The 111,740-nt window shown below is 67.6% G+C and carries 103 protein-coding genes and 4 pseudogenes (2 of these 107 cut by a window edge); 47 read left to right on the forward strand and 60 right to left on the reverse strand.

Annotated elements, in window-relative coordinates; all coding sequences use genetic code 11:
- A protein-coding gene (locus tag ABQJ54_RS07485; RefSeq protein ID WP_367853675.1) for a hypothetical protein crosses the window boundary here: on the forward strand, positions 1-534 show its 3' portion. Its footprint begins 249 nt before the window's first position; the window shows 534 of its 783 coding nt (coding positions 250-783); the start codon falls outside the window, past its left edge; the stop codon is at positions 532-534.
- Entirely contained in the window at positions 531-1,442 is a 912-nt protein-coding gene (locus ABQJ54_RS07490; RefSeq protein ID WP_367853676.1) for a TolB-like translocation protein, read from the forward strand. The genes ABQJ54_RS07485 and ABQJ54_RS07490 overlap by 4 nt, the downstream gene beginning before the upstream one ends.
- 9 nt (positions 1,443-1,451) lie before the next feature.
- Here the strand turns inward: ABQJ54_RS07490 and ABQJ54_RS07495 are convergent, their stop codons facing one another.
- The 12 genes and pseudogenes from ABQJ54_RS07495 to ABQJ54_RS07550 form a co-directional block, all read right to left on the reverse strand.
- Positions 1,452-2,609 (reverse strand): AI-2E family transporter, encoded by a 1,158-nt coding sequence (locus ABQJ54_RS07495; RefSeq protein WP_437343328.1) that lies wholly within the window; start codon positions 2,607-2,609, stop codon positions 1,452-1,454.
- A complete protein-coding gene (locus ABQJ54_RS07500) occupies positions 2,606-2,902 on the reverse strand; it encodes a hypothetical protein (RefSeq protein ID WP_367853677.1) in 297 nt (98 codons plus the stop codon). The genes ABQJ54_RS07495 and ABQJ54_RS07500 overlap by 4 nt, the downstream gene beginning before the upstream one ends.
- A complete protein-coding gene (locus ABQJ54_RS07505; RefSeq protein WP_367853678.1) occupies positions 2,899-3,369 on the reverse strand; it encodes an ABC transporter ATP-binding protein in 471 nt (156 codons plus the stop codon). Before ABQJ54_RS07505 ends, ABQJ54_RS07500 begins: the two co-directional genes overlap by 4 nt.
- A 6-nt stretch (positions 3,370-3,375) precedes the next feature.
- The gene (locus ABQJ54_RS07510) at positions 3,376-3,738 is read right to left on the reverse strand and encodes an ElaB/YgaM/YqjD family protein (RefSeq protein ID WP_367853679.1); all 363 of its coding nucleotides are present in this window, start codon (positions 3,736-3,738) and stop codon (positions 3,376-3,378) included.
- 58 nt (positions 3,739-3,796) lie between these two features.
- Positions 3,797-3,952: a DUF1328 domain-containing protein gene (locus ABQJ54_RS07515; RefSeq protein ID WP_367845500.1), complete on the reverse strand. Its 156-nt coding sequence runs from the start codon at positions 3,950-3,952 to the stop codon at positions 3,797-3,799.
- A 127-nt stretch (positions 3,953-4,079) separates the two neighbouring features.
- Entirely contained in the window at positions 4,080-4,703 is a 624-nt protein-coding gene (locus tag ABQJ54_RS07520) for a YbhB/YbcL family Raf kinase inhibitor-like protein (protein ID WP_367853680.1), read from the reverse strand.
- A gap of 126 nt (positions 4,704-4,829) precedes the next feature.
- Positions 4,830-5,345 carry a hypothetical protein gene (locus ABQJ54_RS07525; protein ID WP_367853681.1) on the reverse strand — a complete coding sequence of 172 codons (516 nt, stop codon included), beginning with the start codon at positions 5,343-5,345 and terminating at the stop codon, positions 4,830-4,832.
- 96 nt (positions 5,346-5,441) lie between these two features.
- Positions 5,442-5,906: pseudogene (locus ABQJ54_RS07530) on the reverse strand (PQQ-dependent sugar dehydrogenase); the annotation flags it as partial.
- A 40-nt stretch (positions 5,907-5,946) separates the two neighbouring features.
- Positions 5,947-7,527: an MBL fold metallo-hydrolase gene (locus ABQJ54_RS07535; protein WP_367853682.1), complete on the reverse strand. Its 1,581-nt coding sequence runs from the start codon at positions 7,525-7,527 to the stop codon at positions 5,947-5,949.
- Positions 7,528-7,756: 229 nt separating this feature from the next.
- Complete coding sequence (locus ABQJ54_RS07540; RefSeq protein WP_367853683.1) at positions 7,757-8,755, reverse strand: YheT family hydrolase; 999 nt, start codon at positions 8,753-8,755, stop codon at positions 7,757-7,759.
- Positions 8,752-9,552, reverse strand: coding sequence for a lysophospholipid acyltransferase family protein (locus tag ABQJ54_RS07545; RefSeq protein ID WP_367853684.1), 801 nt, complete (start codon positions 9,550-9,552; stop codon positions 8,752-8,754). The genes ABQJ54_RS07540 and ABQJ54_RS07545 overlap by 4 nt, the downstream gene beginning before the upstream one ends.
- Positions 9,553-9,564: 12 nt before the next feature.
- The gene (locus ABQJ54_RS07550) at positions 9,565-10,077 is read right to left on the reverse strand and encodes an Lrp/AsnC family transcriptional regulator (protein WP_367853685.1); all 513 of its coding nucleotides are present in this window, start codon (positions 10,075-10,077) and stop codon (positions 9,565-9,567) included.
- A 161-nt stretch (positions 10,078-10,238) separates the two neighbouring features.
- Here ABQJ54_RS07550 and phhA point away from each other — a divergent pair, with 161 nt between their 5' ends.
- Positions 10,239-11,132 (forward strand): phenylalanine 4-monooxygenase, encoded by an 894-nt coding sequence (phhA, locus tag ABQJ54_RS07555; protein WP_367853686.1) that lies wholly within the window; start codon positions 10,239-10,241, stop codon positions 11,130-11,132.
- 40 nt (positions 11,133-11,172) lie between these two features.
- Here the strand turns inward: phhA and ABQJ54_RS07560 are convergent, their stop codons facing one another.
- From ABQJ54_RS07560 to ABQJ54_RS07610, 11 genes are all read right to left on the reverse strand, one after another.
- Complete coding sequence (locus ABQJ54_RS07560) at positions 11,173-11,838, reverse strand: SGNH/GDSL hydrolase family protein (protein WP_367853687.1); 666 nt, start codon at positions 11,836-11,838, stop codon at positions 11,173-11,175.
- A gap of 68 nt (positions 11,839-11,906) precedes the next feature.
- The gene (locus ABQJ54_RS07565; RefSeq protein ID WP_367853688.1) at positions 11,907-12,599 is read right to left on the reverse strand and encodes an RES family NAD+ phosphorylase; all 693 of its coding nucleotides are present in this window, start codon (positions 12,597-12,599) and stop codon (positions 11,907-11,909) included.
- A 98-nt stretch (positions 12,600-12,697) separates the two neighbouring features.
- Entirely contained in the window at positions 12,698-13,111 is a 414-nt protein-coding gene (locus ABQJ54_RS07570; RefSeq protein ID WP_367853689.1) for an MbcA/ParS/Xre antitoxin family protein, read from the reverse strand.
- 77 nt (positions 13,112-13,188) lie between these two features.
- A complete protein-coding gene (locus tag ABQJ54_RS07575) occupies positions 13,189-15,000 on the reverse strand; it encodes a DUF885 domain-containing protein (RefSeq protein WP_367854409.1) in 1,812 nt (603 codons plus the stop codon).
- Positions 15,001-15,120: 120 nt separating this feature from the next.
- Positions 15,121-15,732, reverse strand: coding sequence for a ParB-like protein (locus ABQJ54_RS07580; protein ID WP_367853690.1), 612 nt, complete (start codon positions 15,730-15,732; stop codon positions 15,121-15,123).
- A 101-nt stretch (positions 15,733-15,833) separates the two neighbouring features.
- Positions 15,834-16,880, reverse strand: coding sequence for a DMT family transporter (locus ABQJ54_RS07585; protein WP_367853691.1), 1,047 nt, complete (start codon positions 16,878-16,880; stop codon positions 15,834-15,836).
- 74 nt (positions 16,881-16,954) lie between these two features.
- Positions 16,955-17,659 carry a helix-turn-helix transcriptional regulator gene (locus ABQJ54_RS07590; protein WP_367853692.1) on the reverse strand — a complete coding sequence of 235 codons (705 nt, stop codon included), beginning with the start codon at positions 17,657-17,659 and terminating at the stop codon, positions 16,955-16,957.
- Between the two features lie 101 nt (positions 17,660-17,760).
- Positions 17,761-18,387, reverse strand: a complete 627-nt coding sequence (locus tag ABQJ54_RS07595; protein ID WP_367853693.1) for a glutathione S-transferase family protein — start codon at positions 18,385-18,387, stop codon at positions 17,761-17,763.
- A gap of 16 nt (positions 18,388-18,403) precedes the next feature.
- The gene (locus ABQJ54_RS07600; protein ID WP_367853694.1) at positions 18,404-18,808 is read right to left on the reverse strand and encodes a GFA family protein; all 405 of its coding nucleotides are present in this window, start codon (positions 18,806-18,808) and stop codon (positions 18,404-18,406) included.
- Entirely contained in the window at positions 18,805-18,999 is a 195-nt protein-coding gene (locus ABQJ54_RS07605; RefSeq protein WP_367853695.1) for a hypothetical protein, read from the reverse strand. The genes ABQJ54_RS07600 and ABQJ54_RS07605 overlap by 4 nt, the downstream gene beginning before the upstream one ends.
- Positions 19,000-19,128: 129 nt before the next feature.
- Positions 19,129-19,740, reverse strand: a complete 612-nt coding sequence (locus ABQJ54_RS07610) for a DJ-1/PfpI family protein (protein ID WP_367853696.1) — start codon at positions 19,738-19,740, stop codon at positions 19,129-19,131.
- A gap of 126 nt (positions 19,741-19,866) precedes the next feature.
- Between ABQJ54_RS07610 and ABQJ54_RS07615 the strand changes: the two genes are divergently transcribed.
- From ABQJ54_RS07615 to ABQJ54_RS07640, 6 genes are all read left to right on the forward strand, one after another.
- Positions 19,867-20,883, forward strand: coding sequence for a class 1 fructose-bisphosphatase (locus ABQJ54_RS07615; RefSeq protein WP_367853697.1), 1,017 nt, complete (start codon positions 19,867-19,869; stop codon positions 20,881-20,883).
- A 76-nt stretch (positions 20,884-20,959) separates the two neighbouring features.
- Complete coding sequence (locus ABQJ54_RS07620) at positions 20,960-21,859, forward strand: patatin-like phospholipase family protein (protein WP_367853698.1); 900 nt, start codon at positions 20,960-20,962, stop codon at positions 21,857-21,859.
- 70 nt (positions 21,860-21,929) lie between these two features.
- Positions 21,930-23,984 carry a S9 family peptidase gene (locus tag ABQJ54_RS07625; RefSeq protein ID WP_367853699.1) on the forward strand — a complete coding sequence of 685 codons (2,055 nt, stop codon included), beginning with the start codon at positions 21,930-21,932 and terminating at the stop codon, positions 23,982-23,984.
- A gap of 141 nt (positions 23,985-24,125) precedes the next feature.
- On the forward strand, positions 24,126-25,517 hold the full coding sequence (gene yjjJ / locus ABQJ54_RS07630) for a type II toxin-antitoxin system HipA family toxin YjjJ (RefSeq protein WP_367853700.1): 1,392 nt from the start codon (positions 24,126-24,128) through the stop codon (positions 25,515-25,517).
- Positions 25,514-26,107 carry an HAD family hydrolase gene (locus ABQJ54_RS07635; RefSeq protein WP_367853701.1) on the forward strand — a complete coding sequence of 198 codons (594 nt, stop codon included), beginning with the start codon at positions 25,514-25,516 and terminating at the stop codon, positions 26,105-26,107. The genes yjjJ and ABQJ54_RS07635 overlap by 4 nt, the downstream gene beginning before the upstream one ends.
- A 151-nt stretch (positions 26,108-26,258) precedes the next feature.
- Positions 26,259-28,166, forward strand: a complete 1,908-nt coding sequence (locus ABQJ54_RS07640) for a potassium transporter Kup (protein ID WP_367853702.1) — start codon at positions 26,259-26,261, stop codon at positions 28,164-28,166.
- Between the two features lie 174 nt (positions 28,167-28,340).
- Here the strand turns inward: ABQJ54_RS07640 and ABQJ54_RS07645 are convergent, their stop codons facing one another.
- The 3 genes from ABQJ54_RS07645 to ABQJ54_RS07655 form a co-directional block, all read right to left on the reverse strand.
- Positions 28,341-29,432 (reverse strand): PA0069 family radical SAM protein, encoded by a 1,092-nt coding sequence (locus ABQJ54_RS07645; RefSeq protein WP_367853703.1) that lies wholly within the window; start codon positions 29,430-29,432, stop codon positions 28,341-28,343.
- Between the two features lie 75 nt (positions 29,433-29,507).
- Positions 29,508-30,086, reverse strand: a complete 579-nt coding sequence (locus tag ABQJ54_RS07650) for an acetate uptake transporter (protein WP_367853704.1) — start codon at positions 30,084-30,086, stop codon at positions 29,508-29,510.
- Between the two features lie 166 nt (positions 30,087-30,252).
- On the reverse strand, positions 30,253-31,686 hold the full coding sequence (locus ABQJ54_RS07655; RefSeq protein WP_367853705.1) for a putative porin: 1,434 nt from the start codon (positions 31,684-31,686) through the stop codon (positions 30,253-30,255).
- A gap of 202 nt (positions 31,687-31,888) precedes the next feature.
- On the opposite strand from ABQJ54_RS07655, the gene acs reads away from it, so the two are divergent.
- The 4 genes from acs (at position 31,889) to ABQJ54_RS07675 (ending at position 35,800) form a co-directional block, all read left to right on the forward strand.
- Positions 31,889-33,829, forward strand: a complete 1,941-nt coding sequence (gene acs, locus ABQJ54_RS07660; RefSeq protein WP_367853706.1) for an acetate--CoA ligase — start codon at positions 31,889-31,891, stop codon at positions 33,827-33,829.
- 97 nt (positions 33,830-33,926) lie between these two features.
- Positions 33,927-34,604 carry a response regulator transcription factor gene (locus tag ABQJ54_RS07665; protein ID WP_367853707.1) on the forward strand — a complete coding sequence of 226 codons (678 nt, stop codon included), beginning with the start codon at positions 33,927-33,929 and terminating at the stop codon, positions 34,602-34,604.
- A gap of 190 nt (positions 34,605-34,794) precedes the next feature.
- Positions 34,795-35,259: a hypothetical protein gene (locus ABQJ54_RS07670; protein ID WP_367853708.1), complete on the forward strand. Its 465-nt coding sequence runs from the start codon at positions 34,795-34,797 to the stop codon at positions 35,257-35,259.
- 37 nt (positions 35,260-35,296) lie between these two features.
- The gene (locus ABQJ54_RS07675; RefSeq protein ID WP_367853709.1) at positions 35,297-35,800 is read left to right on the forward strand and encodes a hypothetical protein; all 504 of its coding nucleotides are present in this window, start codon (positions 35,297-35,299) and stop codon (positions 35,798-35,800) included.
- A 52-nt stretch (positions 35,801-35,852) separates the two neighbouring features.
- On the opposite strand, the gene ABQJ54_RS07680 is transcribed toward ABQJ54_RS07675, so the two are convergent.
- Together ABQJ54_RS07680 and ABQJ54_RS07685 are read right to left on the reverse strand one after the other, a co-directional pair.
- Entirely contained in the window at positions 35,853-36,524 is a 672-nt protein-coding gene (locus ABQJ54_RS07680) for a hypothetical protein (RefSeq protein ID WP_367853710.1), read from the reverse strand.
- A gap of 9 nt (positions 36,525-36,533) precedes the next feature.
- Entirely contained in the window at positions 36,534-40,010 is a 3,477-nt protein-coding gene (locus ABQJ54_RS07685) for a hybrid sensor histidine kinase/response regulator (RefSeq protein WP_367853711.1), read from the reverse strand.
- 76 nt (positions 40,011-40,086) lie between these two features.
- Here ABQJ54_RS07685 and ABQJ54_RS07690 point away from each other — a divergent pair, with 76 nt between their 5' ends.
- Positions 40,087-40,731, forward strand: a complete 645-nt coding sequence (locus ABQJ54_RS07690; RefSeq protein WP_367853712.1) for a 4'-phosphopantetheinyl transferase family protein — start codon at positions 40,087-40,089, stop codon at positions 40,729-40,731.
- A gap of 52 nt (positions 40,732-40,783) precedes the next feature.
- Positions 40,784-41,527: a pyridoxine 5'-phosphate synthase gene (locus tag ABQJ54_RS07695; protein WP_367853713.1), complete on the forward strand. Its 744-nt coding sequence runs from the start codon at positions 40,784-40,786 to the stop codon at positions 41,525-41,527.
- A gap of 191 nt (positions 41,528-41,718) precedes the next feature.
- Here the strand turns inward: ABQJ54_RS07695 and ABQJ54_RS07700 are convergent, their stop codons facing one another.
- The 9 genes from ABQJ54_RS07700 to dnaA form a co-directional block, all read right to left on the reverse strand.
- Positions 41,719-42,129 carry an ExbD/TolR family protein gene (locus ABQJ54_RS07700; protein ID WP_367853714.1) on the reverse strand — a complete coding sequence of 137 codons (411 nt, stop codon included), beginning with the start codon at positions 42,127-42,129 and terminating at the stop codon, positions 41,719-41,721.
- 6 nt (positions 42,130-42,135) lie between these two features.
- Entirely contained in the window at positions 42,136-42,558 is a 423-nt protein-coding gene (locus ABQJ54_RS07705; protein ID WP_367853715.1) for an ExbD/TolR family protein, read from the reverse strand.
- Between the two features lie 11 nt (positions 42,559-42,569).
- Positions 42,570-43,319: a MotA/TolQ/ExbB proton channel family protein gene (locus tag ABQJ54_RS07710; RefSeq protein ID WP_367853716.1), complete on the reverse strand. Its 750-nt coding sequence runs from the start codon at positions 43,317-43,319 to the stop codon at positions 42,570-42,572.
- Positions 43,320-43,369: 50 nt separating this feature from the next.
- On the reverse strand, positions 43,370-44,029 hold the full coding sequence (locus ABQJ54_RS07715; RefSeq protein ID WP_367853717.1) for an energy transducer TonB: 660 nt from the start codon (positions 44,027-44,029) through the stop codon (positions 43,370-43,372).
- Positions 44,030-44,222: 193 nt separating this feature from the next.
- Positions 44,223-45,512, reverse strand: a complete 1,290-nt coding sequence (locus tag ABQJ54_RS07720; protein ID WP_367853718.1) for a tetratricopeptide repeat protein — start codon at positions 45,510-45,512, stop codon at positions 44,223-44,225.
- Positions 45,513-45,820: 308 nt separating this feature from the next.
- A complete protein-coding gene (gene gyrB, locus ABQJ54_RS07725) occupies positions 45,821-48,250 on the reverse strand; it encodes a DNA topoisomerase (ATP-hydrolyzing) subunit B (RefSeq protein WP_367853719.1) in 2,430 nt (809 codons plus the stop codon).
- A 68-nt stretch (positions 48,251-48,318) separates the two neighbouring features.
- The gene (gene recF, locus ABQJ54_RS07730; protein WP_367853720.1) at positions 48,319-49,398 is read right to left on the reverse strand and encodes a DNA replication/repair protein RecF; all 1,080 of its coding nucleotides are present in this window, start codon (positions 49,396-49,398) and stop codon (positions 48,319-48,321) included.
- A 95-nt stretch (positions 49,399-49,493) separates the two neighbouring features.
- The gene (gene dnaN / locus ABQJ54_RS07735) at positions 49,494-50,594 is read right to left on the reverse strand and encodes a DNA polymerase III subunit beta (protein WP_367853721.1); all 1,101 of its coding nucleotides are present in this window, start codon (positions 50,592-50,594) and stop codon (positions 49,494-49,496) included.
- 251 nt (positions 50,595-50,845) lie between these two features.
- Positions 50,846-52,186: a chromosomal replication initiator protein DnaA gene (gene dnaA, locus ABQJ54_RS07740; RefSeq protein WP_367853722.1), complete on the reverse strand. Its 1,341-nt coding sequence runs from the start codon at positions 52,184-52,186 to the stop codon at positions 50,846-50,848.
- Positions 52,187-52,401: 215 nt separating this feature from the next.
- Here dnaA and rpmH point away from each other — a divergent pair, with 215 nt between their 5' ends.
- From rpmH to mnmE, 4 genes are all read left to right on the forward strand, one after another.
- Positions 52,402-52,536 (forward strand): 50S ribosomal protein L34, encoded by a 135-nt coding sequence (rpmH, locus tag ABQJ54_RS07745; RefSeq protein WP_007510029.1) that lies wholly within the window; start codon positions 52,402-52,404, stop codon positions 52,534-52,536.
- Positions 52,537-52,550: 14 nt separating this feature from the next.
- Positions 52,551-52,919: a ribonuclease P protein component gene (gene rnpA, locus ABQJ54_RS07750; RefSeq protein ID WP_367853723.1), complete on the forward strand. Its 369-nt coding sequence runs from the start codon at positions 52,551-52,553 to the stop codon at positions 52,917-52,919.
- Positions 52,920-53,011: 92 nt separating this feature from the next.
- Positions 53,012-54,724, forward strand: a complete 1,713-nt coding sequence (gene yidC / locus ABQJ54_RS07755) for a membrane protein insertase YidC (RefSeq protein ID WP_367853724.1) — start codon at positions 53,012-53,014, stop codon at positions 54,722-54,724.
- 289 nt (positions 54,725-55,013) lie between these two features.
- Positions 55,014-56,360, forward strand: a complete 1,347-nt coding sequence (gene mnmE / locus ABQJ54_RS07760) for a tRNA uridine-5-carboxymethylaminomethyl(34) synthesis GTPase MnmE (protein ID WP_367853725.1) — start codon at positions 55,014-55,016, stop codon at positions 56,358-56,360.
- 309 nt (positions 56,361-56,669) lie between these two features.
- On the opposite strand, the gene rbsK is transcribed toward mnmE, so the two are convergent.
- From rbsK to lptM, 9 genes are all read right to left on the reverse strand, one after another.
- Positions 56,670-57,575, reverse strand: coding sequence for a ribokinase (gene rbsK, locus ABQJ54_RS07765; protein ID WP_367853726.1), 906 nt, complete (start codon positions 57,573-57,575; stop codon positions 56,670-56,672).
- A gap of 174 nt (positions 57,576-57,749) precedes the next feature.
- The gene (locus ABQJ54_RS07770; RefSeq protein WP_367853727.1) at positions 57,750-59,468 is read right to left on the reverse strand and encodes a thiamine pyrophosphate-dependent enzyme; all 1,719 of its coding nucleotides are present in this window, start codon (positions 59,466-59,468) and stop codon (positions 57,750-57,752) included.
- A 125-nt stretch (positions 59,469-59,593) separates the two neighbouring features.
- On the reverse strand, positions 59,594-60,208 hold the full coding sequence (locus ABQJ54_RS07775) for a hypothetical protein (protein WP_367853728.1): 615 nt from the start codon (positions 60,206-60,208) through the stop codon (positions 59,594-59,596).
- A 160-nt stretch (positions 60,209-60,368) separates the two neighbouring features.
- Positions 60,369-61,709, reverse strand: coding sequence for an ATP-dependent protease ATPase subunit HslU (hslU, locus tag ABQJ54_RS07780; protein WP_367853729.1), 1,341 nt, complete (start codon positions 61,707-61,709; stop codon positions 60,369-60,371).
- Between the two features lie 196 nt (positions 61,710-61,905).
- Positions 61,906-62,463: an ATP-dependent protease subunit HslV gene (gene hslV / locus ABQJ54_RS07785; RefSeq protein WP_367853730.1), complete on the reverse strand. Its 558-nt coding sequence runs from the start codon at positions 62,461-62,463 to the stop codon at positions 61,906-61,908.
- A 281-nt stretch (positions 62,464-62,744) separates the two neighbouring features.
- Positions 62,745-63,632 (reverse strand): tyrosine recombinase XerC, encoded by an 888-nt coding sequence (gene xerC, locus ABQJ54_RS07790; protein ID WP_367853731.1) that lies wholly within the window; start codon positions 63,630-63,632, stop codon positions 62,745-62,747.
- Between the two features lie 7 nt (positions 63,633-63,639).
- Positions 63,640-64,326: a DUF484 family protein gene (locus ABQJ54_RS07795; protein WP_367853732.1), complete on the reverse strand. Its 687-nt coding sequence runs from the start codon at positions 64,324-64,326 to the stop codon at positions 63,640-63,642.
- Between the two features lie 77 nt (positions 64,327-64,403).
- Positions 64,404-65,237, reverse strand: a complete 834-nt coding sequence (dapF, locus tag ABQJ54_RS07800) for a diaminopimelate epimerase (RefSeq protein WP_367853733.1) — start codon at positions 65,235-65,237, stop codon at positions 64,404-64,406.
- Positions 65,238-65,245: 8 nt separating this feature from the next.
- The gene (gene lptM, locus ABQJ54_RS07805; protein ID WP_367853734.1) at positions 65,246-65,443 is read right to left on the reverse strand and encodes an LPS translocon maturation chaperone LptM; all 198 of its coding nucleotides are present in this window, start codon (positions 65,441-65,443) and stop codon (positions 65,246-65,248) included.
- A gap of 126 nt (positions 65,444-65,569) precedes the next feature.
- On the opposite strand from lptM, the gene ABQJ54_RS07810 reads away from it, so the two are divergent.
- Positions 65,570-66,259 carry a hypothetical protein gene (locus ABQJ54_RS07810; protein ID WP_367853735.1) on the forward strand — a complete coding sequence of 230 codons (690 nt, stop codon included), beginning with the start codon at positions 65,570-65,572 and terminating at the stop codon, positions 66,257-66,259.
- Between the two features lie 50 nt (positions 66,260-66,309).
- Here the strand turns inward: ABQJ54_RS07810 and ABQJ54_RS07815 are convergent, their stop codons facing one another.
- Positions 66,310-66,849, reverse strand: a complete 540-nt coding sequence (locus ABQJ54_RS07815; protein ID WP_367853736.1) for a molybdopterin-dependent oxidoreductase — start codon at positions 66,847-66,849, stop codon at positions 66,310-66,312.
- Between the two features lie 211 nt (positions 66,850-67,060).
- Here ABQJ54_RS07815 and ABQJ54_RS07820 point away from each other — a divergent pair, with 211 nt between their 5' ends.
- Positions 67,061-67,339: a hypothetical protein gene (locus ABQJ54_RS07820; RefSeq protein WP_367853737.1), complete on the forward strand. Its 279-nt coding sequence runs from the start codon at positions 67,061-67,063 to the stop codon at positions 67,337-67,339.
- A 66-nt stretch (positions 67,340-67,405) separates the two neighbouring features.
- Here the strand turns inward: ABQJ54_RS07820 and ABQJ54_RS07825 are convergent, their stop codons facing one another.
- Positions 67,406-67,879 (reverse strand): GNAT family N-acetyltransferase, encoded by a 474-nt coding sequence (locus tag ABQJ54_RS07825; protein WP_367853738.1) that lies wholly within the window; start codon positions 67,877-67,879, stop codon positions 67,406-67,408.
- A gap of 245 nt (positions 67,880-68,124) precedes the next feature.
- Between ABQJ54_RS07825 and ABQJ54_RS07830 the strand changes: the two genes are divergently transcribed.
- Positions 68,125-69,639 (forward strand): RimK family ATP-grasp domain-containing protein, encoded by a 1,515-nt coding sequence (locus ABQJ54_RS07830; protein WP_367853739.1) that lies wholly within the window; start codon positions 68,125-68,127, stop codon positions 69,637-69,639.
- 147 nt (positions 69,640-69,786) lie between these two features.
- On the opposite strand, the gene ABQJ54_RS07835 is transcribed toward ABQJ54_RS07830, so the two are convergent.
- Entirely contained in the window at positions 69,787-70,023 is a 237-nt protein-coding gene (locus ABQJ54_RS07835) for a hypothetical protein (RefSeq protein WP_367853740.1), read from the reverse strand.
- A 119-nt stretch (positions 70,024-70,142) separates the two neighbouring features.
- On the opposite strand from ABQJ54_RS07835, the gene aroE reads away from it, so the two are divergent.
- The 3 genes from aroE to ABQJ54_RS07850 all read left to right on the forward strand — a co-directional run bounded on the left by aroE (position 70,143) and on the right by ABQJ54_RS07850 (position 73,829).
- Entirely contained in the window at positions 70,143-70,973 is an 831-nt protein-coding gene (gene aroE, locus ABQJ54_RS07840) for a shikimate dehydrogenase (RefSeq protein WP_367853741.1), read from the forward strand.
- A gap of 303 nt (positions 70,974-71,276) precedes the next feature.
- A complete protein-coding gene (locus ABQJ54_RS07845; protein WP_367853742.1) occupies positions 71,277-73,142 on the forward strand; it encodes a peptide-N4-asparagine amidase in 1,866 nt (621 codons plus the stop codon).
- 141 nt (positions 73,143-73,283) lie between these two features.
- Positions 73,284-73,829: an energy transducer TonB gene (locus ABQJ54_RS07850; RefSeq protein WP_367853743.1), complete on the forward strand. Its 546-nt coding sequence runs from the start codon at positions 73,284-73,286 to the stop codon at positions 73,827-73,829.
- A 6-nt stretch (positions 73,830-73,835) separates the two neighbouring features.
- Here the strand turns inward: ABQJ54_RS07850 and ABQJ54_RS07855 are convergent, their stop codons facing one another.
- Complete coding sequence (locus tag ABQJ54_RS07855) at positions 73,836-74,366, reverse strand: gamma carbonic anhydrase family protein (protein WP_367853744.1); 531 nt, start codon at positions 74,364-74,366, stop codon at positions 73,836-73,838.
- 55 nt (positions 74,367-74,421) lie between these two features.
- A complete protein-coding gene (locus tag ABQJ54_RS07860) occupies positions 74,422-76,143 on the reverse strand; it encodes a patatin-like phospholipase family protein (RefSeq protein ID WP_367853745.1) in 1,722 nt (573 codons plus the stop codon).
- Positions 76,144-76,246: 103 nt separating this feature from the next.
- Between ABQJ54_RS07860 and ABQJ54_RS07865 the strand changes: the two genes are divergently transcribed.
- Together ABQJ54_RS07865 and ABQJ54_RS07870 are read left to right on the forward strand one after the other, a co-directional pair.
- The gene (locus ABQJ54_RS07865) at positions 76,247-78,307 is read left to right on the forward strand and encodes a M3 family metallopeptidase (RefSeq protein WP_367853746.1); all 2,061 of its coding nucleotides are present in this window, start codon (positions 76,247-76,249) and stop codon (positions 78,305-78,307) included.
- A 4-nt stretch (positions 78,308-78,311) separates the two neighbouring features.
- Positions 78,312-78,887, forward strand: a complete 576-nt coding sequence (locus ABQJ54_RS07870) for a GNAT family N-acetyltransferase (RefSeq protein ID WP_367853747.1) — start codon at positions 78,312-78,314, stop codon at positions 78,885-78,887.
- A 61-nt stretch (positions 78,888-78,948) separates the two neighbouring features.
- Here the strand turns inward: ABQJ54_RS07870 and ABQJ54_RS07875 are convergent, their stop codons facing one another.
- On the reverse strand, positions 78,949-79,158 hold the full coding sequence (locus tag ABQJ54_RS07875) for a cold-shock protein (protein ID WP_077480516.1): 210 nt from the start codon (positions 79,156-79,158) through the stop codon (positions 78,949-78,951).
- Between the two features lie 211 nt (positions 79,159-79,369).
- Here ABQJ54_RS07875 and xth point away from each other — a divergent pair, with 211 nt between their 5' ends.
- From xth to ABQJ54_RS07925, 10 genes are all read left to right on the forward strand, one after another.
- A complete protein-coding gene (xth, locus tag ABQJ54_RS07880) occupies positions 79,370-80,149 on the forward strand; it encodes an exodeoxyribonuclease III (RefSeq protein WP_367853748.1) in 780 nt (259 codons plus the stop codon).
- Positions 80,146-80,832, forward strand: a complete 687-nt coding sequence (locus tag ABQJ54_RS07885; protein ID WP_367853749.1) for a YecA/YgfB family protein — start codon at positions 80,146-80,148, stop codon at positions 80,830-80,832. The genes xth and ABQJ54_RS07885 overlap by 4 nt, the downstream gene beginning before the upstream one ends.
- 30 nt (positions 80,833-80,862) lie before the next feature.
- Positions 80,863-81,609 carry a DUF4336 domain-containing protein gene (locus ABQJ54_RS07890; protein WP_367853750.1) on the forward strand — a complete coding sequence of 249 codons (747 nt, stop codon included), beginning with the start codon at positions 80,863-80,865 and terminating at the stop codon, positions 81,607-81,609.
- 108 nt (positions 81,610-81,717) lie between these two features.
- Positions 81,718-82,551 (forward strand): pirin family protein, encoded by an 834-nt coding sequence (locus tag ABQJ54_RS07895; RefSeq protein ID WP_367853751.1) that lies wholly within the window; start codon positions 81,718-81,720, stop codon positions 82,549-82,551.
- 364 nt (positions 82,552-82,915) lie between these two features.
- On the forward strand, positions 82,916-83,374 hold the full coding sequence (locus tag ABQJ54_RS07900) for an SPFH domain-containing protein (protein ID WP_367853752.1): 459 nt from the start codon (positions 82,916-82,918) through the stop codon (positions 83,372-83,374).
- A gap of 177 nt (positions 83,375-83,551) precedes the next feature.
- On the forward strand, positions 83,552-84,187 hold the full coding sequence (gene rsmG, locus ABQJ54_RS07905) for a 16S rRNA (guanine(527)-N(7))-methyltransferase RsmG (protein ID WP_367853753.1): 636 nt from the start codon (positions 83,552-83,554) through the stop codon (positions 84,185-84,187).
- Between the two features lie 56 nt (positions 84,188-84,243).
- A complete protein-coding gene (locus ABQJ54_RS07910) occupies positions 84,244-85,125 on the forward strand; it encodes a ParA family protein (RefSeq protein ID WP_367853754.1) in 882 nt (293 codons plus the stop codon).
- Positions 85,126-85,128: 3 nt separating this feature from the next.
- Positions 85,129-85,992: a ParB/RepB/Spo0J family partition protein gene (locus ABQJ54_RS07915; RefSeq protein ID WP_367853755.1), complete on the forward strand. Its 864-nt coding sequence runs from the start codon at positions 85,129-85,131 to the stop codon at positions 85,990-85,992.
- A gap of 148 nt (positions 85,993-86,140) precedes the next feature.
- Positions 86,141-86,857 (forward strand): glycosyltransferase, encoded by a 717-nt coding sequence (locus ABQJ54_RS07920; protein ID WP_367853756.1) that lies wholly within the window; start codon positions 86,141-86,143, stop codon positions 86,855-86,857.
- A 67-nt stretch (positions 86,858-86,924) separates the two neighbouring features.
- Positions 86,925-87,293 (forward strand): DUF488 domain-containing protein, encoded by a 369-nt coding sequence (locus ABQJ54_RS07925; RefSeq protein WP_367853757.1) that lies wholly within the window; start codon positions 86,925-86,927, stop codon positions 87,291-87,293.
- Between the two features lie 78 nt (positions 87,294-87,371).
- Here the strand turns inward: ABQJ54_RS07925 and ABQJ54_RS07930 are convergent, their stop codons facing one another.
- A complete protein-coding gene (locus ABQJ54_RS07930) occupies positions 87,372-88,319 on the reverse strand; it encodes a patatin-like phospholipase family protein (RefSeq protein ID WP_367853758.1) in 948 nt (315 codons plus the stop codon).
- Between the two features lie 167 nt (positions 88,320-88,486).
- Here ABQJ54_RS07930 and ABQJ54_RS07935 point away from each other — a divergent pair, with 167 nt between their 5' ends.
- A complete protein-coding gene (locus ABQJ54_RS07935) occupies positions 88,487-90,256 on the forward strand; it encodes an SLC13 family permease (RefSeq protein WP_367853759.1) in 1,770 nt (589 codons plus the stop codon).
- Positions 90,257-90,292: 36 nt separating this feature from the next.
- Here the strand turns inward: ABQJ54_RS07935 and gnd are convergent, their stop codons facing one another.
- Entirely contained in the window at positions 90,293-91,231 is a 939-nt protein-coding gene (gnd, locus tag ABQJ54_RS07940; RefSeq protein WP_367854410.1) for a phosphogluconate dehydrogenase (NAD(+)-dependent, decarboxylating), read from the reverse strand.
- A gap of 30 nt (positions 91,232-91,261) precedes the next feature.
- Complete coding sequence (locus ABQJ54_RS07945; protein WP_367853760.1) at positions 91,262-92,587, reverse strand: glucoamylase family protein; 1,326 nt, start codon at positions 92,585-92,587, stop codon at positions 91,262-91,264.
- A 110-nt stretch (positions 92,588-92,697) separates the two neighbouring features.
- Here ABQJ54_RS07945 and ABQJ54_RS07950 point away from each other — a divergent pair, with 110 nt between their 5' ends.
- The gene (locus ABQJ54_RS07950; protein WP_367853761.1) at positions 92,698-96,543 is read left to right on the forward strand and encodes a GH36-type glycosyl hydrolase domain-containing protein; all 3,846 of its coding nucleotides are present in this window, start codon (positions 92,698-92,700) and stop codon (positions 96,541-96,543) included.
- Between the two features lie 124 nt (positions 96,544-96,667).
- Here ABQJ54_RS07950 and ABQJ54_RS07955 read toward each other — a convergent pair whose 3' ends face one another.
- Entirely contained in the window at positions 96,668-97,573 is a 906-nt protein-coding gene (locus ABQJ54_RS07955; protein ID WP_367853762.1) for an LpxL/LpxP family acyltransferase, read from the reverse strand.
- Positions 97,574-97,818: 245 nt separating this feature from the next.
- Here ABQJ54_RS07955 and dtd point away from each other — a divergent pair, with 245 nt between their 5' ends.
- Both dtd and rpoD read left to right on the forward strand, forming a co-directional pair.
- Positions 97,819-98,259 carry a D-aminoacyl-tRNA deacylase gene (gene dtd, locus ABQJ54_RS07960; protein WP_367853763.1) on the forward strand — a complete coding sequence of 147 codons (441 nt, stop codon included), beginning with the start codon at positions 97,819-97,821 and terminating at the stop codon, positions 98,257-98,259.
- Between the two features lie 146 nt (positions 98,260-98,405).
- Positions 98,406-100,286 (forward strand): RNA polymerase sigma factor RpoD, encoded by a 1,881-nt coding sequence (gene rpoD, locus ABQJ54_RS07965; protein ID WP_367853764.1) that lies wholly within the window; start codon positions 98,406-98,408, stop codon positions 100,284-100,286.
- 67 nt (positions 100,287-100,353) lie between these two features.
- Here the strand turns inward: rpoD and ABQJ54_RS07970 are convergent, their stop codons facing one another.
- Positions 100,354-100,725, reverse strand: coding sequence for a SnoaL-like domain-containing protein (locus tag ABQJ54_RS07970; RefSeq protein WP_367853765.1), 372 nt, complete (start codon positions 100,723-100,725; stop codon positions 100,354-100,356).
- Positions 100,726-100,984: 259 nt separating this feature from the next.
- Between ABQJ54_RS07970 and ABQJ54_RS19125 the strand changes: the two are divergent.
- Positions 100,985-101,096: pseudogene (locus tag ABQJ54_RS19125) on the forward strand (sigma factor-like helix-turn-helix DNA-binding protein); the annotation flags it as partial.
- Between the two features lie 27 nt (positions 101,097-101,123).
- Here ABQJ54_RS19125 and ABQJ54_RS07980 read toward each other — a convergent pair.
- Positions 101,124-101,543, reverse strand: a complete 420-nt coding sequence (locus ABQJ54_RS07980; RefSeq protein WP_367853766.1) for a hypothetical protein — start codon at positions 101,541-101,543, stop codon at positions 101,124-101,126.
- 645 nt (positions 101,544-102,188) lie between these two features.
- Here ABQJ54_RS07980 and ABQJ54_RS07985 point away from each other — a divergent pair.
- From ABQJ54_RS07985 to ABQJ54_RS07995, 3 genes are all read left to right on the forward strand, one after another.
- Entirely contained in the window at positions 102,189-102,779 is a 591-nt protein-coding gene (locus ABQJ54_RS07985; RefSeq protein WP_367853767.1) for a cysteine dioxygenase, read from the forward strand.
- Between the two features lie 89 nt (positions 102,780-102,868).
- A complete protein-coding gene (locus ABQJ54_RS07990; protein ID WP_367853768.1) occupies positions 102,869-104,269 on the forward strand; it encodes an FAD/NAD(P)-binding protein in 1,401 nt (466 codons plus the stop codon).
- Positions 104,270-104,582: 313 nt separating this feature from the next.
- A complete protein-coding gene (locus tag ABQJ54_RS07995; RefSeq protein WP_367853769.1) occupies positions 104,583-104,828 on the forward strand; it encodes a hypothetical protein in 246 nt (81 codons plus the stop codon).
- A gap of 99 nt (positions 104,829-104,927) precedes the next feature.
- On the opposite strand, the gene ABQJ54_RS08000 is transcribed toward ABQJ54_RS07995, so the two are convergent.
- Both ABQJ54_RS08000 and ABQJ54_RS08005 read right to left on the reverse strand, forming a co-directional pair.
- Positions 104,928-105,824, reverse strand: coding sequence for an alpha/beta hydrolase (locus tag ABQJ54_RS08000; protein ID WP_367853770.1), 897 nt, complete (start codon positions 105,822-105,824; stop codon positions 104,928-104,930).
- Positions 105,825-105,914: 90 nt separating this feature from the next.
- A complete protein-coding gene (locus ABQJ54_RS08005; protein WP_367853771.1) occupies positions 105,915-107,921 on the reverse strand; it encodes a S1 family peptidase in 2,007 nt (668 codons plus the stop codon).
- A 165-nt stretch (positions 107,922-108,086) separates the two neighbouring features.
- On the opposite strand from ABQJ54_RS08005, the pseudogene ABQJ54_RS19130 reads away from it, so the two are divergent.
- Together ABQJ54_RS19130 and ABQJ54_RS19135 are read left to right on the forward strand one after the other, a co-directional pair.
- Positions 108,087-110,057 (forward strand): annotated as a pseudogene (locus ABQJ54_RS19130) (DEAD/DEAH box helicase); the annotation flags it as partial.
- A gap of 114 nt (positions 110,058-110,171) precedes the next feature.
- Positions 110,172-111,740, forward strand: a pseudogene (locus ABQJ54_RS19135) (Lhr family helicase) (its annotated part continues 1,272 nt past the right edge of the window); the annotation flags it as partial.

Here is a 111,740-nt window from a genome sequence, read left to right on the forward strand (position 1 = left end):
TATCGCTACGACGGCCGGCCAGCAGGCAACGGCATGGTGGAGCTACCCGACGTCGGCGCCACCAACTGCTACGACGGCAAGTGCGCGCCCAACACCGATGCCAGCGGCCTGGCCTACAACCCGCGGCTATGGGGCCGGCCACCGGCCACGCTGCGGGTCGGCCAGCACTGGACGGTGGACATCGCCGCACCGTGGGAGCTCGGCCCGGCTGGCCGGCAGACAGTGACCGTGGTGGCCCTCGACTCCGCCAGCCACACCGTGACGCTGGAACGCGAAGGCACGGGCGACGGCGCCTGGCTTGGCGACGCACCCGGGCTCACGCTGACCCGCAATGGCCGCCCGTACGAAGTGACGCGGCAGGCGGGCCGCGCGCACTGGCGCGGCTACACCACCTTCCGCGACGGCATCGTACTCAGCGACGAGCTGGTCAGCACCCGGCCGGTGACGCTGACTTCCACCCAGCTTGGCCGTATCGAGGCCACCGAGCGCCAGTACATCCTGCTCAACGCGATGCCGATGGAGACCGCGCCATGATGCAGACGACCATGTCCCGCTGCCTGCTCGTCGCCGGCCTGCTGCTCGCCGCCGGCGGAGCGCACACCACCGACACGACGACCGCCACGCCGCAGGCGATCACGCTGGGCGGCATCATCCATTCCGACAGCGACGATACGCTGGCCTTCACACCCGATGGCAATACCGTGTTCTTCGACCGCAGCGAGGGCAAGCGCAAGACCATCATGGTCTCGCGCAAAGTCGACGGACGCTGGTCGCAACCCGAAGTCGCGAGCTTTTCCGGGCACTGGTTCGACCAGGACCCGGTGATGGCGCCCGATGGCAGCTACCTGCTGTTCGATTCGGACCGCCCGCCGCCGCCTGGCGGCAAGCCGCTGACGCAGGACTACTTCGTCGGCGGTCACGCACCGGGCTCCAATCTCTGGCGGGTGGAGCGCCAGGGCGACGGCTGGGGCCGGCCGGTCTGGCTGGGAGCTGTCGTCAACAACGATGCGTTCGTCGATTTCGCAAGCATCGCCGCCGATGGCAGCCTGTACTTCATCCGCTGGGACCGCCAAGCCAGGGTCATGCACACCTGGCGCGCAGCCTGGCGCAACGGGCATTACCTGCCGCCCGTGCGCGCGGGACTGGGCGACCCGACCATCTCGACCCACGATCCCGCCGTGGCGCCGGACCAGTCGTTCATCGTGTTCGACTACGGCAAGACCAAGGGTGGCCTGGGCCGGCTGTGCATCGCCTTCCGCGACGGGGACCACTGGGGAAAACCGATCGACCTCGGCGACACGGCGAACAAGGACATGCCGTGGGGTTCGCACATCGCGCCGGACGGGCACAGCGTCTATTTCACCGGGCAGTCCGGCATCTGGCGGCTCGATCTGCAGCCGTGGCTGCGCCGCCATGCGGCGGGAGCTGCTGCTTCGATGTGATGCCGTTCGCTACCGCTGCACCATGTGCCCAAACCATGCCCAGCCGCGCACGTGCTCGGTGATCAGCTTCACGCTGGTGAGCATCGGCACCGCGAGCAGCGCGCCGGGAATGCCCCACAGCCAGCCCCAGACCAGCAGCCAGACCAGGATCGCGATCGGCGACAGGCGCATGCGCCGGCCAAGGATCAGCGGCGTCACCAGGTTGCCCTCGAACACAGTGAGCCCGGCGAAACACAGCGCGGGCAGCAGCGCGTGGCCGATGTCGTCGAAATGCGCCAGGCCCACCAGCAGCAGCACGCTGGTGGTGAAGATCGCGCCCACGTAGGGAATGAAGTTCGCGAACATCGCCACCGCGCCCCACAGCAGCGGATCGGGCATGCGCAGCTGCCACAGGATGCCCGCGGTGAGGGCGCCCAGCATGAAGTTGATCAGCAGGGTGGTGAGGATGTAGCGCGACACCTCGTGCTGGATGCCACGCACCACCGACACCGCCTGGCGCTTGTAGCGGAAATCCGGTCCGATCTCCACCAGCCGGCGCAGCAGCAGGTCGCCGTAGACCAGGAAGAAGAACACCAGCAGCACCACGGTGAGTACCGCCGCCAGCACCTTCGGCGCCGCCGCCACCACGTCCCAGGCGCTCACCGCCACGTCGGCCGGCTGCGGCCGCACGCGCACGGGATGGCCGTTGACCAGGGTCTGGGTGGCGCGGTTGGCCGCTTCCAGCGGCTGGGTGATGTGCTCGAGCTTGGGCACGAAGCGGCGGATCGTGGACGGCGCCTCATGGATCCAGTCCAGTGCCGGCGGCGTGAGCAGGCCGATGCCGGTACCGATGCCGCCAATCAGCGCCAGCATCAGCACGCTGGCCCCCAGCCAGCGCGGCACGCCGTGGCGCGCGGTGCTGGCCACGATCGGGTTCAGCGCCAGGCCGATGAAGGCCGCGAGCACCAGCGGAATCAGCAGGGCCTTGCACAGCGTCACCGTGTACAAGAGCGCCAGCAGCAGCAGCGCGTTGAGCAGCACGCGGATCGCGCGCAGGTGGCGCCGCATGCCGCGCGCGCTGCGCCGCGCGAAACGGCCGCGCGACGGGATCGATGCACGCAGCGGCGGCACCGGCGGCACGGCCTCGACCGCCTCGCCGGCGCCAGGCAAGGGCAGCGGATCGTTCATGCGGAAGCGTCGTCGAAGGCGCCGGCACCCAGTTCGGCGACCAGCCGCACGCCCTGCGCCACCACCTCGGCGAGGCCGCCGCGCAACAGCGGCCCCACACCGGGCACGCGCAAGGGATGCACGTCGAGACTGCCGAGCACGAAACCCGCACCGCCAGCCGCGCCCAGCGCGAGCAGCGGATGCCGCTCCCCGCGTGCCAGCAGGGCCGCAGCCGGTTCGGCCAGTTCCGCACGATGCGCGGCCACCCGCGCCTGCGCCGCACGCACCTTGTCGAGTTGGCCGAACAGGCTCATGGCTTGTCCTCTCCCGCGGTTTCGCCGTCGGCCTCATGTTCGGCACGATGCAGCGTTTCGCGCATCATCGCACTCCATTCGTGGCGCGTGGCGGGCAGGCTCATCCAGTGCATGCAGCGGCGGAACAGCAAGATCGCGCCCGCGAGCAGCAGCGCCTGCAGCAGGGCCAGCACCAGCAGCGCCCAGATCCACGAATGGAACCAGGTGGCCAGCAGCACGCCGACCAGCCCGAGCAGGGTCAGGCCCAGCGCCACACCGGCCACGGTGGCGGCCAACGCGGCCACCAGCAGCCACGACACCGCGCTGCGCGCCAGCCCCAGTTCCGCGGCCAGCAGGTGCAGCTGCGCGCCGAACAGGTGCCGCACCGCATGCGCGAGCCGGTTCAGTTCGTCCAGCAGAGACGAGGACGGCGCCGGGGTTTCCGGCGCCGTCGCACGATCCCGGTCGCGCGCGGGTTCTTCCTGCATGCGCGATCAGCGCCTGAGCAGGCGGCCGAGCAGCCAGCCCGCACCCACCGCGATCGCCACCGACTGCACCGGTTTCTCGCGCACGTAGTCGCGCACCTGGTCCAGCCACTCGTCGGCACGATCCATCGTGGCGTCGTAGGCGGCGCGGCTGCGCTCGCTGGCGTCGGAAAGCTTGTCGCTGGCGCGGTTGGCGCCGGCGGCGACCTTGTCGGTGGCGCGGTGCAGGCTTTCCTCCACGTGATCGGCGGCGCGCTCCACCGCCTCCTTGGTGCTGGCGACTGCGCTGGAGGTGGCCTGCTTGATGCGTTCAGCGCCTTCGTCGATGCGGCTGGACGCGCCGTTTTCGGTCGTTGCTGCCTGCTTGTTCATGCTGTCTCCACGGAGCTCTTGCTGAAGAATGCCGGTTCGCCGGGCATCGCGCCACGATTCATTTCGCGCGGCGCAGGAACGAGATGATCGCCAGGATCAGGAACACGATGAACAGGATCTTCGCGATCCCCGCCGCCGTGCCCGCGATGCCGCCGAAGCCGAGCACCGCGGCGATGATGGCGACGATCAGGAATACCAGTGCGTAGTGAAGCATGGCCTTGCCCTCTTGAACGAATGCCGACCGCGGCTCGCGCAGCCGCGCACCGTCATTCATCCACAATGGCTGCCATCTGCGCGTGAAGGGGGAACCCTTATACGTCGCCTCCACATAACATTCGCCGTCACACGCCCCGCGCGGGCTGGATGGCATACGTGCCGACCAGACTCGCCTCGGCCAGCACGTGGCCGTGCATCGCCGCGCGCAATTCGGCCAGCGTGAAGCCGCCCGGCAGATCCAGCCTCGCCACGTCCAGCGCGTGGATGCGGAAGTGGTAGTGGTGCACGATGCTGTCGTTCCACGGCGGGCATGGGCCGTCGTAGCCGAGGTAGTCGCCGCCCATCTCGGCGTCGCCCGCGAACCAGCCGGTGTAGTCGTTCAGGCCCTGCACGCTGCCCGGCGGCCCCAGCGGATCGCGCTTGCCGCGCGGGGTGATGCCGTCGCTGCAGGCACCTTCGGCCAGCTCGCCGCACTCTTCGGGAATGTTGGCCATCAGCCAGTGCGCGAATTCCACGCGCGGCAGGTCGGCAGGCACGACGCGACCTTCCTTGTTCACGTCGTCGCCGCGGCTGGGCACGTCGGTGTCGATGCAGCTGAGCACGAAGGAGCGCGTGCCTTCCGGCGCGTCCTTCCACGCCAGATGCGGGCTGCGGTTGTCGGACAGCGCCACCGGGGCGCCAGGTTTGCCGAAGGCGTTGGTGGCAGGGATGGGCTGGCTGTTGGCGAAGTTGTCGCTGCGAAGTTGCATGGCTGGAATCCGTGATTCGGGATTGGGGATACGGGACTCGGAAAAGCAGGTGTCGGCAAGCCTACCTTCGCGAGTTGGCAACAGCATCCACGCTTACGAAAGCTCACTCTGGAGCGTGATTTCCTGCTAGCCGTGAGTGGCAGCCTTGTCCGCGGCAGGAACATTGATCGAATACACGACGGAAGCAATCTTCCACCCATCATTCGTGTAGATCGTCGTCCAGATGATCCGGCCATGTCCGACCTTGGCCTTGTAGTCCCACGAAACCGACCCGACTTCACCATCGGAATGAATGTCGAGGTTTTCAGTCTGATCCGGTGGCATCCGTACCTCGCCCGTCACGTCTTCCCTCGCGGTACTGGAAATCGTGCGAGGCACCGGTTGCTTGTTGGCGGCACTGATGACGGCATAGGACTTTTGGGCGATCCCGCCGATCACCGGAACATCCCCACTCGCATACATCGCGAGCAAGGCAGGTGCGTCCTTTCTTGCAACGGCTTGCTGATAGTTGTTCCACAGCGTGTGCAATGCGGCCATATCACGGTCTTCAGACTTTGGAGCCGTCGGCGCAGCCGCCATGACACAAGGCACGGCCAACGCTCCCACGACAAGGACAAACGCCCTGCATGCAAACTTCTTCATGATTCCACCCCGAAGCGCGTATCCACTCGACACGCTTGAGCCTTGACTGTGAGGCTCTGATGGAAGTTCCTATGAAGACGAGCAAGAACCAATCCATCAACCCTTGCCGTCATACGTCACCCGATACACCGCGCCCGCCAGGTCATCGCTCACCAGCACGCTGCCGTCGGGCAGCGGCTGCACGTCGACCGGGCGGCCCCAGGCCTTCTCGTCCTGCTCGAAGCCGGTGATCAGCGGCTGGTAGCTGGCCACCTTGTCGCCGTCCAGGCGTACCGTCATCACGCGGTAGCCGGATTTCTTCGTGCGGTTCCACGAGCCGTGCTCGGCGACCAGGATCGCACCCTTGTAGCCGGCCGGGAACATGCAACCCTCGTAGAAGCGCATGCCCAGCGAGGCCACGTGCGCGCCCAGCTTCAGCACCGGCGGCGTGTAGTCCTTGCAGCTGTGGCCCTTGCCGAATTCGGGGTCGGGGATGTCGCCCTCGTGGCAGTACGGAAAGCCGAAGTGCCCGCCGACGCGGCTGAGCCGGTTCAGCTTGTCGCTCGGGATGTCGTCGCCCATACGGCATCCGGCATGGGCGTTCACGCGCGGACCGGCACGGTCACCGGGTCGCCTTGTCGACCATGCGAACCACCTCGGACCAGGGCGTCGGCCCCGCATGCATCGCATAGACCGTGTCCACCTGCAGGTGTTCGCGCCGCACCGCCTGCACCACCTCATGCATCATCTGGGGGTCGAACAGCGCATGGTCGGCCATCATCTGCAGCGTGTCGCTGGCATACAACAGCTTGTACTGCGGGAAATACACCATGTACTGCCGCTCGGTATTCGCGCCGCGGAGCGGATAGACCACGATCCGGTTTGCCCCGCTGCCGATCGCCTGCCCGTCAGCCACCACCCGCCATTGCGCTGCCCGGGGCGCCATCTGCAGGCGATCGGGACTCAAGCGGTGCGGCGCCGACACCAGCCGCTGCAGCAGTGGCCGGTTCAGGTCGAGAATGTACACCGGCAGGCCCGCGGCCACGGCTTCACGCACGCCGGCAACATGCGGCCACGAATCGGAGCTGGACAGCACCGCCTTCACCGGAACGCCCGGAAACTCGCTGCGCGCCTCGGCCAGCACGCCGGCGACGTAGTGCGGCGAAATCGGCGCCTCCAGCACCAGCACACCGTCGTCCTGCCGGATCAGGGTGACATTCCACGCGCCACGGTAGAGCTCGATGCCCGGCGCCAGCTCGACGCGGTAACGGTCGCTGAAATCGCGATCCCAGCCTTTGGACTGGTTGCTCTTCGCTGCCGTCGTCGCGTCCATGGCGAAGTCCTTGTCGTCCAGCGCCACGTTGAAACGGGCGCCAAGGATCTGCGAAGAGCGCCACAACAGGCCGTTGCGCTCCTCGATGCGATTGGTCGGCAGCAACACGCCACCCAGCAGCTCCCAGTTGTCGTAATAGATGCGCTGGTCCACATCGCCCCAGGCGAACCAGAAATCCGGAGCGTGGAAGGTGGTGGTGCGTTCGTATGCATCCGGCAAGTGGTTGGACGCATTCAGCAGCACGCGCACCGGCTGTCCCAGCCACGTGAATTCCAGCACGCTGTGCGGCGTGGAGCGCAGCCACTCGCTGCCGGCATAGTGCAGATCCGGTGCCGCCGCCGCAGTGAGCAGCAAGCGCGCCGGCCCCAGCGCCAGCATTTCCTGCGCAGCCTCCAGGTCGGCCTGCGAACACGGCGCATCGCTGTCCTTGCCACGGTAGACGCCGCCCTGCCCCCCGACGACCAGGATCGAGTCGCTCTCGGCCTGCTGCGGGTCGGCTATCGGAAACGCGTCATGCCGGCGATCCAGCAGGCGGTCGCGGTCGAAATCCAGGGTCAACTCGTCGCGGCTGTACGTGGTGAGGAACGGCGCCTGCCGGGGCGATTGCTCGGCGAGCACGGTATGTCCGACCACGTCGAGCTGCTCGTCGTGGATGCCGGCAAGCTTGTCGCGCCCGCCCATCGCGGCCAGTGCGAGTTCGAGGCAACCGTGTGCGTCGAGTTGTGCGCAACCGGGATGACCGGCGATGCCTTCGCTGGCGCCATCCGTCCCGGTTGCAGCGGATGCATGCGCGACCATGCTGCCGACCATCGCCAGCAGCGCGGACATCACCATGACGGGAACACTGCGCCTGCCATCAGCATGTTTCATTGGCTTGTCGCTCGATGAGGCCCGACGGGCGGATGCCACCGCAGTCTAGGCGGCCCGTTGCGAACCACCCCCTGAGGGAAGTCACGCCATGCGGAAAGTCATGTCTGCATCGGCGGCGGGCTGGACGCAACCTTTGCGCACCATCGCAAGACCATGGCCGGAAGCGGCGGCCTTGCGCCGCGGCGGCGATGGTTTCGTGCGATGCACGACCGTGCAGGCATGCCGCGGATCAGGTCAGCGCGTTGAAGCGCGCCGCGATGTAGTCGTCGGTGAAGCTGGTCATGTTGCGGCCGCGGATGAAGCCGCAGTGGCCGCCGTATTCGGCGATGTCCAGTTCCACGTTCGGCGGCAGCCGCAGTTGCTCGAACGCACCTACCGGGATCACCGGATCGTCGCGCGCGGTGAGGATGGTGGCGGGGATCTGCATCGCCATCAGCGCGTCGCCAGCCACCGAATAGCCATCCAGGTACTGCTGCAGCGAGCTGAAGTCGGTGTGCCGGCGCACCAGCGATTCGGTGAGCCCGCGCAGGTCCTGCCGGAGTTCGGACATCTCGAAGTACTGGTGCTGCGGGAACGCCTTCTGCTTGGCCAGCAGCGAATGCCGCCACTTGCGCATGAAGTAGGCCTGGTAGAACCAGGGCGCCGACTCCTCCAGCGAGAACAGGCCCTCGGTGGGGTCGATGATCGGACACACCGCCAGCGCGTAGCTGAGCGGAATGCCCACGCGCGAGGTGTGCAGCGCGGCGCGCAGCGCGAAATTGCCGCCCAGCGAGAAGCCGGCCAGCGCCAGCGGCCGCGCCGGCCAGCGCGCGGCGATCTCGCCCAGCGCGTGCACCACCTCGTCGAGCCGGCAGGAGTGGAACAGCGCCTCGTTCAGGCCGTAGCTGTCGCCGTGGTCGCGGAAGTTGAGGCGGAAGATGTCCCAGCCGTCGGCGAGCAGGCGGCTGCCGGTCTGCAGCACGTAGGTGGAGTCGACGCTGCCCTCCCAGCCGTGGAACAGCACGGCGAGGCCGCGCGGCTGCGGGCGGAGCTTCTGTGCGGTAAACGCGCCGGTGAGGCGCACGCCGCCGCCGCCGTCCACCATCACCGGCTCGGCGCCTTCCTGCACCGCACGCGCGGTGCGCGGCAGCAGCAGGCGGCGCACGCCGCTAGAGGAGAGCATGGTCTGGATATGCCCGCTGGTAAGCGGCCAGGTCGGACGGAAATCCTTTCCGCACGGCAGACTCATGCGGCGTGGTCTTCCAGCGCCGCGGCGATGCGTTCGCGCGACAGCTCGGCCATCCGGCGGCGGGCGTCGGGGCTGGCCGGCACCGGCTGCAGGAAGTGCACCTCGGCATCCATGGCCGGGCTGCCGAGCAGGCGCAGGAGGTTGCCCATGAAGCTCTCGTGCTCGCGGAAGCCGGCGTCGACCAGGCGATGGCCGCCGCGGGCGAAGCGCAGCGCCACCGGCTGCACGGCGACCTCGGCATCCAGCGCGGCCTGGAAGATGCGCGCGTGGAACACCTTGAGCACGCCACCATGGCCGGTGCCGCCCTCGGGGAACACCGCCACCGAGCGGCCGTCGCGCAGGCGCTCGACCATCACCTGCATCACCGCCGCCAGCGAATGGTTGCTGCCGCGTCGATGGAAGATGGTGCCGCCGCTGGCCGCCAGCCAGCCCACCAGCGGCCAGTTGGCGATCTCCGCCTTGGCCACGAAGCAGGCCGCGCGCTGCGAGTGCAGCAGCACGATGTCGATCCACGAGGTGTGGTTGGCCACGAACAGCACCGGATCGGCCAGCGGCTCGCCCACGCGCACCGCGCGCAGGCCGAAGATGCGCATCAGCATGGTCGACCACCAGCGGATCAGCCGGTGCGCGAACGGTTCGCGGCCGTCGCGCATCACGCGATGGCGGTTCCAGCTCATCACGAACGCCGCCAGCAGCACGGCCAGCACGATGTGCAGCAACAGCAGCGGCACGCGCCACAGGTAGCGCAGCGGGCGCAGGCGGTCGCGGAGCGGCGGGGAGGTCGTGGCGGTATCCATCAGCTCTTTAGTCTAGCGTCTGTTGCCCGCAACGTTGTGCGGCGGCGGCGGATTTTCCGCATGCGCCAGGGGCAGCGAGGGCGAGCGTTTGACCGTGCGCAGCACGAAGCTGGAATTGGCGTCGGCCACGCCGGCGGCGTTGAGCAGGTGGTCGAGCAGGAAGCGCGAGAAATCCGCGAGATCGGCCACGTAGATATGCAGCAGGTAGTCCATGTCGCCGGTGAGCGCGTGGCAGGCCACCACCTCGTCCCAGCCGTTGACGCACTCCACGAAGCGCTCGATCACCGCCGCCTCGTGCTTCACCAGCTGCACGCGCACGAAGGCCTGCAGGCCCAGCCCTACCGCCAGCGGATCGACCTGGGCGGCATAGCCGGTGATCACCTGGTCCGCCTCCAGCCGCTGCAGCCGGCGCAGGCAGGCCGAGGGCGACAGGTTCACCCGTTCGGCCAGCTCGGCATTGGTGATGCGGCCCTCCGTCTGCAGCATGGCGAGCAGCTGCAGGTCGATGCGATCCAGTGAGACCATTGCAAGATACCTCCGAACAAGAACATTTCAACGCATGAATATTGCTCTTCGAGGCCATACATGCGCAATGTTGCAAGCTTCGTGCGGTGAGTTCGTCGTATGCTGTAAACATCGTTCCGGTACCGGCCGGAATGCGCGACCAGCAAGCCACGGAGTCCGCCATGGATCACAACACGCCCCGCAAGATCGAACACCAGCAGACCGACCGCGGCTACATCCCGGTCTATGCGACCGGTGTGGTCGAGCAGCCGTGGTCCGGCTATTCCCGCACCGATCACGAGGTGTGGGACACCTTGTACAAGCGCCAGCGCGAACTGTTGCCCGGACGCGCCTGCAAGGAGTTCCTGGCCGGCGTGGAACGCTTCGGCCTCGGCGACGGCGGCATCCCGAAGTTCGCCGACTTGAACAAGGTGCTGGGCAAGGCCACCGGCTGGGAACTGGTGGCGGTGGAAGGCCTGCTGCCGGACGAGGTGTTCTTCGACCATCTCGCCAACCGCCGCTTCCCGGTGAGCTGGTGGATCCGCAAGCCGGACCAGCTCGATTACCTCAGCGAGCCCGACCTGTTCCACGACCTGTTCGGCCATGTGCCGCTGCTGCTCAACCCGGTGTTCGCCGACTACATGCAGGCCTACGGCCGCGGCGGCATGAAGGCCTTTGGCATCGGCCCCGAGGCGCTGATGAACCTCACGCGCCTGTACTGGTACACGGTGGAGTTCGGCCTGATCGATACCGGTGAAGGCATGCGCATCTACGGCGCCGGCATCGTCAGCTCCAAGGGCGAGTCGATCTACTGCCTGGACTCGCCCGCGCCGAACCGTATCGGCTTCGGCCTGGAGCGCGTGATGAGCACACGCTACCGCATCGACACCTACCAGCAGACCTACTTCGTGATCGACAGCTTCGAACAGCTGTTCGAGGCGACGCATCCGGACTTCACGCCGATCTACGCGAAGCTCAGGGCAGAGCCTGCGCACGCCGCGGCGGATGTGCTGGATGGCGATCGCGTGTTCAACCGCGGCACGCGCGAGGGGTTTGCGACTGGGGCGGATACGTAAGCGTCCGGTCGACGGCATCGAATCCGGAACGTACGGCGCATCAACGCCCGTGCGCATCCACCCACGGCTTCAGCAGCCCGATCCACAACTCATAGCCACTGCGGTTCATGTGCAGACCGTCCGGCCCGAACCATTTCTGCTGCGGCCGGCCGTCCTTGCCCAGCATCGGCGTGAACACGTCGACATAGGTCACGCCCTTCTGCGTGGCGGCGTATTCGCGCACCAGCGCGTTGGCCTGCCTGATCTGCGGCAGCAGCGAGCGACGCGCCACGCTGGGCTTGATCGCCACGAACGCCACCGGTACGCCGGGATCGAACGAGCGCACCTCCCGCACGAAGGCCGCGAAATCGTCCCGCACCCGCTGCGGCGTATGGCCGTAGTAGATGTCGTTGTCGCCGGCATACATCACGATGGCACGTGGATGGTAGGGCGCCACGATGCGGCCGGCGAACCAGGTGGAGTCCGCGATCTCGGAGCCGCCGAAGCCACGGTTGATCACCTTCACTTCCGGAAAATCCGCGGCGACGGATTTCCAATGCTCGATCGACGAGCTGCCGATGAACAGCACCGCGCCCGGCGGCGGCGGATTGGCGCGGTCGGCGGCTTCGAAAGCCGCGATGGCCGAATTCCAGTACGCATGCGGGGCTTCGCCGGCGCACGCCATGCCCGAAACCAGGGCCAGCAACAGTGTCAGAAGGATTTTCATGGCGTTCCCGGATGTTTTCGTGGGTCGCGACAGACGGTGACAAGCAAGCCGATTCGACCTGGTCCACTCTACGATTTGGAGCGCCTCATTTCGCTCACTTCCAGCACTCCGGCGATGCGCTTGCCATCCCAGCGATAGACCAGGTGCTGCGCCTGCACGCACGGAGCCACGACATCGGGATGGAATGCGGCGAGGCACTCGCCGCCCCTATGCCGCACGCTGTCGTAGACGATGCCGTTGGAGCCGGCTTCGCGCAACACGCGCGCCAGTTTCACACTGGCCACGTAGTCATCCGGGTCGTGCACCTGTTTCCAGCCGCCGCGGATGTCGTGCAGGCGGCTGTCGATGCGGGTGCGGTAACAGCGCATCTGGATATCGCAGGCCGGTTCGGCCGTGGCAGCCAGGAAACGCTCGCGGTGATAGACCGTTTCCTCTACCGCAGTGGTCACGCTGTGCGCGGCATAGAACACGCCCCAGCTACCGTCGGAAAAACGGCTGCCTTCCGGATTCAGATGCGTGAAGGCGGCCATCACTGGCGTGCTGCCCGCACCGCTGATGCGGTGTTCCTTCGGCACCAGCTTCAATGCACCGGCCTCCTCGCGCAGGCGCGGGTTGGTCAGCGCCTCGATCGCGAACACCGCATCGAGGTCCGCCGGATCGGCGATGCGGTCGTACACGCCTACCGGAGGAAAGCGGCTGGGCACGATGCGAAAGGCCTGGTTCCAGCGGATGCGCCGGACGGGCGGAAGATCAGCGGGCATCGCAGGTATCCATGGCGCGTGATGTTCCTGTTGGTCGCGGTAGGGCAAGCGTGGCGGCATGCGATCTCGCGGAGCGCGACCGGCGCCGCGACACGGCCTCAGCCGCGCTGTGCGTCCAGGTACTGGCGCACCACGAACAGGTCGGCCACGTTGCCCGACAGCATGCGTTCCAGCGCCGAATGTCCCCCGAACAGCGATGTCGTGTTCGGCTTGCGCAACCACGCATCGGCCTGCGCGGGATCGGGAAACAGGATCTGCAGATCCTTCCAGATGCCGAGCAGGTAGCTGATGCGCTCCAGTGTGTCGCGCCCCAGGCTGCCGTCCAGCTCGCGCTTCCACTTGTAGAACGTGGACTCGGGCGGATCGCCGAGCAGCTTGCGCTGTTCGGCGACGCGCAGATCCCAGTGCTCGGCGAGGCGGAAGAAGCTGCGCAGCGCGGGCGCCGTCAGCGCTGCGTCAGTGGGCAGGTAGTGCGACGTGGCGTCGGCAATGCGGCTGGCATGTGCGTTCATGTCGGAGCTCTCCATGTGAAGCACATGGATAATCTACTGCAAAATGGCAGCTGCGTCCAAAATGGACTGCGCCAGCTTCAGGGAGCGCGCGACGTGTCCTTGCCTTTCGCGCAATCGCAACCGTAATCCGGCTCCGGCCCGCCATCCCGGATGAACTTGTCGATGCGCGCCTCCAGCACCGGCAGCGGTACCGAGCCGGTGGAAAGCACGGTGTCGTGGAAGGCGCGGATGTCGAATTTCCCGCCCAGCGCCTTCTCGGCCTTGGCGCGCAGTTCGAGGATCTTCAGGTAGCCCAGCTCGTAGCTGTCCGCCTGGCCGGGCCAGCTGATGTAGCGGTCCACCTCGTTGGCGATTTCCAGCGGGCTCAGCGCGGTGTTTTCGGTGAGGTAGTCGATCGCCTGCTGGCGGGTCCAGCCGAGATGGTGGATGCCGGTGTCGACCACGAGGCGGCAGGCGCGCCACATCTGGTAGGTGAGATAGCCGAACTTCTGCCAAGGCGTCTGGTAGATGCCCATCTCGTTGCCGAGGTATTCGGAATACAGGCCCCAGCCCTCGCCATAGGCGGAGATGTAGCCGTTGCGGCGGAACGCCGGCTGGCTGTGATCCTCCTCGGCCAGCTCCAACTGCAATGAATGGCCGGGATAGCTCTCGTGCAGGGTCAACGCCGGCATGTTGTACAGCGCACGCGATTTCAGGTCGTAGGTGTTGACCAGGTAGACGTCCGGGCCGCCGCGGCCCGAGGTGTAGTAAGGCGCGATGGCGTCCGGCACCGGCTCGATGGTGAAGCGCTCGCGCGGCAGATGGCCAAAGAACCTGGACATCTTGCCGTCCACTTCCTTGGCGATCCAGGCGGTCTTGTCCAGCAGCTCCTGTGGAGTCCTGGCGTAGAACTGCGGGTCGGTGCGCAGGTAGTGCAGGAAGTCGGCGAAGCTGCCCTTGAAGCCGGTCTGCTTCATCACGTCCAGCATTTCGGCGTGGATCTTCGTCACCTGCTCCAGGCCGATCTGGTGGATCTGGTCGGGCGAGAGATCCAGCGTGGTGTATTCGCGGATCTGCTGGCGGTAATACGCCTTGCCGTCGGGCAGCGCCTCGGCGGCGAGCGTGGTGCGTGCTTGCGGCACGTATTCGCCGTCGAAGAACTTCAACAGCTTCGCGTAGGCGGGAATCACGTCGTCGCGGATGCGCTGCACCGCCTCGCCGCGCAGCGCCTGCGCCTGGTCGGCGGGGATCGTGTCCGGCATCTGCTTGAATGGCGCGTAGAAGCTCGCTGCAGTGGGATCGGTGAGATCCGCCACTGCGGCGATCGACTGGTCGCGGCCCTTGAGCACCGCGCGCGGCACGCTGAAGCCGCGCTTCAGGCCCAGCCGCATGTTGTCGATCTGCTGCTCGAAGTAGTGCGGGATCTGGCCGAGGCGGTCGAGGTAGTTGCGATAGTCGGCCGCCGTGCGCAGGTGGTCGCCGCCCAGCTCGTAGCCCACGTCGCTCCAGAACGCGGAGTCGCTGTTGAACGGCATCTGCCACTGCTTGAATGCCTGGTCCGCGATGAAGTTGCGGATCTGCTCGCGATACACCGCGTAGTTCACCTGGTTTTCCGGCGACAACTGTCGCACGTCGATCGCGTCGAGCTGCTTCATCACCTTGCGCCAGTAGTCCAGGCGCTGCTGCTGGCTGACGGCATCGACGTCGTCGAGGCGGCCGTTGTTCGGCTGCGACTCGCCCGAGGCGCTGATGCCGGCCTGGCCGGTACGCCACGCCCATTCGGCGGTATAGATGGCGGTGAAGCGTGCGTCGGCGCTGTCGGTGGCGGCACTGGAGGAAGCGGCGGCAACATCGGCGGTCACGGCCTGTGCCGTCGGCAATCCGACAGTGAAGGCCAGAGTCGTCGCCATGGCCAGCAACAGGGTCTTGTTCACGGGGGCCTCGCAAGTTCCTGGGAAACGGCAGTGCGTGCGGAGCGCACAGGTCGCAGACCGTCCCACGTTGCAACCGTCCGCGCAATGCGGCGAAGGTCACGCCATCGCGCCACTCCAACCAGGCAGATAGCTCGCCTCGTGACCGTGGGCCAGCGTCACCGCACGTGTCACCAGTTCCGGCGAGGGCTGTTCGCCCTTGCGCAGCTTGAAGTGCTCGCGCAGAAAGCCCGCCCACATGAACTCGGCATAGGGCGTGGCGTCCTTGGCATAACCGCCGGCACGCCCCACCCGGGCGGCGAGGCTGCGGTAGGGATCGTCCTCCAGATCCGCAAGGCTGCGCGGAAAGGCGTCGTAGTCGCGACGGCGGTTCTTCGCATCGTACGGGTGCGCCCAGTGGTAGAACTCCATCGTGCGCCAGAACCGCTCCGGCGCCAGCCACGAGAAATCGCGCAGCACCATCACCGGCACGCTGTCCACACCCTCCTCCAGCAACGCGAGGCCAAGGTGGTGGTGATCGACGATGTAGCAATGCCGCTTCGGCCCCAGCACGCCGGGAAACCAGTGCCGCCCCAGCAGTTCCCTGCGTTTCTTCCTGCCGAACTGCTCCCACTCGGCACGCTTGGCAGCCACCTCGGCGTAGCCCACGGTGAGCTGGGTGGGCCGCAATTCGGCCGGCGCTACCGGCAGCAGCGGATGATGGGCATACATGGACCGTCTCCGGGACTTCGTGTCAGATCATGACGAGTAGCCGATGCAGCGTCGCCACGACGTGATGTCGCGGAGCAGGCAGGTAAACCCGCGCGTTCCACTCACCGATGTTTGTGCTGGTGATGGATGTCCGGATAGTGCGGGTGCGAATGCGTGATCGGCGCGTGGATGTGCGCGTGGGTGTGCGGCTCGCTGCCGTCCCAGTCGAAATCGTGCGTGTGCTGGTGATGCTCGTCGTGCACGTGGCGGTGGGTGTGCGTGAGCGCCTCGTGCGTGTGCAGGTGTTCGTGGCGCTCGGTGAGATGCAGCCACACGCCCGCACCCATCAGGACCGCCGCCAGCCAGAACACCGGTGTGGCGCGATCGCCGAGCGCGATGATCGCGATCACGGCACCAAGGAAAGGCGCCGTCGAGAAATACGCGCCGGCGCGCGCCGCACCCAGCCCGCGCAACGCCAGCACGAACAGCACCAGGCTGACGCCGTAGCCAAGCAGGCCGGTCGCCATCGCCGCGGCTACCGTGGCGGCCGCCGGCAGGCGGGCACCGAGCATGCAGGCCAGCGCGACATTGACGATGCCGGCCGCCAGTCCCTTCAGTCCGGCGATGAACAAGGCATCCGAATCCGACACCTTGCGCGTGATGTTGTTGTCCAGCGCCCAGCACAGGCAGGCGAGCGCGATCAGCGGCGCACCCTGGCCCAGCGCGGCGGACGGCAGGTGGCCCGGCCAGGCCAGCAGCACGACGCCGGCCACGATCAGCGCCATGCCGAGCATGACGCGCCGATCGGTGTTCTCGCGGAACACGATCCACGCCAGCAACGCGGTCAATACCGCCTCCAGGTTCAGCAGCAGCGAAGCGGTGGCCGCCGCGGTGCGCGCCAGGCCCAGCATCAGCAGCAACGGCCCCAGCACGCCACCGAAAACGATCGCCAGCAGCAGCCACCCCTGCTCGCGCCCGGCCATGGCCGGCAGGCGCCAGCCGCGGTCGCGAACCAGCCGGACCAGCACCAGGCCGACGCCGCTGCCGAGGTAGAGCAGGCCCGCCAGCAACATCGGCGACACGTCGCGCAGCAGTTGCTTGGCCAGCGGCATGCTGGCGCCGAACAGCAGCGCCGCCGCCAGGGCAGCGGTGATGGCCGGTGAAGACACGAGGCGTCGCATGCGCACAGCGTAGTCGCTTTGCGGGGGATGCATTCCGCCACGCGGTCACGCGGCATCGCCGCTCAGTTCATGCCCACCTGGCTGCCGCCCACCGCACGCAGGTAATCGTCTAGGCTGCGGCCCGGCGCTTCGGCAAAGATCTCGCCGGTGGCTTCGTTGGCGTGGATGCGGTCGGGACGGAAGTTGCGGAAATCCTGGCGCAGCCGGCACCACGCACCCAGCGTCCACTTGCCGCCCCAGAACGCGAGGCACAGCGGCTCCACCTCGCGCAGGCTGGGCTGGCCGCCCTCGTCGCGGTAATCCAGCCGCAATACCCGGTGCTCCGCGATGGCCGCGTGCAGGCGATCGATCAGCATCGCGAAATCGGCGCGCCCCTGGTCGCGCCATACCGGCGCGTAGATGCGCGTGCGCGCGGCGCGCTCGCGCAGTTCGGGCGGCAGCACCGCCTCGATCTTCAGCAGCGCGGCCTGCGCGCCCGCGGCCAGCTTCTCGCCGGCGAAGGCGCGCACGAAGCGCGTGCCGACCACCAGCGATTCGAGTTCGTCGGCCGTGAACATCAGCGGCGGGATGTCCGCGCCCTTGCGCAACACGTAGCCCACGCCCGCCTCGCCCTCGATCGGCACGCCGGAAAGCTGCAGGTCGGCCACGTCGCGGTAGACGGTGCGCAGCGACACGCCCAGCGTCTCGGCGAGGCTGCGCGCGGGCAGCGCAGTGCGCCGTCCGCGCAGGGCGTGGATGATAAGGAACAGGCGGTCGGCGCGACGCATTCGCACATGATGCCGCGAACCGTGTCGCAGCGCCTGCGCCACAAGTCACCGCGATGCGGCCGGCGCGCCGCTGCAAGCCGCACGTGCCGGCCGTCCATCGCTCAAGCCTGCTGCGCGGCAGCCAATGCCGCATCGGCCGCGGCCGCGCGCTGCATCGCCGGACGCGAGATCACGCGGTCGATATAGGCACGGATCACCGGCGTCTCCGGCACCAGCTTGAACAGCGTGGTCCAGTTGAGCGCACCGCCCCACAACACGTCGGCGGCGGTGAAGCGTTCGCCGAGCAGGTACGGACCCTGTGCCAGCTGGTCGGTGAGCGTCTTCAGCATGGTGTCGAAGTCGCCGTAGGGACAGGTCGAGGATGCCGCCGGCTCGCGCTGCATCGACTTGTCGACCAGCGCTGGCTCGAAGCAGGAGCCGTAGTACACCATCCAGCGCAGGTAGGGTCCGCGCAGGGGGTCGCCGATGGCCGGCGCCAGGCCCTTTTCCGGGAACAGGTCGGCGAGGTAGAGGAACACCGCGGGCTGCTCGGTGACCAGCGCGCCGCGATGCAGGATCGCCGGCACCTTGCCCATCGGATTGACCGCGAGGTATTCGGGCTGGCGCTGGGTGCCTGCCTTGAGGTTCAGCACGTGCAACTCGTAGTCCGCGCCGAGTTCTTCCAGCAGGGCGCGGGTGCCGCCGGAACGGCTGTTCGGGGCGTGGAAGAAGGTGAGGTCGACAGTCATGACGATGTCTCCGGGTTCACAGATGCCGCGTCTCGGCAGGTGGGTTCATCCAGTTGTTCGCGCGGCCGTCGCACCAGCGCACGGGCGCATCGATCAGCTCCTGCGGTTCGGCGTCGTCGAGGCAGGCCAGGTTGATCGACACGTAGTCGCCACCGATCTGCTCCACGTAGCCGCGCCCGAACGAGCGCACGCCGCAATGGCGGCAAAACAGATGGTGCGCACTCAGCGTGCCGAACTGGTAGTCGGACAGCGCGTCCTCACCGGTGAGCAGGCGGAAGTCCTGCGGCTTGATCGTAATGCCCCACGAGCGCGTTTTGGTACAGATGGAACAGTTGCAACGACCGGTGCCTGCGGCGAGGTCAAGATCGGCCTGGTAGCGCACCGCACCGCAGTGGCAGCTGCCGTGATAGGTCTTCTTCATGGCTTGTTCCTCGTGGGCGAGACGATATGGCGCAGGCCGGTCAGCGCCGTCAGCAGTATGTCCTGGCGTTTGGCGGCATGCTTGCGCGCGGTGGTCGCTGGCAAGCGGTATTGTCCGTTGATCAGCAGGCCTTGCAGGTAGAGCGGCCGATAAGCCATCAGCACGCGATCGATCATGGTCTTGTTCGTCATGGTGTGAGCTCTACTTGAAAAGTGTGGCCATGGAAGACCGCGGTTGGACTCGCGGAATTGGACTGCCTGCCCGTGCAGGCGCTTGATCGAAGCGGCGCTCATGGACGAGCGCACAAGTAACGCCCTTCCTCAGGCCGCAGCCGCGGTGGCGCCCGCCAGCCACGGCGGCGGCAGGGCGTGCTTGTACAGGCGGAACCAGTGCTCGCGGTCGCTGGCGTTGTAGAGATCCAGCGTGCGGATCACCTCGCGCGCGAACTCCACGCTGCCGAGCTGGCTGGCGGTGAGCGTGCCGCCGTCGCTGACCGCGAGCACCGAGCCGTCGTACTGCTCGGCGCCGCGGTAGTCGGGCACGAGGGTGTCGATGTGACCGGCGTGGTTGGCGGTGTGCCGGCAATGGTCGAGCAGGCCGGCACGAGCCAGCGCCAGCACGCCACCGTCGATGCCCGCCACCGGCGCGCCGGCCGCGTGCACGCGACGCGACGCGGCCACCGCGGCCAGACCGCCGCCATGCGTCCACAGGTGGCCGCCGGGCAGGATCAGCAAGGCCGCGCGGGCCAGGTCGAGCTGCGCCAGGCTCAGCTCGGGCTGCACCGTGAGCCCGCCCATCGACACCACCGGCGCCATCGAGAAGCCAACCGCCTGCACCCGCCAGTCGCCGGGACGGCGGATCTCGCACAGGGCCAGTGCGGCCTGCCAATCGGCGTAACCGTCGAAGACGAGGAAATAAACCGTGTCGCGCATGTCGTTCCCTCCGTGTTGGAGGTGCAGGATGCACGCCCCCTGCTGCCATCGTGATGTCAGCAGTCGGGCTGGCGCGGTTCAGGAGGAGCCGGGAGAATGGCGGCTCTTTCCCCCCACGGACCCGTCATGAAGCCCGTCTCGCTGATCCAGTTCCTGATCGAGGAACGCCGCGCCGGTCACATCAACGCCGAACTCTCCCTGCTGATCGAGGTGGTGGCGCGCGCCTGCAAGCGCATCGCGGTGGCCACCGGCAAGGGTGCGCTGGGCGGCGTGCTGGGTGCGGCCGGCACCGACAACATCCAGGGCGAGGCGCAGAAGAAGCTCGACGTGATCTCCAACGAGATCCTGCTGGAGGCCAACGCCTGGGGTGGCCACCTCGCTGCCTGCGCCTCGGAGGAGATGGAAGATCCGCAGCCGATCCCCGACGGCTACCCCAAGGGCCAGCACCTGCTGCTGTTCGATCCGCTGGACGGCAGCTCGAACATCGACGTGAACATCTCGGTGGGCACGATCTTCTCGGTGCTGCGCTGCCCGGACGGCGTCACCGAGCCGAAGGTCGAGCACTTCCTGCAGCCGGGCACCACCCAGCTCGCCGCCGGCTACGTGGTGTACGGCCCGTCCACCCTGCTGGTGCTCACCTTCGGCCACGGCGCGCACGAGTTCACGCTGGATCGCGAGATCGGCAGCTTCATCCTGAGCCGCCGCGACATCCGCATCCCGGAGGAAACCGGCGAGTTCGCGATCAACATGTCCAACCAGCGCCACTGGGAAGCGCCGATGCAGCGCTACATCGGCGAGCTGCTGGCCGGCCAGGAAGGCCCGCGCGGGCGCGATTTCAACATGCGCTGGGTGGCTTCGATGGTGGCCGACGTGCACCGCATCGTGACCCGCGGCGGCGTGTTCTTCTACCCGCTGGACGCCAAGATCAAGAGCAAGGGCGGCAAGCTGCGCCTGATGTATGAAGCCAACCCGATGGCCTTCATCATCGAGCAGGCCGGCGGCGCGGCCAGCACCGGACGCGAGCGCATCATGGAGCTGCAGCCCACCGGCCTGCACCAGCGCGTGCCGGTGTTCCTGGGCTCGAAGCAGGAAGTCGAACTGGCGACGCACTACCACCACGCGGCGGACGGCGCGCAGGGCTGACACGTCGCTCCGGCCCCTGCCCGCAGGGACCGGGAAACGGGCCACCCGCCCTCTTCTTCTTCCAGACCCCAGCCCCATGCGCCTCCGTCGCCTGTTCCTGCCCGTGCTCGCCGCGCTCGTGCTCGGCGCCTGCACGCACGCGGCCAGGCCGGTTCCACCGGCACCGCCCCCGCCGCCACCGGAACTGAAGATCGGCCTCGCGCTGGGCGGCGGTGCGGCGAAGGGCTTCGCGCACATCGGCGTGATCAAGATGCTGGAAGCCAGCGGCATCCATCCCGACGTGGTGGCCGGCACCAGCGCCGGCAGCGTGGTCGGCGCGCTGTATGCCAGCGGCATGGACGCGTTCCAGATGCAGCAGGTCGCGTTCGGCCTCGACGAGGCGAAGATCCGCGACGTGCGGCTGTTCTCCGGCGGACTGGTGCAGGGCAAGGCGCTCGAGGACTACGTGAATCTGCTGGTGAACCACCAGCCGATCGAACGCCTGAAGCTGCCGTTCGCCGCGGTGGCCACCGAACTGGAAACCGGGCAGCGCACGGTGTTCGTGCGCGGCAACACCGGGCAGGCCGTGCGCGCCTCCTCCAGTGTCCCCGGCGTGTTCGAGCCGGTGGCGATCCGCGGCAAGCATTACGTCGATGGCGGCGTGGTCAGCCCGATTCCGGTGGATGCCGCGCGCCAGCTCGGCGCGGATTTCGTGATCGCGGTGGACATCTCCACCAAGCCCGACGGCGCCAACCCGCAGGGCATGCTGAACATCGTGGGCCAGTCGATCACCATCATGGGCCGGCAACTGGCCAAGCAGGAAATCGCCCGCGCCGACGTGGTGATCCGGCCCGACCTCAGCGGCATCGGCCCCGCCGACTTCGAGCAGAAGGACCTGGCCATCCTCGCCGGCGAGAAGGCCGCACTGGCGGCGATCCCGGAAATCCGCGCCAGACTGGCAGCGCGCGAGGCCGCGCAAATCGCGGCGAACCCCTGACGATCCGCACATGGCGCAGCACAAGCTGCGGTTGTAGCGTGGCGGTTTCCCCCGCACACGGGTTCGCACCATGTCGAAATCCTCGCACCTGATCGTCTCGCTGGCCCTGCTCGCCACGCCCCTGCTCGCACAGGCGGCGCCGGACACGTCGGTCGCCCAGCCCGCCTCGCACGCTGCGACACCGCTGCCCAAGCTCGGGCGCGTCAAGCGCATCGGCGACGTGGCGCTGTCGCCCGACGGCACGCGCCTGGCCTGGATGCAGCAGGACGGCAAACAGTCCGTGATCGAGCTGGCCGATGCCGACGGCCGCCACGCGCAGGCGCTGGACGTGGGTGCGAAGCTGGCCGACTGCAGCAAGAGCGATCTGGCCTGGTCGCCGGATTCGCACCAGCTCGCCTTCATGGCCAACTGCGGCCACGACCTCACCAACACCCAGGCGGTGCATACGGACGTCTATCTCGCTGACGCCGCCGGCAACGCCGCGCCGCGCGAACTGGCCGAGCTCGCCGGTTACGCGCGCGCGCTGGCATGGACGGCCAACGGCAAGGCGCTGGGCTTCCTCTACGTGCCCGGCGCCACCCGCCGCGCCGCCGCCACCGCTGCGGGCAAGCCGCAGGTGGGCGTGATCGGCGAGGACGAGCACGAGGAAATCCAGCGCGTCGCCAGCCTCGACGTGGCCAGCGGCGCCGTGCACACGCTCACGCCGGCCTCGATCTACGCCTACGAATTCGGCTGGTCGCCGGACGGTTCGCACATCGCCTACACCGCCGCGCCGCCGCCGGGCGACAACAACTGGTGGGTGGCGAAGCTCTACGTGCAGGGCGCGAAGGAAGGCGCCGCGCCGCAGGTGGTCGTCGATCCGGCCACCGTCGGCGGTTCGCTGCACGGCCTGCAGATGGCGCTGCCGCGCTGGTCGCCGGACGGCTCGCGCATCGCCTTCATCGGCGGCCTGATGAGCGACCAGGGCTCCACCGGCGGCGACCTCTACAGTGTGTCGTCCAGCGGCGGCGCACCGACCAACCTCACTCCCGGCATCACCGTGACGCCGCAGTGGTTCGCGTGGGCCGGCAAGGACGCGCTGACGGTGAGCCAGAACGCCAAGGGCAAGGTCCAGCTGGTCCGCTACGACATCCAGGGCGGCAACGCCACGGCGCAGGCGCCGTACTTCACCGTGTCCGCGTCGATCGGCTCCGGCGGCGCGGTGGCGGCGGTGTCGCTGTCCGCCGACCACAAGCGCGTGGCCTTCCAGCAAAGCTCGTTCGAGCACGCGCCGGAAGTGCATGCCGGCGTGCTGGGCCGCACGCCGCCGCCCGCGGTCACCTCGCTCAACGCCGCGCTGAAGCCGGACTGGGGCAAGGCGGTGTCGGTGGAGTGGAAGAACGAGGGTCGCGACGTGCAGGGGTGGCTGCTGTACCCGGCCAACTACGACCCGCACAAGACCTACCCGATGATCGTCAGCGTGCACGGCGGCCCGGCGGCGGCCGTCACCTCGCGCTGGCCCGGCATGGGCGCGATGTATGCGGCCAGCGGCTACTTCCAGTTCATGCCCAACCCGCGCGGCAGCTTCGGCCAGGGCGAAGCCTTCGTGCAGGCCAACCGCAAGGACTTCGGCTACGGTGACCTGCGCGACATCCTCGCCGGCATCGACGCGGTGGAGAAGCAGGCGCCGGTGGACGACCACCGCCTCGGCCTCACCGGCTGGAGCTATGGCGGCTTCATGAGCATGTTCGCGCCCACCCAGACCCAGCGCTTCCGCGCCGCGGTCGCCGGTGCCGGCCTGTCCGACTGGCAGAGCTATTACGGCGAGAACCGCATCGACCAGTGGATGATCCCTTACTTCGGCGCCTCGCTGTACGACGATCCGGCTCCCTACGCGAAGAGCTCGGCGATCAACTTCGTCAAGAAGGTGAAGACCCCCACCCTGATCGTGGTGGGCGACCGCGACGAGGAATGCCCCGCGCCACAGTCCTTCGAGTACTGGCACGCGCTCAAGACCCTGGGCGTGCCCACCCAGCTGGTGGTGTATCCCAACGAAGGCCACGCCTTCAGCAACCCGGTCCACCGGGACGACGAGCTGCAGCGTTCGCTGGACTGGTTCGCGAAGTACCTGCCGGCGTCGAAGTGACGGCGGCGTGGCCGGCCTGCCCCGCAGAGGCCGGCCGGCCACGGGCTCGGAAATCTATTCGAACCGAATGATGCATGGACTTCAAGTCATTGACCATAAAGTTATTTGACTTGAAGTATCTATTCAAGTATCTATTCATGCATGCCCAACCCAGCCATCACGCCCGGGCGCCTGCTCGATGCCTTGCGCCTGCGCAAGGTCGCCAGTGCGCGCGAACTTGGCGAGGCACTGGGCACCAGCCAGCCCAGCATCTCGCGAGCCCTGGCAGCTGCGGGCTCGCGCGTGGTGCGCATTGGCCAGGCCCGCCGCAGCCGCTATGCCGCCGTGCGCGACGTGCGCGGCCTGGGTACGTACTGGCCGCTTTATCGCATCGACGAACAGGGCAGGCCGCATGAATTCGGTCGGCTGACCGCCCTGCACGGTAATGGCTGCCTCGTTGCTGCTGCGACGACGCCCGACTGGCTGCAAGGCGAATTCGTCGACGGCCTGTTCCCCGGCCTGCCATGGTTTCTGGACGACCAGCGCCCGCAGGGCTTCCTGGGCCGCCAGTTCGGCCAGCGCTGGGCACGCGGGCTGGGCCTGCCCGACGACATCCTGCGCTGGAACGAAGACGCCGTACTCGCCGCCCTGCTGCTGCACGGCGACGACGGCCCCGGTGATTTCGTGCTGGGCGACACGGCACTGGAACGTGCGCTACGCACGGAACCCGAAGCCATTCCAGCGGCGGCACGCGAACAGCGCTACGCCGGACTGGCGCAGGCCGCGCTTGCCGGTGAGCTGGCCGGCTCCTCGGCCGCTGGCGAGCAACCGAAATTCACCGCTTGCGTGCGCGATGCAGACGGCGGCCTGCGCCACGTCATCGTGAAGTTCAGCGAGCCGGTGGACAGCCACGCCGGCGCGCGCCGCTGGGCCGATCTGCTGGTCTGCGAACATCTCGCCGGCGAGCTGCTCGCGGAACACGGCCACCCCAGCGCACGCACCGAACTGGTCTGGTCGCAGGGCCGCCTGTGCCTGGAGGCCGCCCGTTTCGACCGCATCGGCGCGCATGGCCGGCGCGGCTTCGTCACGCTGGCCGCATGGAGCGATGCCCACGACGGCGAGCGCGACGACTGGGCCACCGCCGCCGCACGCATGCGGCAAGGCGGCTGGCTGCACGACGAGGCACTGGAACAGGTGCAGCGCCGATGGTGGTTCGGCCGCCTGATCGGCAACACCGACATGCACTTCGGCAACCTCGGCTTCTTCCTCGACGACGCCTTGCCGCTTGGACTCGCGCCCAGCTACGACATGCTGCCCATGCTCTACCGCCCCGCTGCCAACGGTGCCGTGGTGCCGCGCGTGTTCGAGCCGCCACCGCCCACGCCCGCATCCTTGCCGCATTGGCGGCAGGGTGCGGCCTGGGCCGGGCTGTACTGGCAGCGCGTGGCGCAACACCCGGCGATCAGCGACGATTTCCGCCGCGTCGCCAACACCAACCACGCCGCGCTGTCCCGGCTGCGCCGGCGCTTCGACACGGACGACGATCATCCATGAACCTCGCCCTGTTCGATTTCGACGGCACCCTCACCACCCGCGAAACCTTCGGCGACTTCATGCGCCACGCGGTACCGCCGCTGCGCCGCGCGTTGGGCATTCCGATGTTCGCGCCGATGCTGGCCGCCTACAAGCTGGGCCTCGTCTCCGGCACACACATCCGCCACCACGTCACCGCCTTCGGCTTCCGCGGCGTGCCGGCCGTGCACGTCCACGCGGCCGGCGAACGCTTCGCCGCCGAAGTCCTGCCCAGCCTGCTGCGCCCCAAAGCGATGCAGCGCCTTGCCTGGCACCAGGCGCAAGGCGACAAGGTCGTGCTGGTTTCCGGCGGCCTCGACTTCTACCTCGCGCCGTGGTGCCGGCAGCACGGCCTGGAACTGATCTGCTCAAGTATGGAAACCCGCGGCAACCACCTCACCGGCCGCTACCACGGCGTGCAATGCGTGGGCGCGGAGAAGGCTCGCCGCGTGCGCGAACGCCACGACCTTGGCGCGTACGACACTTGCTATGCCTATGGCGATACGCATGAGGACGCGGCGATGCTGGCACTAGCGCAGCGGCGCTACTACCGCGGGCGGGAAGTGGACTGAAGCCTGCGGGCCACCCCACAGCCGCCAGGCATGTCCGTGTTACCCGATTTCATCGGCCGATCACGTGCCACACACGCCGCTGGCCACATTGTCCCTTGGATCGACCACATACGTGGCCGGCGAACCGCTCCGCCAGGGCCACGCGCGCCTCATGGAAGCAGAAAAACCCAAAGACGATGACGATGGCGGCGCCAAGGACAAGCCGGCCCTGCCCGAACTGCTGCTGGGTGCCATCGGCGTGGTGTTCGGCGACATTGCCACCAGCCCGCTGTATTCCATGCAGCAGGCGTTCGGCAAGGGCGGCATCGCGCCAAGGCACGACAACATCCTCGGGTTGCTGTCGCTGGTCTTCTGGGCCCTCGTGCTGGTGATCAGCGTCAAGTACGTGCTGTTCGTGATGCGCGCGGACAACCACGGCGAAGGCGGCATGATGGCGCTGACGGCACTGGCGCGGAATGCGATGCGCCAGCATCGGCGCGCCTGCTGGTGGGTGGTCATGCTGGGGCTGGCCGGCGCGGCGTTGTTCTTCGGCGACAGCGTGATCACGCCGGCGATCTCCGTGCTCTCGGCGGTGGAAGGGCTGAAGCTGGCTTCGCCGGATCTCGGCCGCTGGGTGCTGCCCATCAGCGCCGTGATCATCGTGGGACTGTTCCTGCTGCAAAAGCGCGGCAGCGCGCTGGTCGGCACGCTGTTCGGGCCGGTGATGACGCTGTGGCTGCTGAGCGTGGCGGCGCTGGGCATACATGGCCTGCTACGCCATCCGGAAGTCCTGGCAGCGGCTGATCCGCGCTGGGCAGTGACGTACATGTTGCACAACGGCTTCAGGGGCTTCGCCTCGCTCGGCGCGGTGGTGCTGGTGATGACCGGGGGCGAAGCGCTGTATGCCGACATCGGCCATTTCGGCAGCCTGCCCATCCGCCTGTCATGGTTCACCCTGGTCCTGCCGGCGCTGCTGCTGGGTTACGCGGGGCAGGGCGCCCTACTGCTGGCCGATGCCTCGGCGGCGGCACATCCGTTGTATTCGCTGGCACCGCATGCGCTGCTATATCCGATGATCGCGTTGGCCACCGCAGCCACCGTGATCGCCTCGCAGGCGGTAATCTCCGGCACTTTCTCGATGGTGCGCCAGGGCATCCAGCTCGGCTATCTGCCGCGCTCGCGGGTGGAACACACCTCCGGCGACATGGAAGGCCAGATCTACCTGCCCACGGTGAACTTCCTGCTGTTCGTGGCGGTGATGGCCGCGGTGCTGGGCTTTCGCAGTTCGGACCGGCTGGCCAGTGCCTACGGCATCGCGGTGAGCGGCACCATGCTGCTGACCACCTTGCTGTTCCTGGTGGTGGCGCGCATGCGCTGGCGATGGGGGCCGCTGCGGCTCGGCGCGTTCGGCCTGGTCTACGTGCTCATCGATGCCGCGTTCTTCGGCGCCAACCTGCTGAAGCTTCCCGATGGCGGCTGGTTTCCAGTGGTGTTGGCGCTGACGATGATGGTGGTGATGACGGTATGGCAGCGCGGGCGCCAGCTGGTCGGGCGCCAGCTGCATGCCGAGGGCGAGAAACTGGTGGATTTCATCGCCCAGCTGCAGGACAAGCCGCCGCTGCAGGCACCCGGCACTGCGGTGTTCCTCACCGGCCACCGCGAATGGGTGCCGCAGGCCCTGCGCCACAACGTGGAACACAACCACGTGCTGCACAAACGCAATGTAGTGCTCACGGTGGACGGCCTGGACCATCCGCGTGCGCGCGGCGAGGACGGCGGCGAAGTCGAGGAACTGGAGCGCGGCTTCTGGCGGGTGACGCTGCGCTTCGGCTTCGCCGAGCACATCGACGTGCCAGCCCGGCTGCGCCAGCTCGAGTTCGATCCCGCGCTGGAAGCGGACAAAGTGGTGTGGTTCCTCGGCCACGACAAGGTCAACGCCGAGGATGACAAGTCCTACCGCATGGCGCGCTGGCGCGCACGCCTGTTCGCCTGGATGGCGCGCAACGCAACGCCCGCCACCACCTATTACGGCATTCCATCGCGACGGCTGATCGAGATCGGCGCGCGCATCGATCTCTGAAAGCCTGTTTACGATCTCCGCATGGCCCACGGATGCCAACCCGTAGGAGCGCACCCTGTGCGCGAAGGCTTTTCGCTCTGACCGGAGCATCAGAGCCATCGCGCACAGGGTGCGCTCCTACCCGGCCAGGGTCGTGGGAGATCAGGCTCCAACCCGTTCCGGTGTGTAGCCCGGTCAGAACAGGCTGCCCTGCGGCGACGGCTTGCGCGGCGACACGAAGCGCGAGCCGTCGAGCCGGAGTTCGCGGGCGCGGCCGAAGCCATGCTTTCGGCAAGCCACCTCGAAGCGCTTGCGCAGCAGCTCGGCAAACACGCCCTGGCCGTGCATGCGGGTACGGAAATCGCTGTCGTAGTCGCGGCCGCCGTTCATCTGGCGCACCAGGCTCATCACGTGTTCGGCGCGCTGCGGCGCGTGCAGCGCCAGCCATTCGCGGAACAGCTGCTTCAGCTCCCACGGCAGGCGCAGCACGGTGTAGCCGGCGCAGCGCGCGCCGGCTTCGTGGGCGCGATCCAGCACCACTTCCATGTCTTTGTCGTTGAGCGCCGGGATGATCGGCGCCACCAGCACGCCGACCGGCACGCTGGCCTCGGCCAGCGCGGCGATCGCCTTCAGGCGGCGATGCGGCGCGCTGGCGCGCGGCTCCAGTTTCGCGGCGAGATGGTTGTCCAGCGAGTTCACCGAGACGAACACCTGCACCAGCTTTTCGCGCGCCATCGCGGCAAGCAGGTCGAGATCGCGCTCCACCAATGCGTTCTTGGTGACGAGAGTGCACGGGTGGCGGCACTCGGCCAGCACTTCCAGCGCGGCACGGGTGAGCCGCCACTTCTTCTCGATCGGCTGGTAGGGATCGGTGTTGCTGCCGATGTTGATCGGCTTCGGCACATAGCCGGGTTTCGCCAGTTCGGCGCGCAACACCTCGGCCAGGTTGCCCTTGGCGCGGATCTTCGTTTCGAAGTCCAGCCCGGGCGAGAGGTTGAGGTAACTGTGGCTGGGCCGCGCGAAGCAGTAAACGCAGCCATGCTCGCATCCCCTGAAGGGGTTCAGCGCCTGATCGAAACCGATGTCGGGCGAGTCGTTGCGGGTGATGACACTGCGCGCGCGCTCCTCGGTGACCTCGGTGCGCGGCCGCGATGCGGCCTCGTCCAGCAACGCGCTCTGCCAGCCGTCGTCCTCGGCACGGTGGCGGATGGTTTCGAAGCGCCCTTCCGGGTTGGAGGCGGTGCCGCGGCCCTTGATGGCCGTCGGTGGCGTGTCGGGATATTCCATCGGCGCAGTGTGCGCCCGCCATGTCTCAGCACGGGCGACACCACTGCCGCGACTGGAGCCGCGATGTGCCTGCCGTCACGTGGCGCGCGGCGCCCCCACCGGCAGCACCGTGCGCTGCTGGTTTTCGTTGATGATCTCGGCGGCGGACAGGTAGAACGCCAGCGCCGCCGTGAGCAGGCCCATGTAGCCGCCGGCCTGGTGCAGGCCGCCGATGCCGGTCCATTCGCCCGCCGCAAGCAGGAAGAAAGTGATCCACAGCGCCAGGAAGATCAGCTGCAACGCACGCGGCGCGCGGAAGGTACCCAGCCACATGTAGAAGGTGAATACACCCCACAGGCACAGGTACCAGCCGACGAAGGCGGCGGGCACCTTGTCGTGCAGGAACAGCACGAACAACGCGAACGACCACCAGAACGCGCCGTAGCTGAGGAAGGCGGTGGCGCCGAAGGTGTTGCCGCGCGGCAGTTCCATCACGCCGGCGATGGCCTGGGCGGTGCCGCCATAGGCCATGGCGCAGGCCAGCACCATGCCCATCGCCTCGCCGCCGAACCAGCCGGCGTTGATCATGCTGAGCAGCCAGGTGGTCAGCGCGAAGCCGGCCAGGCCCAATGGTGCAGGATTGGAAAACTTCGCTTGCGTGCTCGCGTCGCTCATCGTGATGCTCCCCAGGTGGTCGGATGGCGATGCCGGATGCCGTGTCCAGCGCGCGCGGCGGGCCCATCCACGCGCCGCGCACCGGCTCGTGTCGCAGCAGGCATGCCCGCTGTCATGCATGAAACGGAATGCGGCGGCGGCTCCGGTGCCGCCGCCGCGCATCGGATCAGAAGTGGTACAGCGCGCTGACGCTGACCTGGTTGCCGCTGTTGGTCTTGGTATTCGTGCCGTTGGTCGTGCTGTCGATCCAGCCGTACACCCATTCGAGGCCAAGCTCGTAATTGCCGGCCGCGTAGTCCAGGTTCAAGCCGGTCTGGCGGCCGCGCAGCAGGCCGGTGGAGCCGTTGCCCATCCAGCGGACCACATCGTCCCGGTTGAGCTTGCTGGTCGCATAGAGTGCGTTGAGGCTCCAGTTCGGCGTGAAGTTGTAACCCGCCTGCAGGTAGCCGCCGGTGTCCTTGATGTCGCCGAACTGCGACAGGTCGCCGAACACCTCGCCAAGACCCTTGCCGGTATAGGCATTGGCCCTGAACACCCACGGGCCGGGCTTCCACTGGCCGCCCACCTCGTAGCCCACGCTCTTCACGCTGGACTGCACCGGTGTCGGCGCGGTGCTGCCCACGCCCCGCAGGTCCACCTCGCTGTAATGCGCCACGACGTAGGCCAGCCAGTCCTTGCCCTGTGCGTGCAGGCGCGCCTCCAGCTGCGGGCGGAAGCCGGCGTTGCCGGCGGTCAGGTAGTTGGTGTTGTTGACCGCGCCGTCAGGTCCGTTCCACGAGCCCTCGAACGCACCCAGGTCCAACCGCCACTGCGTGCCTTCGCTGCCGTGGTTGAGGTCCTGCATCCACACGACGCCGGGGAAGCGCCAGCCGATCATGCCGGTGCCGAAGCCCAGCGGGAAGGCGATGTGCGCCAGCGAAGCGGTCACGTTGTCCAGCGGGAACAGCAGCTCCCACTGCTGGCCGATGCGTATCGTGCTGCCGGTATCCGGATTGGTGAGGTCCATGTAGGCCTGGCGCAGGCGCGGCACGGGCTGCTGCTGGCTGTAGGCGCCGGTGCCGTTGAAGCCGCCGAAGAAGTCCATCTCGATGCGGCCGCCGCCGGTCCAGTCGCCGGCGAACTTGGCACCGCTGAAGTCGAGCCAGAAGCGCGTGTTGCGCACGTCCACGCCACTGAGTGAACCGCTGGAGCCACCCGCGGGGTATTCGGCATTGGTGCCATTGCCGTAGGTGAAGCTCTTGTTCTGGCTGAAGGCGGTGGCGCTGATGAAGCCGTGCAGGGCCACCGACAGGCCCGGCGCGGTGGTGAACACCGGCTTGGACCCGGCAGCCGGCGCGGCGGCGACGTTCTGCGCCGGCGCGGCCGGTGTGGCCTGGCTGGCCGCCTGCTGCTTCTGTGCCTGGATCATCGCCTTGAGCTGGGTCAGCTCCTGCTCCAGCTGGTCCACCCGCTGCTCCAGCTGCTGCTCGCGTGCACTGACGGTGCCCGTGCTCGCGGTCGACGTGCTGGTCTGGGCCTGCACCGCCCATGGCATCACCAGTGCGCAGGCAATGCCCAGCGCCAACGGCCGGCGGCAGCGACGGATAAGTGTCGGGCTCATGAAGGCTTCCCCAGGATGACAGTGGTGCGAGCATGCTCATGCCCTCGCGCACATGACTATTCGCCGATGGTCGTACCTCGACCAAAGTCGATGCGAGGGGCTCCTCGCCACAGCGGTGACGACGCTACACTCGAAAGCCCGTGCAAGCCGTTCGCACCAGGCCCCGCGCCTGCCTCCCCACCCTCGCCAGCAGGAGACCCGCATGTCCACGATCCACCCCGTCGACCCCGCGTTCGCCGCCAAGGCGCGCATCCGCAAGGATGATTACGAGCGGCTTTACGCCGAATCGGTGAAGGACCCCGAAGGCTTCTGGGCCAAAGTGGGCGAGCGGCTGGACTGGGCGAAGAAGCCCACCAGGATCAAGGACGTCTCCTACGACCCGAAGAACCTGCACATCCGCTGGTACGACGACGGCACCCTCAACGTGGCCGCAAACTGCCTCGACCGGCACCTGAAGGAACGCGGCGACAAGGTGGCGATCATCTTCGAGGGCGACGATCCGAACGAGTCGCGCAAGCTCACCTACCGCGAGCTGCACGCCGAGGTGTGCAAGTTCGCCAACACGCTGAAGCACCTGGGCGTGGCCAAGGGCGACCGCATCGCGATTTACCTGCCGATGATCCCCGAGGCCGCGGTGGCGATGCTGGCCTGCGCGCGCATCGGCGCGATCCACTCGGTGGTGTTCGGCGGCTTCTCGCCCGACTCGCTGGCCGGGCGCATCGCCGACTCGCAGTGCAAGCTGGTGGTAACCGCCGACGAAGGCGTGCGCGGCGGCAAGAAGATCCCGCTCAAGGCCAACGTAGACGAGGCGCTCAAGCGCCCCGGCACCAACAGCGTGGAAACCGTGGTGGTGGTGCGCCGCACCGGCAGCGCGGTGCCGATGCAGTCGCCGCGCGACCGCTATTGGCACAACCTGATGGACGGCCAGAGCGCCGACTGCCCGGCCGAGCCGATGGAAGCCGAGCACCCGCTGTTTATCCTCTATACCTCCGGCTCCACCGGCAAGCCGAAGGGCGTGCTGCACACCTCGGCGGGCTACCTGGTGTTCACCAGCTACACCCACGAATGCGTGTTCGACCTGCGCGAGGACGACATCTACTGGTGCACCGCCGACGTGGGCTGGGTTACCGGCCACAGCTACGTGGTGTACGGCCCGCTGGCGAACGGCGCCACCACGGTGATGTTCGACGGCGTGCCGAACTATCCCGACTTCAGCCGCTTCTGGCAGGTGGTGGACAAGCACAAGGTGTCGCTGTTCTACACCGCGCCCACCGCGATCCGCGCGCTGATGCGTGAGGGCGAGGCACCGGTGAAGAAGTGTTCGCGCGCCTCGCTGCGCGTGCTGGGCACGGTGGGCGAGCCGATCAACCCCGAGGCGTGGGAGTGGTACCACCGCGTGGTCGGCGACAGCCGCCTGCCTATCGTGGACACCTGGTGGCAGACCGAGACCGGCGGCATCCTGATCACCCCGCTGCCCGGCGCCATCGCCACCAAGCCCGGCTCGGCCACCAAGCCGTTCTTCGGCGTGAAGCCCGCCATCGTCGACGCCAGCGGCGAGGTGCAGGAAGGCGCCTGCGAAGGCAACCTGCTGCTCACCGACTCCTGGCCCGGCCAGATGCGCACCGTGTACGGCGACCACCAGCGCTTCATCGAGACCTATTTCAGCGCCTACCCCGGCAACTACTTCACCGGCGACGGCGCGCGCCGCGACGAGGACGGCTACTACTGGATCACCGGCCGCGTCGATGACGTGATCAACGTCAGCGGCCACCGCATCGGCACCGCCGAGGTCGAAAGCGCGCTGGTGGCGCACCCCAAGGTGGCCGAGGCCGCCGTGGTCGGCTGCCCCCACGACATCAAGGGCCAGGGCATCTACGCCTATGTCACGCTGATTGCCGGCGAAAGCGGCAGCGACGAACTCAAGAAGGAACTGGTGGCCTGGGTGCGCAAGGAGATCGGCCCGATCGCCACGCCCGACTACATCCAGTGGGCACCCGGCCTGCCGAAGACCCGCTCGGGCAAGATCATGCGCCGCATCCTGCGCAAGATCGGCGAGAACCAGCCCGACCAGCTCGGCGACATCTCCACCCTCGCCGACCCCTCGGTGGTGAAGAGCCTCGTCGAGGAACGACTGATCAAATGAGCCACCGTAGGAGCGCACCCTGTGCGCGAATGCTCTTGCTCCGATCAGCGCCAAAGCATTCGCGCACAGGGTGCGCTCCTACCCTTTCCATCGACCCATGCCCGACATCCTGATCGCCGACGACCACCCGCTGTTCCGCGACGCCCTGCAACGCGCAGTGCTCGCCGCGCTGCCGCAGGCGCAGGTGCGCAGCGCCGAGAGCGTGCACGGCCTGTACGCGCTGATCGAGCAGTACCCGGACGCCGACCTGCTACTGCTCGACCTGCACATGCCCGGCGCACGCGGCTACTCCGCGCTGGTACACATCCGCGGGCAATACCCCGGCCTGCCGATCATCGTGGTCTCCGGCCACGAGGAAGCCCAGGTCGCACGCCGCGCGCTCGCCCACGGCGCCGCCGCCTACATCCCCAAGTCCACCGCCGGCGAGGAGATCGTCCACGCGATCCGCGCCGTGCTAGATGGCGACGTGTGGCTGCCGCCGCAACTCGTCGGCGGCCGCGCCGAACTCAAGCCCGACGAAGCCGACATCGCCGCCCGCGTCGCCGCACTCACCCCGCAGCAATTCCGCGTGCTCACCATGATCGCCGAAGGCCTGCTCAACAAGCAGATCGCCTGGGAACTCGGCGTCTCCGAGGCCACCGTGAAGGCGCACATGACCGCCATCATGCGCAAGCTCGGCGTCAACAACCGCACCCAGGTCGCACTGGCCGCCAGCCAGCTCGCCGTCGAACCCGGCGCGATGCAGCCGCTGCCGGTGGATGAGGAAGGGGAGTAGGCGCGTCTCGGTGGATGCGTGAAAGCATACATCGAAGCATTACTTGCAGTGGTCACGTATCCCTGCTTGCTCTTGCCGACGCCGACAAGAGGAACGACACATGCCCGCTCCCGCGGGAAAAGCTGCAGGAATATGAGTGCATATTCCCAATCAGGGGGTTTGCCAAACATTATGCCGGCAAGGAACAAATGTGGACATCCTCGAAATCTTCCCTTCCGTAATTTCTTGGGTGGCGGATCAACAGCTCTGGGCACGCTCTCTCGGAAGACCGCTAGTACAAGAAGAGGTCAAGTGGGCGAGGTCGGTAGGAGTTGAGAAACTAGAGAATGTTCGCGTTCTCGAGGTTGAAGACTTCCCCCGCCCCTCATCTAGCCAATTGGTGGCGCTCATGTCTGAATATGGCTTTCTCGGGCCTGACACGGATGGCATAACTTACGGATACTCGATTCTCATAAGAAGAGGCAAATCGAATTGCCGGCTTCTTTCCCACGAATTTCGGCATGTCTATCAGTACGAACAATACGGCTCCATTGAAAATTTCTTGGCTCATTACCTGACGCAAATCGTAGAAGTTGGATACGAAAAATCGGCTCTAGAAATTGATGCCAGAAAGCATGAATTGCAAGATGACAACCTCCCCAATTCGAATCGCTAAAAGTGATGGCTCAACTTAAACGTCCGAGGTCTTGACCATGACAATGAATGCATTCCAGGTTGCGGTTGCCGCCGAGGCTTACGTTGCCGCATTATTCGCCCAGGTTGGATGCGACGTCTCGATTCAATATGGCGCAAATCAACCTGAGTACGATCTGATTGCAACCAAAGGAAATATCTTTAAGAAGATATCAGTTAAAGGTAGTAAAGACGGTGGCTGGGTTCTTGCTGCAGGTTTAAAAAAGGGGCGCGATTACCACGAAGCAATAGATGCTTGGTTCAATCGGCATAAGGACAAGAGTGTCGTCTATGCATTTGTGCAATTCAAGGATGCTCCCGTGGGTAGCATGCCTAGGGTCTATCTCTGCGAAGTTGTTGAAGTGGCGAACCACCTAAAATCCAGTCGTAACAAATATGGTTACACATCGCTCCGCGAGCACTATGTTTGGGCGTCTGGTATAGCAAAAGATTCAATAGACGCCATTCCAGATGATTGGCGTTTCACGGAAGAGCGTATTATGCAATTATGGAATAGGAAATAAAGTAGATAGTGCTTATGTAGTTTTACGCGATTGTGAAAATCCACCTCAATGTCTACGAAGCGAAAGGTGGCAGGGCGAAATCGGTGGCTTTGAACCGGCAGCCGTTCTCTGGCAATCCATCCGGGAAGGTGAAGGTTCTGCCGCAAAATGCATGATGATGTTCAAGCAAAACCTGCCACTCAGCGACCTCGGTTGGCGCCAATACGGATGAATATCCATTATGGTCTTCGGCATAGTAGGGTGTTTCTCCCGCTTCCGACAGTGACGAGGTGGTCAGGCTGAACCGAGAGCCAGCCAACACTCTACACAGCAAAGCGGGATTGACTGGATGATCCAGAAGGAACCGGAGGATCGGGGCAGGATAGCCTTGAAGATAAGCCTTGCGTGCAGAGAGTCGGTACCCGAAGTCTTCACCCCGAATGGGAGTGATGCCGTCATACACAAACGTCACCTCGAGAATTCGCGCTTCCCAATTTGACTTGATGTTGCCGGGGTCAACATCAAGTTTGAAGTCCAGACATTGGCGTATGTCGACGATTTCAGCAGGTGAAAAATCCCTGCGGGAAGGTAGCGGTCCACCATCGCCACGATTGAGGACGAAGCGGATCGCTATCAAGCTAGTCGGCGTGTTGGACAAAATATTTCCTGGAAAAGGTGCCAGCAACAATTCACCCAGCATCTGTCGACCCGATGTTCCTGCCAATGTCATTGCGGTCGTCGACAACCTGCATGCTCATGCATTGGCGCTCCTCTCACCCTGCTTACTCGCCAACGCCGTCAACAACGCCCGCAATGCGGCCGGCTTCACCGGCTTGTGCAGCAGCGGGTAGCCGAGCGCACGGGTACGCTGCTTGAGTTCGCTGCTGCCGTCGGCGGTGATCAGGGCGGCAGGCGGCAGCGGATCGCGGGCGGCGCGCAGCTGCTGCAATGCCTGCAGGCCGTCGACGCCTTCGGCGAGGTGGTAGTCGGCGAGGATCAGGTCGACCGGACCGCGGCGCAGTTCGGCGGCGGCGGCCGGCACGTCGCGTGCGGTGCGGCAGTCCACGCCCCAGCGGCCGAGCAGGGCGCGCATGCCATCGAGGATGGCCGCGTCGTCGTCGAGGCAGAGCACGGTGAGCGGCAGCTGTTCGTCGCTACCGCCGCGGCGCACCGCCTGCCGGCGCGGCGGCGCGGCGGCGGCGCGCGGCACGATCACCGTGAAGCAGCTGCCGTGGCCTGGACGCGAGTGCAGGTCGAGCCGGTGGTCGAGCATGGCCGTGATGCGGTCGCAGATCGACAAACCCAGGCCCAGGCCCTTCTCGCCCCATGGCGAGGGCTGCTCAAGCCGCTGGAACTCGCCGAAGATGCGCGCGCACTGTTCGGCGGGAATGCCGGGGCCGGTGTCCCACACCTCGATGCGCACCTCGTCGCCGGCGCGGCGTGCACCCAGCAGCACGCTGCCGCGCTGGGTATAGCGCAACGCGTTGGAGAGGAAGTTCTGCAGCACGCGGCGCAGCAGCTGGGGATCGCTGCGCACGGCGAGCCGGGTGGACACCACACGCAGGCGCAGGCCACGCTGTTCGGCGAGCACCGCGAACTGGCTCTGCAGCGAGTCGAACAGTTCGGCCAGCGCGAAGCTGCCGACTTCCGGCTGATAGCTGCCGGTGTCGAGGCGCGAAGTGTCGAGCAAGGCGTCGAGCAGGTCCTCGGCAGCGCGGAACGCGGCGTCGATGCGTTCGGCCAGCTGCCGCGATTCCGCATCCAGCGCCGGCTGCTGGCGCAACGCGGAGGTGAACAGGCGCGCGGCGTTCAGCGGCTGCAGCAGGTCGTGGCTGGCCGCGGCGAGAAAGCGCGTCTTGGACGCGTTGGCGGCTTCGGCGGTGCGCTGCGCCTGTGCGGTGGCGGCCAGCGCCTCGCTGAGTTCGGCGGTGCGCTGGTCCACGCGCTGTTCCAGCGTCTCGTTCGCCTCGATCAGCGCCTGCTCGGCGCGCTTGTACGCGGTGACGTCGGTGTAGGTGGTGACATAGCCGCCGCCGGGCAGCGCGCGCCCGCGCATCTCGATGGTGCTGCCGTCCGCGCGTACGCGCTGGAACACGTGCGGCGTGCCTGCACGCAGGTGGGCGATGCGCTTGGCCACCTGTGCGGGCGCCTCGCCGGGGCCGCATTCGCCATGCTCGGCATTCCAGCGGATCAGGTCGGCCACCGGCACGCCGACGTAGACCATGCCGTCGGGGTAGCCGAACAGTTCGAGGTAACGCCGGTTCCACGCCACCACGCGCATCTGCGCATCGACCACGCTGATGCCCTGCGAGACGTTCTCCAGCGTGGTGGACAGCAGCTCGCGGTTGAAGCGCAGCTCCTGCGAGGCCTCGTCCATCAGCGCCATCGCCTCGGCGATGTCCAGTCCCGAGCCGGACAGCACGCCCATGAGGATGCGTCGCGCGCTGGCCGTGCCCACCGCGCCGGCGAGCAGGCGCTCGGTGTGCTGGATCAGCGCGCGCTCGGCCGCCTCGCCCGGTTGCAGCGGCTTGCCGCGGCGTTGCGCGTAGTCGTCGAACGCGCGCTGGGTGCCGCGCACGCCGATGATGCGTTCGGCGATGGTGCGCAGGTCGGCCACCCGCACGCGGCCGCGCCAATCGCCCGCGCCGACGCGGCTGGTCGCATGCAGGTCGACGAACATCGCCGCGTGCAGGCGTTCCTCCAGGCTGGGCCGCCAGCGCAGCGAGACGAACACCAGGCAAGCCACGTTGACCAGCAGCGACCAGAACATGCTGTGCAGCACGGGGTCCCAGCCCTGGGTGCCGAACAGCGCCTGCGGCCGCAACCAGGACAGATCCAGCGGCCCGTGCTGCAGCCATGGCGCGGTGTGGTTCATCGCCGGTAGCAGCAGGGTGTAGATCCACAGGGCGAACCCGGCCAGCAGACCGACGACCACGCCGCGCTGACTGGCGCCGCGCCAATACAGCGCGGCCACGATCGCCGGCGCGAACTGCGCCACGGCCGCCAGCGACAGCAGGCCGGTCGCCGCCAGGTTTTCGACGTCGGCCGCCAGGCGGTAATAGGCATAGGCCATCAGGGCCAGTACCACGATGGCGCAGCGGCGCACGCGCAGCAGCAGTCGCGACACGTCGTTGCGCTGCTCCACCCGCAGATGGCGGATGCGCAGCAGCAGCGGCATCGCCAGATCGTTGCTGACCATGGTGGACAGCGCCACCGCAGCCACGATCACCATGCCGGTGCTGGCGGAGAAACCGCCCAGGTAGGCCAGCATGGCCATGCCATGGCTGCCGTGCGCCAGCGGCAGGTTCAGCACCCACGCGTCGGGCGCGCCGTCGCGCACGGCGGGCAGCAAGGTGCCGGCCGCCACGATCGGAAGCACGGCGACGCTGACCACGACCATGTATCCGGGAATCAGCCAGCGCGCACAACCCAGGTCGTTCACGTCCTCGCATTCCACCACGCCGATCTGGAACTGCCGCGGCAGGCAGAACACCGCGCAGAAGGCCAGCACGGTCTGGGCGATGAAGCTGGGTTGCGCGACCTGGTCCACGTGCTGCAGCGGCAGCGCCAGCACGGCCTTCAGGTCGGGCGCATGCCAGTACGCGTAGAGCGCCAGCGCGGCGAAGGCCAGCAGCTTGATCAGCGATTCCAGCGCGATCGCCAGCATCAGGCCATGGTGGTGTTCGCTGGCGTCGATGCTGCGCGTCCCGAACAGGATCGCGAAGGCCGCCAGCAGCAACGCGCACCAAAGCGCGGTGTCGCCGATCGGTCCGGGCGTCGACGTCGCCCCCTGCAGCACCGCATACGACATCGCCACGCCTTTCAGCTGCAACGCCAGATACGGCACTACCGCCACCACGGCGATCACCGCCACGAGCGCCGCCAGCCCGTGCGATTTGCCGAACCGCGCGCCGATGAAGTCGGCAATCGAGATGATGTTGCGCCGGGAGGCCACCCGTACCAGTCGCCGCATCAGGCCGTATCCGGCCAGGAACAGCAGGATCGGTCCCAGGTAGATCGGCAGATAGGCCAGCCCGGAGCGCGCGGCCGTACCTACCGCGCCGTAGAACGTCCACGAGGTGCAATAAGTGGCCAGCGCCAGCGCGTACACATAGGGCCGCAGGCGCGGCTGCCGCGGATACAGCGGACGATGGTCGCCCAGCCAGGCCACGCCGAACAGCAGCCCCACGTACAGCAGCGATACCAGCAGCAGCAGCCAGCCGGCGATCAAGCGCTCTCTCCCGTGACTCCAAGCGATGCGAGCCGCCCGCTTGTGCGCGGCGGCGCCTGTCCGTCAGCATGCGCGCATGCAAGCCATCGACGGATTCCTGCCCGCGAAAGTAGCAGAGCCCCCACGCGCTGACGAGATACACGTCTGGCGTCTGCACCGGCCCAAGGGCGCGGGGCGTGGGCCCCTGCTGGCGTTGCTCGCGACCTATCTCGGCATCGCGCCGGAAGCGGTGCGACTGGTATCGGGCGAACATGGCCGCCCTGCGCTGGATGCAATCCACGGCAATGCGCTGGACTTCAACTGGTCGCACAGCGGCGAACAGGCGCTCGTTGCCGTGACGCGTGACATCACACCCGGCATCGACCTGGAGCTGCAGCGCACGCGCGCCAGCGCGCTCGAGATCGCACAGCGTTTTTTCACCGCAGAAGAGGCCGCCTGGCTGGGTACGCTGGACGAGGACACACGCCACGCTGCCTTCCTCGAACTGTGGACGGCGCGCGAAGCAGTGCTGAAGGCACTGGGCCGCGGTCTCGCGTTCGGGTTGGATCGTTTGTCGATCCACAGCGACACGAGCGGACTCGCATTGCGACGGCTCGACGGCGACGATCCTGCCGCGTGGCAGCTGCGGCGACTGGACGTGGGCGCGGATGCCTTCGCCGCGCTGGCCTGGCGCGGTACGCCGCGGCACATCCGCCTGTTCACGCTTGCCGACGCGGCCTGATCGGCGCAGTGTTGCGTTCCCTCCCGTTTTCCCCCGTGACGATCCGCCCGCCATGACATTGCTCAGCGTCAACCTCAACAAGATCGCCGTGTTGCGCAATTCGCGCGGCGGCGACGAACCCGACATCTGCCGCGCGGCGCAGACCTGCATCGAGAATGGCTGCGGCGGCATCACCGTGCATCCGCGGCCGGACCTGCGCCACGTGCGCCCCGACGACGTGCGCGCGCTGGCCGCGATGCTGCGCGGACGCGTGGAATACAACATCGAAGGCAATCCGTTCGCCGCACCACGCGGCGCCTACCCCGGCCTGATCGCGCTGGCGCGCGAGGTGCGTCCCACCCAGGTGACCCTGGTACCCGACAGCGACGGTCAGATCACCTCCGACCACGGCTTCGACCTGTCGCGCGATTTGGATCGACTGCGCCCACTGGTGGACGAGCTCAACGCGATCGGCTGCCGAGTCAGCCTGTTCGTGGACGCGGGCAGCCAGGATTTCGCGGCGGCGAAGGCGATCGGCGTGCGGCGCATCGAGATCTACACCGGTCCCTATGCCGAAGCCTTCGACGAGGGAGAGCCCGACGCGGTGCTGGCGAGTTGCGCCGCCACCGCGCGGCGGGCGCAACAAGCGGGGCTGGCAGTGAATGCAGGGCATGACCTCAGCCAGGCGAACCTGGGCACGTTCAAGGCTGCGATCCCGGGACTGGCCGAGGTGTCGATCGGCCATGCACTGATCGGCGAGGCGCTGTACGAGGGCCTGGCCACCACGGTGCGCAACTATCTGCAGATCCTGCGGTAGGAGCGCACCCTGTGCGCGAATAGTTTTTCGCGAGACGCCGACAAAGAGCCATCGCGCACAGGGTGCGCTCCTACCGGTGCCGTGGTGGGCGTCGAATGGACATGGACATCAGACGCCGAGCGCCACAAACGCCAACCCCCACACGAGGCGGGGGTTGGCGCGGGTAACGCTTTTACTCGACTACTGCGGGCTTACTGCCCGTTGTCCGCGAATCCGATCTTGGTCAGGTTGTACTGCTTTGCGTCCGCCAGCACGGTAGCGACGTACTGGTAGGCGGTGGCATCGGCAGCCTTGATCTGGATTTCCGGCTGGTTGGTCTGCTGGGCGATCACCGCGAGCTGCGCCTTGAGGCCCAGTTCGTCCACCGGCGTGTCGTTCCAGTAGAACGCACCACTCTGGTCGATCTTGAGGTTGACCGGTTCCGGCGGATTGGTCGGCGGAGTCTGGTTCGGATTCGGCTGCGGCAGATCGATCTTGATCTTCAACAGCGGAATCGGCGCCGTCACCATGAAGATGATCAGCAGCACCAGCATCACGTCGATCAGCGGCGTGATGTTGATGTCCGCCATCGGGCCGCCCGTGGTCTTGGTGGAAAAGGCCATGGTTAGTTACTCCTTCGCCGGCGCGGTGGTCATGAAGCCGACGTGCACCATGCCTTGGCCCTTCGCATCGCTGATGACCTTGAACACGTCCTTCCACTGGATCGCCTTGTCGGCACGGATCTGCAGCTCCGGCTGCGGCGCCTTCTGCGCCGCCACCGCCAGCTGGGACTTCAGTTCCGCCTCACTGACCTGGTGATCCTGGAAGTACATCGTGCCGTCTTCCTTGATCGCCAGATCCAACGGTGGGGTCTCCGGCGGCTTCTCGTCGCTCTTGGGGGCGGCGACCGGCACCGTGATCGTGACCGGATGGGACATCAGCGGCGCCGTGATCATGAAGATGATCAGCAGCACCAGCATCACGTCAGCCAGCGGCGTGACGTTGATTTCCGAAACCGGACCGCCGGTATTGCCTCCGACGCTCATTGCCATGGATCAGGCCCTCACTCGACGCGCGAGCCAGTCGCGAAGAAGTCGTGCAGGTCATGCGCGAATTCGTCGAAACGGGCGAAGATGACGCGGTTCGAACGGTTGAAGAAGTTGAACGCGAGCAGCGCGGGGATAGCGGTGAACAGACCGATCGCGGTCATGATCAGCGCCTCGCCCACCGGGCCGGCCACGGCGGTCATCGAAGCGTTGCCGCTGGCGGCAATGCCGATCAGCGCGTGGTAGATGCCCCACACGGTACCGAGCAGACCGACGAACGGAGCCGACGAACCCACCGTGGCGAGCAGGGTCTGACCACCCTCGAGGCGCAGGCTCTCACGGGCCACGGCCTGGCGCAGCGCGCGGTCGACGAACTCGGAACGGCTCAGCGACTCGGCCAGGCCACCCTTGTTGGCCTGCTGGTGATGGGCGACCGCCGAGGCGGCGTCCAGCGCGATCTTCGAGAACGGTTCGCCCTTGGGCTGGGTTTCCAGCTCGCGGATCGCGTCCTGGGTGGACGGGTTGTTCCAGAAGCCGTTGATGACGCCATCGGCGCGCCCCTTCACCATGCCGTTGCGGATGGTGTTGGCGATGATGAAGTACCAGGACAGGAAGGACATCACCACCAGGGTGACGAAAACAATCCAGCCCAGTGCGTCAAAGCCTTGGGCGAGGTTGGCGAAGCCCATCTGCTTCATGGCTTCGGCGTTGGAGTTGCCCGCCACCTGGGCGGCGGCATCGGTCGGTGCAGGAGTCTGTAGGAACATAACGCTACCCTTGGGAAGTCAAGCGTGAACTGTAGTGACTGTAACGAGGATTACAGGTTGTTGAGGTTGAAGGTGACCGGAACGCGTGCGTAGCCTTCCACCTTCTTGCCGTTCTTGACCTCGGGATTGAAGCGCCACTTGCCGGCCGCTTCGATCGCCGCGCGATCAAGTTCGTGGTATCCGCTGGACTTGTCGACCTTGATGTCCTTCGGCGTACCGTCGACACCCACCAGGATCAGCAGGATCACCGTGCCCTCATGGCGCTGGCGAATGGCCTGTGGCGGATAACGCGGCTGCATCCGACTGTTGTAGCTCAGATCCTGGCCAGCACTGATGTCGGCCGGGGGGGCCGGCGGTGCCGGGGGAGCCGGCGGCGCGGCAGGGGTCGCGTTCTGCGACACCTCCTGCACCGGCGGCGGCGGGGCCGGCGGCGGCGGAGTCGGCGGCGGCACCACCTGCTTGATGATCTTCGGCGGCGGCTGCTTGGGCGGTTCCGGCGGCGGCGGCGGCGGCGGCGGCGGCGGCGGCGGCGGCTCGATGAAGTTCACCTGCACGATCTGTTCTTTCTTCTCGTGCTTCTGGCCGGGCGGCGCCATGGGCGCGAGCAGGATCAGAAACGCGAAGGCATGCAGGCCGATGGCGAATGCCAGAGCCCAGGTGCGCTTCCAACTGAACGTGTCGCGCTCAGTGTCGTGGATACTTGAGGCCATCTGTCACTATCTGGAGCTGGGAACGGAGAAAGCGTCACCACCGGGTCGGCATGTTCCGTCTGGCATATGGACGGGACGCGCCGTTGGAGTTACGCAGGGAAGGTTTCAACGGTACAACAGCGTCTAGCTTTTGTATAGCGCTCGCGTGGCAGACAGATGGACGTCCATCTGACACGCGTTCCTTGCCTGGCAATCACTTGCCCACGCCGGCCTTGCGCAGCCAGTCCTTGGCCTTGGCCGCCGTATCCGGATCCTTGGTTGCTTCCATCATGGCGGTGATCGCGCCGGGCTTGTCCTTCAGCTCGCGATCCGTCTCGGCAAGCACCATGTAGGCCTGTCCCTTGTGCTGGACGCCCTTGCCGATGCCCTGCGTGAGGTACTTGCGCGCCTGGGCGTATTTCTGATCCTGGAAATAGACCTTGCCCAGCGCCACGTCGACCTCGCCGTCGCTGGCCACCGCCGAACCCTTCTGGTAGTAGCCGATCGCCTTGGCGTCGTTATCGCCGATCACGGCGGCGTCGCCGGCAAGCTTGTAGTTGGCGGCGGTGGGCTTGATTGCGCCCTTGGCCATGCCGTCGTCGAAGGCCTGCAGCGCCTTGGTGCTGCCGGACTTGGCATCGCCGCCGTTCTGCGCCTGCAGCAGGTAGGCCTTGACCAGGTTGACCCAGTCGCCCTCGTCCTTCAGCGCACCATTGGCGCGGCCCTGCTCCAGCACCTTGATCGCGCCGGCGTAGTCCTGCTGCTGCAGCAGGATCGCACTGGCGTTGTGCAGCGTGCCGCTGTCGGTGGGGTTCTTCTCGTATTCGTCGGTGGCCATCTTCGCCGCATCGCCACCCTTGCCGGATTCGGCATAGCTGGCCATCAGGATCTGGTTCCAGGAATCCTGCGGCTTGTCGGTGAGCGACTTGGCCTTCTGGATCGCGGCGATCGCCTCCGGATACTTCTCGAGGCGGTAGTAGTCCATACCCTCCAGCCCGTAGGAATCGGCCGTTTCCTTCTTGCCCTCGGCGCGCCACTTGGCGACGGTATCGAGCGAAGCCTGGTACTGCTGGTCGGCGGCATAGAGCTGGGCCAGTTCGAACATCAGCTGGAAGTAGGTGTCGTTCGGCATCACGCCGTCGTCGATCGAACGCTTCAGCAGCGGGATCGCACCCTTCACGTCACCTGAGTTGTAGGTGACATTGGCCAGACCCTGCAACGCGATCGCCTGCGCGTACTTGCTCTTGCTGCTGTCGACGATGGGCTGCAGGATCTGCTCGGCCTTGGCCTTGTCACCGCTGTTCACCGCGTCGAGGCCCTCGTTGAGCGCCTTCTGCTCCTTCTCGCTGGTCAGGTCGAGCTTGGGTGCGACACGCGTGGTGTTCGGGTACTGCACGGCCTGCTTGTCTTTCGATGCACTGTTGTCCGCATGAACGGGCGTGGCGGCGAAGGTGAACGCCAGCGCGGCGCCGGCCAGCATCGTGAACAGGGGCGTGTGCTTCATGACCATCCTCGTTTCCGGGTTTTTACGCATTGCTTCGTTGCGCAGGGGATCGTTGAGACTACCCTGAGCAATGTGTGAATGACAAGTCGCAATGCGGCAAGAAAGCACTTGTGAGATCAATGGGTTGCGTTAAACCGGCCCATACGCGGTCGAATTGCTTGTAGTTTCGGGCCGCTCGTCACGGCAAATCGCGCCATCACCCCACCAGGCAAAGCCGCTGCCTCGTAGCATGCATTAACGAGTTAATACATTGATGCTCGCTGGAACAGCGAACCGCGCGGCGGGCCGAAACCCTGCCGCGCATGGGTTCAGATGTCGAGGTTGGCCACCTTCAGCGCGTTCGCCTCGATGAAGTCGCGCCGCGGTTCCACCGCCTCGCCCATCAGCATCGAGAACATCTGGTCGGCCGCGAAGGCGTCCTCGATGCCAACCTGCAGCATGCGACGGGTCTCCGGATTCACCGTGGTCTCCCACAGCTGCTCCGGATTCATTTCGCCGAGGCCCTTGAAGCGCTGGATGGTGCGGCCCTTCTTGGCCTCGTCCAGCAGCCAGCCACGCACCTCGGCAAAGCTGGTGACACCGCGCGAGGCATTGCCGCGGCGAACCACCGCCTCGGCCTGGATCAGTCCGGCCAGCTGCTGGCTCACGTGCAGGATGGGCCGGAACTCGGCGCCGGCGAAGAACGGCTGTGGCAGCAGCAGGGTGTGGCTGAGACCGTGCTGGTCGCGCACCACCTCGATCGCCGCCGGCTGCTCGCCCTGCGCAGGGCGCAGCGACAAGCGATAACGCGGCTTGCCCAGCCCGCTGGCGGCGAGGCGCTGGGCAATGCCGTCCAGCCACGCCTGCATGGCGGCCGGGTCGGCCCACAGCTCCGGCGTGACCGGCGCGTGTTCCAGCAGTGCCGACAGCACGCTGGTGTCGAAACGGTGGCCGAGACGCTCGATCTGGTCCAGCGCGCTCTGGTAGTCGCGCAACAGCTTCTCCAGCACCGCACCGGTGATCGCGGGCGCGGCCGGATCGGCCACCAGCTCGGCGTTGTCCACCGCGCTGGAGATCAGGTAGGCGTTGAGCGCTGCGTCGTCCTTGAGGTACAGCTCCTGCTTGCCCTGCTTGAGCTTGTACAGCGGCGGCAGGCCGATGTAGACGTGGCCGCGCTCGATCAGTTCAGGCATCTGGCGGTAGAAGAAGGTCAGCAGCAGGGTGCGGATGTGCGAGCCGTCCACGTCCGCGTCGGTCATGATGATGATGTGGTGGTAGCGCAGCTTGTCCGGGTTGTAGTCCTCCTTGCCAATGCCGGTGCCGAGCGCGGTGATCAGCGTGCCGACTTCGGCGGAGGACAGCATCTTGTCGAAGCGGGCCTTCTCCACGTTGAGGATCTTGCCCTTCAGCGGCAGCACCGCCTGGGTCTTGCGGTTGCGGCCCTGCTTGGCCGAGCCGCCGGCGGAGTCGCCCTCGACCAGGAACAGTTCGCACAAGGCGGGATCCTTCTCCTGGCAGTCGGCCAGCTTGCCGGGCAGGCCGGCGATGTCCAGCGCGCCCTTGCGGCGGGTCATCTCGCGCGCCTTGCGCGCGGCCTCGCGGGCACGTGCGGCGTCGACCACCTTGGAGGCGATCGCCTTGGCCTCGTTCGGATGCTCCAGCAGGAACTCGCCCAGCTTCTCGTTGACGGCCTGCTCCACCGCGGTCTTCACCTCGGAGGAAACCAGCTTGTCCTTGGTCTGCGAGGAGAACTTCGGGTCGGGCACCTTCACCGACAGCACCGCGATCAGGCCTTCGCGCATGTCGTCGCCGGACAGCGCGACCTTGGCGTTCTTGGCCAGCCCTTCCTTCTCGATGTAGCCCTGCAGCGAGCGCGTCAGCGCCGCGCGGAAGCCGGTGAGATGGGTGCCGCCGTCGCGCTGCGGGATGTTGTTGGTGAAGCAGAACATCGTCTCGTTGTACGAGTCGGTCCACTGCATCGCCAGTTCGATGCTGATGCCGTCCTGCATCGCGCTGAGGCTGATCACGTTCGGATGCAGCGCAGTCTTCAGCTGGGCCAGATGCTGCACGAAGGAACGGATGCCGCCCTCGTAGGCGAAGGTGTCCGAGCGCCCTTCCCCGCGTTCGTCGCGCAATTCAATGGTGACGCCGGAATTGAGGAAGGCCAGTTCACGCAGGCGCTTGGCCAGGATGTCGTAATGGAACTCGATGTGCGTGAAGGTCTGCGGGCTGGGCAGGAAACGTACCAAGGTGCCGCGCCGGTCCGACGGGCCTACGACCTTCAATGCGTACAGCGGCTCGCCCAGCGAATATTCCTGCTGGTGTTCCTGACCGTCGCGATAAATCGTCAGCCACAGGTGCTCGCTGAGTGCGTTCACCACCGACACGCCCACGCCGTGCAAGCCACCGGAGACCTTGTAGGAGTTCGCGTCGAACTTGCCGCCCGCGTGCAGCACGGTCATCACCACCTCGGCGGTGGAACGGCCCTCTTCTGGATGGATGTCCACCGGGATGCCGCGGCCGTTGTCGCTGACGCTGACCGAGCCATCCTCGAGGATGGTCACGATCACATGGTCGCAATAGCCCGCCAACGCCTCGTCGATCGCGTTGTCGACCACCTCGAACACCATGTGATGCAGGCCGGTGCCGTCATCGGTGTCGCCGATGTACATGCCGGGACGCTTGCGGACCGCTTCCAGGCCTTTCAGCACCTTGATGTTGCTGGAGTCGTAATGCGATTCGTTGATGGGTTCGTTCATGCGAATCCGGTTCCTGATGGTGCGGCAGACACGGCATGCAAGCCGTTGAGCTGCGGTGCAATCCTCAATTATAGCAGGGGCGTCAAATGCCCCTGTTCCACGTGGAACAGGCAATGGGTCAGCCCGCGCAACGGCTCAGGCAAGCCGGTGCCGGTCACCAAGACCTGTGCCCCGCTTTCGACGAGTTGGGCGATGACCGCTGCCTGGTGAGCCTCGTCCAGTTCGGAAGCCAGATCATCCAGACAGATAATGGGCCAGTCCTTGTGCTGATCGGCGTACAAGCGTGCCTGCGCCAGCATGCAGCCCAAGGCGACGAGTTTCTCCTGCCCGCGGGAGAGGTGCTCGCGCTGCGGTGCATGCTCAAAGGACATCGACCAGTCGGCACGATGTGCCCCGAGACTGGTGTGCCCACGGGCAAGATCGCGCCCTCGTTGTATTTCCAGTTGCTCGTGCAGATCCCGTTCGTCGACCCATCCCCGGCGGTAGCGCAGCTCCGGTGCGCCCAGCTCGGGCAGCAAGGCGGCGATACAAGCGTGCAGGACGGGCCGCAGGCATTCGAGGTACCCGCGCCGTTGGCTATCGATCCAGTCCGCAAGTCCCGCCAGCTCGGTCTCCCAAGGTCCGTACAGCGGCGATCCCGGTTCCATACCCGCACGCAGCAGGCTGTTGCGCTGCTTCAAGGCACGCTGGTAGCGGCGCCAGTTGTCCAGGAAAGTGTGTTCCACGTGGAACACACCCCAATCGAGGAAACGACGGCGTTCCTCGGCGGCGCCGGCAATCAGCGCATGCGAACCTGGCTCGAAGCAGGTCACCGCGCATTCGGCGATCAACTCACCCAAGCTGGTGTCCTCGCCTTCGAGCCGGGCCTCCCAGCGCGAGGCTTCACGGCCCAAGCCCATGCGCAGCAGGCGATCATCGGCCTTGCGCAATTCCGCGAAAACGGAGAGCCGCGGCGCACCGCGCGCCAGCAAGGCTTCGCGCGCCGCACTGCGGAACGAACGCGCATGCGACAACAGGAACACGGCTTCCAGCACGCTGGTCTTGCCCGCACCGTTCGCGCCCACGAAAACGTTGATACCGGGTGCAAGCGCCAGATCCACCTCGTGCAAGCAGCGCAGCGCCTGGATGCGCAGACGATCCAGCCTCATGCCTGACCCTTTCCCATGCAAGAACGCCGGAGCGTCTGGTGACGACTCCGGCGTTGCCGTTGCTGGGTGACGCGCCGCTTGCTGACGGGCATGTGTCAGAGGCGCAAGGGCATGATCACGTGACGGGCCTGCTCGCTATCGTGTTCCTGCACAAGGCAGCTGGACTGCGCGTCGCGCAGGCTCAACCGGGCCTGTTCCCCGCGCAGCGCGGAGAGCGCATCCAGCAGATAGCCCACGTTGAAACCCACGGCGAGGTCGGAGACATGAGTATCGGCCTCGACTTCTTCCACGGCCTCTTCCTGCTCGGGGTTGTGCGCCACGATGCGCAGCTTGCCAGGCGACAATTCCAGTTTCACGCCGCGATACTTCTCGTTGGAGAGAATCGCGGCGCGCTGCAGTGCACCGCGCAGCACTTCCCGATCCAGCGTGGCGGTCTTGTCCGCACCCAGCGGAATCACCGCTTCATAGTCGGGGAAACGGCCGTCGATCAGCTTGGAGGTAAAGGTGACGCCACCGCGGCGCACGCGTAGGTGGTTGCGCCCGAATTCCAGCTCCACCTCGCCTTCACCCGGCTCCAGCAGGCCGATCAGCTCGTTGACGCCCTTGCGCGGAATGATGATCTGCCGACGCGTCTTCACCGAAGTCGCCAGGCTGGTTTCCTTCATGGCGAGGCGGTGGCCGTCGGTGGCTACGCAGCGCAGGCTGTGTTCCTGCAGATCCAGCAGCATGCCGTTCAAGTAGTAGCGCACGTCCTGGTTCGCCATCGCGAATGCCGTGCGCTCCATCAGGTCGCGCAAGGCCTCTTCCGGCAGGTTGACCTTCTCCACCAGTTCGATCGATTCGATGGTGGGGAATTCGCTGGCTGGAAGGGTCGTCAACGTGAAGCGGCTGCGCCCAGCATTGAGGGCTGCGCGGTCACCATTGAGCTTGAGCTCGATATTGGCTCCGTCCGGCAGTGCTCGCACGATGTCGAAGAACTTGCGCGCCGGAATGGTGACTTCGCCATCGGCCAGCTTGTCGGCAACCGTGGTGGCGATCATCTCCACTTCCAGATCGGTACCGGTCAGCGACAGCTGCCCGTCGGCGACCTTCACCAGCAGATTGGCGAGCACCGGCAAGGTCTGGCGGCGCTCCACCACACCGACCACCTGCTGCAATGGCTTGAGCAGGGCTTCTCGTTGGATGCTGAATTGCATGTCTGCGCTTCCCCTATGCCTGCTGTACTGTCTTTAAAAGAAGTTGGTGGTTGCTGTAGACGGCGTGGATAACTTTTTTTAGCCGTTTACTCTTTTCGAATCAATAATTTGCGCGAATTTCCGGGTGTGCGGAAAGTGGTGCCTTGGAGGTGGGCGGTTTGTGGATAACTTGCCTGCCGCTTTCATCCACGCATTATCCACAGCTTCCCGACCAGCTTATCAAGAACTTGTGCTCGTACTGGACGAAAAACTCAACCAGTGAGGGTGCGAATCAGCTGTTCCCAGTCCTGGCGCATGCGCGTGTCGGCTTCGCACAGCTTCTTGATCGTGCGGCAGGCATGCAGCACCGTGGTGTGGTCGCGGCCGCCGAAGGCCTCGCCGATCTCGGGCAGGCTGTGGTCGGTGAGCTCCTTGGACAGCGCCATCGCGATCTGCCGCGGCCGCGCCAGCGAGCGCACGCGTCGCTTGGAGAGCAGGTCCTGCAGGCGCACGTTGAAGTATTCGGCGGTGATCTTCTGGATGTTCGGCACCGTCACGGCCTGGGCGTGGGTGGCCAGCAGGTCGCGCAGGGTTTCCTCGGCGAAATCGGTGGTGATCGGCTTGCCGTAGAAGTTCGCGCGTGCCGCCAGCGTGTTCAACGCGCCCTCGAGGTCGCGCACGTTGGAGCGGATGCGCTTGGCCAGCAGCATCGCCACGTGCTCGTCCACCGCCACGCCCTTGTCCTGTGCCTTGGAGAGCAGGATCGCCGCGCGCGTCTCGAAATCCGGCGGTTCGATCGCCACGCTGAGGCCCCAGCCGAGCCGCGACTTCAGCCGCGGCTCCAGCTTGTCCACTTCCTTGGGATAGCGGTCGCAGGTGAGGATGATCTGCTGCTTGGACTCGAACAGCGCGTTGAAGGTGTGGAAGAACTCCTCCTGCGTGGTGTCCTTGCCCGCGAAGAACTGGATGTCGTCGATCAGCAGGGCGTCCACCGAACGGAAGCGCTGCTTGAACTGGTCCATGCTCTTGGTGCGCAGCGCCTCGATCATCGAGCCCACGAACTGTTCCGAACGCAGGTACAACACCTTGCAGGCCGAGTTGTTCTGCCGCATCAGGTTGCCGGCCGCGTGCATCAGGTGGGTCTTGCCCAGGCCCGTGCCGCCGTACAGCAGGAGCGGGTTGTAGGCGCGGCCAGGGTTCTGCGCCACCTGCATCGCGGCGGCCTTGCCCAGCTGGTTGGACTTGCCTTCGACGAAGGTTTCAAAGGTGTAGTGCGGGTCGAGGTTGTGGCTGAAAGCCGGTGCCGGCGCCGCGGCCGGTTCGGTCACCGCGCCGGCGCGAGGCGTGGCCGCAGGTTTGGCGGCTGCGCGCGGGGCACTGGAGCCCACCTCCAGTCGAACCGGCAGCTCGCGGCCAGCCAGCTGGCTCAGCAGCAAGGTGATCTTCGGCAGGTAACGCTCGCGCACCGTGTCCAGCGTGTACGGGTTGGGGGCGAACAGGGCCAGCCCGGTCCCGTCCTCGCGGGCCTGCAGCGGCATCAGCCAGGTATGCAGATCCTCGGCGCTCAATTCGCCTTCCAGACGCTCCAGGCAGCGCCGCCACAACTCACTCATGAATGTTTCTCGTCCACAGGCAGGGGCGCTTGCGCGCGGGGTGGACGGACTAGTCTAGCAGCACGCTCCGGCATCACTATCCCCGATCCGTCCACACGGATATCCACAAGCGGGGTGGCGGCCTTCCGGCCGGCATGTGGCGCCGATTTGACAGTGCGCCGCTCTGGCCCGCATAATTTCCAACCTTTTTATCCACATTCCCTTCGGAGCAAGCCATGAAGCGGACCTTCCAGCCCAGCAAGCTCAAGCGTGCGCGTACCCACGGGTTCCGTGCCCGCATGGCCACCGCCGACGGTCGCAAAGTCCTCAACGCCCGTCGTGCCAAGGGCCGCAAGCGCCTGATCCCGTAAGCGGCGCGCCCGTCATGAACCCTGCCGGCCTGCCGCGCGAGTTGCGGCTGCGTCTGGCCGGTGACTTCGCAGCGTTGCGAACGAGCAGCGGCCGCTTCGGTGGCCGCTGTTTTCATTTGCGCTACCGACCCAACGGACTGGGGCATGCGCGGCTGGGCCTGGCGATCTCCAAGCGGGTGTCCAAGCGCGCGGTGGAACGCAATCGCCTGAAGCGCCTGCTGCGCGAATCCTTCCGCCAGGTCCGCGACCAGCTGCCGCCGGTGGACGTGGTGGTGATGGCGCGCGAGCAGGCCGCCGGCCTGCCCGGCCCGGAGCTGCTGATCGAGGCTGCTGCGCTGTGGCGGCGCCTCGCGGCGATCCAGGCCGCGAGCCCGCACCATTGATGCCGATGGATGCCGCCGCCACAATCGCGCGTTGACCTTCCCTTTTCCCCAGTGGCCGCGTGCCGCGTGGCGTCGTCCGGATCCGTGACCCGATGAACCAAACACGCAACTTCCTCCTGTTCGCCCTGCTTGCCGTGGCCTATCTGCTGTTCATGGCCTGGGAGAAGGACTACATGACGCCGCCGGCGCCCGTCGCCAGCAGCGCCGCGAACGCGGCCAGCGCGCCCGGCGTGCCGAACGCCCAGCCGGGCAGCAGTGCATCCGGCACGCCGGCGATCAGCAGCGCCGCCGCTGCGAACGCACCCTCGCCGCTGGTCACGGTCACCACCGATGTGCTGCGCCTCACCATCGACACCCGTGGCGGCAGCCTCGTGCAGTCCCAGCTGCTGGATTACCCGGTGGCGCCGCGCACGCACAAGGATCCGGATCCCGCGCCGGTCACGCTGTTCGACAACACGGACACGCACTATTTCGTGGCACAGAACGGCCTGGTCAGCAGCAGCGATCCGGCCGCGGCGGACCAGCCCAACCATCTGGCGGTGTTCCAGGCCGCGCAGACCGCCTACACGCTGGCTCCCGGCCAGAACGAGCTCGACGTGCCGCTGACCTGGCAGGACGCCAAGGGCCTCAAGGTCACCAAGACCTACCGTTTCACCCGTGGCAGCTACGTGATCGCGCTGGACCAGAAGATCGACAACGGTAGCAGCGTGGCGTGGCAGGGCAACGCCTACACCCAGCTGCTGAGCACCGAGCCGCCGCATACCGGCAACTGGCTGCAGAACCTCTCCAATCCCGAAATACGCAGCTTCCATGGTGCGGCGTGGTACACCGGCGAGAAGTTCGAGAAGCTGGCGCCCAAGGATTTCAAGGAGCCCAAGGACGCGCTGAACGCCGACTTCAAGGGCGGCTGGGCGGCCTGGCTGCGCCTGTACTTCTTCGCCGCGTGGATTCCGCCGGCCGGCGAAACCGCGCATTACGCCACCGATACAGTGAATCCGGACAGCGCACATCCGCGTTATCTCATCCGCGCAGTCGGTCCCACGCTCAGCGTGGCGCCGGGTCAGAGCGTGGATGCCATGGCACGCCTGTATGTCGGTCCCAACCGGCAGGGCCATCTGGACGCGGTGGCGCCCGGGCTGGACCTCACTATCGACTACGGCATGTTCAAGGCGATCGCCGTGCCGATGCATGGCCTGCTGTCGTTCTTCGAGGCCATCGTGAAGAACTGGGGCCTCGCGATCATCCTGCTGGTGCTGTTGATCAAGGGCGCCACCTGGAAGCTCACCGCGATGCAGTACCGCTCCAGCGCCAGGATGCGCAAGCTGATGCCGCGCGTGCAGGCGCTCAAGGAGCGCTACGGCGACGACAAGGCCAAGCTGCAGCAGGCGCAGATGGAGCTGTACAAGAAGGAGAAGGTCAACCCGATGGCCGGCTGCTTCCCGGTACTGATCACCTTGCCGGTGTTCTACGGCCTGTTCTATGTGCTGGAGTACAGCCTGGAATTGCGCCATGCAGCGTTCCTGTGGATTCCCGACCTCAGCGCGCCCGATCCCTACTACATCCTGCCGGTGATCTACGCGGCGGTGATGCTGGGCACGCAGTGGCTGAACCCGGCTGCGGCGGGCATGGATCCCGCCCAGGCGAAGATGATGAAGGTCATGCCGCTGCTGTTCACGGTGATGTTCGCGTTCTTCCCAGCTGGCCTGTGCCTCTACTACGCGGTGAATGGCCTGGTGGGCCTGGGCCAGCAGTGGTGGATCACCCACCACATGGATCGCGAGGACGCGGCGGCGAAGGTGGCCTGATGCATGGTCTTTGCGATCGTTCCTGATCGCGAAGATCAAACGGGCAGCCATCTCTGGCCGCACTTTTCACTGACGGCCGCGCCGGGCAACCGCCGCGGTCGTCTTCGTTTGTAAACTCCGGCCTTGGACTGCCCTTCGACTCCGCCGCTGCGCGGCTACGCTCAGGGAGAACGCTGCGGGGGCATTTGACCCGTTCGTCCTGAGCGTAGCCGCGCAGCGGCGGAGTCGAAGGACAATGCGTGCGACAAAACCTTGGTCCAGACCAGAGCGCGACTTGTGAAACCCCGTCATGACCGTCCAGCCTGACGACACCATCGCCGCCATCGCCAGCGCCCCCGGTGCCGCCGGTGTGGGCGTGTTGCGCGTGTCAGGGCCGCGGGTGCCGGCGATCGCGCAAGCCTTGCTCGGTCGCGCGCCGCAACCGCGCCACGCACACTTCGCCAGCTTTCGCCATGCGCAAGGCGAAACGATCGACCACGGCCTGCTGCTGCACTTCCCCGCCCCCGCCTCCTACACCGGCGAGCACGTGCTGGAACTGCAGGGCCACGGCAGCCAGGTGCTGCTCGATGCGCTGCTGCGCCGCGTCTGCGAACTCGGCGCGCGGCTGGCGCGTCCCGGTGAATTCACCGAGCGCGCCTTCCTCAACGGCAAGCTCGACCTCGCCCAGGCCGAAGCCGTGGCCGACCTGATCGCGGCACGTTCGCAGGCCGGTGCACGCGCCGCGCTGCGTTCGATGGAGGGCGTGTTCTCGCGCAAGGTCGAAGCCTTGCTGCAAGCGCTGATCGCGTTGCGCGTGCACGTCGAAGCCGCGATCGACTTCCCCGAGGAAGAAATCGACTTCCTCGCCGATCCCGCCATCGCGCAGCAACTCGACGCGCTGCGTACGCAACTCGACGAACTGCTGCGCGAAGCGCAACGCGGCCTGCGCCTCAACGATGGCTTGCGCGTGGCCATCGTCGGCCGCCCCAACGCGGGCAAGTCCAGCCTGCTCAACGCGCTGGCCGGCGGCGAGCGCGCCATCGTCACCGCCATCGCCGGCACCACCCGCGACGTGCTGCGCGAAAGCGTGGCGCTCGATGGCGTGGCGCTGGAACTCGCCGATACCGCCGGCCTGCGCGACACCGACGACGAAGTCGAACGCGAAGGCGTGCGCCGCGCGCACGGCGAACTCACGCGCGCCGACGCCGCGCTGCTGGTCACCGATGCCGAGCACGCCGAAGCCGACCTCGCCCTGTTCGCGCACCTGCCCGCCGGCGCCGAACGCGTGGTGCTGGTCAACAAGATCGACCTTGCCCACGCCGCGCCACACGCGGAAACCCGCGACGGCATCCGCTGGCTGTGGGCCTCCGCGAAAACCGGCGAAGGCCTGGCCGCGCTGCGCGAGCACCTCAAGCAACTCGCCGGCAGCGGCAGCGGCGAAGGCGCCTTCAGCGCCCGCCGCCGCCACGTGCTCGCACTGGAAGCGGTGCGCGAACACCTCGCCCACACCACCCACGCCCTCGCCACTACCCGCGCCGGCGAACTCGCCGCCGAAGAACTGCGCCAGGCCCAGCACGCGCTGGGCGAAATCACCGGCGACTACACCAGCGACGACTTGCTCGGCGCGATCTTCGGCTCGTTCTGCATCGGCAAATAGCCGCAGGTGTGTCCCGGTATTCCGTTATGCTTTCGGCCTGATGCAGGGTTGGAGCATGGGGGCTTCGGTGGCTTACAACGAGGAAGAAACCCGCTTCCACCTCATCGATCCGGTGCTGCGTCGCAAGGGCTATGACGACCCGCAGCGCATCAAGCTGGAAACACCCGCGCCAGCGGAACCCACCGGGCCGAAAGGTCGCCGCCGCAAGGGTGCGGCGGCGCACCGATTACTTGCTGTGCGTGCAGCTGTTGCGCCCGGCCAGGATGATCGATGCGCCGGCCAGCAGGTAGGCCGCGATTTCCAGCGGGCTCATGCGCGGGATCGATCCGTGAGGAAGGCATCCAGTTCGGCTTGCTGCGGCATGCCGCCCTGCGCACCCAGCTTGGTCACCGACAGCGCCGCGGCGGCGCAGGCCTTGCGCACCGCCTGTGGCAGGCCTTCGTGCAGGAACACGGCGAGCGCGCCGTTGAAGGTGTCGCCGGCGCCGGTGGTGTCGATGGCTGCGACGGCGAAGCCGGGTTGATGCGCGGGTGCGGGGTGGGTGTCATCGCAGTACCACGCGCCTTCGCCGCCACGGGTGAGCACCACGGGGCAGTGTGCGCGGCGCATCAGTTCGCGGAAGTCCGTCACGGCGTCGGCACTCAGCGCGGTGGCGAGTTCGTGCTGGTTCGGGGTGAGGTGGCTCGCGAGGCTGAGCCACTCGGCGGGCAGCTTTTGCGCGGGCGCGGGGTTGAGGATCACCGGCACGCTTTCACGCCGGCCGAGCCGCAGCGCGGCTTCCACCGTGTCCAGCGGTATCTCCAGCTGCACCAGCACGGCGTCGGCATGGCGGATGGCGTCGCGTGCGGCCTCGACCTGGGTCGGGGTAACGCGCGCGTTGGCGGCGGGCACCACGATGATCTGGTTCTCGCCTTCGGCCACGGTGATCGAGGCACTGCCGCTGCCCTCGTCCTCGAGGCGGGCGACATGGGCGAGGTCGATACCCTCTTTCGCCAGCCCCTGGTACAGCTGGTCGCCGAACGCATCGCGGCCCAGTGCGCCGACCATGCTCACGCTGGCGCCCAAGCGCGCCGCGGCCACCGCCTGGTTCGCGCCCTTGCCGCCGTGTGCGGTGAGGAAACGGCTGCCTAGCAGGGTTTCGCCCGGGCCGGGAAAGCGCGGCGCGAGCGTGACCAGGTCCATGTTGATGCTGCCGACGACGACGATGCGGGTCATGCGTTCCTCTTGCCGCGAAGGCTATTGCGGAAGGGCAAGAGTAAACGTCGGGTGGGCCGGTGTGGGAGTCCGCGTGATTTTGCCGTGGCAGTGCGCTGCTGCAATGAAATACTTTCGCGGGGCTGGCCCCTCACCTCGCTCCTTCCCCGGAGAAGGAGAAAAGCGCGGTGTCAGTCAATCGTCGAAGTTGCTGCGCAGCAGCTCTTCCACGTCCTTGCCGCGGCCGGCCAGTACCGCCTTGGCCGAGTACAACGCGGTGTGCAGCACCTGGCCGGGCTCGATCTTCGGCGGCATCACCAGCTCGTAGCGGTTGACCTTGACGTCGAGCAGCGCGGGGCCGGGCTGGGCCAGCAGGTCGCGCACGGCGGCCTCCAGTTCGCCGGCCTGCTCCACGCGGCGGGCGTGGAAACCGATCGCTTCGGCTACCTTCGCGAAGTCGGGGTTCTGCAGGTCGGTGTAGCTGTCGAGCAGGCCGTCGACCTTCTGCTCCATCTCGACGAAGCCCAGCGAGCCGTTGTCGTACACCACCACCTTGATCGGCAGCTTCTCCTGGATCGCGGTGAGCAGGTCGCCGAGCAGCATGGCCAGGCCGCCGTCGCCGCACAGCGCGACCACCTGCCGGCCGGGGAAGGCCTTCTGGATACCCAGCGCGGAGGGCATCGCGTTGGCCATCGTGCCGTGCACCAGGCTGGTCAGGGTGCGCCGCTTGCCGTTGCTGTGGATGTGCCGCAGCAGCCAGACCATCGGGCTGCCGCCGTCGGCGGTGAAGGCGGCGTCCTCGGCGGCGTGCGCGTCGATCAGGTGGGTGAGGTACTGCGGGTGGATCAGGCCGTCCCTGCCGGGACGCTCCTGCGCGGCTAGTTGCTGCAGGGTCTTTTCGCGGCGTTCGCGGCAGTTGCGCAGGAAGGCGTTGTCTTCGCGCGGCTCCAGCCGTGGCAGCAGCGCCGCCAGCGTGGCCTTGATGTCGCCTGCCACGCCGAGGTCGACCGGATGGCGGCGGCCGAGGTGGGTGGCGTCGCTGTCCACCTGGATCAGCGTGGCCTCGTCCGGATAGAACTGGCTCCATGCGAAGTCGGCGCCGAGCAGCAGCAGCGTGTCGCAGGCGTCGATGGCGTGGAAGCCGGAGTCCACGCCGAGGATGCCGGTCATGCCCATGTCGTACGGGTTGCCGGGTTCGATGAAGTCCTTGGCGCGCGAGGTGTGCGCCACCGGCGCCTTCAGCTTGTCGGCCAGCGCCACCACCTCGGGTCCCGCGTCTTCGCAGCCGGAGCCGCAATACAGCACGATGCGCTTGCTGGCATTGAGCCGCGCGGCGATGGCGTCCAGTTCCGCATCGGAGGGGCGCAGCAGCGGCTGCGGATGGTGCGGGCGGAACGGCAGGCCCTCGTCCACCTCCATGGCCGCCATGTCACCGGGCACGATCACCACCGCGGCGCCGCGCTTGTTCAACGCCGTCTGCGCCGCCAGCGCCACCACCCGGCGTGTCTGTGCGGGCGTGTGGATGGGCTGGCAGAAGTGGCTGCAGGTGGAGTAGATGGTCTTGAGGTCCACCTCCTGCGGGAAATCCATGCCCAGCTGGGTGGTGGCGACCTGGGTGGCGATCAGCACCACCGGCGCCCGGTTGCGGTGCGCCTCGAACAGGCCGTTGATGAAGTGCAGGCTGCCCGGCCCGCAGGCACCGGCGCAGGCGGCCAGTTCGCCGCTGAGCAGGGCGTCGGCGCCCGCGGCCATCGCGCCGGCTTCCTCGTGGCGCATGTGGATCCATTCGATGCGGCTGCGGCGGATCGCGTCGGTGATGTGGTTGAGCGTATCGCCGACGATGCCGTAGCAGCGCTTCACGCCGGCATCCTGCAGGGTCTCGACGATGATGTCCGCGACTTTCTTGCGAGCCATGGAAGCGCTCCGTTGAGGGAAACGAGCTACCGATTCAACGGCATCGCGCGGAAATTCCGGGTGAAAGCACAAAAGGAAACGCCCGCCAAAGGGCGGGCGTCACGGACATCGCGGCGCGGGACAGCTCAGTGCATGTGGCCGATGCCGGCGTCGCCTGGCTCTAGCGCCGGCGCGGGACCGGCCACGACGAGCAGGGCCTGGGCGTAGCCGTCGCCGATGCTCAGCGTGGAGACTTCATCCCAGGCGAAGAAGGAGGCCTGGCGCATCCACTCCGCGTCGGGGCTGAGTTCCTGCAGGTAGAAGCCGTCGTCGTCGACGCGGACGAGGTGGCCGATGTAGCAGACCTCCTCTTCTTCCTCGGTGTCCACGTGCACGCCGATCACCGCCGACATCGCGCCGGCGGCCTGCACGGCGTCGCGGATCGAATCCAGCGGGAAACCGCGCGGCAGGTGTGGGGTGATGCCCTTGAGCGCCAGCGCCTTGGCCATGAAGACGTGGTGGCGCTCCGGCGACTCCAGCTCGGTGATGTCGCGGTGCCGCATCACGTAGATGCCGTCCTCGGTGATGCCGTCGCCGAGCACCCACAGCAGGACGAACTCGCGGCCCACGCCGCCCACGTAACCGCAGAAGCTGCCGTGTTCCAGCTCGCCGCGCCAGAGGCGCACCATCGTCTGCTGCTGCTGGGCGTCGCGCAGCTGGGCGCGCAGGCCATTGGTTTTGAACTCGAGAATCTTTGCCATAGCGGGCCTATTTTAACAGAGAGCCCTCCCCCAGCTTGTTCAGAGGATGTTTCTGGATAATTTCGTCGAACACGCACTCAAAATGCGCCAAAAACATTGATTGGCGCATATTGGGGATGATCCGACAGATTGCTGCGATATCCTGCTCGCCACGTCTGTCTCACAGGATGTAGCGGCTGAGATCCTCGTTGCCGATCAGGTTGCCGAGGCTCTTGTCTACCTGTTCGGCGTCGATCAGGTATTTTTCACCGGATTTGTCTGCAGCTTCATACGAAATCCGCTCCAGCAGCCGCTCCATCACCGTGTGCAGGCGGCGGGCGCCGATGTTCTCGGTGCGCTCATTCACCTGGTAGGCCACCTCGGCCAAGCGGTCGATGCCGGAGTCGGTGAACTCCAGGCCCACGCCCTCGGTGCCGAGCAGGGCCACGTACTGCTTGGTCAGCGCGTTGTGCGGCTCGCGCAGGATGCGCTTGAAGTCGCCCACTGACAGGGCGCTGAGCTCCACGCGGATCGGCAGGCGGCCCTGCAGCTCGGGGATCAGATCCGACGGTTTGGCCAGCGAGAACGCGCCCGAAGCGATGAACAGCATGTGGTCGGTCTTCAGCGGGCCGTACTTGGTGGACACAGTGGAGCCTTCCACCAGCGGCAGCAGGTCGCGTTGCACGCCCTCGCGACTGACGCCGGCGCCGCCCCATTCGGAACGCTGCGCGATCTTGTCGATCTCGTCGAGGAAGACGATGCCGTTCTGCTCGGCGGCTTCCACCGCTTCGGCGCGGATCTCCTCGTCGTTGAGCAGCTTGGCGGCTTCCTCCTCGACCAGCAGCGGCCGCGCCAGCTTGATCGCCAGCTTGCGGTGCTGGGTCTTGGCGCCGCCCAGGTTCTGGAACATCTGGCGCAGCTGCGCGCCCATCTCCTCCATGCCGGGCGGGGACATGATCTCCACGCCGACGTTCATGGCGAAGTCCAGCTCGATCTCGCGTTCGTCGAGGGTGCCCTCGCGCAGCTGCTTGCGCAGCTTCTGGCGGGTGTCGCTGTCGATCGTCGGCGTGGCGGCCTGGTCGTGGCTCCAGTCGCTGGGCGTCTGCCGGCGCGGCAGCAGGGCGTCGAGGATGCGGTCCTCGGCGCGGTCCTCGGCCTGGGTGCGCACGCGCTTCATCGCCTGCTCGCGGGTGAGCTTGTAAGCCACGTCGGCGAGGTCGCGGATGATCGATTCCACGTCCTTGCCCACGTAGCCCACCTCGGTGAACTTGGTGGCTTCCACCTTCACGAACGGCGCGTTCGCCAGCGAGGCGAGGCGGCGCGCGATTTCGGTCTTGCCCACGCCGGTGGGGCCGATCATCAGGATGTTCTTGGGGGTGATCTCGTTGCGCATCGCCGGTTCCAGCTGCATGCGCCGCCAGCGGCTGCGCAGCGCCACCGCCACGGCGCGCTTGGCGTCGTGCTGGCCGATGATGTAGCGGTCGAGTTCGTTGACGATTTCGCGGGGAGTGAGTTCGCTCATGGCTTCGCCGGGATGCGGGGGAAGGTTGGAAACGTGGGGTGCGACTGCAAGTGAGGAGTGCGGCATCGATGGCTGCCCGCTTGATTCTGCGACCACCATCATCCTTGGCGGTTGCCCTTCGGGCCATCGCTGGCGCGATGTCAAAAATCGCGCCCGGCGATTTTTCGCGGTCAGGGACGATCGCAAGGACTGCGCATCACGAAGCGCGGGCCCCGAATTCCAGTTCCTCGATCGTGGTGTTGTGGTTGGTGTAGATGCAGATGTCGCCGGCGATCTTCAGCGCCTTCTCCACGATGGAGCGCGCGTCGAGCTCGCTGTTTTCCATCAGCGCCAGCGCGGCGGACTGCGCGTAGGGGCCGCCGGAACCGATCGCGATCAGGCCGTGTTCGGGTTCCAGCACGTCGCCGTTGCCGGAGATCAGCAGGGAAGCCTCCTTGTCGGCCACCGCCAGCATCGCCTCGAGACGACCCAGGCGACGGTCGGTGCGCCATTCCTTGGCCATCTCCACCGCGGCGCGGGTGAGATTGTTGCCGTGCTTGTCCAGCTTCTGCTCGAACAGTTCGAACAGGGTGAAGGCATCGGCGGTGGCGCCGGCGAAACCGGCCAGCACCTCGGCGTTCTTGCCCAGCCGGCGGATCTTGCGCGCATTCGCCTTCATCACGGTGTTGCCGAAGGTGACCTGGCCGTCGCCGCCGATCACGACCTTGCCGTTGCGGCGCACGCTGACGATGGTGGTGGCGTGAAAGGATTCCATAAAAGCTCCAGGGTTGAGCGAACCAGATGGGGTCGGTTCGCCGGAGCTTCAACACGGGGCGAAACTGCTTGGCACCTTCGCCTCCTCTCCCCTTTGGGGAGAGGATTGAGGTGAGGGGCCAATCTTGCGGGAAACTTCATCGAAGCGCGCTTTCCAATGCGATTTTCTCGCAAGCACCCGCCCCTCATCCCAACCTTCCTCGCTCCTCAAAGCCGACGCCATCCATGGCGTCTCCCCGCGTGCTCCCCGGAGGGGAGAAGGGGCAAACGCAACAAGCGCGTTTACTTTTTCCGAGCCCGCGGATGCGCCGCGTCGTACACCTTCGCCAGGTGCTGGAAATCCAGATGCGTGTAGATCTGCGTGGTGGCGATGTCGGCGTGGCCCAGCAGTTCCTGCACCGCGCGCAGGTCGCCGGAGGATTCCAGCATGTGGCTGGCGAAGGTGTGGCGCAGCAGGTGCGGGTGCACGTGCTTGGCGAAGCCGTGCGCGAGCGCGAGCTTCTGCAGCCGGGCCTGCACGGTGCGCGGGCTGATCGCCGCGCCGCCGCGGCCACGGAACACCGGCGCTTCCGGCGCCCTGCCCTCGGCCTCGCCCAGCGCGCGCAGCGCGGCCACGGCGTGGCGGCCCACCGGCACGATGCGCGTCTTGCGGCCCTTGCCCAGCACGCGCACTTCGCCGCCATCGAGGTCGAGATCGCTCCAGCGCAGGCCGACCAGTTCGGACAGGCGCAGGCCGGAGGAATAGAACAGTTCCAGCATGGCGCGGTCGCGCACGCCCAGTGCGCCGTCGCCGCCGGCTTGCACCAGGCTGGCGGCTTCGTCCACGTCCAGCACCACGGGCAGCTTGCGCTGTACCTTGGGGCCGCGCACGCCGGCCAGCGGATCGTGCGCCAGCGCGCCTTCGCGACTGAGCTGGCGGAACAGGCTGCGGCAGGAGGACAGCAGGCGCTGCAGGCTCTTCGGCGCCAGTCCCGCGCGGTGCTGCGCGGCGACGAACTGGCGCATGCGGTTCGTTTCCAGCGCGGCGAAGCCGGCGATGCCCTGCGTTTCCATCCAGCCCAGCAGCTTGGCGAGGTCGCGGCGGTAGCCGTCCACGGTATGCGGCGAGGCTTGCCGTTCGCCGGCGAGGCGGGCCAGCCAGGTTTCGACCTGTTGCACCGGCGTCGTCATGCGGAACTCAGGACAGATCGTGCGCCCGTGCCAGCGCGGCGGTGACGGTGGCGGCGATCATCTTCAGGAACAGCGTGCCCATGCCGGGCTGGAAACGATCCGGGTCCTGGCTGCCGATCGCGAGGATGCCTGCCTCGCCCAGCGGTATCAGCGCCGCCGAGCGGATGGCGGATGCCTCGTCGCCGAACAGCTGCGCCAGCTTGTCGGGCGACAACCGGCCGGAGACGGGTTCCTGCCGCTGCAGCAGCTCGGCCAGCTCGGGCAGATCCGCGCCGCCGCCGCCCACCTGGCGCAGCCAGTCGGAGCGCGGCAGGTCCGCGTTGTTGCCGAACAGCAGCAGGCGCACCTGTTCGGTGTGGAAATCTTCGCTGAGGCGGGCCATCACGGTGCGCGTGGTCACCTCCAGTGTGTTCGCGCGCAGCAGCGCCACGGTGAGCGCGTGTACGCGCTCCATCAACTGCTCGTTGTCGGCGGCGATCGCCGTGAGTTCGGCGAGGCGCCGCTCCAGTTCCGCGTTCTTCTCGCGCAGCTGCTGCAGCTGGTAGGCGGCCAGCGAGGCCACCGAGCCCTGCTCGCGCGGCATGGTGAGCTGGGCGGCCAGCTCGGGATAGTCGCTGAGGAAGGTGGGGTGCTGCTTCAGGTAGGCTGCGACGGCACCGGCCTCGGTGGCGTCATCGGGCAGGGGGGCGTTCATGGCGTTTTCCTCGGGCCGGTGCGTGGAAGGTGGGCGGGATGCCCTCGGCCCGAGTGTGCGATGGACGCGCACGGGGATCAATCCGTGAGCCACTGTCCCTCGAACACGAATGCCGCGGGGCCAGTCATCCACAGCGTATGGCCGGGACCCTGCCAATCGATGTGCAGGGAACCGCCCGGCAGGTCCACCTGCACGCTTTCGTCCACTGCGCCGCGCCGGCGCAGCACTGCCATCGCGGCGCAGGCGCCGGTGCCGCAGGCCAGCGTCCAGCCCGCGCCGCGTTCATGCACGCGCAGCGCGAGATGCGTACGGTCGATGCGTCGCACGAAGCCGGCGTTCGCACCTTCGGTGAAGCGTGGGTGCGTGCTGAGCGCCGGGCCCAGCCTTTCCGCCGCACCGTTGGGCAGCTCGTCCACCATCACCACCGCGTGCGGATTGCCCATCGACACCGCACCGATGGCCAGCGCCGTGCCATCGACCTCGATCACGTAGCGATCCGCCTCGACCTCAGCCACGAAGGGAACCCGCGTCGGTGCGAACGCCGGCGCGCCCATGTCCACGGTGACCTTGTGCGCGTCGAGCAGGCGCACCGTCACCGGGCCGGACGGGCTTTCCAGCCGCACCGCCTCGCCCAGCGCCAGCGCGCCGGCACGATGCAGCCACGCCGCCACGCAGCGCACGCCATTGCCGCACTGGCCCGAGGGCGAGCCGTCGGTGTTCCAGATGCCGTAGTAGAACGCACAGCCAGGGTCGCGCGCCGGTTCCACGCTGAGCAGCTGGTCGAAGCCCACGCCGGTGCGGCGGTCGGCCAGCGCGCGGATGTGCGCCACGTCCAGTGCGAACGGCGTGGCACGACAATCGAGCACGACGAAGTCGTTGCCGAGGCCGTGCATCTTCGAAAAGCGCAGCATCGACGCGCTCAGTGCGTGGCGGCGGGGATGCTGCTGCTGGTCGCCGGCGCCGGTGCCGTCTGCGAAGTGGCCGGCGCGGGCTGTGCCTTCGGCGGCACGTAGACCGGAGGGTGCGGATTGTTCGGCATGTACAGCGGGCCCTTGTTGCCGCAACCGGCAAGCATGGCGGCGGCGAGGCAGAGCGGCAGCAGCAGCGGACGGCGCATGGTCGGGTACCAGTGGAGAAGGACGGAACGGCGTGCTCGGCGGCCGTGGCCGCCGATGACGCTCGCAGTATAGCGAGCGTGCCGGTGCGGCTTATCATGCGCGAGCCTTCCCAGCGGAAACCTCCGATGAACCCGATCGAGCTGCTGCGCCTGCCCGCCACCGTGCTGCTGGTGCTGGCGGCGGTCCTGCTGCTGCTGAGCCTGCTGCAGCTGGTGACGCTGCGGCGCCGCCTCGATGCCGGTGCGCGGCTGGCCGCGAGCTGGCATGCGCTGCTGTGTGCGGTGTGCTTCGCGCTGGCCGTGCTGCTCGGCGTGGGTGGCTGGGCGTTGCGCGGCTACCGCCTGCTGGGCGAAGAGACCCCGGTGGTCGACATCGACGCGCACATCCTCTCGCCGCAGCGCTGGGCAGTCACGCTGGCCTGGCCCGACGGCAGCATGCGCCAGCTCGAGTTGGCGGGCGACGACTGGCGTGTCGAGGCGGTGGTGCTGAAGTGGAAACTGCCGGTCCTGCTCGCGGGTCTGCCGCCGTTGTACCGGCTCGACCGCATCGACGGCCGCTACGACGATCCCGCCCAGGAGGCGAGCGCGCCGCGTACCGTGATCGGCCTCGGTTCCGCCGACGGCTTCGACCTGCTCGATCTGCACCGGCAATACCCGCGTGCGCTGCCGATGGTGGATGCGGTGTACGGCAGCGGCACCTTCCTGCCGCTGGTCGACGGCGGCCATTACAGCGTCAGCCTATCGCGCACCGGCGCGCTGGTGGCGCGGCCGGACGCGGCCACGCAGCAGCGCATCAGCTCGCCGCTCGGGGGATGAGCCGCGGCCCGGCGGTCCGTGTGCCGGGCCGGTGGGGTCGCCGCGGCGAGTCAGTGCGCGGCGGCGGCTGTCGCGGATCGGGGGCCTTGATCCGTGCGCGCTGCCTGCGGATTCGAAACGGCAATGGCGTTCACCTGCCGCACCCAGCGGGCCGGGCGCTGGTCGGCGGGCACCACGAGCCGCCACGGGCCGGTAGCGGGCGGCAGCGGCTGGCCGTTCTCGCGGTCGGCCAGCAGCACTTGCCGGTTGCCCAGCGTGGGGTCGAGCTCGGCCAGGGCGAACACGGCGTGGTAACCGTCCGGCGCCGAGACGGTGACGATGGTGGTCATGGCCCTGCCGCGCAAGGCGCTGGCCCGTACCCCGGCAGCCTCGAGCACTTGCCGCAGGTCGTAGCCACCGTAGCGGGCGGTTTTCCCGTGTGCGGTTGCGGACACGCTCAGTCTCGGCAGCGATTCGATGGCTTTTGCGGACAACTGCACCGTCCTGCCGTCAGGCAGGGTGATCGGCGGCGTCGCCGCGAGGCTGGCGCCGCCTGCAACGAGCAGGACAACAAAAGCCAATGAACGCAGGGGCAGGCGGTACAGAGACATGAGATGGCTCCCGAGGGTGCACCGGACACCTCACACGGGTGCCCAGGCTTTCAACAATCTCGCACATCTCGATTCCGCCCTGCCAGTTGTTGCCCGCCGAACGGATGCGGCGCAGGAACTTGAATCGCGGCCGCGCTAGATTCGCCACGCCACGCCACGCCACGCCGCCGCGGCCGCGCTGCGTGGCATCCACTCAACCGGGGAGACGCACATGAAGAAGCTCACAGGGGTCGTCCTGACCTCCGCACTGGCGCTGGTCGCCGCTGCCGCGTTCGCCGCACAGCCGGTCCGCGACGTCAGCGGCCACCGCCATCCGAACATCGCCGCGGCGCAGCGGCTCACCGACCAGGCCTACCATCGCATCGTCGCCGCGCAGCAGGCCAACGAATGGGACATGGAAGGCCACGCGGCGAAGGCGAAGGACCTGCTCGACCAGGCCAACCGTGAACTCAAGGCGGCGGCGGAAGCGGCGAACCACGATCACCGGTGACGACCGCAACTCGCTCGTGAATGGCAAACCAGCCTTGCCGCCCACGCGGCAAGGCTGCGCGGGTTTTCAGGCGCCCTGCATCGCCAGCAGCTTCTCGTAGCGCCAGGCGTCGGCGCCATCCTCGTAGTAGTCCCGGGCGTGGCCGATGCGGCGGTAGCCCAGCCGTTCGTACAGGCGCACGGCACCATGGTTGTCGGTGCGCACTTCCAGCCGCAACGCGCGGCAGCGTCGCCGCTGCGCCAGCTGTTCGGCGGCGTCGAGCAGGGCGCTGCCCACGCCGAGGCCGCGCGCCTCGTGGTGGGTGGCGATCGAATACAGCCGCGCCACGCCGCTGCGCTTGCGGAAGAACACCACGGCCGTGCCGAGGAAGCGGTGTGGGCCGGTGCTGGCCACCAGCACCTTCGCGCTGTCGCTGTCCAGGTGGCGGCGGAATTGCGCGCGGCTCAGCCGGTCGCTGTCGAAGCTGTGTTCCTCCAGCGCCACCAGGTCGTCGAGGTCGGAGAGTTCGGCGGAGCGGATGCGCACGTTGGCCGGCGGCATGGCGATGGACTCCCTGGGTCGGACGATGCGGATCGGACGATGCGGCCAGCCGCACAGGCACGGCGGGAAACCGGGCGGACTGTAGTGCCCGATCGGCGGAGCGGCAATCGCGGCGCGGCCCGGGCGCTCAGAAAAGGTTCAGTGCCACGCCTTGTGGCGCGGTCGTGCTGTGCGAAACTGCGCGCTCGCGTTCCCTGTCGCCCCGCCCGCAGGGCGTCCCCGCAATCGCAAGCCTGAGTGGTGACATGGCTCGTCTGGTCATCGTGGTCGAGAAAGCCTCCGACTGGGGCTCCTACTACCCGTCCGTGGACGTGGTCAGCGCGATGGACTACCTGCGCGAGCCGGTAGGCAGCGACGACGAGCGCACCCACGTGATCAACCTGTGCCGCAGCTACAAGTACCTGGGCACCGGTTATTACGTGTCGCTGCTGGCCGAGGCGCGCGGGCACAAGGTGATGCCCTCGGTGCGCACCATCAACGACCTGGGCCGGCGTTCTCTGTACGGCGTGAACATCGACGACCTCAACCAGAAGCTCACCCACTTCCTGCCCGCTGGCGGCCGCGACACCACCGACTTCGGCATCCTGGTCTACTTCGGCGAGACCGCCTATCCCGCGCTGCAGGACCTGTCGCGGCAGGTGTTCGAATCCTTCCCCTGCCCGCTGCTGCGCATCGAGTTCGAGCGCGACCGCGTGTGGCAGGTCAGCTCGATCAAGCCGGTGGGCCTGCACACGCTGGACGACGCCCAGGAGGACGCGTTCGCCGAGGAACTGGACCGCTTCTCGCGCAAGCTGTGGCGCAAGCCGCGCGCGCGCAAGCTGTACCGCTACGACCTGGCGATGCTGGTCGACCCCAACGAGCAGATGCCGCCGTCGAACCGGAAGGCGCTGAAGTCCTTCATCGCGGCGGGCAAGGAGCTGGGCATCGAGGTCGAGCCGATCGGCAAGAACGACTACCAGCGCCTCGCCGAGTACGACGGCCTGTTCATCCGCGAGACCACCGCCAGCGACAACCACACCTACCGCTTCGCCCACCGCGCGGAGAAGGAGGGCATGGTGGTGATCGACGATCCGACCTCGATCCTGCGCTGCACGAACAAGATCTTCCTCAACGACCTGATGGTCTCGCGCAAGCTCGCCGTGCCGCGCACCGAGATCCTCTACCGCGACGACAGCAAGGGCATGAAGGAAGTGGCCGCGCGGCTGGGCTACCCGCTGGTGCTGAAGATCCCGGATGGCTCGTTCTCGCGCGGCGTGGTCAAGGTGGAGAACGAGCTGGCGCTGGACAAGGCCAGCGGCGAGCTGTTCCAGCACAGCGCGCTGCTGCTGGCGCAGGAATACGTCTATACCGAATTCGACTGGCGCGTCGGCGTGCTCAACCGCGAGCCGCTGTATGCCTGCAAGTACTACATGTCGCGCGGCCACTGGCAGATCTACAACCATGCCGCCAAGGGCGACGCGAAGTCGGGCGGCTTCGAGACGATGCCGGTGGACCAGGCGCCGCCCGAGGTGGTGAAGCTGGCGCTGAAGGCCACCAGCGCGGTAGGTCACGGCTTCTACGGCGTGGACCTGAAGCAGGTTGGCGACAGGCCGGTGGTGATCGAGGTCAACGACAATCCCTCGGTCGATGCCGGCGTCGAGGACGCGCATCTCGGCGGCGAGCTGTACCTGCGCGTGATGCGCGAATTCCTGCGCCGGATGGAGCGCAAGCGCCAGGGCATCGGCAACCGGCCGCTCCAGCGCGACCACGCCGGCAACTGAAGCGGGTCGAACCGGCTGCCGCATTCCCTGCAGCGCCGGCTTCGGACGCGCTCCGCGCGCAGCCGGGCGGTCAGCGGCTCCTACCACCGGCCCGGCAACCCTGCACGCGGCCATCCTGGCCACGCGCCGTTCCACTGCCAGATGGAATCAGTGCCGGCGGCGGACCTGCTTCCGCGCCAGCAGCTGGCGCGGCAGGCCCGGCTCGAGAATCAGCAGCAGCGCCGCCGGCGCCACCAGCAGCCACAGCAGCGGCGCCCAGCCCAGCAGCGCGGTGTGCGCCGGCACCAGGGTGGTGAGCAGCAGTGCGCCGCCGGCGGCGAGCCACAGCAGGGCGATGCCGAGCAGGCGGTCGTGGCGGTGGTGGTCGATGGCGGTCGGGCGCATGCGGTGTCCTCGCGGCGATGGGGCGCAGCATGCCGCCCCGCCATCTCAGAACCTGCGACGGCCCGGCGGGCCGCACGACGGGCGGTCTTACAATGGCCGCCCATTCCCAGGAGCACCGCATGAGCCAGCCCTCCCAGTTCGCCGTGTTCGGCCACCCGATCGCGCATTCGCTGTCGCCGCGCATCCACCAGGCCTTCGCACGGCAGTTCGGCATCGCGCTGGAGTACCGCACCACCGATGCCGCGCCGGAGGCTTTCGCTGCGGCGGTGCGCGGGTTCTTCGCCGCTGGTGGCGCGGGCGCCAACGTCACCCTGCCGCACAAGGGCGCCGCGTCCGCGCTGGCAGACGAGCGTAGCGAGGCGGCCATGCGCGCCGGCAGCGCGAACACGCTCACCCGTTTGCCCGACGGCCGGCTCGCCGCGCACAACACCGATGGCACCGGGCTGGTGCGCGATATCACCGAACGCCATCGCGTGGACTTGCGCGGCCACGATGCATTGATGCTGGGCGCGGGCGGCGCGGCGCGTGCCGTGGCGTGGTCGCTGCTGGACGCGGGTGTGCAGACGCTGACTATCGTCAACCGCACGCCGGAAACCGCCGATGCGCTGGCCGATGCGATCGGCGAACCGGCGCGCGTGCATACCCGCTACTGGAACGATCTCGCGGACCTGGGCAGCTACGACCTGATCGTCAACGCCACCTCGGCCGGCGTGCTGGGCGGGGGATTGAAGTTGCCCATGTCCCTGGTGGGCGCGCGTGCGCTCTGCTACGACCTCGCCTATGGCGCGGCGGCGATCGATTTCGTCGCGTGGGCGAAGGCGGCAGGGGCGCGCTACGCCTGGGATGGCCTCGGCATGCTGGTGGAGCAGGCGGCCGAAGCATTCGAGCTGTGGCACGGCCGGCGGCCCGACACGGAGCCGGTGTACCAGGCCCTGCGCGCGACGGTCTGAGCGCACGCGCGTCCTGCCAACCGCGTCACCTTTCCGCACGGGCATTTGACCCCGTCTAAAACCGCCGGTGCCAGCATGCCCGGCGCGGGGGGGGTGGAGCCTGTCCACGATGCTTGCAAGGTCATGGGCTGGCTCATGCGCAAGGGGTAACCACATGTTGCAGATGGGGATGTTCGCCCGAAACCTGGCCGCTGCCGGGTCGACGTGGCATGCCTGCAATGTTTCCGCCGCCGCCAGCAGTCCGGTCGGTCCGTCCAACGCGATCAGCGCCGCTGCGTCGGCGCAGTGAAAGGGAGGGGTGCCATGTCGATTCGATTGCACTTTGTCCGGAACCTGAAACTGCCCGTCGCGCAGTGCGCCTTGGCGATGCTGGCATGCGGGGGTTGGTCGAATGCCTTCGCACAGTCCTTGATGGTCGGCTCGCACAACGTGGCCACCGCCGATCCCGCCGTGCCGCGGCCGCCCACGACACCTTGCGTCGTGCCGCTGTACACCAACCAGTCGTTCGACAATCCCAGCGGCCCGACGCCGATCAGCTACACGCCGCCTGCCGGATGCCCCGGGCCCTGGCAAAAAGTCGTGCTCACGGTCGATGTCAGCATGCTCGGCACCAACCAGTTCGATCGCACCGGCTCCATCTGGCTGGGTGGCGCGATCCTCTATTTCGGCACCACGCAGGAACCCAGCGTTGCGCCGCCCAATGCCACGACCTGGCATGTCGAACGTGACGTGACCGACTACAGCGCCCTGTTCGCGGTTGCCCAGACCGGCCACTCCGACTTCGTCAACTACGTGGAGGGCCCTTACAACGGCAAGCTCAGCGGTTCGGCGGCCCTGTATTTCTATCCGTTGGTCCATGGCAACGCGCACGGGAACCACGGCAATGGCCATGGGCACGATGGCGACGCTGGCGGCAGCCTGCAGCCGCGCCCGGACGTCGTACTGTCCATGAACGCGAATCCGACGAATGGCACCTATGCCCTGAACACGACGACCGACCAGTACACGGCAACCTATGCCTCGCTGCCGAGGAACATCGAGCGCGCGTACCTGGACGTCTATGCGCAAAGCCAGAGCAACGACGAGATCTGGTACTCCTGCAACCCGAACGACCAGGGAAACCTGAGCTTCTTCGGCTGCAACAACACGGCATTCCGCGAGACCGAGGTCAGCATCGATGGCCGGCCGGCCGGCGTCGCGCCGGTCTACCCGTGGATCTACACCGGCGGCACCGGCAACCCGTGGCTGTGGGAACCGATTCCGGGCGTCCAGACACTGTCCTTCACGCCTTATCGCGTCGACCTCACCCCGTTTGCCGGTTTGCTCGACGACGGCAAGACGCATACCGTCTCGCTGAGCGTGTTCAACGCGAACCAGTATTTCAGCGTGGCCGGCAACCTGCTGCTGTATCTCGACCATGGCTCGAAGCGCGTCACGGGTTCGGTTATTTCGAATACCCTGGCCGCCGCGCCCACGCCCAAGGTGGTCGAGAACCTCACCACCGACGCAAACAACGATGTGACCGGCGGGAACATCACCGTCACCTCGAACCGCAGGTTCACCATCACCGGCGTGGTGGCCACTTCGCATGGCGTGGTGCAGACGCAAGTGGCGCAGGACGTCGCCTTCTCCAACTCGCAGGACTACTCCTTGCCGGCCAACAGCGAAGGCGAAAACATCGTGCAGACCTCGACGGTGGATTCGACCACGACGCGGACCGACGGGCGCCGGACGACCATTCTCCGCGAGCATCGCAGCTATCCGCTCAAGCTCGACCTGGGTTATTTCGAACAGCCCGACGGAACCTACCAGCAATATTCCGACGTGAAGGAACAGGGCTTCAGGCAGTCGGTTGCCCTGCAACCCCTGCTTTCCCTGCCCGTCTCGGCCACGCTCGACAATGCGTTCGACGGAAACAACACCATCCTGATCAATTCGGCCCAGACGGCAATTACCGGAGTGACGGACACGTACAGCAACCAGGATTACCGCTACAAGGATTCCTTCGGCGAATGCTACAGCCGCAAGATTTCCTCGAAGGACAACGCGCTCACGGGCTGGGTGGATGGCGCGGCATGCTGGATGGGCGCCAACAACCTCTCGTGGCGCGATCGTTTCTCGCAATTCGCGTCTCGCGCCTACGGAGCGACCGTGCAGTTGCTGCCTTGATGCGCTTGCCTGATGCGGATGGAAAGGGCCGGTCTCCGGCCTTTTCCGTCCGGCCGATCACGGTGGCTGCGCCTGGCCGAGTCATCGCGCTGACATGATGCGCCGCTAGCTTGCCGCCACGGTCGCGTCAGGCAGGATGTCATGCAAGGTCTCGTTTCGCTTTTTTCTCGCCGCCCGGTCTGGCTGGGTGGTCTCCTGGCACTGATCCTGGCGGCCGGCGGCGGCTGGTGGCACTGGAACGCCCGCGCCGATACCGGGCCGTCCGACGGCAATGGCGTGCGCATCCTGCTCGGCCTCGCCGGCGATGCGCTGCATGACGGCCGGCGCGTCGCGCCGGTGGGCAGCAACGCGTTCGAGTTCTACTTCAGCGTGCTCCAGCTCGACCCGCACAACCGCACCGCGCTGGACGGTCTGCGCGAGGCGTTCAAGCCGGCCTGCGAGGATGTGGAGCGGACGATCGCCGCAGGCGATCTCGACGAGGCGCAACGCGAGCTGCAACTGCTGCGCGCCTACGACGTCGGCAACTACAAGTACGACCCCGCGCATTACGAGCTGAACGCCAACAACTACAAGCTGGCCCTGCTCGGCGGCTACCTCGATGCCCAGCGCACCATGCTCGGCCGCCGGCACGCGGAAGAAGCGGCAGCGATCAGCGCGCGGCAGGCGGATGCGGCCGCGTCGCAATGAGCAGGCTCAGCCGGTGAGGTAGTCGTCCTTCAGCCGCACGTAGTGCGCGGCCGAGTACAGCAGCTGCCCGACCTGGTCGTCATCGAGCACGCGCACGAACTTCGCGGGGTTGCCCAGCCACAGCTCGCGTTCGCCCACCACCTTGCCCGGCGGGATCAGCGCGCCGGCGCCGACGAAGCCGTGCTTCCGCACTACCGCGCCGTCTAGCACGCTGGCGTGCATGCCGATCAGGCAGCCATCCCCGATGGTGCAGGCGTGCACCACCGCCGCGTGGCCGATGGTGACGTCGGCGCCGATCAGGCAGGGATAACCCGGTCCATAGCGGCCGGCGTGCGCCACGTGCACGATCGCGCCATCCTGGATGTTGGTACGCGCGCCGACGCGGATGTGGTTCACGTCGCCGCGCAGCACCGCGCCGGGCCAGATCGAGACGTCCTCGGCCAGCACCACGTCGCCGATCACGCTGGCCATGGGGTCGACGTAGACGCGTTCGCCGAGGACGGGGGCGATGCCCTTGTAGCTGCGCAGGGAGTTCATGCGCGCATTCTAGCCGCACCGCCAAAGCCCCTCTCCCGCTTGCGGGAGAGGGGAGTCAGGTGTGCTCGGCTTCGAGCACGCGCATCGTCTCGCGATAGCCCGCCTCCACCGCACGCTCCCAGTCCTTCCAGTCCAGCATGCCGATGTGGTCCAGCGGCGGAGTGATCAGGCGCTGCGCCAGTCCGCGGCAGTGCTCGCTGGCTTCCTCGCTGTTGACCATCGCGGCGCGGGTGAGTGTGGAGACCAGTCCCGGCCAGCGCGGGCCGCGGCGCTGTTGCAGCAGCAGGCGCCACCACGGCGGCGTGGCGAAATCCTCGATGCCGCTGCGCAGCTCGATGTCGGCGCGGATGCTCACCGCGGTGAGGTGGGCGAGACCGTCGACGGCCATCACGTCGGTGGGCAGGTTGTCCACCAGCGCGCCGTCCACGTAGACCTCGCCATGATGCAGCACCGGCGGCAGCACGCCGGGGATCGCGCTGGAGGCGCGCAGCCACAGCCACAGCGGTCCATGCCGGTGCACCACGCGGCCTGCGCCGGAGAGGTTGGTGGAGACGCAGAAGAACGGCGTGGCCAGGTCCTCGATGTCGATCGCGCCGAACGCCTGGCGCAACAGCATCGCGGCACGGCGGCCGCGGGTCAGGGCCACCAGCGGCAGCGTCCAGTCCGACAGCGGGCGGCCGCGCACGAAGGCGGTGTGGTACTTGCGCATCAGCGTCGGCGTGTCCCAGCCGTCCGCCACGCCGGCGCCGATGATCGCACCGATACTGGTGCCCCCCACCGCGTCGAAGCGGTGGCCTGCCTCGCGCAACGCTTTCAGTGCGCCGAGGTGGGCCAGCCCGCGCGCGCCGCCGCCGGCCAGCACCAGGCCGCGACCGTGGCCGCTGACCAGGCGCGCCACCCGCGCGATGTCGTCCTCGCCGCGGATGTGATGGTGCTGCAGCACGCCGCTGAACTGGGCGCGCCAGCGCTGCGCCGCGCCCTGCTGCACCTGGCGCCCCGCATGCAGCAACAACAGGTGGCGCGGACGGTGCCGCGCACGCGACGGGTGGCCGGGCGCGGCTTCCGGCCATGGCCGCGCCGGCTGCGCGGCCAGCGCGGGCAGCAGCAGCACGTCGGCCTGGCGCAGGCAGCGCTGGCGCCACAGCGCATCGCCGTTGCTGTCGAGATAGATCACGAAGCGCGCCTGCGCCTCGCGCTCGGCGAACCAGTCGCTGCCGCGGCCGGTGCCGTGTTCGGCGTCGATCACGGCGCAGCTGCCGTGCGCTTCCAGCGCCTTGCCCAGCTGCAGCGCCAGTGCGCGCACGGGGACGCCGGCGTCGACCGGCAGGATCGCGAAGGTGCGCGGCTTGTCCGGCGCGGTGTCGCGCCGCTCGTTCTGCAGCAGGCGCTGCATCGCCACGCGGGCCACGTCCAGCATCGCGCGGGGATGGTGCTCGATCAGCGCCTCGAACGCGCCGCGGTCCAGCCGCAGCAGCTCCGAATCGCGCAGCGCGCGCACGGCGAGGCGGTGGTGGCCGCCGCTGAGCAGGCTGATTTCGCCGATGCATTCGCCGGCGGCCAGCTGGTGCAGCAGCGTGGTGGGGCCGTCGAACACGCCGAGGCTGCCGCTGCGCAGCAGGTACAGCGCGTCGGCCGGTTCACCGGCCTTGAACAGGTACTGGCCGCCGGGCAGGCACAGCCAGCGCATCTGGCGCTCAAGCGCCGCGCGCTGTGCTTCGCCCAGGTGGGCGAACATCGCGGTGCGTCCCATCAGTTCGGCCAGATCGGTCGGCGACATGCCGCGGATGCTACGCCATCGGCATGACGACTGAATCCGTCACGCGGCCACGCTTGATTTCGCCCGATCCGCTCGCCACGCTTCACGGCGACAAGGAGCCTCCATGAACCAAGACAATCCGCTGCTGACCGACGACGCGCTGCCGGCGTTTTCCCGCATCCGCCCCGAACACGTGGCGCCGGCGATCGACGCCATCCTCGCCGGCGACCGCGCCGCCATCGACGCACTCGTCGCCCCCGGCGCGCCGCGCGATTTCGCGCACGTGATGCTGAGCCAGGAGCGGCTGGAACAACGCCTCGCCCGCGCCTGGGCGCCGGTGTCGCACCTGCATTCGGTGGTCGACAGCGCCGCGCTGCGCGAGGCGTACGGCCCGGCCGAGGAAAAGCTCACCGACTACGGCCTCGAACAGGGCCAGAACCGCGACCTGTATGCCGCGGTGCAGGCGGTGGCCGACGCGCCGGCGTTCGCCGCGCTGGGCCGCCCCGAACGCGCGCTGGTGGAACACGCGCTGCGCGATTTCCGGCTTTCCGGCGTGGCGCTGGAGGAGCCGGCGCGCTCGCGCTTCCGCGAGATCGGCGTAGAGCTCAGCAAGCTCTCCACCGAGTTCTCCAACGCGGTGCTGGACGCCACCGACGCCTGGCACGAGCACGTCACCGACGAGCGCGACCTGGCCGGTATCCCCGAGTCCGGCCGCGCGGTGCTGCACCAGTACGCGAAGGAGCAGGAGCTGGACGGTTACCTGGTCACGCTGAAGCAGCCCAGCGTGCAGACCGTGCTCACCTACGCGGACAACCGCGGCCTGCGCGAGCGTGTGTACTGGGCCTACCAGACCCGCGCTTCCGACCAGGGCCCGTACGCGGGCAAGTACGACAACTCCGCGCGCATCGAGCGCATCATGGCCTTGCGCCACGAGGCCGCGAAGCTGCTCGGCTATGCCAATGCGGCGGAGGAATCGCTGGCCACCAAGATGGCCGGTTCGCCTACCGAGGTGATGGAATTCCTGCACGACCTCGCCGCGCGCGCGAAGCCGGTGGCGCAGCGCGAGCTGGCCACGCTGCGCGAGTTCGCGCGCACCGAGCTGGGGCTGGACATGCTGGAGCCGTGGGACGTGGGCTACGCGTCCGAGAAGCTGCGCCAGCAGAACTACGACCTCGACGAGGAGCAGCTCAAGCCCTACTTCGCGCTGCCCGCTGTGATCGACGGACTGTGGGCCATCGTGCACAAGCTCTACGGCATCCGCCTCGCCCCGCGCGAGGGCGTCGATGTGTGGCACCCCGATGTGCGCTACTACGACGTGAAGGACGCCGACGGTCGCGTGTTCGCCGGTGCCTACGTCGATCTCTATGCGCGCAACGGCAAGCGTGGCGGCGCCTGGATGGATGTCTGCCGCGCCCGCTTCGACGACGGCGACGCGAAGCAGTTGCCGGTGGCCTTCCTCACCTGCAACTTCGCGCCGCCCACCGAGGGCCGGCCCGCGCTGCTCACCCACGACGACGTGCTCACCCTGTTCCACGAGTTCGGCCATGGCCTGCACCATCTGCTGACCGAGATCGCGCTGCCCTCGATCGGTGGCATCGACGGCGTGGAGTGGGACGCGGTGGAACTGCCCAGCCAGTTCATGGAGAACTTCGGCTGGAACCGCGAGGCGCTGGACCTGTTCGCGCGCCACTGGCAGACCGGCGAAGAGCTGCCCGAGGAACTGTTCCAGCGCATGCTGGCCGCACGGCATTTCCACGCCGGCCTGTTCCTGGTGCGCCAGCTGGAATTCGCGTTGTTCGACTTCACCCTGCACCTGGGCTACGACCCCGCCGAGGGTGCACGCGCGCTGGCCGTGCTGGCCGAGGTGCGCAAGCAGGTGGCGGTGCTGCACCCGCCGGCCTGGCACCGCTTCCCGCACGCGTTCAGCCACATCTTCGCGGGCGGCTACGCGGCCGGCTACTACAGCTACCTGTGGGCCGAGTTGCTGAGCGCCGACGCCTTCGGCGCGTTCGAGGATGCGGCCAGGGATGCCGGCAGCGTGATCGATCCCGCCACCGGCGCACGCTTCCGCCGCGAGGTGCTCGCGGTGGGCGCCAGCCGCCCCGCGCTGGAAAGCTTCATCGCCTTCCGCGGCCGCAAGCCCGAACCGGAAGCCTTGCTGCGCAGCCACGGCCTGCTGGAATGACGCGGTGACCACCGGGTTGCAGTGGCGCCGCGCCCGTCCCGACGACGCCGACGTCGCGGTGCCGCTGCTGGTGGAGGCGCTGGCGGCGCTGGCGCTGGAACTGGCCGGGGCAGGCACGGCGCGCGAGGTCTGGCCGGTGTTCCGCGTGCTGTTCGCGGCACGCGGCCATCGCTACAGCCACGAGCACATGCGGGTGCTCGACGAGGATGGCGCCGCGGTGGCGGTGATCCTCGCCTATCCCGGCCGCGACGAGCCTGCGCTGGCCGCGGCTTCGCTGGCGCGGTTGCGTGAGCGCGATCCGTCGAGGGCATTGCGCCACGAGACGAAAAGCGCGCCCGACGAGTATTACCTCGACGCGCTGGCGGTGGCGCCGTCGCAGCGCGGGCGCGGTCTCGCCGCACGGATGATCGAGGCGGTGTGTGCCGAGGCGCTTGCCGCTGGACACACGCGGGCGGGCCTGCTGGTGGACGAGGCCAAACCCGGCGTCAAGAGGCTTTACCGGAAACTGGGTTTTGCCGTGGACGGCGAGCGCATGCTGTCCGGCCACCGCCATGATCACATGGTGAAGCCCTTGCGCTGAGCGCGCCCACGAAAAAGCCCGCCATGCGGCGGGCTTTTCGAGGCGGCGGAGTGCCGAAGGCTCAGGCCTTCTGCACTTCCTCGGCCTGCAGGCCTTTCGGGCCCTTGGTGACGACGAAAGTGACGCGCTCGCCTTCCTGCAGCGACTTGAAGCCGTTGCCCTGGATCGCGCGGAAATGCACGAACAGGTCTTCACCGCTTTCCGGCGTGATGAAGCCGAAGCCCTTGGCGTCGTTGAACCACTTGACCGTACCGCTCTGACGTTCCGACATGACACATACCCTTGAAACATGAATGGTTTGCGGCCAGACGCGGGAGCGCCCAACCACAACATGGAGCAGGAAATCCGGGTCCTCCCCGGCCCTTGCCCCGACGAGCTTACATGGAAAACCGCCGCGGCGGCGGCCGGGGGTGCCGGCGATTCAGCTGGCAGAGGCCGTTCACGGGCATCCCGTACAATGCCCGCATGAAGACAATGCCCGCATGAAGATCGCCTCGTGGAACGTGAACTCGCTGAAGGTGCGCCTGCCGCAGCTGACGCAGTGGTTGGCGGATGCGCAGCCGGACATCGTGGCGCTGCAGGAAACCAAGCTTGAGGACGCGAAGTTTCCCGTGGCCGAACTGGCCGCTGCCGGCTACCGCACTGTGTTCTCCGGCCAGAAGACCTACAACGGCGTGGCGATCCTCGCCCGCGAGGCGCTGGGCGAATTCGCCGACACGGTCACCGACATCCCGGGGCTGGACGACCCGCAGCGGCGCATCCTTGCCGCCAGTGTCGGCGGCCTGCGTGTCGTCGACCTCTACGTGGTCAACGGCAAGGCGGTGGGCGACGAGAAATACGCCTACAAGCTGCACTGGCTGGAACGCGTGCGCGAGTTTCTCGGCCGCGAGATCGAACACCATCCGCGCCTGGTGGTGCTGGGCGACTTCAACATCGCGCCCGCCGACCGCGACGTGCACGACCCCGCCGCCTGGGGCGAGGACATCCTGTGCTCGCCGCCCGAGCGCGCAGCGCTCAAGGCGATCACCGACCTCGGCCTCGCCGACAGTTTCCGGCTGTTCGAAGCCGAGGGCGGCCACTACAGCTGGTGGGACTATCGACAAGGTGCGTTCCGGCGCAACATGGGCCTGCGCATCGACCTGATCCTGCTCGGCGAGGCCTTGAAGCCCGCCGCCGTTGCCGCGGCGATCGACCGCGAACCGCGGCGCTGGGAACGCCCCTCCGACCACACGCCGGTGACGCTGGAACTGGATACACGATGAACACAAGCAAGACCGACTGGCCCAGTTCGCTCACCGACCACGAACTCGACGAGCTGGACCGTTACCTGCGCGCCCACACCAATGGGGAGGACGGCCGCCTGCTGCTGGACGGCGTGCACGGCCTGCTCAGCGCGCTGGCGGTGGGCCCGCTGCAGGTATTGCCGGACGAATGGCTGCCCGAGGTGCTGCACGAGCCGTTCGCCGACGAGGCCGAGGGCAACCGCGTGCTGGAACTCCTGGCCAAGCTCAACGACTCGATCAGCGCCGAACTCGATGTGGACGCCTACGAGCCCATCCTCGGCGAGATCGACACCGAAACCGGCCCCGCGCTGTCGGCGGCCGGCTGGTGCGAGGGCTTCAGCCGCGGCATCGACCTGCGCGCCGCGCTGTGGGAAGGCCGCCTCGCCGACGACCCGCAGCTGATGGAGCTGCTTGGCCCGGTGATGGCGCTGGCGGTGGACGACGGCGTGCTCAGCGCCGACGCCGAATTCGAGAAGCTCAGCGACGAGGAGTACGACGAGTGCCTCTCGCAGGTGCCTGCCGTGCTCGACGCGGTGGGCCAGTACTGGCAGGCCAGGCCTGTCACGGAAGCAGAACTCGAGGCGATGGTGCAGCGGCATGCCGAGCCCGAAGGCGGCGACAGCGCGCCACCGCGCCATCGCAGCGGGCACTGGGTGCACTGAAACCGCGACGCGGCGGGGAGGAAGCAGCACGTGAATGCCGCCTCGCCGCTCTACGAGCCGCTGAACACGCTCAAGCCGGTCGCATCCGGGCTGTGGATCGTCGACGGCCCCATCGTACGCATGGCCGCGCTGGGCGGCAGCGCACCGTTTCCCACCCGCATGACCGTGGCACGGCTGGCCGACGGCGGGTTGTGGTGCCATTCGCCGATCGCGCCTGATGCGGCGCTGTTCGCCGCGATCGACACGCTGGGTCCGGTGCTCCACCTGGTCTCGCCGAACAAGCTGCACTACACGCACATCGCCGCGTGGAAGCGGCGTTATCCCGGCGCCGTTGCCTGGGCCTCGCCCGGCGTGCGCGAACGCGCGGCCAGCCAGCGCATTGAGGTCGCCTTCGACGCCGACCTCGGCGACGTGCCGGAGCCGGCCTGGGCCGCCGAGCTCGACCAGCTGCGTTTCCGCGGCAGCCGCGTGATCGAGGAAGTGGTGTTCCTGCACCGCGCCAGCAGCACGCTGATCCTCGCCGACCTGATCGAGAACTTCGAGGCGGCAAAGCTGGGCCCGGCCATGCGCTGGATCGCGCGGCTGGGTGGCGTGCTCGACCCCGACGGCAAGACGCCGCTGGACATGCGCTTCACCTTCCGCGACCGCGCCGTTGCCCGCGTCTGCCTGCAGCGTGTCATGGCATGGCAACCGCGCCGGGTAATCCTCGCCCACGGCCGCTGCTATCCGGAACACGCCGAAGCAGAGCTGCGCCGCGCGTTCCGCTGGCTTGAGTGAACGCATCCGCCATCGTCGCCCCGGCGGAACGATCCGTTTCCGCCGGGGCGCTTGGATAAGGTGCCGCGTGCGCGCATCTTGGCGGCATCACCTCACCGGAGCATCGTCATGAGCGAACGCCGCATCATTCGCCGCATCCGCGGCATCGATACCGCCGACGGCGCGGGCGTGAAGTTGAAGCGCATCATCGGCCAGCCCGGGCTGGACATGCTCGATCCCTTCCTGCTGCTGGACGAGTTCCGTTCCGACAGCGCCGACGACTACATCGCCGGCTTTCCCGAGCATCCGCACCGCGGCTTCGAGACGGTCACCTACATGCTGGCCGGACACATGCAGCACGGCGACAACCACGGCAACCGCGGCGACCTCGTGCCCGGCAGCGTGCAGTGGATGACCGCCGGCCGCGGCATTCTGCATTCGGAGATGCCACAGCAGGAGAACGGCCTGATGTGGGGCTTCCAGCTGTGGGTGAACCTGCCAGCCACCGACAAGATGACCGCGCCGCGCTACCAGGACATCGGTCCCGAGCGCATCCCCGCGGTGCACCCGGCCGACGGCGTCACCGCGAAGGTGATCGCCGGCGAACTGGCCGGCGCCACCGGTCCGGTGGCGGGCATCGTCACCGCCCCGGTGTATCTGGACATTGCGGTCGAACCGGGCGCGCAAGTGGAGATTCCGCTGCCGGAAGGCCACCACGCCTTCGCCTACGTGTTCGACGGCACCGATGCGCAGGTGGCCGGCGACAAGCTTGCGCGCAGCGAGCTGGCGGTGCTGTCGCCGGGCGGAAGCGTGCGCATCGGCGGTCGCGAGGCAGCGGCGCGCGTGCTGCTGGTCGCAGGCCGCCCATTGGGTGAATCGGTGGCGCGCTACGGGCCGTTCGTGATGAACACGCCCGAACAGATCCACGAGGCGATCGCCGACTTCCGCGCCGGCAAGTTCTGACGCGGCGCGTCCACACTTGCCCCGGCCGCACCGGCCGGGGCCTTGTCCTGCCGCCATTGCGCCGCCTTGCGCGGACGAGCCCGGGTGGCAAAAGGCGGATCAAATCGACACCTGCAACGTGACCGCGCGCCCGGATGTGCGGCATTCCCGGGCGTGCACGCCGTTGGCCGGGCCGGCTGGTACGGCCGATGCTTGCCCTTCAGGCGAGCCGGCCGATGCCGACAAAGATGAATGAAACAGGTACTTGCAAGCAGCAGAGTACCGGCGTTAAATAAAGATTAATCTTCGCAGGTTCATGTGGCTGTATTCTCAAGTTCCTGTCAAATCACAACAATCGACAGATAACGCACTGATTTTTCTAGCCATGCTTCCCTTGATCTTCACCGCTGCCTTCAGCCTGCTCGCACTTGCCGCGATGGCGGTGAAGCACGTGCCGGACGGCCAGGTCTTCAGCCTGTACCGCCACGGCAAGCCGGTGCGCCTGCTGCAGCCAGGCACTCACGTGGTGCTGCCCTTGCTGGACCGGGTAGGACATCGCATCGATCTGGGCGGTCGCGTGCTGCGTTTCGAGGAACCGCTGGCCGACTCGCGCGACGTGCGTGGCACGGTGTACTGGCAGGTGCTGGAGCCCGAGCGTGCCGATGCGGTGATCGAGCAGGCCGACCAGCTGATCCGCCGCGGCGCGCTGGAAGCGCTGCACGGCGAGGCCGAGGCGGTGACCGGCGACCGGCGCGCGCTGGGCCAGCAACTCAAGCAGAGTCTCAATGGCACGCTGCGCGCGCGCGGCGTGATGGTGACCCGGGTGGAGCTGGATCTCGCCTGAGACGCCGCGCACTTCACGCAGGCCGCCGGAGAGCGCCGCGCGACAGGGGCCGCAAGCAAGCCTTGAACCCGCCACCCGGCGGGTTTTCCTTTTTGCCCGTCTGAATTTGGCGATCATGGATGATCGCAAGACCGTTCTGCCGGATACTGGCCGGCCCGCCATCGCCGTGGATACCGCATGACCGCCCGCGCCGCCCTGCAGCAACGCCTGGAACAGGGCATCGCCGCGCTCGGCCTCGCCCTGCCCGCTGGCGCGGTGGAGCGCCTGCTGGACTATCAGGCCCTGCTGGAGCGCTGGAACGCTGCCTACAACCTCACCGCGGTCCGCGACCCGGCCGAGATGGTCACCCGCCACCTGCTCGATTCGCTGGCGATCCTGCCGTTCGTGCAGGGCGAGACCCTGGCCGACCTCGGTACCGGCCCCGGCCTGCCCGGCATCCCGCTGGCGATCGCCGCACCGGGGCGGCAGATCCTGCTGGTGGACTCCAACGGCAAGAAGGTCCGCTTCCTGCGCGAGGCGATCCGCGCGCTGCGGCTGGATGGCGTGCGCGCCGTGCAGTCGCGGGTGGAGGACGTCGAAGGCAGCTTCGACTGCATCACCGCGCGCGCCTTTGCCAGCCTCGCCGACATGCTGGCCTGGGGCGGGCATCTGCTGGTGCCCGGCGGCACCTGGCTGGCGATGAAGGGCAAGGCGCCGGCCGAGGAATTGCCCGGCGTGCCGTCCGGCTTCGCGGTACGCGGCATCCACGCGCTGGCGGTGCCGGGGCTGGATGCCGAACGCAACCTGGTGGTGCTCGACCGCGTGGACAACTGAACCCGGCCTGCCGGGCCTGCTAATCTAGCTTCCCTTTCGCGCATACGATCGACGACATGGCACGCATCATCGCTGTCGCCAACCAGAAGGGCGGCGTCGGCAAGACCACCACGGCAGTGAATCTCGCGGCGGCGCTGGCCGCGGCGAAGCGCCGTGTGCTGCTCGTCGATCTGGATCCGCAGGGCAACGCCACCATGGCTTCCGGCGTGGACAAGCACGCGGCGCGCCCGAACGGCTGCGCGGTGCTGCTGGAGGAGGCCACGGTGGCTGACGCCGTGGTCGCCACCGACGGCCATTACGATGTCCTGCCCGGCAACGGCGACCTCACCGCCGCCGAGCTGAAGCTGATGGACACGCTGGCGCGCGAACACCGGTTGAAGGAGCAGCTGGCCACGGTGGGTGGCCGCTACGACACCATCCTGATCGACTGCCCGCCCTCGCTGAACCTGCTCACGCTCAACGCGCTCACCGCCGCCGACGGCGTGCTGATCCCTGTGCAATGCGAATACTTCGCGCTGGAAGGCCTTTCCAGCCTGCTGGAGACGGTGAAGGCGGTGCGCCAGCGGCTGAACCCGAAGCTGGAGATCGAGGGCCTGCTGCGCACCATGTACGACGTGCGCAACAACCTCGGCAACGAGGTCTCCGCCCAGCTCACCACGCATTTCGGCGACAAGGTGCTGCGCTCGATCATCCCGCGCAACGTGCGCCTCGCCGAGGCGCCCAGCCACGGCCAGCCGATCCACCTGTACGACCGCAGCTCGCGCGGCGCGATCGCCTACATCGGCCTGGCCGGCGAGGTCATCCGCCGCGAACGCGGCCTGCCGCCGGCGCCGGTGGAGCCGCATGAAGCGGACGATCCGACCGACATTACCGAGCCGTCCGCACCGGGCGTGCATGGCGTGGTGCTGAAGGCGCCCGCCGCCAACCACCAGGATTGAGGCATGGCAGCAAAGAAACGGGGACTGGGTCGCGGACTGGACGTGCTGCTCGGCGGCGATGGCGCCGCCACGCCGGTGCTGGAGCAGGAAGGCGAGCTGCGCACGCTGCCGATCCAGCAGATCCAGCCCGGCAAGTACCAGCCGCGCCGGCACTGGAACGACGAGGCGCTGGACGAACTGGCCGCCTCGATCAAGGTGCAGGGCCTGATCCAGCCGGTGGTGGTGCGTGCCATCGGCAAGCACAGCTATGAACTGATCGCCGGCGAACGCCGCTGGCGCGCCGCCCAGCGCGCCCAGCTCGCCGAGATTCCCGCGCTGGTGAAGGAGGTGCCGGAGGTCGCGGTGCCCGCGATGGCGCTGATCGAGAACATCCAGCGCCAGGACCTCACTCCGCTGGAAGAGGCCGACGCGATCAAGCGCCTGATCGAGGACTTCGACCTCACCCACCAGCAGGCCGCCGACGCGGTAGGCCGCTCGCGTGCGTCCGTGTCGAACATGCTGCGCCTCACCGAGATGCCTGAGCCGATCAAGAAGCTGCTCGACGACGGCAAGCTGGAGATGGGCCACGCGCGCTGCCTGCTCACCCTGGATGAATCCATTGCCGTGCCGCTCGCCCGCCAGGCGGCGACCCTGGGCTGGTCGGTGCGCGAGCTGGAGGACGCCGCACGCCGCGCCCAGGCCGCGCCCAAGGGCAAGGCGAAGAGCGCACCTGCGCGCGATCCCAACATCGCCGCGCTGGAGCGCGAACTGGCCGAACGCTTCGCCACCCGCGTGGAGGTGGCCGCCGCCCGCGGCGGTCGCGGCAAGCTGGTGATCCACTACCACAGCAACGACGAGCTCGAGGGCATCCTCGGCAAATTGCGCTGAAATCGCGACGCAGTTGCAGGGGCGGCGTAGGAGCGGCTTCAGCCGCGACCAAGCGGACGAATCGCGGCTGAAGCCGCTCCTACGCTACCTCGGACTAAAATACGTCCTGCCGTCGCACGGCTGCATTCGTTTCCATCAAGGCTCTGCCATGCCCCAGCTCTCCGTCGTCGTTCCTGTGTTCAACGAGCGCGACAACATCCCGCCGCTGCTCGCCGAAATCGCCGCCGCATTGCGCGGCAAGGTCGACTACGAGGTGGTCTACGTCGACGATGACTCCGCCGACGACAGCCGTGCCGTGCTCGATGCGCAGAAGGCGCAGCACCCCGAACTGCGCGTGCTGCACCACGTCACCCGCAGCGGCCAGAGCACCGCGGTGTGGAACGGCGTACGCGCGGCGCGCGGCAGCTGGATCGCCACGCTGGACGGCGACGGCCAGAACGATCCCGCCGACATCCCGAAGCTGCTCGCCGCGCGCGACACCGCGGCGCCGGAGGTGAAGCTGTTCGCCGGCTGGCGCACCACGCGGCGCGACAGCTTCAACAAGCGCATCTCCTCGAAGATCGCCAATGCGGTGCGCTCGCGCATGCTGCGGGACGCCACGCCCGACACCGGCTGCGGACTCAAGCTGTTCGAGCGCGAGGCCTTCCTGCGCCTGCCCTACTTCGACCACATGCACCGCTACCTGCCCGCGCTGGTGAAGCGCGCCGGTTTCCAGAGCACCAGCGTGCCGGTGGGCCACCGCCCGCGTACCGCGGGCGTGTCCAAGTACGGCATGCTCGATCGCCTGTGGGTGGGCCTGGCCGACCTGCGCGGCGTGGCCTGGCTGATGCGCCGGGGCAAGGTGACGAAGGTCGAGGAGCTCTGATCCACGTCACGCCCGCATGACTGCGCGGGCGTATGCTGCAACGCATACCCTTGCGGGAGTTGCGTGCATGAGCATTGCCGTGAAACGCGTCTACGAGCCGCCGGCAAAATCCGACGGCTACCGCGTGCTGATCGACCGCCTGTGGCCGCGCGGGCTGAAGAAGGACGATGTGCCGCTGGACCTGTGGGCCAAGGAGCTGGCGCCATCCACCGCGCTGCGCCAGTGGTTCGGCCACGATCCGGCGCGCTGGGAGGGTTTCCGCCAGCGCTACGCCGGCGAGCTGGACAAGCGCACCGAATACTGGCGGCCGCTGGCCGAGCGCGCCGCGAAGCATGTCGTCACCCTGCTCTACGGTGCCCGCGACGAGGAGCACAACAACGCGGTGGTGCTGAAGACTTACCTGGAAAACTGGCTGCGGACGCACGGGCCGCGTTGACGCGCGTGGCGTTGCGTTCGTGTTTTGGGTAGGAGCGGCTTCAGCCGCGACCGTGGGGGATCGCGGCTGAAGCCGCTCCTACGGCTGCGCCTGTGTCGATGGCGTGTGGCCGCGCGGCCAGTGCGCCAGCGCCGTGCGCGCCTGCTGCCGGCCCAGCTCGATGAGCTCGCGGGCACGGTAGAACTCGTAGGGGCTGGCCATGTTGCGCGGCAGCTGGATCAACAGGTCCGGCTCGTAGGCGGCGAGGCGCAGTCGCGCCATGTTCGCCTGCATCAGGTCCATCGCCTGGGTGAGCAGTTCGAGCGCGCCGGGCTCGCGCGGCGCGTCGCCGTTGCCGCCGTGCGGCATCAGCCGGCCGATGAAGGCGCCGATGCGCTGACGGTAGCCGGGCGCGTCGGCGCCTTCATCGCCGGCAGGCGGTGGTGGCGTGGGCTCGGTGGCCGCGCCGTCCACGCTCACCGCGATCAGGTAATCGGCCGGTTCGCGGATCAGCGGCGTCACCGGCACCGGGTTGAGCAGGGCACCGTCCACCAGCCGGCGACCGTTGATGTGATGCGGGCGGAATATGGTGGGGATCGCGATCGAGGCGCGGATCGCGTCGAACAGCGGGCCACGCGACAGCCACACCTCGCGCTCGCGGTCGATGTCGGTGGCTACCGCGGTGAACGCCAGCGGCAGTTCCTCGATCAGCGCGTCGCCGATCAACCCGCGCAGCGTGCCGATGATCTTCTCGCCCTTGATCAGGCCGCCGCCGGAGAAGGTCCAGTCCACCAGCCGCAGCACGTCGAACTTGGCCAGTGCGCTGACCCAGTCGCGGTAGACATCGAGCTTACCCATCGCGTGGATGCCGCCGATCAGCGCGCCCATCGAGCTGCCGGCGATCGCGGTGATGCGGTAGCCCTGCGCCTCCAGTTCCTCGATCACGCCGATATGCGCCAGTCCCTTGGCCCCGCCCGCGCCCAGCGCCAGCGCCACGGTGGGCTGGTGCCGGGTGCCGGCGGCTTCGAGGGAAAGCGGCGTGTTCATCCGTGCATTCTGCCCCGGATCGTGGTGAACGAGGCATGCATGCGGTTTTGCGCCTGCGCCGCCGTCGCGTAGCATGCAGTCTGCACCGCCGCCGCTGGCACCAGGATGACCCCGATGTCGACATCACGCCGAACGCCGCTGGCGCTCGCCCGACAGGGAGCCGCCGCATGAGCTGGCAAGCCTGGGCGGTGGTGGCCGTGATCGCGGTGGCGATGGTGCTGTTCGCCAGCGAAAAACTGCGCATCGACCTGGTGGCGCTGCTGGTGCTCGCCGCGCTGGTGGTGCTGGGTATCGTCAGTCCGGCCGAAGCGCTGTCGGGTTTCAGCAACGAGGCCACGGTGACGGTGGCGGCGATGTTCGCGCTCAGCATCGGCATCGAGCGTTCGGGCGTGCTGGAGCCGCTCAGCCGGCTGCTCATGCGCATCCGCAAGCCCTGGCTGCTCACGCTCACCCTGATGCTGGCGATCGCGCCGCTGGGTGCGTTCGTGAAGAACATCGCCCTGGTCGCCACCTTCCTGCCGCTGGCGCTGCGCGTGTGCCAGCGCACCGGCACGTCGCCGGCGCGGGTGCTGATGCCGATGGCCTACGCCGCGCAGATGGGCGGCGTGTGCACCCTGATCGGCACTTCGTCCAACCTGCTCGCCGACTCGCTGGCGCAGAAGCACGGCCTGCCCGCCTTCGGCGTGTTCGAGTTCACCGGCATGGGCGTGCTGCTCGCGGTGGCCGGCATGGTCTACCTGATGCTGGTGGGGCGCTGGCTGCTGCCGCGCCACATCGACGCCGACGAGATCGAAGAGGTGGAGATCGGCAAGTACGTCACCGAGCTCGCGCTCACCGCGCAGTCGCCGCTGCTGGGCAAGAGCATCGGCGAGGCGCAGCTGGGCGAACGCTACGGCGTGTACCCGCTGGAGCTCCTGCGTGGCGAGCGGCGCATGTGGTCGCCGCGCTCGCAGCAGATGGAGGCCGGCGACGTGCTGCTGGTACGCGGCGACTGGGAGAAGATCGAGGAGTTCCAGCGCCGCGCGCACCTGCACAACGTGCCGGAGAGCCGCTACGTGCGCGATGCCGACCATCCGCGCGTGCTCGCCGAGATCATGGTGGCGCCGGCCAGCCTCGCCGAGGGCCGGCGGCTGGCCGAGACCGACCTCGGCCGCCGCCCCGATGCGGTGGTGCTGGCGATCCATCGCCGCGGCCAGGTGCTGCGCGACAAGCTCAGCGACGTCAGCCTCGCGGTGGGCGACGTGCTGCTGGTGCTGGTGGACGAGGACAGCATGCCGCAGCTGCGCGGCGACGATGCCTTCATCGTGCTGAGCGAGCGCGACGATGCGCGGCGCATGTCGCGCAAGGCGATCGTGGCGGCGGCGATCATGGCCGGCGTGGTGGTGGTCTCCGGCCTGCGCTGGCTGCCGATCCCGGTGGCCGCGATCTGCGGCGCGGCAGCGATGGCGCTCACCGGCTGTTTCGGCCGCAAGGACGTCTACGAGGGCATGGACTGGAAGATCATCGTGCTGCTAGGCGCGATCCTGCCGCTGGGCACCGCGATCGAGAAGACCGGCCTGTCGCATGAAGTGGTCCACGCCGGGTTGGGCCTGGTCGGCAACCACGGCCCGCTCGCCGCGCTGCTGATGGTGTACCTGCTCACCGCCCTGCTCACCGAGCTGATGGGCCACAATCCCTCGGTGGTGCTGATGGTGGGCATCGCCATGAGCGTGGCGCATGCCGTGCACGCCGACCCGCGCCCCTTCGTGGTGGCCGTAGCCTTCGCCGCCGCCACCTCCTTCGCCACCCCGGTCGGTTATCCCACCAACACCATGGTGTATTACGCCGGCGGCTACCGCTTCACCGACTTCATGAAGGTGGGCATCCCGCTGATCGCGCTGTTCTGCACGCTGTCGATGTGGCTGATACCGAAGTTCTGGCCGTTCCATCCCGGCTGAGGCTTGCAGCCGGGATGACGCTGTTCGGGCAGGCCCTTACTTCGGCTCGCTCTTGATCGCATGCCCGCCGAACTCGTTGCGCATCGCCGCGAGCAGCTTGTCGGAGAACGATTCGGTGTCGCGCGAGCGCAGCCGCTCGATCAGCGAGGCGGTGATGATGGGGGCGGGCACGTCGAGGTCGATCGCCTCGTCGACGGTCCAGCGGCCTTCGCCGGAATCGACCACGTAGGGCGCGATGCCGTCCATGCTGGGGTTCTTGCCCAACGCGTCGGTGGTGAGGTCGAGCAACCAGGAACGCACCACGCTGCCGTAGCGCCAGATCTCGCCGACCTGGTGCAAGTCGAGGCCGAATTCCTGTTTGTGCGCGAGGATGGAGAAGCCTTCGGCATAGGCCTGCATCAGGCCGTACTCGATGCCGTTGTGGACCATCTTGGTGAAATGGCCGGAACCCGCCGGACCGACGCGGCCCCAGCCCTGGTTCGCGGCGGGCGCCAGCGTTTCGAAGATGGGCCTGAGCGCGTCGACGGTCTTCGCGTCGCCGCCCACCATCATGCTGTAGCCCTCCTTGAGGCCCCAGATGCCGCCGCTGGTGCCGGAATCCACGTAGCCCAGGCCGTGTCCGGCGTACAGCGCGGCGCGGCGCAACGTGTCCTTGTAGTTGGAGTTGCCGCCGTCGATCACGGTGTCGCCTTTCGACAGCAACGGCAGCAGCGCGTTGACGGTGTCATCGGTGACCTTGCCCGCGGGCACCATCAGCCACAGCACGCGCGGCGCGGGCAACGCCCTGACCAGCGCCGCCAGCGAGTCGGCGCCGCCGATGCCCTTGGCCGCCACCGCCTGGCGCGCGTCGGCGCTGGGGTCGTAGCCAGTGACCTTGTGGCCGCCACGCACCAGCCGCTCCGCCATGTTGGCGCCCATCTTGCCCAGCCCGACCATGCCCAGTTCCATCGTCTTGCTCCGCTTGTTTGAATGGATGTCGGTGACGCGCTGCGCCACCGGAAGATTTCAGGACCGCTTGCCGTGCGCGTCCAGCCAGCCGCCGCTGAAGCCGGCGGCGCGCAGGCCGTCCACGATATACCGGCAGCCGCGCAAGAGCTGCCACAGCAGGCCGCTGCGCTGGTTCTCGATCATCAGCAGGATCGGCCCGGTATTGATGCCGAAGAAATAGGGCGAGATCCAACCGCAGGCGCTGTCGCCGCCCCAGGTGGGGTTGAAGCTGGCCTCGAAGCCATAGGGGTGGCGGTCGTGCAGCGCCAGCGTGTGGATGAAGTGGTGCAGCGTGGGTAGCACGATCTCCGGGGCGAACGGCAGCGCGGCCGCCACCGCCCACGGCGACAGCGTGCCGTCATCCTGGCCCCACGGCGCACCGCGCCCGGCATAGCCGTAGAACTGGCGCTGCGTGCCGTCGATGGTGCGCGTGGTTTCGCCGGGACCGTCGCTGGCGGTGATGCCCCAGCACTGCTCGCCGTAACTCTTGAGGTTCAGCGGATTGTCGATCGCGTAGCGCTGCTGCACCAGGCTGGCGCGGCGGCTGTTCTCGAAATAGTCGATGCCCTTGCCGCGCATGAAGGCGTCCTGGATGCCGCGGAAATCGATCCACACGTGCGAGAGCTGGTGGGTGAACAGTGGCCCGCAATACAGGTAATCGATGTCGTAGGCGTGCTTCCACTCGTAGGTGGAGGCCCAGGCCTCGAATGCGGCGGGCGGCAGCGCGTGGCTGGGTGAGCCCAGTGCCAGCATGTACAGCAGCAGGCCTTCGTCGTAGCCCTGCCACCGGTGCTGGATGAAACCGCTCTCCGGCCGCCAGCCGTGGCCGATGGTGCCGTCCGCGGCCTGCGCCCAGGCCCAGTCGGCGCGACGGTACAGCAGGTCGGCCAGTTCGCGGATCTCGCGCTGCTGCGGTGTGTCGGCACGGAAGTACGCCGCCGCGGTGAGCATGCCGGCGAACAGGAAGGCGCTGTCCACCGTGGACAGTTCGCACTGCCATGCGCGCCTGCCCGTGTGCATGTCGAGGAAGTGGTAGTAGAAGCCGCGGTACCCCGTGGCATCCGCCGCCTCGCCCTGCACGCTGTCGCGGAAGAAACGCAGGGTGGCCAGGGTGCGCGCGATCGCGGTGTGCTCGTCGAGCAGGCCGCGCTCCACCGCCACCGGATACGCGGTGAGCGCCATGCCGGTGGCGGCGATGCTGGCGGGCCAGTCGGGCGCGGTCTTGTCCGCCACCAGGCCGTTGTGCGGATTCGTCTCGTACTGGAAGTAGGCCCAGGCCTTGTTCTGCAGATGCTGCAGTTGCGGGCCGGATTCCAGCGGGGGATGCGGGATGGCGGTGGGCATGCACGGAATGTGGCGAATGATCGCCGGCCAGCGTGCCGTTCGCCGTGCATTGACGCCGTGAATGCGCGCGGCCCCGCATGCTCGACGTTTCGCCGCATGAAATCCCGCCGATGATGGTTTCCTCCGCTGCACCACGGCACTGCCTGCTTTCCAACGGCCAGCTCACCCTGATGATCGATCGCCATGGCGCCGGCTTCAGCCGCTGGCGTGATCTGGCGGTGACGCGCTGGCGCGAGGACCCGACGGTCGATGGTTGGGGCAGCTGGCTGCTGCTGCGCGACGAGGGCAATGGCGAGGTCTGGTCACCCACGCAACAACCGTTCGGCCACGACACGCCCGACGACGCCAAGCGGTTCGAGCCCGGCCGCGCCACGTTCCACCGCCGCCATCACAGCCTGCACTGCATGCTGGAGGTGGCGGTGGCCGCCGATGCGGACGTGGAGTTGCGCCGGCTCACGCTGAGCAACCACGGCGATCGCGTGCGCCATCTGTCGGTCACCAGCTACGCCGAACTGGTGCTGGGTCCGGCGGGCGCGGACGATGGGCATCCCGCGTTCTCCAAGATGTTCGTGCAGACCGGATGGGACGCCGGACTTGCCCTGCTGCTGGCCACGCGGCGCAAGCGTTCGAACGACGAGGCCACGGTCTGGGCCGCACAGGCGCTGCAGATCGCGGGCGCCGAATCCGCCGCATCGGAAATCGAGACGGATCGCATGCGTTTCCTCGGCCGCGGCCGCACGCTGCGCTATGCGCAGGGACTGCAGGCTGGTGCCGCGCTGGGCGGCGGCGTCGGCTGCGTGCTTGATCCGGTGTTCGCGCAGCGCCGCCATTTCACGCTGGCACCTGACAGCGAAGTCACCGTGCTGCTGTGGGCAAGCTTGGCTGACAGTCGCGCTGGCGCGCTGGCGCTGGCCACGCAGGCCGCCGCCGAGGACGCGGCTGCGCGCCTGTTCGACGGAGCCATGCAGCAGGCACAGGCACGGTTGCGGCAATACGGCATCGATGAAGCGCAAGCCGTCCGCGCCGCACACTGGCTGGATGCGCTCCTGGTCAGCGACCCCGCGCAACGCGCTGCGCCGGAGGAAATCGCGCGCGGCCACGGTGGTGCGCCTACGCTGTGGGCCGCGGGCATTTCCGGTGATCGCCCGGTCGCGCTGCTGCGGTTGCGCAGTGAGGCCGACCTGCCCCGCGTGCAGGAGTTGCTGCGCGCCCAGCAGCTGTGGCGTGCCCAGCGCTGCGCGATGGACGTGGTGCTGCTCACCACGGACGATGCCGCCGTTCAGCCAGTGCTTGATCCGCTGGTCAAGGCGCAGCAGGCGCAATTGAAAGCCGGCGATGGCCTGCCCAAGGCGGAGCTGTTCGCATTGCAGGAAGGGACGATCGGCGACGACCTGCGCAACGGCCTGGCCTGCGTGGCGCGGCTGGTGCTGGATGGTGAAGCGGCACCGCGGCCTGCAGTTTCCGTCGCCACACCCGCAGCACCCGCGCCACCGCTGCGCGCCACCAGACCGGCACGCGACGCCGCCGCGGTCGATGCGGCGCCGGAATTCCCCAACGGCTGCGGCGGTTTCGTGGAGCAGGGCCGCGCGTACCGGGTCGAATTGGCCGAGGGCGATTGCACGCCGCAGCCCTGGGTGAACGTGATCGCCAACCCCGCGTTCGGCTTCCTGGTCTCGGCCGAAGGCGGCGGCTACGCATGGTCGATCAACAGCCAGCAGAACCCGCTCACGCCCTGGCCCAACGATCCGGTGAGCGACAGCCCGCACGAGGTGCTGTACCTGCGCGACGAGGACAACGGCGCGCTGTGGAGCGCCACCGCCTTGCCGATCCGCGTCGCCGGCGCGAAGTACGCGGCCACCCATGGCAAGGGCTGGAGCCGCTTCGAGACCGACGCCCACGGCATCGCGCTGGAGCTCGTGCAATGCGTGCCGGTGGACGACGCGCTGAAGCTGGCGCGCGTGCGGCTGGCCAATCGCTCCCCCCGCATGCGGCGCCTGTCGTTCACCGCTTACGTGGAATGGGCGCTGGGCCCGAACGGCGCCGTGTCCGCGCCCTTCGTGCAGACCGCGCGTGACGAGAAGACCGGTGCGCTGTTCGCGCGCAACCGCTGGCGACCGGATTTCGGCGACCGCGTGGCCTTCGCCGACCTGGGCGGGGCGCAGCAGGCCATGAGCGGCGACCGCGCAGGCTTCCTGGGTCCGCTGGGCGCGGTGGATTGTCCCGCCGCGTTGCGTGGCGATGCGCCCTTGCCCGGCCGCTTCGGCGCAGGGCTCGATCCCTGCGGTGCGTTGCAGCTGCGCATCGAGCTGCCGCCGCACACCGAAATCGAATTGCGCTGGCTGCTCGGCGATGCGCCCGGCGAGGCCGCGGCGCAGGCCATGGTGGCCAGATACCGCGCTATCGACCTCGACGCGGTGCTGGCCGCGGTTGCCGTGCAATGGAACGGCCTGCTCGACGCGGTGCAGGTGCGTACGCCCGACCGTGCGCTGGACCTGATGCTCAACGACTGGCTGCTCTACCAGGTCGCCAGCTGCCGGCTGTGGGCGCGTACCGCCTACTACCAGGCCAGCGGCGCCTGGGGCTTCCGCGACCAGCTGCAGGACGTGATGGCGCTGTGCGTGAGTCGTCCCGACCTGGCGCGCGAACACCTGCTGCGCGCGGCCGGCCGCCAGTTCGCCGAAGGCGACGTGCAGCACTGGTGGCTGCCGCCGGACGGGCAGGGCATCCGCACCCGCATCAGCGACGACCGCGTGTGGCTGGCGCACGTCGCCGCGCACTATGTCGAGGTAAGCGGCGACGCCGCGGTGCTGGACGAAGCCTTGCCCTTCCTCACCGGGCAGGCGATTCCCGACGGCGCCACCGATGCCTATTTCCAGCCCGGCAGCTCGGACGAAAAGCCCAGCCTGCACGAACACTGCGCCCGCGCGCTGGACTCGGCACTCACCCGCGGCGCCCACGGCCTGCCGCTGATGGGCACGGGCGACTGGAACGACGGCATGAACGCGGTGGGTGCGGGCGGCCGCGGCGAAAGCAGCTGGATGGGCTGGTTCCTGATCCGCAGCATCGAGGCCTACGCGCCGCTGGCCGAAGCCCGTGGCGACAAGGCCCGCGCGCAGCGATGGCGCGACTACGCCAAGGCCATGCGTGCCGCGCTGGAACAGGCGTGGGACGGTGCATGGTATCGGCGCGGCTATTACGACGACGGCACGCCGCTGGGTTCGGCGCAGGGCGAAGAATGCCGCATCGACACCCTTGCCCAGTCGTGGAGCGTGCTGGCCGGCGCCGCCGATGCGGCGCACGCGGCGCAGGCGATGGCCGCGAACGAACGCGAACTGGTCGACCGCGAACACCGGCTCTCGCGCCTGTTCACACCGCCGTTCGATCACGCGCGGGAAAACCCCGGCTACATCAAGGGCTATCCACCAGGCGTGCGCGAGAATGGTGGCCAATACACGCATGGAGCGGTGTGGTCGATCTTCGCCTGGGCCGCATTGGGTGACGGCGACCGCGCGGGCGAGCTGTTCGGCTACTTCAACCCGATCCGCCACAGCGATGATGCCGGTGCGGTGGCGCGCTACAGGGTCGAACCCTATGTCTCCTGTGCCGACGTGTATTCGATGGACGAGCTGGCCGGCCGTGGCGGCTGGACCTGGTACACCGGCTCGGCCGCGTGGCTGTACCGCGCGGGGCTGGAAGCGCTGCTCGGCTTCCGCAAGCAGGGCGGGTGCCTGCGCATCGATCCCTGCGTGCCGAAGCACTGGCCCGGCTTCGAGCTCGACTACCGGCACCGCGGCGCGCAGCATCTCACCCGCTACGCGATCCGCGTGGAGAATCCGCACGGCGTCTGCCGCGGCGTGGGCGTGCTGGAACTGGATGGCCGGCCGCTGCCCGTGGACGAGCCCGTCGAGCTGGTCGACGATGGTGCCGCGCACGTCGTGCGGGTGCTGCTGGGTTGACGTCCGAAAATCCGAATGGACCGCGTAGGAGCGCACCCTGTGCGCGATGGCTCTGATGCCGGATCGGAGCCAAAGCCATCGCGCACAGGGTGCGCTCCTACAGGGTGATCCGGGGCCTGGCAGATCAGCTTGCCTGCGCGTGGTTCTCGATGTCGTAGGGACTGGGGCGGTCGTCGGCCGACCAGCGCTTGTATTGCCACTGGTACTGGGGGAACGCGAGGTCCACGCAGGCTTCCACGCCGCGGTTGAGCGCGCCGCAGGCAGTGGCGAGGTCGGTGTCGGCGAGGCCGTCCGGCGCGGGCAGGAAATGGATGCGGTAGCCGGCGCCTTTCGGCAGCCGTTCGGCGAAGGCGTACAGCACGGTGGCGCCGGTGCGCGCGGCCAGCCGCGGCAGCAGCACCATGGTCAGCGCCTCGCGGCTGAAGAACGGCGCGAACTCGCCTTCGCCCGCGCGCGGCTTCTGGTCGGGCAGGATGCCCACCGTACCGCCCGCGGCCAGCCGCTTGTACAGCGTGCGCACGCCCGCGCCCTCGGCACGCACCTGCTCCGGCGCCAGCGCGCCGCGCACCTTGCGCAGCAGGCCCTCTACCGCGGCGATGCGCGGCGGCCGGTACAGGATCGCCATCGGCGTCTTGCGGCACAGCCAGTAATTCAACAGTTCCCAGCAGCCCAGGTGTGGCGCGGCGATGATCACGCCCTTGCCCGAAGCCAGCGCGGCGTCGAACAGCGCCTCGCCGCGCACCTCGCGCACCAGCCGCAGCGCGCGCTCGGCGCCGCTGCCCCAGATCTTGATGATCTCGGTGGCCGATTTGCCGCTCTCGGCCAGCGCCTCGCGCAGCAGTGTGGCGCGCGCGGCTTCGTCCAGCCCGGGCCGGGCGATCGCCAGGTTCACTGCCACGTGGTGCGCGGTGCGGGTACGCCGCCCCAGCGCGATGCGGCCCAGCAGCGCGCCGCCGACCTGCAACGTGCGCAGCGGCAACAGGGCGAGGAGACGCAGCAGGAGGTAGACGAGGAACATGTCGGCACGCATCGGCGCAGTGTACGGGATAGCCGTGCTTCCACCGGCCGCGCGGCGCGCTTATGCTGCGCACTTCGCCTGCCATGAGGAGTCTGTCGGACTTTGATTGGCCGGCCTGCGAATCCGTCTGTGTGGTGCATATTTCCGCCGCTTCTTGCCCCATGGGACCACCATGGGCGGTGAATCGTCGAAAATCTGCCCTCACACAGCCGAATTCTCGTCTCGACCATCAAAGCCCGCCAGACTCCAAGGTCGCCATGATCGCCCTGATCCAGCGTGTGCTCTCCGCCCGTGTCGAGGTCGAAGGCGAAAGCGTGGGCGCGATCGGTGCCGGCCTGCTGGCCCTGGTGGCGGTGGAACCCCACGACGGCGAACCGCAGGCGCGGCGCATGCTGGAACGCCTGCTCGGCTACCGCGTGTTTTCCGACGAAGCCGGCAAGATGAACCGCTCGCTCACCGACACCGGCGGCGGCCTGCTGCTGGTGAGCCAGTTCACGCTGGCTGCCGATACCCGTTCCGGCATGCGTCCCAGCTTCACCAGCGCGGCGGCGCCCGAGCATGGCCGACGCTGGTTCGAACGGCTGCTGGAACTGGCCCGCGCAATGCATCCCGCGGTGGAAACCGGGCGTTTCGGTGCCCATATGGTGGTGAGCCTGGTCAACGATGGACCGGTGACGTTCCGGCTCGACACGGGCTGAACGTGCGGCGCGTTGGGACACGTGCAAAACCCCGTTCTGGCGCGATTTTTGCGTGCAGTTCGGCGAACTTTTCCACCTTGAAAACTGGTCAAAAAAGCAGCACATCGCTATAATGTCCGGTTCTTGAACCCTGCGGCGGTCAGTGAATGAACAACAAAGTCCACGAGCAACAGTCCGAAATCAAGGCGCTCATCTCCAAGGGCCTGGAGCAGGGCTATCTGACTTACGCCGAGATCAATGATCACCTCCCCGACGATATCGTCGACGCGGAGCAGATCGAAGACATCATGGCGGTGCTCAAGGGCGTTGGCATCGAAGTGCACGATGCTGCACCAGACGCCGATCCGCTGGCCGACAACGCGCCCGGCGCGAGCGGCGACGACGAGGCCGCCGCCGAGGAAGCCGTCGCCCTGCTCTCCGCCGTGGACGCCGAGGTGGGCCGTACCACCGACCCGGTGCGCATGTACATGCGCGAGATGGGCACCGTCGAGCTGCTCACCCGCGAGGGCGAGATCGCCATCGCCAAGCGCATCGAGGAAGGCCTCGCCCAGGTGCAGCAGGCGCTGGCCAGCTTCCCGCTGACCATCGAACTGCTGCTGGAGGAGTACGACCAGCATCTGGACGGCAAGCGCCGCCTGTCCGAGATCCTCGCCGGCTTCCTCGACCTGGAGGCCGCCGCCGACGCCGCGCGCCTGGAGGCGGAGGAGGCCGCCGCCAATGCCGCCGAGGACGGCGACGGCGAGAGCGACGAGGAGGACGAGGACGACAAGGACGACAACAGCTCCGATGACGAGGAGGCGGGTTCCAGCGGTCCCGACCCGGAAGAGGTCAAGCGCCGCATGGAACTGCTGCGCGACCACTACGGCAAGTTCCAGAAGGCCGCCGCCAAGGCCGCCGGCATCACCGACAAGAAGATCGTCAAGCTGCGCGACCAGATGGCGGAGGAATTCCTCAAGCTCAAGTTGCCCAGCGCACTGATCGACGGTTTCGTGCGCAAGCTGCGCGAGGTGGTGGGCGACATCCGCCACCACGAGCGCGTGCTGATGGACATCTTCGTCAAGCACGTGAAGATGCCCAAGGCCGAGTTCCTCAAGACCTTCCCGAGCAACGAGGGCAATGTCGAGTGGGCCGCCGAGCTGGGTCGCAAGCGCCAGAAGTGGTCGCCCAACGTCAAGACCCACCGCGAGTCGATCGACGCCGAGCAGGAGAAGCTCGCCGCGATCGAGAAGAAGCTGTTCCTGCCGCTCACCGACATCAAGGAAATCAACCGGGCGATGGCCTCGGGCGAGGCCAAGGCCCGCCGCGCCAAGAAGGAGATGGTGGAGGCCAACCTGCGCCTGGTGATCTCGATCGCCAAGAAGTACACCAACCGCGGCCTGCAGTTCCTCGACCTGATCCAGGAAGGCAACATCGGCCTGATGAAGGCGGTGGACAAGTTCGAATACCGCCGCGGCTACAAGTTCTCGACCTACGCCACCTGGTGGATCCGCCAGGCGATCACCCGCTCGATCGCCGACCAGGCGCGCACCATCCGCATCCCGGTGCACATGATCGAGACGATCAACAAGCTCAACCGCATTTCCCGCCAGATGCTCCAGCAGTACGGCCGCGAGGCTACGCCGGAGGAGCTGGCCAAGGAAATGGAGATGCCCGAGGACAAGATCCGCAAGGTGCTGAAGATCGCCAAGGAACCGATCTCGATGGAAACGCCGATCGGCGACGACGAGGACTCCCACCTCGGCGACTTCATCGAGGACAGCAACGCCTCCTCGCCGATCGACTCGGCCACCGAAACCGGCCTGATGGAAACCGTGCGCGACGTGCTCGCCGGCCTCACCCCGCGCGAGGCCAAGGTGCTGCGCATGCGCTTCGGCATCGACATGAACACCGACCACACGCTGGAAGAAGTCGGCAAGCAGTTCGACGTCACCCGCGAGCGTATCCGCCAGATCGAGGCCAAGGCGCTGCGCAAGCTGCGCCACCCCAGCCGCTCCGAGCAGCTGCGTTCCTTCCTCGACGTGGATTGATCCCGCGGCACCAAGGCGGGCAACGACGACGGCCGCGCAAGCGGCCGTCGTCGCATCCGGCCCGCGCTCAGCCCATGTCGTAGAAGAACTGCTCGCTCACCACCTTGCCGCCTCGCACGCGGTACACGCCGATCTCCGCCATCTGCGTACGGCCGCGGCCCTTGAAGGTGACGTCCATCGCCATCGCCACGCTGAACCAGTCGCCTGCCACCACCGGCTCGCTCACGTCGTGTGCGTGTATCGCTTCCACCATCGCGGCGAACTGGCGGCCCTTCTCGTAGATCGCCTCCAGTCCCTGCGCATCGCCCAGCGCCCCCGCAGGCGCGCCCGGCATCTCGATGCTCACCGCATCCTGCGCGTACAGCTCCCGCTGCGCCTGCTCGTACTCGCCCTTGCGGCACAGTTCGGCCAGTCGCTTCGCCACGGCTTCGGTATTCATGTGGGGATCTCCACAGGGATTGGACGACCAGACTATGCCGATCTGCTGACAGCATGCTGTCAGCAGCCTCGCTCGCTCGATGGTCGCGCCCTCCCCGCCACCCGGGCCTATAGCTCAACGGTTAGGGCAGGGGACTCATCGAAAGGTGCCGCCATGCAGGAATGCGTGGACGGGAAAGGATAAATTCAAGGAATCCTCAGCAGCGCACACACGGCGATGGCAAGCCTGAGCCAACAATGCAAAAGCGATCCGCACGATCAAGCAGTTCGATGCCACCCGCAAGCGCATCCGTCAGATCGAGGTCAAGGCGCTGCGCAAGCTGCGCCACCCCTGACCGCTCCGGGCAGTTGCGGTCCTTCCTCGACGCGGATCGATGCTGCTCGTCTACGATGCCTCTTTCAACGGACGCGCATGCGGCCGTTGTCTTTTCGCAAGCCTCGGCCCGCCGTGGCCATCTCGGGGGGATGTTCCTCCGCGTGGCAGTTGGCGCACAGCAGGATGCATTTGGCCAGTTCGTCCTCGATCTCGGCCATGCTTCGGTTCGAGAGCGCACGCAGATCGAGGTTGAACGATTTGTGCGAGGGCTTGCGATGGCGCCAGGTCAACGCCGCAAGATTCGCGCGATAGCCGCACCTCGCGCAACACCCGCCAGCGGCTTCCACCAGTTGCCGCTTGCGCAACAGGCCGCGCGACTGCTGGTTGGAATAGTTCTGGTGACGATAGTTGGTATCCCGGTTCTTGCAGGTTCGCGAGCAAAATCGGCGCTGCCTGCCTGCCAAGGGGGCACCGCACACCACACAGCCAAGTTCGGATTTCATACAAAGAGCATAATCCGAAGCGTGCGCGTAGCGTGGTTTTGCCTGCGGGCGTTGCTACCATGTGCGAACGGGCCTATAGCTCAACGGTTAGAGCAGGGGACTCATCGAAAGGTGCCGCCATGCAGGAATGCATGGACGGGAACGGGATGAATTCAGGGAAACCTCAGCGGCGCAAACGCGGCCGGTGGCAACCCTGAGCCAAGCCGCCGGTACACCGGCGGAAGGTGCAGAGACTACCTGGGGGCTTGAGTGCCCTTCATCACAGGCTGGAGCGTCCCGCACCCTATCCGCTCCACGGAGCGACGGGTGAAGAGATAGTCCGCGCCGAAGGGAAACCCTCGGATCACGCGAATCCCTTGGTTCCAGGTTCGAATCCTGGTGGGCCCACCAAACGCGCCAGCCAATCCTCCAACTGCTGTGCACTTACCCATAACTTGGCCGCATGCTGCAGCAGGCCAGCATGCTAACGGCTGCTAATCAGCAGATCGGGACCAGAATGCCTTTGCCTTGCCGAACCTCGTGACCAGGCGTCATCGCAGTTCTTCGCGGTGAGGGATCGCCTTGTTTCTGCCGACAAATGGCTAGCGGTTCTTTAACGACAGGCATGATCTATTCGCCCCGAGCCCACGAGTTCAGGGGAAGTTTATGCACGATGCCATCGCAACCGGCACCGATGTCTGGACCCATCGGGTATTGGCCACCATCGCGCGGAACCTGGGCGACGGTGGCAGCGGGGATGTCGCCTCACTGGCGCATTCGCTTGCGCAATCGCCGTGGTGGGAGGGTTGCCCCACCGCGGCTGGCGTGCTTGCTGGCGCCGGCGCGAACCGCTACCGGCGGTTGTCGCTGAGGCATCCGCAGGGTCCGGACGACTATGCGGTGCTGCTCATCGCGTGGCCGCCCGGGCATGCCACGCCGATCCACGACCACGACGGCCTGTGGGGCATCGAGTTGGTGCTCGACGGCGCGTTGCAGGTCGAATCGTTCGCCATCGCGGTGACGCCGTCGCTGCAACTCGTGCCACGGGGGACGGCGCCGCTGGGCATCGGCGACCATGCCGCGTTCTCCGACCAGGACTACGCCCACCGGTGCCGCAACCTGTCCGGGCAGCGCCCGGCGCTGACACTGCATGTGTACGGCGGCGCGCTGGAGCGGTATCGCGCCTATGACTGCGATGCCGCCGGCTGTTGGGGCAGCGTTCCGCAACGCGCCGAGCTGGAGCTCGCGAACCACTGATTCCACCCACGGAGGAGACATGCCGGGCGACTCGTCGAGGGATGAGCCGCACGATCAGATGTCCCCGTCCAGCAAACAGGACACCATGCATGACTGACATTGCCATCATCGGTGGCGGCGCTGCCGGGGCCGCCGTCTTCGGCGAACTGCTGCGACGGCCGGATCGCCAGGGCGCCGTCCACTGGATCACCGGCTGCCAGGCGCCGGGACGCGGCGTGGCCTACGCGACCAGGGACGAACATCACCTGCTGAACGTGCGCGCCGCCGGCATGGGACTGTTCGCGGACCAGAAGGACGATTTCCTGCAGCACGCAAGCCGCAGCCTCGGCCACGCGCAGGGCATCGACTTCCTGCCGCGTCGACTGTTCGGCGAATTCATCCAGGCGCAGGTGCATGCGCGCATGAGCGAGGCGCAGGCGCACGGCGCGAGGTTCCATCTGCACCACGCCAAGGCGCTGTCGGTGCAGCGGACGGCGGAGTCGCGCTATCGCATCGGCCTGGAGCATGGCGATGCGCTCACGGTCGATGCGGCGGTGCTGGCGATCGGCGCGCTGGCGCCGCGTGCGCTCAGGACCGTGTCGGTCGAGGCGTTGAACAGCGGCGCCTACATGCTCGATCCGTGGAACCAGGACGAACCGGCACGTCCGCCGCGTCGTGTGCTGGTGATCGGCACCGGCCTGACCGCGGTCGACACGCTGATTTCCGCCGCCACACGCTGGCCCCGGGCGGAACTGGTAGCCGTATCGCGCCACGGCCTGCTGCCGTTCCGCCACCAGCCGGTGCCGCTGGCGCCCTATCCCTACCAGGACGATCTCAATGCCGCCCTGCTTGCGTGCGATGGCGCGGCACCGATGATGCGGCTGGTGCGCGAGGCGATGGCCAACGCGCCCGGCACGGACTGGCGTGCGGTGATCGACGGCATGCGGCCGGTCAACGCGAAGCTGTGGCAGGCCCTCACGCTGGCGCAGCGCCGCCAGTTCCTGCGGCACGTCCGTTGGGCGTGGGAGGCATCGCGCCACCGCACCGCGCCGGCCTCGTTCGAGACCGTGCAGGCGCTGATCGACTCCGGCCGCCTGCAGGTGCATGCCGCCCGCGTGCTCGCCGTCGATGGCCGCGGACCGCTGGCCGTCACCGTGCGCAGCCGGGCCACCCAGCTGATGAGCACGATCGAGGCGGACCGGGTGCTCCAGGCCACCGGGCTGGACACGGCCGTCGCGTATGCGCGCGACCCGCTGCTGGCGCAACTGCTCGACGAAGGCGTGGCCACGCCCGATCCGCTGCAACTCGGCATCGCCGCCGAACCCGACGGACGCCTGCTGGATGCCCGGGGCCAACCGCAGCCGCGGTTCTACGGCATCGGCTCGCTGTTGCGCGGCAACCTGTGGGAATGCACCGCGATGCCGGAAATCCGCACGGCTGCCAACCGGCTGGCCCGAGCTCTCGCCGAACCGGGCGACGCCGCGGATCTGGACATCGCTGCACGGGCCTGAACCTGTAACGAAACACCTGCGTTCGGGCATCCGGACGGATCCGGTATTTCGACATGTCCACATGGCAGCGCCCCAGGGTTCTGCTTGGCGCTGTAGGTGCATACCTATACAGTGCGTACGTGTGCTGCCTGGGCGATTGGGTCAGACAGGCCGATCGACACGGAGCTCGCTGACAGCCGCGTCAGGGAATGCCGACATTAGCCCCATCCGTTTTCCTGCATTCTGTACTCGCCCCAGGAGTTTGGCGATGTGCCTGCAGCTTGAGGCAGCCAATGACCAGGGCCTCCTTTGACCCAGCCCAAGGCGTCCGCCGATGAGCATCCTGTTCGCGATCAGGGAAGATGATGCCGGTATGTGGTGCATCTGCCGCGGGCAGACCTGTCTGGCGAGCCGCCTGACCTTGGCACGAGCCATCACTGAAGCGCGCAAGCTGGCGCGGGATCAGCACACCCAAACCGGCTTGACCACCTCCGTGGATCTGGTCAGCCCGGAAGGCACGACCCGCCTGGGCCACTATGCCCGCCCCAGCGCCGAGTCCGACGACACTGCCGTGGCCTGACTTCGGGGCAAGTGCCCGTGACCCGGCGGCTCGGGCAAGCTTGCGAAAAGTGGGCAACTGATGCTGACGTCAAACATGCAGGCGCCCTGATTCAGCCGCTCAAGTCACTTTTCGGTGGCTGGCAGGCAAGCGCCCCAGCCATTCCTCCAGCTGCCTCAGCACCTGGCCGCGGCCGGGTTCGGCCTCGTTGAACAATTCGTGGTAGAGCCCCGCGAAGTAGCGCGTGGTGAGCTGTTTCGTGCGTGCGGCAGCAGCGGAAAAATCGCGGCTGCCGCTGGCGTCGACCAGCGCGTCGTCGCCGGCCACCAGCAGTAGGGCGGGCACTTCGAGGCGACTGGCGTCGGCGATGCAGGAAGCACCGGCACGGAAGATGAAGTCGGCGAGGCGCGGACTGACGCGGTCGTGGCAGAGCGGGTCGTCGCGGTAGGCGGCCACCACCTGCGGATCGTGACTGAGGCGTTCCAGGTCGAGGCCGTTGCGCAGCGGCAGGTTCGGCAGCAGGTGCGCCAGCGTCGCGGCCAAGCGCTGCAATCCCCTGGAGGCGTGGCTGCGCAGCGCGGGCGAGGACAGCACCAGCGCCTTCGGCGTGATGCGTTCGTCCAGCACGGCACGCAGGGCGACCAGCCCGCCCATGCTGTGGCCTAGCAGCAGTGGCGCGCTGCCGAGCGTGCGCGCGTAGTCGGCGTGCACCACGGACAGGTCCGCCGGCAGGTCGTCGGGATGGTTGAGCACGCCGCGTGGTCCGGCGCTTGCCCCATGGCCACGCTGGTCGAAGGCGCGCACCGCGTAGCCATGCACGTTGAGCCAGCGCGCGAGCGGTTCGTGGCGGCCGGCATGCTCGCCCAGTCCGTGCACCACCAGCACGCCGCCGCGCGCCTGCGGCAGCGGCCAGTCGTGCAGGCGCAGAGGCTGGCCGTCGGGCATCTGCAGCCATGCCGAGCCCCGCGTCTGTTCCGTGTCGTGCGCCCTGCGCGCCAAGTGGTCTCGCTGCTTCACGCCTGCTTTCCGTCATCGGGTGCGATGCATTGCCGCATGCTGCCTGCCGGGAAGGGTGCGGCTTCTCGCGCGCCCTTCCCGGGACGTCGATCAATGCTCCGTCACCCGCAGGTCCTTGGTCAGCAGACCGAGCCTGCTCTTCATGAAGGCCTGCGGCTGGTTGCCTTCGATGCCGTAGAAAGCGGTGTACAGCACCTTGGGCGAGGTCGCCCCGGCCTGTGCGGCCACGACATCGATCTTCATCAGGCTGTCTTCGTAGCGTGCCACGCCGTTGTAGGGATATTGGCGTCCCGCCAGCTTGGGCCACTTGTCGCTCATGGCTCCATCGATCCCGGGCGGCGGTTCGACGAAGCGTTGAACGTCGACATTGTTCTTGTTCGAACCCTCGTCCTCCCAGAGATCCATGACCGTCGCGTCCCAGACCGGCTTGTCGCCCTCCAGAACGACCCGGAAGCCAAGCCACAGCTCGCTGCGGGGCGTGATTTTCTGCACGTCGGAAGTGAGCGAATAGGCGACGCGCTGCGAGGCGTAACTGAAGCGGTGGCCGTAGTCGAAGTCGATATGGATATTGTGGAATGCGGCCGGCAATGACGAAGCCTGCCCGAGGAATTCCTTCCATTGCGCCAGGTTGCCGATAAAGGAGACGTCGATGAAGTCGGTCAGCGCATCCAGGTCGAGCTTCGTGTCGTGTTCATTGGCCGCCGGCACGATCCGGATCAGCATCGCGCTGCCGTCAGGAACCGGCAGCGAGTACGCCACGACCAAGGCGTTCGCGTAAGGCAACGGCCATGCATCCACCTTCCAGGAACGCTGCCAGCGATCCACGTGCACCGTCTCGGACGTCGGTTCGCCGAGCGAGGTGATCTTGGTCTTTTCGCCCGCCACCGCGCGCTGGAACATGCCGGTCCTGGCAAGCAGATCCATCCGCAGTTTCGCGTCGCCGTAGAATTTGGCTCCAGCCATGTCGTCGGGCCGGGATATGTGGACGAGCATGTTTCGGCCTGTCAGGGCGATATCCACGTAGCCGTTGTCTTCGAGCGCGAAATTCCGCGACTGGTAGCCCGCCCGGATCCATTTGCCATCGCTGCCGCGGACGATCAGCCTGGGCGTGCTGTTGACCTGCGTCTGCTCATACAGCAGGGATGCCGAATCCTGGCCGTTCGGGAACAGGTCGGCAGACTCCTTGGCAAGCAGCGCCTTCAGCTGTGTCTCGCTGGTGGCATCGAAACGTGTCTGCAAGTTGCGATAGAAATCGGCAAGTCTCATCGGCAGCGCGAATTCGTCCTTGAGACTGCCGTTCTGCAGCGTGTTGAAGATATCGAGCTGGTAAACCATGCGCGAATCCATCACCGCTTTGTCGTCCGTCGCCTGCAGCACCTCGGTGATCGGCAACGCGTAGTTGAGGTTCTCGTTGGCCGACTTCATCAGCACCACGCCGATCACCTTGCCGCTTTGGTCCAGCAACGGGCCGCCGCTGTTGCCGGGCGAGGCGGCGGCGGAGAAGCGCATCCACTTCCAGGCGCCGTCCTGTTCCTCCGGCGTGTCGGAGGTGTACAGGCCGTCGCGGATCACCACGCCGGTGCCGAGCGCATTGCCCACCGCGTAGACCGCCGTGTTCAGGGCCGGCTTGGCATCGATGGCCAGCGCCGCGTCGCTGGCGGGTTGCGTAGCCAGCGTGAACACCACGAAATCCTTGCGCAGGGCGAATTTCTCGATCTTGTCGATCGCATAGACATTACCCTTGGAATCGCGCAGCGCGGGCGGCCCCCATAGGCTGTCCAGCCCGGCGAGCAGCACGTGACCGGCGGTGACGTAGCGGCCGTGGCCGATCGCGAACGCGGTGCCGATCGAGTGGTACTTGTCGGTGCGTTCCTGATAGGGCAGCAGGTCCAGCGGCAGCGGCTTTTCGTAAGTCAGCGGATCGCTGGCCGGCTTGGCCTGCACCACCTCGAACGTGGCGGCCTCGATCTTCGGCAGCGCCGCCGGGTCCAACGTGGCGGCCCGTGCGGACGGTGCCCCGCACAAGCCCGACACCAGCAGCAGGACCAGGCCGGCTTGTGCGAAGCCGCGGGCAGCCTTCTTGTGCCATGTACGCATACATGTCCTTCGCATGAGGACCGGCGCCGCGGACTCCCCTCGGCATCCTCGCGGGCGACGGCCAGCGCGCATCTTGGCACGGCAATGCATCGCATGCATGGCGGTTGGCGGGCAGGCGCGGGCGCGTAGAATCCGAAGTCCCCGACCGCCATCGCGCCCCCTTGCATGCCAGCGGATGCCCGCCTGCCGAACGGTTTCCATCCTGCCGTAACCGCCTGGTTCGCGGGCCGTTTCGCTGCGCCCACCGCGGCGCAGGCGCAGGCGTGGCCGGCGATCCGCGACGGCGGCCACGTGCTGGTGGCCGCGCCCACCGGCTCGGGCAAGACGCTCACTGCCTTCCTCGCTGCGATCGATGCGCTGGTGCGCGAGGGCGTGGCGAACGGCGGCGCGCTGCCGGACGAGACAAGGGTGGTCTACGTGTCGCCGCTGAAGGCGCTTTCCAACGACATCCACGTCAACCTGGAAGAGCCGCTGGAAGGCATCCGCGTCGAACTGGAAAGGCTTGGCCTGCCCGAGGTGGCGATCCGCACCGCCGTGCGCACCGGCGACACACCGCAGGCCGAACGCGCATGGATGCGCAAGACGCCGCCGCACATCCTCGTCACCACGCCGGAGTCGCTGTACATCCTGCTCGGCTCCGCCTCCGGCCGCGAGATGTTGAAGAACACGCACAGCGTGATCGTGGACGAAATCCACGCCGTGGCCGGCAGCAAACGTGGCGCGCACCTGGCGCTGACGCTGGAGCGGCTGGAGTCGCTGTGCCAGCGGCGGTTGCAGCGGATCGGGCTGTCGGCGACGCAGAAGCCCATTGAAGAGGTGGCGCAGTTCCTCATCGGAGCTGCTTCTACTCCCTCTCTCCTTTGGGGAGAGGGCTGGGGTGAGGGGTCGCTCTTGCGACAATCTACTTTAGAGCACGCTCTTGGAGATGCCTCCGCAAGCACCCGCCCCTCATCCGACCCTTCGGGCCACCTTCTCCCCAAAGGGGAGAAGGGAGAATCGTATTGCACCATCATCGACACGGGCCACGTGCGCAAGCGCGACCTTGCCATCGAAGTGCCGCCGCTGCCGCTGGAAGCGGTGATGTCCAACGACTGCTGGGAGCTGGTCTACGATCGCATCGCGCAACTGGTGCAGGCGCATCGCACCACCCTGGTGTTCGTCAACACGCGACGGCTGGCCGAGCGTGCGGCGCGCCACCTGTCCGAGCGGCTGGGCAAGGAGGCCGTGGCCGCGCACCACGGCAGCCTGGCCAGGGAGCAGCGCCTCGACGCCGAGCAGCGGCTGAAGCGCGGCGAGCTGGCGGTGCTGGTAGCCACCGCTTCGCTGGAGCTGGGCATCGACATCGGCGACGTGGACCTGGTCTGCCAGCTCGGCTCGCCGCGCTCCATCGCGGCCTTCCTGCAGCGCGCGGGCCGCTCCGGCCACCACATCGGCGGCACGCCGAAGGCGCGGTTGTTCCCTGCCACGCGTGACGACCTGGTCGAATGCGCGGCCCTGCTCGACGCCGTGCGCCGCGGCGAACTCGACGCGCTGGTGCAACCGCCGCAGCCGCTGGACGTGCTGGCGCAGCAGATCGTGGCCGAAGTGGCCTGCCGCGAATGGGACGAGGACGCGCTGTACGCGCTGGTGCGTGGTGCGCATCCCTACCGCGCGCTGGCGCGTGCGGATTTCGACGCGGTGGTGCGCATGCTGGCCGAGGGCTTCACCACCCGCCGCGGTGCGCGCGCCGCGTACCTCCATCGCGATGCCGTGCATCGACAAGTGCGCGCGCGGCGCGGCGCGCGGCTGATCGCGCTCACTTCCGGCGGCGCGATTCCCGACACCGCCGACTACCTCGTGGTGCTGGAGCCGCAGGCCACGGTGATCGGCTCCGTGCACGAGGACTTCGCGGTGGAAAGCCTTGCCGGCGACATCTTCCAGCTCGGCAACACCAGCTACCGCATCCTGCGCGTGGAGCGCGACCGCCTGCGCGTGGAGGATGCGCACGGTGTGCCGCCCAGCATCCCGTTCTGGCTGGGCGAGGCACCGGGGCGCACGGATGAGCTCTCGTTCGCGGTGTCGCGATTGCGCGAGGAAGTGGATGCCTTGCTTGAACCCCTCTCCCTTCGGGCACGCGGGGAGGCGCCATGGATGGCGCCGGCTTTGAGGAGCGAGGAGAGGGGCAGGGGTGAGGGTTCGGTTTTCGCCGAGCTTTCTGGCACAACCGAACCCTCACCCCCAACCCCTCTCCCAGAGGGAGAGGGGAGCAGGGCGCTGGTGTGGCTGCGCGACGAACTCGGCCTGGGTGAAGCCGCCGCGCGGCAACTGGCCGATTACCTCGCCGGCGCGAAAGCCGCGCTGGGCGTGCTGCCCACGCAATCGACCCTGGTATTCGAGCGCTTCTTCGACGAATCCGGCGGCACCCAGCTCGTCATCCACTCGCCGTTCGGCAGCCGCATCAATCGCGCCTGGGGCCTGGCGCTGCGCAAGCGCTTCTGCCGCCAGTTCAATTTCGAACTGCAGGCGGCGGCCACCGAGGACGCGATCGTGCTGTCGCTGTCCACCAGCCACAGTTTTCCGCTGGAGGAAGTGGCGCGCTACCTGCATTCGAACAGCGCCGAGCACGTGCTGGTGCAGGCCCTGCTCGACGCGCCGCTGTTTCCCGCGCGCTGGCGCTGGAACGCGGTCACCGCGCTGGCACTGCCGCGCTTCGCCGGCGGCAAGAAGGTGCCGCCGCAACTGCAACGCATGAAGAGCGAGGACCTGCTCGCCGCGGTGTTCCCCGACCAGGTCGCCTGCCTGGAGAACATCGTGGGCGAGCGGCAGATTCCCGACCATCCGCTGGTGGCGCAGACCCTGCACGACTGCCTGCGCGAGGCGATGGACGTGGATGGTCTGCTGGATCTGCTGCGTCGACTCGAAGCCGGCACCATCCGTCTTGTCGTGCGCGAGCTCGCCGCGCCCAGCCCGCTCGCCGGTGCGGTGCTCAACGCCGCGCCCTATGCCTTCCTCGACGATGCACCGCTGGAGGAACGCCGTACCCGCGCCGTGCGACAGGACAGCCCGGTGAATGCCGGCGATCTTGGCCGGCTCGATCCCGATGCGATCACTGCGGTACGCGAAGAAGCGTGGCCCGAAGTGCGCAGCGTCGACGAGATGCACGAGGCGCTGGATGCGCTGGGTGGCATCACCGCGGACGAGGCAGCGGCGAACGAAGGATGGAGCGACAAGCTGCGCGCGCTGGCGAAGGACCAGCGCGCCACCCGCCTGTCTCCCTCTCCCCTCCTGGGCACCCGGGGAGGCGCCATGGATGGCGCCGGCTCTGAGGAGCGAGGAGAGGGTTGGGGTGAGGGGACAGTCTCGCCAGAACCCGCATCGAAGCAGGCTCCTGGAGACGCTTCCGCGAGCACCCGCCCCTCATCCCAGCCTTCTCCCCGGAGGGGAGAAGGAGATGGCGACGTGTGGGTCTGTGCGGAAAAACTGCCGCTGTGGCAGGGCGTGCATCCCGAGGCCCCGCTGCAGCCCGCGATCGTCGCGCCCGCCGAACATGCAGCACGGGCCTGGACCCGCGAGGACGCCTTGCGCGAACTGGTGCGCGGCCGCCTGCTGGGCCTGGGTCCGATGACGGTGGGCGCACTGGCTGCGCCGCTGGGCGTGGCCCCCGCCGACGTGGAGGCGGCGTTGCTGCGCCTGCAGACCGAGGGCTACGTGATCCAGGGCCGGTTCGACCCGGACATGGCCGAAACGCAGTGGTGCGAGCGTCACCTCCTCGCGCGCATCCACCGCTACACGCTGGGCCGCCTGCGCCGCGAGATCGAGCCGGTGAGCCGGCGCCAGCTG

Source organism: Rhodanobacter lycopersici, from assembly GCF_040812335.1.
Taxonomy (GTDB): Bacteria; Pseudomonadota; Gammaproteobacteria; order Xanthomonadales; family Rhodanobacteraceae; genus Rhodanobacter_A; species Rhodanobacter_A lycopersici.

Excerpts from the sequence above, each read along its gene's own strand:
- ABQJ54_RS07910 (WP_367853754.1), top strand. The coding sequence starts at position 84,244 with ATGGCACGCATCATCGCTGTCGCCAACCAGAAGGGCGGCGTCGGCAAG.
- ABQJ54_RS07920 (WP_367853756.1), top strand. The coding sequence starts at position 86,141 with ATGCCCCAGCTCTCCGTCGTCGTTCCTGTGTTCAACGAGCGCGACAAC.
- aroE (WP_367853741.1), top strand. The coding sequence starts at position 70,143 with ATGAGCCAGCCCTCCCAGTTCGCCGTGTTCGGCCACCCGATCGCGCAT.
- ABQJ54_RS07500 (WP_367853677.1), bottom strand. The coding sequence starts at position 2,902 with ATGAGCCTGTTCGGCCAACTCGACAAGGTGCGTGCGGCGCAGGCGCGG.
- ABQJ54_RS07865 (WP_367853746.1), top strand. The coding sequence starts at position 76,247 with ATGAACCAAGACAATCCGCTGCTGACCGACGACGCGCTGCCGGCGTTT.
- recF (WP_367853720.1), bottom strand. The coding sequence starts at position 49,398 with ATGAGGCTGGATCGTCTGCGCATCCAGGCGCTGCGCTGCTTGCACGAG.
- ABQJ54_RS07565 (WP_367853688.1), bottom strand. The coding sequence starts at position 12,599 with ATGCCCGCTGATCTTCCGCCCGTCCGGCGCATCCGCTGGAACCAGGCC.
- acs (WP_367853706.1), top strand. The coding sequence starts at position 31,889 with ATGTCCACGATCCACCCCGTCGACCCCGCGTTCGCCGCCAAGGCGCGC.
- xerC (WP_367853731.1), bottom strand. The coding sequence starts at position 63,632 with ATGACGACGCCGGTGCAACAGGTCGAAACCTGGCTGGCCCGCCTCGCC.
- ABQJ54_RS07700 (WP_367853714.1), bottom strand. The coding sequence starts at position 42,129 with ATGGCCTTTTCCACCAAGACCACGGGCGGCCCGATGGCGGACATCAAC.
- rnpA (WP_367853723.1), top strand. The coding sequence starts at position 52,551 with ATGAACCCTGCCGGCCTGCCGCGCGAGTTGCGGCTGCGTCTGGCCGGT.
- ABQJ54_RS08005 (WP_367853771.1), bottom strand. The coding sequence starts at position 107,921 with ATGCGTACATGGCACAAGAAGGCTGCCCGCGGCTTCGCACAAGCCGGC.
- ABQJ54_RS07610 (WP_367853696.1), bottom strand. The coding sequence starts at position 19,740 with ATGCGCGACACGGTTTATTTCCTCGTCTTCGACGGTTACGCCGATTGG.
- ABQJ54_RS07515 (WP_367845500.1), bottom strand. The coding sequence starts at position 3,952 with ATGCTTCACTACGCACTGGTATTCCTGATCGTCGCCATCATCGCCGCG.
- ABQJ54_RS07900 (WP_367853752.1), top strand. The coding sequence starts at position 82,916 with ATGCTTCCCTTGATCTTCACCGCTGCCTTCAGCCTGCTCGCACTTGCC.
- rpoD (WP_367853764.1), top strand. The coding sequence starts at position 98,406 with ATGAACAACAAAGTCCACGAGCAACAGTCCGAAATCAAGGCGCTCATC.
- ABQJ54_RS07640 (WP_367853702.1), top strand. The coding sequence starts at position 26,259 with ATGGAAGCAGAAAAACCCAAAGACGATGACGATGGCGGCGCCAAGGAC.
- phhA (WP_367853686.1), top strand. The coding sequence starts at position 10,239 with ATGGATCACAACACGCCCCGCAAGATCGAACACCAGCAGACCGACCGC.
- ABQJ54_RS07895 (WP_367853751.1), top strand. The coding sequence starts at position 81,718 with ATGAGCGAACGCCGCATCATTCGCCGCATCCGCGGCATCGATACCGCC.
- ABQJ54_RS07495 (WP_437343328.1), bottom strand. The coding sequence starts at position 2,609 with ATGAACGATCCGCTGCCCTTGCCTGGCGCCGGCGAGGCGGTCGAGGCC.
- hslV (WP_367853730.1), bottom strand. The coding sequence starts at position 62,463 with ATGGAATCCTTTCACGCCACCACCATCGTCAGCGTGCGCCGCAACGGC.
- rsmG (WP_367853753.1), top strand. The coding sequence starts at position 83,552 with ATGACCGCCCGCGCCGCCCTGCAGCAACGCCTGGAACAGGGCATCGCC.
- xth (WP_367853748.1), top strand. The coding sequence starts at position 79,370 with ATGAAGATCGCCTCGTGGAACGTGAACTCGCTGAAGGTGCGCCTGCCG.
- lptM (WP_367853734.1), bottom strand. The coding sequence starts at position 65,443 with ATGCGCCGTCCGCTGCTGCTGCCGCTCTGCCTCGCCGCCGCCATGCTT.
- ABQJ54_RS07635 (WP_367853701.1), top strand. The coding sequence starts at position 25,514 with ATGAACCTCGCCCTGTTCGATTTCGACGGCACCCTCACCACCCGCGAA.
- ABQJ54_RS07595 (WP_367853693.1), bottom strand. The coding sequence starts at position 18,387 with ATGACTGTCGACCTCACCTTCTTCCACGCCCCGAACAGCCGTTCCGGC.
- mnmE (WP_367853725.1), top strand. The coding sequence starts at position 55,014 with ATGACCGTCCAGCCTGACGACACCATCGCCGCCATCGCCAGCGCCCCC.
- ABQJ54_RS07625 (WP_367853699.1), top strand. The coding sequence starts at position 21,930 with ATGTCGAAATCCTCGCACCTGATCGTCTCGCTGGCCCTGCTCGCCACG.
- hslU (WP_367853729.1), bottom strand. The coding sequence starts at position 61,709 with ATGAGCGAACTCACTCCCCGCGAAATCGTCAACGAACTCGACCGCTAC.
- ABQJ54_RS07510 (WP_367853679.1), bottom strand. The coding sequence starts at position 3,738 with ATGAACAAGCAGGCAGCAACGACCGAAAACGGCGCGTCCAGCCGCATC.
- ABQJ54_RS07655 (WP_367853705.1), bottom strand. The coding sequence starts at position 31,686 with ATGAGCCCGACACTTATCCGTCGCTGCCGCCGGCCGTTGGCGCTGGGC.
- ABQJ54_RS07980 (WP_367853766.1), bottom strand. The coding sequence starts at position 101,543 with ATGAAATCCGAACTTGGCTGTGTGGTGTGCGGTGCCCCCTTGGCAGGC.
- ABQJ54_RS07675 (WP_367853709.1), top strand. The coding sequence starts at position 35,297 with ATGACAATGAATGCATTCCAGGTTGCGGTTGCCGCCGAGGCTTACGTT.
- ABQJ54_RS07835 (WP_367853740.1), bottom strand. The coding sequence starts at position 70,023 with ATGCGCCCGACCGCCATCGACCACCACCGCCACGACCGCCTGCTCGGC.
- ABQJ54_RS07950 (WP_367853761.1), top strand. The coding sequence starts at position 92,698 with ATGATGGTTTCCTCCGCTGCACCACGGCACTGCCTGCTTTCCAACGGC.
- ABQJ54_RS07990 (WP_367853768.1), top strand. The coding sequence starts at position 102,869 with ATGACTGACATTGCCATCATCGGTGGCGGCGCTGCCGGGGCCGCCGTC.
- ABQJ54_RS07830 (WP_367853739.1), top strand. The coding sequence starts at position 68,125 with ATGGCTCGTCTGGTCATCGTGGTCGAGAAAGCCTCCGACTGGGGCTCC.
- ABQJ54_RS07885 (WP_367853749.1), top strand. The coding sequence starts at position 80,146 with ATGAACACAAGCAAGACCGACTGGCCCAGTTCGCTCACCGACCACGAA.
- ABQJ54_RS07580 (WP_367853690.1), bottom strand. The coding sequence starts at position 15,732 with ATGTATGCCCATCATCCGCTGCTGCCGGTAGCGCCGGCCGAATTGCGG.
- dnaA (WP_367853722.1), bottom strand. The coding sequence starts at position 52,186 with ATGAGTGAGTTGTGGCGGCGCTGCCTGGAGCGTCTGGAAGGCGAATTG.
- dapF (WP_367853733.1), bottom strand. The coding sequence starts at position 65,237 with ATGCTGCGCTTTTCGAAGATGCACGGCCTCGGCAACGACTTCGTCGTG.
- ABQJ54_RS07715 (WP_367853717.1), bottom strand. The coding sequence starts at position 44,029 with ATGGCCTCAAGTATCCACGACACTGAGCGCGACACGTTCAGTTGGAAG.
- ABQJ54_RS07845 (WP_367853742.1), top strand. The coding sequence starts at position 71,277 with ATGTCGATTCGATTGCACTTTGTCCGGAACCTGAAACTGCCCGTCGCG.
- ABQJ54_RS07705 (WP_367853715.1), bottom strand. The coding sequence starts at position 42,558 with ATGGCAATGAGCGTCGGAGGCAATACCGGCGGTCCGGTTTCGGAAATC.
- ABQJ54_RS07600 (WP_367853694.1), bottom strand. The coding sequence starts at position 18,808 with ATGAAGAAGACCTATCACGGCAGCTGCCACTGCGGTGCGGTGCGCTAC.
- ABQJ54_RS07855 (WP_367853744.1), bottom strand. The coding sequence starts at position 74,366 with ATGAACTCCCTGCGCAGCTACAAGGGCATCGCCCCCGTCCTCGGCGAA.
- ABQJ54_RS07985 (WP_367853767.1), top strand. The coding sequence starts at position 102,189 with ATGCACGATGCCATCGCAACCGGCACCGATGTCTGGACCCATCGGGTA.
- ABQJ54_RS07575 (WP_367854409.1), bottom strand. The coding sequence starts at position 15,000 with ATGGCGACGACTCTGGCCTTCACTGTCGGATTGCCGACGGCACAGGCC.
- ABQJ54_RS07720 (WP_367853718.1), bottom strand. The coding sequence starts at position 45,512 with ATGAAGCACACGCCCCTGTTCACGATGCTGGCCGGCGCCGCGCTGGCG.
- ABQJ54_RS07695 (WP_367853713.1), top strand. The coding sequence starts at position 40,784 with ATGACATTGCTCAGCGTCAACCTCAACAAGATCGCCGTGTTGCGCAAT.
- ABQJ54_RS07795 (WP_367853732.1), bottom strand. The coding sequence starts at position 64,326 with ATGAACGCCCCCCTGCCCGATGACGCCACCGAGGCCGGTGCCGTCGCA.
- ABQJ54_RS07815 (WP_367853736.1), bottom strand. The coding sequence starts at position 66,849 with ATGTCTCTGTACCGCCTGCCCCTGCGTTCATTGGCTTTTGTTGTCCTG.
- rbsK (WP_367853726.1), bottom strand. The coding sequence starts at position 57,575 with ATGACCCGCATCGTCGTCGTCGGCAGCATCAACATGGACCTGGTCACG.
- ABQJ54_RS07615 (WP_367853697.1), top strand. The coding sequence starts at position 19,867 with ATGAAGCCCGTCTCGCTGATCCAGTTCCTGATCGAGGAACGCCGCGCC.
- ABQJ54_RS07540 (WP_367853683.1), bottom strand. The coding sequence starts at position 8,755 with ATGAGTCTGCCGTGCGGAAAGGATTTCCGTCCGACCTGGCCGCTTACC.
- ABQJ54_RS07505 (WP_367853678.1), bottom strand. The coding sequence starts at position 3,369 with ATGCAGGAAGAACCCGCGCGCGACCGGGATCGTGCGACGGCGCCGGAA.
- ABQJ54_RS07925 (WP_367853757.1), top strand. The coding sequence starts at position 86,925 with ATGAGCATTGCCGTGAAACGCGTCTACGAGCCGCCGGCAAAATCCGAC.
- ABQJ54_RS07915 (WP_367853755.1), top strand. The coding sequence starts at position 85,129 with ATGGCAGCAAAGAAACGGGGACTGGGTCGCGGACTGGACGTGCTGCTC.
- ABQJ54_RS07770 (WP_367853727.1), bottom strand. The coding sequence starts at position 59,468 with ATGGCTCGCAAGAAAGTCGCGGACATCATCGTCGAGACCCTGCAGGAT.
- ABQJ54_RS07810 (WP_367853735.1), top strand. The coding sequence starts at position 65,570 with ATGAACCCGATCGAGCTGCTGCGCCTGCCCGCCACCGTGCTGCTGGTG.
- dnaN (WP_367853721.1), bottom strand. The coding sequence starts at position 50,594 with ATGCAATTCAGCATCCAACGAGAAGCCCTGCTCAAGCCATTGCAGCAG.
- ABQJ54_RS07970 (WP_367853765.1), bottom strand. The coding sequence starts at position 100,725 with ATGAATACCGAAGCCGTGGCGAAGCGACTGGCCGAACTGTGCCGCAAG.
- dtd (WP_367853763.1), top strand. The coding sequence starts at position 97,819 with ATGATCGCCCTGATCCAGCGTGTGCTCTCCGCCCGTGTCGAGGTCGAA.
- yjjJ (WP_367853700.1), top strand. The coding sequence starts at position 24,126 with ATGCCCAACCCAGCCATCACGCCCGGGCGCCTGCTCGATGCCTTGCGC.
- ABQJ54_RS07875 (WP_077480516.1), bottom strand. The coding sequence starts at position 79,158 with ATGTCGGAACGTCAGAGCGGTACGGTCAAGTGGTTCAACGACGCCAAG.
- ABQJ54_RS07525 (WP_367853681.1), bottom strand. The coding sequence starts at position 5,345 with ATGAAGAAGTTTGCATGCAGGGCGTTTGTCCTTGTCGTGGGAGCGTTG.
- gyrB (WP_367853719.1), bottom strand. The coding sequence starts at position 48,250 with ATGAACGAACCCATCAACGAATCGCATTACGACTCCAGCAACATCAAG.
- ABQJ54_RS07825 (WP_367853738.1), bottom strand. The coding sequence starts at position 67,879 with ATGCCGCCGGCCAACGTGCGCATCCGCTCCGCCGAACTCTCCGACCTC.
- ABQJ54_RS07490 (WP_367853676.1), top strand. The coding sequence starts at position 531 with ATGATGCAGACGACCATGTCCCGCTGCCTGCTCGTCGCCGGCCTGCTG.
- ABQJ54_RS07935 (WP_367853759.1), top strand. The coding sequence starts at position 88,487 with ATGAGCTGGCAAGCCTGGGCGGTGGTGGCCGTGATCGCGGTGGCGATG.
- ABQJ54_RS07690 (WP_367853712.1), top strand. The coding sequence starts at position 40,087 with ATGCAAGCCATCGACGGATTCCTGCCCGCGAAAGTAGCAGAGCCCCCA.
- ABQJ54_RS07945 (WP_367853760.1), bottom strand. The coding sequence starts at position 92,587 with ATGCCCACCGCCATCCCGCATCCCCCGCTGGAATCCGGCCCGCAACTG.
- ABQJ54_RS07535 (WP_367853682.1), bottom strand. The coding sequence starts at position 7,527 with ATGAAACATGCTGATGGCAGGCGCAGTGTTCCCGTCATGGTGATGTCC.
- ABQJ54_RS07620 (WP_367853698.1), top strand. The coding sequence starts at position 20,960 with ATGCGCCTCCGTCGCCTGTTCCTGCCCGTGCTCGCCGCGCTCGTGCTC.
- ABQJ54_RS07775 (WP_367853728.1), bottom strand. The coding sequence starts at position 60,208 with ATGGCAAAGATTCTCGAGTTCAAAACCAATGGCCTGCGCGCCCAGCTG.
- ABQJ54_RS07850 (WP_367853743.1), top strand. The coding sequence starts at position 73,284 with ATGCAAGGTCTCGTTTCGCTTTTTTCTCGCCGCCCGGTCTGGCTGGGT.
- ABQJ54_RS07930 (WP_367853758.1), bottom strand. The coding sequence starts at position 88,319 with ATGAACACGCCGCTTTCCCTCGAAGCCGCCGGCACCCGGCACCAGCCC.
- ABQJ54_RS07645 (WP_367853703.1), bottom strand. The coding sequence starts at position 29,432 with ATGGAATATCCCGACACGCCACCGACGGCCATCAAGGGCCGCGGCACC.
- ABQJ54_RS07520 (WP_367853680.1), bottom strand. The coding sequence starts at position 4,703 with ATGCAACTTCGCAGCGACAACTTCGCCAACAGCCAGCCCATCCCTGCC.
- ABQJ54_RS07650 (WP_367853704.1), bottom strand. The coding sequence starts at position 30,086 with ATGAGCGACGCGAGCACGCAAGCGAAGTTTTCCAATCCTGCACCATTG.
- ABQJ54_RS07860 (WP_367853745.1), bottom strand. The coding sequence starts at position 76,143 with ATGTCGCCGACCGATCTGGCCGAACTGATGGGACGCACCGCGATGTTC.
- ABQJ54_RS07545 (WP_367853684.1), bottom strand. The coding sequence starts at position 9,552 with ATGGATACCGCCACGACCTCCCCGCCGCTCCGCGACCGCCTGCGCCCG.
- ABQJ54_RS07820 (WP_367853737.1), top strand. The coding sequence starts at position 67,061 with ATGAAGAAGCTCACAGGGGTCGTCCTGACCTCCGCACTGGCGCTGGTC.
- ABQJ54_RS07955 (WP_367853762.1), bottom strand. The coding sequence starts at position 97,573 with ATGCGTGCCGACATGTTCCTCGTCTACCTCCTGCTGCGTCTCCTCGCC.
- ABQJ54_RS07560 (WP_367853687.1), bottom strand. The coding sequence starts at position 11,838 with ATGAAAATCCTTCTGACACTGTTGCTGGCCCTGGTTTCGGGCATGGCG.
- ABQJ54_RS07570 (WP_367853689.1), bottom strand. The coding sequence starts at position 13,111 with ATGAACGCACATGCCAGCCGCATTGCCGACGCCACGTCGCACTACCTG.
- ABQJ54_RS07590 (WP_367853692.1), bottom strand. The coding sequence starts at position 17,659 with ATGCGTCGCGCCGACCGCCTGTTCCTTATCATCCACGCCCTGCGCGGA.
- ABQJ54_RS07995 (WP_367853769.1), top strand. The coding sequence starts at position 104,583 with ATGAGCATCCTGTTCGCGATCAGGGAAGATGATGCCGGTATGTGGTGC.
- yidC (WP_367853724.1), top strand. The coding sequence starts at position 53,012 with ATGAACCAAACACGCAACTTCCTCCTGTTCGCCCTGCTTGCCGTGGCC.
- rpmH (WP_007510029.1), top strand. The coding sequence starts at position 52,402 with ATGAAGCGGACCTTCCAGCCCAGCAAGCTCAAGCGTGCGCGTACCCAC.
- ABQJ54_RS07550 (WP_367853685.1), bottom strand. The coding sequence starts at position 10,077 with ATGGTCTCACTGGATCGCATCGACCTGCAGCTGCTCGCCATGCTGCAG.
- ABQJ54_RS07665 (WP_367853707.1), top strand. The coding sequence starts at position 33,927 with ATGCCCGACATCCTGATCGCCGACGACCACCCGCTGTTCCGCGACGCC.
- ABQJ54_RS07605 (WP_367853695.1), bottom strand. The coding sequence starts at position 18,999 with ATGACGAACAAGACCATGATCGATCGCGTGCTGATGGCTTATCGGCCG.
- ABQJ54_RS07710 (WP_367853716.1), bottom strand. The coding sequence starts at position 43,319 with ATGTTCCTACAGACTCCTGCACCGACCGATGCCGCCGCCCAGGTGGCG.